Origin of the sequence: Halomonas sp. M20 (assembly GCF_020622265.1) — a bacterium.
GTDB lineage: Bacteria > Pseudomonadota > Gammaproteobacteria > Pseudomonadales > Halomonadaceae > Modicisalibacter.
Genome location: NZ_JACNMQ010000001.1, coordinates 745,387 through 860,729, shown reverse-complemented (window position 1 = coordinate 860,729; position 115,343 = coordinate 745,387). Strand labels below are relative to the sequence as shown.

The window sequence follows — 115,343 nt, the reverse complement described above, 5'->3', positions numbered from 1 at the left end:
TACATAAATCGTTTTTGTTTGAGTAACTGTTGCTGGAGCCTGCGACCCTGGAGACTTCGTTAAACCTGATAATAAAGTGGCAAAAATCACTCCCATTAAAGGACCAAGCAGTAGGCTTTGAGCCAAGGGGTTGTGTACAAACTCTAAAACTACTTCCATTTCTCAAGGTTCCTCTTAAATGGCTCTAACGGCAGCCAACAGCGCGGCTACGAGATGGAGGCGAAACCGCAATGCGGTATGCGTCCTCGTGCCTGGCTTTGCTACGTTTTATCCAATATATGAAGGTATTGACCTTCACCTTTTCGCCCTCTGTAATCTGTAACTATCTCTGGGGCTCCAGGTTTAGGGTCTAAAATTTTCCTTTCTCCAGCCATTACGACCCAATGCCAATAGTTACCAGACCGAACATTTACCTTTACAATCGCAGGGTACTCAACAGTGTTCCATTTGATGAATTTTTTTTCCGGACAGCTTGACGCCCAAGCATTTCAAGAACGACAATTAACTCTTTATGTGTTGTGTAGTACTCGCCATCCAGCACCAACCCATATTTATGAAATGTTAACTCCGCTTCTTCGTACGTCTTGCCGGTAACCATTGCAATGCAGGCAACACCACAATCGCCTTTTTCATACTGTCTCTGCTCTACTCTTTGCATTGTATGTTAGTTGTCCTAACGCCTTTTTTTAGCGGCGCTCATGTAAATTTTTAATCAGAAGGTTTCGTGTAATTTCTATTTCAGGATCTCTGACATAGACGGAATGAATGATCAAGGCCACACCATTAGCTAGATCAGTGAGATACTACAAGCCCGATGCGATGCCGTATCATGATGGCTCAAGCAGTGGGAGACCTCGGGCCTCGGCGGGCTGATCGACAAGTCCCGAAACGGCCGCACGCCGACCCTGGATGAGCAAGACCACCACTAAGTACTTATTTCACCCAGAGACACCTGTGCCGATGTTCGATAGCCGAAACGACTTGGAGATGACACTCAAGCGCTACAACTGGCTGTACAAAAACACATCTACCAAAAAGCCTTGCATCATCGATGCGCTTATTGGAACCATGAAAAAGCAGTAGTAAAAGCGCTCCGAATTTTTAAAATGCGCAATTAATCATCCGAGCCCCAACAGTTGGATTCATTTCCCATGGGGTAACGCCATGGTAAAAACATTTCTTTGAAATGTGACGCCCATTGTAATTATAGCAGTATCGTAATATGGTTTAACCGATAACAAACCATTATTTAATTCCAGTATTTTCTTAGCACGACTCAACCCGATACCATCACCTGATTTTCCTGTTTGGTAGGCTAGTTTTCCAGACACCCCCTCTTCAAAGATAATGTTAACTTCTTCCTGAGTAATTTGAGTGCTATTCATATCAAAAATAATTTCAGTTTTTTTGATACCTTTTACTATATCTACTTTAAATTCAGTATCAGGCTTTATATATTTGGCAGCATTTTCTATCATATGGTAAAAAGCAACGTGTATTGATTCGTAATCAAAATATGCCATATATTTATTATCGGTGTCGCCTATAATTACTTTAACATTCTTATCCGTAAAGTCCGGAAAAAAAAGATAAAATACATTCATTAATACTTTATGAACATTATGGTTTGTTGCTCTTAAATCCGGATTTAAATCAAACAGCTTTTTGAATACAGAAAACTCGACTTTCATAGCTGCATTATTTTTGGCCATTTTTAACATGGCCATTGCCGTTTCTTCGGGTTCTTTCTCTACTATTTTTTTTACATAACCAACTTGCTTTCCCATTTTCCTGCTTACATTTTCCTGAGGAACCAATGAGTAAAACTCTTGTATGTTATGGGCGTTTAATGAAGTTAAGTTATGTATTAGCCTGCTAGTACTTTTATTCTTTTCCTTGCTTGATTCCTCAATTATTTTGTTAATAAAATTTGTAGAATTGAGTATATACCTCAATTCAGTTTTAAATATTTTTGAGCTTTTTAAATACTCTTTACTGTCAGTAAATGCCACCACCGTGTATTCGGCATTAGATAAAACTCCAGCTCTGGTTTTACCATTGTTGTATGTACTGGATTGCGATCTTACTTCAGCCAAAACACTCAAATCAATTTTATTTAAACTGCAAAAAACAATCTTGTCGTCTGATTTCGTTATTCTATACCTTACATTCATTAAATTAGACACCCAAGCCCACTGTAAATTCTTCAACTATCCGTTGAAACTCATAAGGGTCAGCATTTTTTGCAAGAAATGAATCTGCTTTCCTCAAAGCTTCATGAAATCTATCACCTTCGGTTTCAGCTGAATAAATAACAACCTTTTTATCTTTATATTTGTCTTTTATTGCTAAAGCCAAACCTAGACCTTCATCGGAAAATCCCATTGAAACGCCTACACCCTGTACGTCAATAAATAGAATTTTTGCATCAACGACATCGCTATCATCAAGAGTATCACAGTCTTTAATTAATTTTGTATGTACCCATCCGCTCCGAGTAAGAATTTTTACTACCTTAAATCTTGCATCGTCATCTATGAAAAGTATTTTGGTACTATTCTTATAGTCGCTTAAACTCATTTTATTATTTTCTTTATTCTTGATTTTCGTATCAAAAAATTCAGGGTTTTCTGTATTATTATGTTGACTAAAAGAAGTTATTCTTTGGGTATTGTTGCCAAAATATTTCCATGAACTCGTAAGAATTCCCATAATCACCAAACCAGCTCCACTAAAAAGCCACTCTTTATTGTTTATCAGCCAATCCATGTCTATCCCTATAATTATTACTACGCTTCTAAATTTAGAACCCAAAAATAAATTAAACAGGCTTCTTCATTACCGTGAAAATCTGACCGCTTCATGATTACGGCTTCTGACTCCCAGGAGTGTCCATCTAAAAACTCATAAAACAACAACTTAGCCGACCACCCTGCTGGCTGCCACGTAATCATTTGACTGCTGTGATTTGCTCACACAATAATACTGTATAAAAACGCATAGTTAACAGGAGCCCCATCCATGCCTGGGAAGCACCTTCGACCAAGCGTTCAGGTCCGTGCCGTTGGTTTCCGCCAAAGGAATTAGACTGGACGAACAGCCATCTCGTTGAGTCTCATATTGTTGGCTGCTCCCGCCCACGCTACCGCCACAAGGGTCACAACGCTTCCCCGCGCCCTTGTCACATTCAGCTCTACTGTTTTGTCGCACTGCAGCGACAGTCTCTTATAAATCTAGTAATAAGTCATTAGACATTAGCAGTAGTGCCTTGAGTCTTTTGAATAAAACTTGATCGAAGACAACTTCGCTGATCGCGTGAGCAGGAACCCGCACGGGTGCACCCAGCCGCCAAGCGGGCTACAATCGGCCTTTCGTCCTCGTGACGCTCATTTCTTTCCGATTCAGTCACTAGAGCCACCATGCCGACTACCGCCAACGCCAAGCGCAAGATCCTGGTCACCAGCGCCCTGCCCTACGCCAACGGCTCGATTCACCTGGGCCACTTGCTCGAGTACATCCAGACCGATATCTGGGTGCGCTTCCAGAAGAGCCGTGGTCACGAGTGCTACTACGTCTGCGCCGACGATGCTCATGGCACCGCGATCATGCTGCGTGCCGAGCAGGAAGGGATCACCTCGGAGCAGTTGATCGCGCGAGTTTCCGAGGAGCATCAGGCGGATTTCGCGCGCTTCAATGTGGCCTTCGATAACTATCACTCCACCCATTCCGAAGAGAACCGCCTTCACAGCGAGCGCATCTATACCGCGCTGCGCGATGCCGGACATATCGCGACCCGGGACATCGAGCAGATGTACGACCCGGTGAAGGGATTGTTTCTGGCGGATCGCTTCATCAAGGGCACCTGCCCCAAGTGCAAGACGCCGGATCAATACGGCGACAACTGCGAGGCCTGCAGCGCCACCTATACGCCGGCGGAGTTGATCGATCCGGTTTCGGCGATTTCCGGCGCCACGCCGGAAGTGCGCAGCTCGACTCACTACTTCTTCAAGCTGCCGGATTTCGAGGCGTTCCTGAAAGAGTGGATTCAGGGCGGCCATGTGCAGCCGCAGATCGCCAACAAGCTGCAGGAGTGGTTCGAGTCCGGTTTGAACGAGTGGGACATCTCCCGGGATGCGCCCTACTTCGGCTTCGAGATTCCGGATGCGCCGGGCAAGTACTTCTATGTATGGCTGGACGCGCCGATCGGCTATCTGGCCAGTTTCCAGAACCTGTGCGACCGGGAAGGCATCGATTTCGACAGCTACTGGAAGGAGGACTCCGAGGCGGAGGTCTATCACTTCATCGGCAAGGACATCGTCTACTTCCACGCGCTGTTCTGGCCGGCGATGCTCGAAGGCGCGGGGCTGCGCACGCCCACCGGCGTCCACTGCCACGGCTTCGTCACCGTCAATGGGGCGAAGATGTCCAAGTCCCGGGGCACCTTCATCAAGGCCGGCACCTACGCCGAGTACCTGAATCCGGAATACCTGCGCTACTACTTCGCCGCCAAGCTCACCTCCGGGGTCGATGATCTGGACTTGAACCTGGAGGACTTCGCCTACCGGGTAAATTCGGATCTGGTAGGCAAGGTGGTCAACATCGCCAGCCGCTGCGCCGGCTTCGTCAAGAAGCTCGGCGACGGCACGCTCTCCGCTGAGTGCGCCGAGCCAGCCCTGGTGCAGCGCTTTATCGACGCCGGCGAGGCCATCGCCGAGGATTACGAGGGTCGCGAGTTCGGGCGTGGCATGCGCCGGATCATGGAGCTGGCGGACGAAGCGAATACTTACATCGCCGAGAAGGAACCCTGGGTGCTGGCCAAGCAGGAAGGCCGCGAGCAGGAGGTGCTGGATATCTGCTCCGTGGGCATCAATCTGTTCCGGCAGTTGATGGTCTATCTCGCGCCGGTGGTACCCAAGATGGCCGAGGATGCCCGTGCGTTTCTCAATCTGGAATCCCTTGACTGGCAGAGCCGCGAAAATGTGCTGACGGGCCATACTATCAACAAGTTCAAACCGCTGATGACCCGCATCGAGCGCGATAAGATCGATGCGATGATCGAGACCTCCAAGGAAGACCTAGCGGAGGAGAAGAAATTGAAAGAGACCCCCAAAGGGCCGTTAACAGACGACCCCATCGCCGAGGAGATCGGCTTCGACGACTTCGCCAAGGTCGATCTGCGCATCGTGCGCATCGCCAAGGCGGAATATGTCGAAGGTGCCGACAAGCTGCTCAAGCTGACCCTGGACCTGGGCGGCGAGACGCGCACGGTGTTCTCCGGTATTCGTTCGGCCTATGCCCCGGAAGCGCTGGAAGGCATGCTGACGGTGATGGTCGCCAACCTGGCGCCGCGCAAGATGCGCTTTGGCGCGTCGGAAGGCATGGTGCTGGCGGCGGGTAACGACGCTGGCATTTATCTGCTGGAGCCGCATAGCGGCGCCGAACCGGGCCAGCGGGTGACTTAGGCTTACATTGATACACTGACGTAATTGCCGTTCGTGCAGCTGGTATTGATGCGGTAATTCCTGAACCTGCAACAGTGCGCAGGCTATCTGCGCACTGTTGTCAGGTACTCGTTGCACTAGTCCTTCCTTCCCTCTCTTTCTTCTCGTACCTCTGCTATTTTCGAATTAGCTGCTTTGTAAATAGCCACGCCGGGTCGACTTCGTACCGGAACGGACCCGGCAACGTCTCCCTTTCCCCTCACATGGGGAAAGGGAGAATGAGATCATACGATATGACGGCCACCCCATCATGAGACCCGTTTTCAACTCCCTGCGCTATCGTTTCTTTTTCGTCATGGGCGTCGTCCTCTTGATAGCGGTAATGCTACTTGCACTCATTGCTCGACAGTTGGTGATTCCAGCGCTGCTTGCCGAGGAGGAGAAGTACGCCACGGCGGAGCTCGACCGGGCAGTGCGAGCTATCAACGGCGAAATGAACCACTTGAGCTTGCTGAACAAGGATTGGGCTATCTGGGATGACAGCTACGCTTTCATACAAAATGGCTCGAGAGATTACCTGGAATCCAACATCGCCGATGGCCTGGTCTTCGAAGATGCAGACTTGAGCCTCATGATCTTTCTCAGGGCCGATGGCACGCCGCACTGGATCGGCGGCATCCATCCCCAAAACGAGCGCTACACCGCCTGTGTCGGCCTCACTTCTGACTGTGCCTGGGCTATGCCGGTCCTGGAGTCACTTCAACAGCGCATTGCCGACGATCTGGATGACGAAACTCGCACCTGGCTTCAGGCCCGACCACAGCAGGCGATGGTCAGCGTCTGGTCGATCGTCAAGAGTAATGGCGATGGCCCAATCGCAGGTTGGCTGTTGATGATGCGCCCCATGAACGAGGAGTGGTTCGCGAAACTCGAGAATAGGGCCGGTCTGGTGCTTTCCATCGAGCCCAACGGCAGTGCGGCCTCGCAGCCCCGACAAAGGATCGAGCGCCAGGGCTCACAAAGCATGACGGCCATCCGCCGGATGACCGCCGAGCCTGAGGGCGCATCTTTGGAGCTCAATGCCGAACTGCCGCGTCATAACTTCAGAACGGGTATCGATGACTTTCGCTTGATACTCTACTGGATCGTGGGGTTGCTGGTCGTCGTGGTGGTGCTACTGCTGTTGGAGCGAATGATCCTGTCGCCCTTGCGTCGGCTCGCGACCTTTGCACAAGAGGTTCAGCAGGACGATGACATTGACCCACCCCAACCCTTGCTCCAGCGACGCGACGAGATCGGAGTGCTGGCACGCAGGTTTCAGCAGCTTCTCGAACACCAACGCTCTCAGACATCATCATTGATCGAGCTTTCCCAACGCGACCCGCTGACCGGCCTAGCCAACCGACGCCTGTTCGACAAACGGCTGGAAGAATCCATGAGCATTGCGAACCTCAACGATCAGCCCCTGGCCCTGCTCATGGTCGATATCGACTACTTCAAGGCTTACAACGACCATTACGGCCATCCGGCCGGCGATGAATGCCTGAGGGCCATCGCCGACGCCATGCGCAAGCATTTCAATCGGCCCCAGCAACTGGTCGCCCGTACCGGCGGCGAGGAGTTCATGGTCATCCTCCCCGACATATCTCTCGAAGCCAGCGTTCAGCAGGCAGAGACCCTACGCCGAGCCATCGAACACCTTGCGCTGCCTCATGCAGCCTCCTCCGTGAGTTCGGTGGTCACGATCAGTGTCGGTATCGCCCTGCACGCCCCGGCACGCCCCCACGGCATCGAAGAATTGACCAGAGCCGTTGACAGAGCGCTTTATGCCGCCAAGCAGTCGGGGCGCAACCGTATCAGTCTAGGTGGCGCCCATGCACTGAGCTGAACCAAAGCAACGCCAGGCAGATGAACAGCAAGGCACGAAGGTCCAGGCATTCCATTAGAGCGTTGACAAGCACTGAGCGCTCTGTTGTGATTGAAACTCAATAGGGGATTTGACACAGCTTGCAGCCCTACTTTGTTCAACTGCTAAAGCGGAGCATCATATGCACTCCATTTCTGAATTTGCCCCCAACGCTGATTCGCGTTTATCCACTGTTTACGACCGTCAATTCGACGTTGCATCCCCACGTAAAAAGCCGGTAAAACGTCGTAAGCCTCGTTCGTATCAACCCAATCAGCCACTCCAGGGGTCTTCTTGAACTCTTCGTTTATCTCGATCGGTGTGACCGTAATTGCAGGTTTTCTGGGTACCGGCAAGACCACCTTGATCAATCACCTGCTGACGCATGCCGATGGACGTCGCCTGGCGATCATGGTGAACGATTTCGGGGCGCTCAATATCGATCGAGAGCTGATCAGCGAAGAAGAGGAAGGTCTGATTTCTCTGAGCAACGGCTGCGTGTGCTGCAACCTGCAGGGTGAGCTGGCTAGTAGCATCGAGGGACTGCTTCTAAGCCGTGGCGAGCAACTCGATCATGTATTGATCGAATGCAGCGGTGTCTCGGACCCGGCCCGAGTCGTCAGCGTGCTGGGCTACCCCTCACTACGGCGGCGCTGCCATCTGGATGCAGTAATGACGCTGATCGACCTGTCCAGATCCCTGGAGTCGACCCAAGGCGAACTGCGTGCGCTGCTGCAGTCCCAGATCGCCAGCGCCGACTGGTTGGTGTTGAACAAGGCCGATCAGGCCCTGCCCGGTATTCACGCGGAGTTGAAGGAAAATTGGCTATTGCCCAATGCCCGCGTGATTGAAACCGAGCAGGCCCGCCTGCCGCCGGAGCTGGTCTTCTGGCGCAGTGACGCGCCGGTTAGCCTCGAACCCTCGGCCAACGACACCATTCACGATCACACCGGTATCGCCGAGTTGGGGCTTTCCAGCCATAGCTTCGAGCATCAAGGCGCAATGAATGGCGCCGAGCTATCTACCTTGCTGCAACGATTGCCGGGCGCCATCCTGCGCATCAAGGGTGTGGTTCAACTGGAAGATGGCCGACAACTGGAATTGCAGCGCGCCGCCGGCCAGCTTGAGACCCGCCCGTTTCCCCATCGCGATACCCCGGGCACCCGGCTAGTGTTCATCGGCCAGACGGCAGATTGCGACTGGCCGGCCCTCGATCGCGACCTGCAAGCGCTGGCCCGTTAATCAACCCGCCATGCCTGCCCTGCCTTAACCGAAAATCAGATTCGGTAGCCACAGGGCGATTTGCGGAAACACCACCACCAGAATGATACCTACCACCTGCAGCGCAATGAACGGCAATACTGCACGGTAAAGATCCCCGGTCGTCACTTCCGGTGGCGCCACCGATCGCATGTAGAACAGGTTGTAGCCGAAAGGCGGCGTTAGATAAGCCGTCTGCATGGCCAGCACGAAAATCGTTGCGAACCAGATTGGGTCGAACCCCAGTGCTTTGATGATCGGAACGTACAGCGGCACGGTAATGAATAGAATCGCAGAGTCATCAAGGAACATGCCAAGTATCAAGTAGCTCAGCAAGATGACGGTAAGCACCACATAGGGGCTCAGGTCGCCTTCGATGATGTGATTGACGATCTGTTGTCCAGCGCCCAGGGCGATGTAGATCTTGGAGAACACCACCGCGCCGATCATGATCCACATCAGCATGCCAATGATGCGTGCCGTGGAATATAGCGCGCTGGAGAGCATCTTGAAGTTGAGCCGGCCATTCGCCAGCGCACAGAGCATGGCTCCGGCAGCACCAACGGCAGAGGCCTCGGTGGGCGATGTGTAACCCAGCGCCATGGAGCCCAGCACCACCACGATCAAACCGCCCGGCAGGATGATGGCACGCAATGCCTTGATCTTGCCCCAGGTATCGACCCGTTCGGATTCCTCCAGGGGCGGCCCCAGCCGCGGGTCGATCTTGCAGCGAATGGCGATATAGATCATGTAGATCACGGCCAACATCAGCCCCGGCATGACGCCAGCGGCGAATAGCTTGCCGATGGATTCCCGGGTCAAGAAGGCGTACATGATCATGACCAGCGACGGCGGGATCAAGAAGCCCAGCGCACCACCGGCCATGATGACGCCTGCTGAAAGGCGCTTGTCGTAGCCGCGTTTCAGCATTGCCGGCAATGCGATCAGGCCGAGGCTGACCGTCGCTGCACCGGTAATGCCGACCATCGCGGCGATCAGGGCGCAGATCAGCACGGTGCCCATGCCCAGGCCGCCGCGCACGCTGCCCATCAGCTTGTAGACCATCTCGAACAGGCTGTCGGCGATACCGGATCGCTCAAGGATCATGCCCATCAGAATGAACAGTGGCAGGGCGACGAGAATAAACTCATTCATCAACCCGAACAGCGACGGCATGAGTATGCCCAGGCTATCCGGCCCCCAGATCACATAGCCGAACACCACGCCTACCCCGAGCAGCGTCCAGGCCAGGGGCATGCCTACGGCCATCAGCACCAGCATGGAACCAAACATCAAGGCGGTAAGCAGAACCGGATCGATCTCAAGCATGGGGGATCTCCGGGTCGTGTTCCGGCTCATCCATCGGTGCACCTAGCACGGTGCACAGATGACGCCCGATATTGGCCAGCATTTGTAGAATAATCAGTATGATCGCAACCGGAATCATCAGCTTTACCGGCCAGATGATCGGCGCCCAGGTACTGCGGAAGGATTGTTCCCGGATCTCGAAGGACATCCAGGCAAAATCGACCGCCCCTCTCAAGACCACCAATAACAAGGTGACCACCGCGATGCCGAGGAGCATGCTCACCAGCGCCTTGAGCCGTTGGGGAAAGTGCTGATAGATGATGTCGGTGCGCACATGGCCTTGCCATTTCTCGGTGTAGAACCCGGCAAGGATGGCGTACATGCCGTACATCAACGTGGAGGACTCATGCGCCCAGGTGGTGGGTGCGTTCAGAAACTGACGCGAGATGACCTCGAACATCAGAATGCAGACAATGGCAAAACACATCCAGGCAATGATCCGCCCGAGTATTTCACTCAGGCGGTCCTGCCAGCGTATCCAGGCTTTCAGCCAACGCATAGGCAACTCCACGCAAAACGGCCTGGATTATTCCAGGCGGCCCTTGTCCTTGGCCATCTGACGAATCATCTCGATAGCCTCGGCGGCAGTGTCGGATTTCTCTGCTTCGGCATCCCAGACCGACTGGGCGGCTTCGGTCATGCGCTTCTGGTCGCTATCCGGCAGGCTATGGATCGTGAACTCCTCTTCTGCCGCTTCGTTCCATTCCACGAATTTCTGATGACGATAGTCGGCCCACTCCGCGGTCACGTCGGTGATCACGTTCTGAAGGTCTTCGGGAATCTTGTCCCAAACACGCTTGTTGATCAGCACATTGTCCACGAAGCCGGGGTAGAGCATGTTGAGGTTGGTGTAATCCGTCGCGATTTCATTCAGCTTGAGCACGCTATAGTCATAAGGCCCACCGTAGATCAGGCCATCGATGGCGTTGGTGCTAAGGGCGATATAGAACTCCTGAGGCGGAATATAAACCGTAGATACACCGAACTTCTCCAGCACAGCCGCCACGGAAGGAGTAGCGCGAATCTTTCGCTCACTCATCTCTTCCAATGATTCGACCGGCTCCTTGGAAAGCAGGTCGAACTTTCCGCCAAAGACCGGCACGGTATAGTGAACGCCCATCTTCTCGTAGTTGTTGGCGAGCAATTCACCCAAGCCCCGTTCGTTCCAGAGTTCCTTTGCTTCCTCCAGATCGGTCCAGGCCAGGGGCAATCCGGACTCGGTGATGGCGGTATCCATCTGGCCGCCCCAGTAACCGCCGTAGCCATAGATCATCTGCAGCGTGCCGGAACGTAGCGCGCCAAACATCTGATCATTCGGCACGAGTTCGCCGCCGCGAAATATATTGACCTTGATGCGGCCATCGCTCGCCTCGGAGAGTTTGTCCACGTAGCGCTGGAAAATCTTGTCTTCTTCGGTGCCGGTGTAGCGCTGCATGCGCAGGGTAATGGTTTCGTCCTGGGCCATTACAGGTGCATCGACCTGTGCCAGGGCGCCTACCGCCAGTGTCACTACGGCGAAACTTTTCACCCAGGCATTCTTGAAGCTCTTGTCGTTATTCATGACTCTTCCTCGGTTGCAGGCACGAATTTAGCGTGCCCGATACATAACAAACCTTATTCAATTACGGCCTTCACCTGCGGCCTTTCCACAATCTACTTCTCTGCACAGGCATCCATCCAGGCGGCCTGGTCGATCTCGATAATCCAGGGTCGATCGGCGGGCGCGCCCTCTTGAAGAAGCTCTTTCAGCCTGTCGGGGCCTGCCACATGGTCGTGACGACAGCCGAACCCCTGGCTGATGGGCTCGAAATCCGGCACCCATAAATCCACTCCGACCCGCTGAACGTCGTTATCGTCCATGTACTTGCGAATCTCGCCATAGCCGTTGTTGTTCCACAGCAAGACGATGAGCCCCACCTTGGCTTCGACCGCCGCGGCGAGTTCGGTCAGGGTGAAAAGAAAGCCGCCGTCACCAACAATAGCCAGCACGGGTAGGCCGGGCTGCGCCAGACGCGCCCCAATCGCCGCCGGCAGGGCATAACCCAGCGTGCCGTAGCCGGTCGATGAATTGAACCAGCGCCGCGGCGCATTGGGTTGTACGGTCATGTTGCCGACGTAGACCGGCTCGGTGGAATCTCCGACCATCACGGCATCCGGCAGTACCTCGTAGACGCTCTCCATGAGCCGGCCCACCGCCTTCCATTCAGCGGGGGTTTCGGCGTCGATTTCCTGCTTGAGCTTGGCAATGCCCGCCTCATCCGCAGCGCGCCGAGTCTGGGTCTGATGGGCACGTTCGAGTAGTTGACCGATAAACGTGGCGGCGTCCGCGTGAATGGCCAGGTCCGGCTCCTGATTGAGATACAGCTGCGCACTTTCCACATCCACGCGTATCAACCGCCCTGCTATGCGAAAACGATCCTGGAAGGAGACGTCGTAATCCGTCTCGCCCAGCTCGGTGCCGATGGCCAGAACGACATCAGCCTCAGGGGCTTCACGCAGAACACACTCATAGGACTGGGTGGAGCCCATGTTCAAAGGGTGATCGGTAGGCATCAGGCCCTTGGCGTTGACCGTGGTGAACACCGGCAGCCCCAGGCACTCCGCCAATGCGCGTATCTGTTCGCCGGCAGCAAGCGCCCCGCCGCCCACCAGCAGCCAAGGGCGTTTGGCCCCTTGTAGCCAGTCAAGCGCCTCGTCCACCGCCGTGGCCGGTGCAGCAATCGGCGTGGGTGATCGCCACCGATGGCTGAGCAGCTCCTTAGGCACCTCCTGCACGATGACATCGAGGGGAATCTCGATATGCACCGGCCGGGGCCGACCGCCCTGAAACACGCTGAAGGCGCGATCGAGTACCTTGGGTAGATTCTTCGCATCCATCAAGGTATGACTGAAGGCGCAGAGACCGGCTACCAGTTGTTGCTGATTCGGTAGCTCGTGCAACCGGCCTTCCCCTAGCGCCAGCTGGTCTCGCGGGTTGACGCTGGAAATCACCAGCATGGGAATGGAGTCGGCATAGGCCTGGGCCATGGCGGTGGTGATGTTGGTCATGCCCGGCCCGGTGATGATGAAACACACCCCGGGCTTGCCGCTCGCCCGGGCATAGCCATCCGCCATGAACCCGGCGCCCTGCTCATGCCGGGGCGTGACGTGTCGAATCCCGCTACTGGCGACGCCCCGGTACATCTGGACCGTATGCACACCGGGAATGCCGTAGATGGTGTCCACGCCATAGGTATGTTCGAGCAGCTCCACCAACCATTCCGCGCAATTCATATCGCCTGGCTCCCTTTGAACTTAATCTTTCAAATCGGTCTTTCAAATCAAATGCTAATATCGCCATCGCGGGCCGGAATCACCCAGTCGTCTTTACCGCGAACCGTGGTGACGTATTCCGGCCAGCGAAAATCGAGAGGCGGCGGGTAATCGCAAAGCGGCGCCATCCAGTCATCTCCCCCGATGCCGCCGCCGGTTCTTTCCCGGAACTCATCCTGAGCCTTTTTCAGTGTCTCGGGCTGCGTCAGCAGGTCCATCAAGGTCAGCCCCACGGTCTTCGAGGCCACCTCGATCATCGGATCAATACAGGGCGCCAGGCCGCCGAGGGCATTCATGACCCAGGCCGGATAACCTTCCTTCACGCCCGCCGGCAGGTCAAGCGCGGGTCGCCCTATGTACAGCCGCACCGTGGGGGCATGCCAGCTGTATTCGGTGTAATCATCCGAGGTGAAATGCTTTTGATTGGGGGGCAGGATCTCTCTTAAAAGACGCTCGGCTTCCTGGGGCTCGATAAGGGACTCGATGGCAGGCAGATAGGGCTTGTCCATCGGCGCCAGGCCAAGATTCTTCTGAATCTGCTGCGCCAGTTCGATGGCCTCAAAGCCGAATTGCGGCGCGCCCACCTGCGCCAGATTGCGATAGGTGAGTTCCGCCATGACGTGATTGGGCAGGCCGGGGCGTGATTTCGCCACCCAGTCGCGCTTGACCTTGCAGTGGGTCAGCGCTGCGGCGTTCTCGGCGAAATGATCCAGGCCGCGCACCACGTGCTCGGCCATTTCCACCGTGGGCACGCGGATGAAGTACATGATCTGGGCCATCTGGGCAGACTGGTTGTCCGCCGTGGCCTGGCCGGCATTGAGAATCACCTCATTCATGGACCAGTTCACGCCGCTGGCCAGCACATGCTCCCGCAGCCCCTTGCCCGACTGGTACATCTGCACCACTGCATCGTTGGCGCCGGGGGCTCGCGCGCTGGCGTGGGAAGCCGGAATCGGCGAGCTCGTTTCGCTCGTCATCCAGGTATGCGGCTGTTCGCAGGTAAAGGTATAGATCACGCCGTAGGCGGCGCCGCAATGGGTATCCCAGCGGGTCGTATTGCACAGCGGGAGCATATAGAAAGGATGAAAGCTGATCGCCGCATCGAGATCGTCGTAATACCCGGCGGCGGCGTGCAGCGGTTTGGAACCGCGCACCTTCTCGGCGGGCTCGCCGAAGAACTTCAGGCGCCCGGGAATGTTATGCGCCTTCATGACGTCCTGCGCCGCAAGAAAGCCCCCCAATGCCCCGATGCCCAGCGCTGAATGCGGATCGGTGTGGCCGCCGGCCCAAGGGCTCAAGCCATCCCGGGGCCTCTGCACCACGTCCGCCGCCTGACAGTTGCCGGGGATCGCATCGTATTCCGCGTAGCCGCCCAGGGTCGGGCCGGGTCCGTTATCCCAAACGGCACAGAAGGCGGTGGGCATGCCCGCGGACCCTTCTTCGACCTCGAATCCCCGCGCCCGGAGCAGATCGACATAAAAGCGGGCCGATCGGTATTCACGCCACGCCGTTTCGCCCCACTGCCAGATGGTCTGATTCCACTCGGACAACTCCGACATGTGCTGGTCAACGAACTGCAGGATAGGGTCATGATGAGACATGCGATCACGCTCTTGTTGTAGCTGCTGCGGTTGTAGTTGCTTTTAAACGACTATACGTCAAAAATCGTTTGCTCCAAGCGAAAGATAATCATCTTATTGGTCGAAATGATTCAACAATCCAATTGTTACATGCCCTCCCTGCAGGCTCTGCGCGCATTCGATGCCCTGGCCCGGCTCGGCAGCTTGACGGAAGCGGCGGACGCCTTGAGCCTCACCCGCAGCGCGATCAGCCATCAGATGCGTCTGCTCGAGGAACAGCTTGGCCTCAAGCTGTATGAGCGTCGTGGGCGCGGCGTGATACTGACGCCGACGGGCCAGCAGTACGCCCATGAGATCCGCCGTGTGTTGGCCATGCTCGATCACGTCCATGCCAACCTGCCGGACCATGAATACAACGGGCACCTGCGCGTCAGCATGCCGCCCGGCTTCGCCGCGAGCGTCGTCAGCCGCAGTATCAACGACTTCTATCGCAACTATCCCGGCATCCGGCTGCATATCGGCACCAATCGGGAAAATGAGCCGCCCAACCTCGCCAATCTCGACCTGTTCGTGGTCCACGGCGATGGGGCCTGGGCCGAACACAGCGTGGAACTGCTGACCCATCCCATGTATACCCCGGTTTGCAGCCCAGGCTTGTTGAATGAGCTTCAAATCAAGCATCCCCAGGATCTGGAGCGCACGACGCTGCTGCATCTGAATAACGATCATGACTGGCGTCTATGGCTATCCGGTAGCGGCACCAAGGCCCAGCTGCAAACCGAATCCGGCGTTTACTTCACCAATATCCTGCTGGTGATCAGTGCCGCCATCACTGGGCAAGGCATCGCCATCGGTGATGATGTGGTATGTGGCGATACGTTGAAGCGCGGCCAGCTAGTGTGCCCCTTCGACATGCAGATCCCGGGGGACAAGGCGTATTACCTGGTCACCCCGCACCGTAACGCGGACGACCCCAAGGTGCGTGCCTTCAGCGACTGGCTAAAGGTGAAGCTCAATCTATTTCGCCAGTCATGAGTTTCAATGTTGAATTTCGTTTTCCGTTATGGCGAAAAAATGCCACTCAACCGCCGTAAATAGTGGGGTATTGTTGAACGACTCTTGATGGGAGGCATTCACCATGGCATTCGACCCTTGGCACTCCACACATTCCGGGCGCTCAAGCGCCCACGCCGAGCTGGCGCTGATCAATGCGCGAATCTATACCGTCGACCCGGGACGCCCCTGGGCAGACGCCATGGCCATCGGCGGCGGACGAATCCGCACCATCGGCTCTCAGGACGAGATCCAGCATCTGATCGGCAGTGACACCCGGGTCATCGATGTGCAAGGCCGCTTCGTCATGCCCGGCCTTCACGACATGCACACCCATCCCGACCTGGGCCTTGCGACCCGCTACGACGACAATCTCGACATAGGCCTCGAAGACCCCTCGCCGGATCAGGTGCGCGACGCCATTCTCGACTATGCCGACAAGCACCCTGACAAGCCCTGGATTCACGGTGCATATTTCGTCCGTTATACCTTCCTGCAGGCCGGACTCACCCCGGGAAGAGAGTGGCTGGACGCGGTGATGCCCGATCGCCCGGTTGCGATCCTCGATCGCATGTGGGGCACCATGATGGTCAACAGCAAGGCTCTGGAACTGGCCGGCATCGACCGTGACACCCCGGACCCGCGCAATGGCTACCTGGAGCGTGATCCGTTCAGCGGTGAACCCACCGGTTTGCTGATCGACGGCGCCTACGCCCTGATCCATGCCGCCATGCCGCCCACGCCGGTAGCGGTACTCAAGCACGCCTATCGCGACGGCATCCGACTCCAGACGGCCCGGGGCGTCACCGCCACCAAGTACGTGCACGTCTGCGAGCACCGCCTGAACGCCCTGAAACAACTCGATGACGAGGGCGAACTCAGCCTGCGGGTAGAGGCCGCGATCAGCTGGCAGGATGACATCTTCCCGGTCAAGCGCCGCTGGGAACTCCTGGCCGGTGAACGCCACTACTACGCCAGCGCACGGCTCAACGCCGACGCGGTGAAATTCCACTTCGACGGCACCGTGGAGCCCCGCTCCTCTTTCCTGCTATCGCCCTGGCAGAACGGCGACGACTGGCGCGGCAAGATCAACCTCACCCCGGAACATCTCAAGCGCATGGTGGCGGACATGGATCGACGCGGCATCCGGGTGATCGCCCACTGCACCGGCGATGCGGCCTCCGATTTGTTCCTCGACGCAATCGCTTATGCGCGACAAAAGAACGGTCCCAATGGCGTGCGTCACCAGTGTGCGCATAGCACCATTCTGCACGGCGGCAATCTGCGGCGCTTCCGCGAGCTCGACACGATTGCCGAGTTCTCCCCCGCCGCCTGGTATCCGTCCCGCTTCACCAGCGGCGCGCGCGCCGGCTACGGCCCCGAGCGCCTGGCCCGAGCCTATGACCTGCGCGGTGTGATCGACGCCGGCGGCATCGCCACCATCGGCACGGATTTCCCCGTCGCCTCGCTGGACCCGTGGATCGCACTGGAAACCCTGGTCACGCGCCAGAACCCGTGGAATCAGGAGGAAGAGCGCTTCGGCACGCCGATCACATTGGAAGAAGCGCTGCGCGTGGTGACCTGGAACGGCGCCTACGCCATGGACCTGGAGCACGAAACCGGCTCACTGGAGGCAGGAAAGTCGGCGGATTTCATCGTGCTCGACCAGAATCCCTTTGCCATCGAGGTACGCGGTAACCTGCATCGCACCAAGGTCATGCTGGGATTCGTGCAGGGGCAGGCGGTGCACGACCTGACCGGAGAATTGGCGTCTCTCGGCATCAGAGCAACCTGGCAGGGAGAACCCCCGAAGCTGTAATACAAGCCCAACCCCGCCAGCTGGTATGCCGACCATGATTGGAAGCGTATAATGCCCGGCACTTTCCGCTTCCGCTTGCGTCTCGATAAACGAGAGGCATCAGGCGCCATTTCGTTGCGATTGGCTGGCGATGACCGAATATTTCCTGATCCTGGTAAGCACCGTTCTGGTCAACAATTTCGTGCTGGTGCAGTTTTTGGGGCTGTGCCCCTTCATGGGTGTGTCCAATAAGCTGGAATCCGCCATGGGCATGGCGATGGCCACCACCTTCGTGCTGACCCTGTCATCGATCGTCAGCTACCTGACGTTTTACTATCTGCTGGTGCCCCTGGGCCTCGAATACCTGCGCATCATCGCCTTCATCATGGTGATCGCCGCGGTGGTGCAGTTCACCGAGATGATGGTCAAAAAGACCAGTCCGCTGCTGCATCAGGTGCTCGGCATCTTTCTGCCGCTGATTACCACCAACTGCGCGGTGCTGGGGGTGGCGCTGCTGTCGCTGAATCGTCAGTCGAGCTTCATGGAGGCGACACTCTATGGCTTCGGGGCGGCGGTGGGTTTTTCCCTGGTATTGATACTGTTCGCGGCAATGCGAGAGCGTTTGGCCGTAGCGGATGTGCCGCGTCCTTTTCGCGGTGCGGCGATCGCCATGATCACCGCAAGCCTGATGTCGCTGGCGTTTATGGGGTTTAGCGGGCTGGTACAAGTGTAATGAAATAGGGTCGTAAACGTGCTCGAACTGCTCACCGACAACGATATCGTGGCCGCTATCGCCGCCCTACTGGGTATGGCGGCGGTGTTCGGTGCCTTGTTGGGCTTTGCTGGTCAGTACTTCAAGGTCGAAGGCGATCCGGTAGTCGAACAGATCGATGCCCTGCTGCCGCAGACTCAGTGTGGCCAATGCGGCTATCCCGGCTGTAAACCCTACGCCGAGGCAATCAGCCAGGGCGACGAAATCAACAAGTGCCCGCCTGGCGGCGAGACGACCATTGCCGCTCTGGCCGACCTGCTGGGCCGGGAAGCCAAGCCATTGGATGGGGAGGCCGAAGATGTGCCAAAGATCGCCTACATTCGCGAGGATGAGTGCATCGGCTGTACCAAGTGCATCCAGGCCTGCCCGGTGGATGCCATTCTGGGTGCCGCCAAGCACATGCACACCGTCATCATCGACGAATGTACCGGCTGCGATCTATGCGTCGAGCCCTGCCCGGTGGACTGCATCGACATGCTGCCGCGTCCGGAATATCAGGTAAGCGCCGCCTTGATTGCCAGCGATCGCCAGCCCGGCCGTTTGACTGGAGAGGCGACGGTACATGGCTGATTTCGACTTTCCCGGTGGCATCCATCCACCTCAGCGCAAGACGCTCTCCAATCGTGCTCCACTCAGACAGGCTCCGCTACCCAAACGAGTCGTACTGCCACTGACACAGCATCTGGGCTTACCGGCAGAGCCCATCGTCGTTCCTGGTCAGCGGGTGCGTACCGGCGAAGTGATTGCCCGCGCCCAGGGCATGATCTCAGCAAACCTGCACGCCAGCATTACCGGCACCGTCAGTGCCATCGAAGAACATCCGGTGCCGCATCCATCCGCGGCTCTGGGCGAGGTTCGCGCACTCTGTATCATCATCGACGCAGAGCCCGATGACCAGAACGATTGGCTTTTAATGCCGCCGCTTGACTGGCGCACCAGCGACGACGAAACGCTGATCGACCGGCTACGAGAATCCGGCATCGTTGGCTTGGGCGGCGCCGGATTTCCCACTGCGGTAAAAGCGCAAGTGCGCCAACGCCACGTCATCGATACCCTGATCGTCAACGCCGCCGAATGCGAGCCTTATATCACCGCCGATGACCTGACATTGCGCAGCTACGCTGCGGATGTCCTCGAGGGGGCACAGTTGTTTGCCCGGCTTTGCGGTGCCGAGCGCGTGCTGATTGGCATCGAGGACAACAAACCCGAAGCGATTGACGCTCTAAGTCAGGTACTGCGTAAGCCCGCCGCTGCCGACATAGCTGTTGAGCTTAAGATCGTGCCGACCCGTTATCCCAGCGGCGGCGAGAAGCAGCTGGTGCAACTACTCACCGGGCGTGAAGTACCCTCCGGCGGCCTACCGGCGGATGTCGGCGTGCTCTGCCACAATCCCGGCACCCTGCTGGCGGCACTGCGGGCGGTACGCGACGGCGAACCTCAGATCTATCGCATCGTTACCCTAACCGGCGAAGCGCTGGCGAATCCTGGCAATGTCGAGGCTCGGATCGGCACATCCATACACGAATTATTGGCTTTCTCCGAGCTGCAGCCCGAACATCTTTCGCGGCTGGTCATGGGAGGTCCGATGATGGGACTCACCTTAGGCAGCGGCGCCCTGCCGCTGATCAAGACGAGTAATTGCCTGATCGCCGCTACCGCCGAGGAACTGCCACCGGCTCCGCCGGAACAGCCCTGCATTCGCTGCGGCGCTTGCGAAATCGCCTGCCCCGCCTCGCTATTGCCCCAGCAGCTTTACTGGTTCGCCAAGGGGCGCGAGCACGACAAGGCGGAGCTTTTCAATCTCTTCGACTGTATCGAATGCGGCGCCTGCGCTTACGTCTGCCCCAGCCATATTCCCTTGGTGCAATACTATCGCGCCAGCAAGAGCGAGATTCGTGCCCGGGAGCAGGAGGCACACAAGGCCGAACACGCCCGGCACCGCTTCGAGTTTCGTCAGGCGCGGATTGCCCGGGAAGAGGCCGAGAAACTGGCCAAGCGCGAGGCGCGGATGAAACGCACGCCTGCTCCTCCAACACCATCGACTAGCAGCGACACGACGACAGCTCAGCCCGAAACCGCATCGACGAGCGCCGACCATGCGGCCCAGCTCAGGAAACTGAAGATCGCCCAGGCCGCTGCCAAGGCCGCGGTCAAGAAGGCCGAGAAGAACCTGGCCCGAATCAGTGAAGCCCGCCAGTCCGATAAAACAGAGCTAGAGGATATGGAAACCCAGTTGGCCACCGCCCGGGAAAACCTGCGGGCTACCGAGGCGCGCTTGACGATGCTACAGGCTAAGAATCAAGAACAGGATCAGGAAACGAACCCCTCATGAGCCTGATGCATACCAGCTCGCCACATACCCGTGCCGCGACCTCCACCGGCAGCGTCATGGCTTGGGTGCTGCTCGCCACCCTGCCCGGCATCGCGTCTCTGATCTGGTTCTTCGGCTGGGGCGTGCTACTCAACGTACTCTTTGCCGCCGGCCTGGGGGTTGGTCTCGAGGCGCTGATTCTGCGCCTGCGCGCTCGTCCGCTGGGCGTGACGCTGCGGGACAACAGCGCCCTGGTGTCCGGCGTGCTGTTGGGGGTATCACTGCCGCCCTTCGCTCCCTGGTGGCTGATTCTGGTGGGCATGATCGCCGCCATTGTGGTCGCCAAACAGCTCTTCGGCGGCCTGGGCCAGAACCCGTTCAATCCGGCGATGGTCGGCTATGCGTTGCTGCTGATTTCCTTTCCGGTCGAGATGACCCAATGGGCCGCCCCGCACGGCCTCTTTGGCGCGAACGCCTTCGGGCTAAGTGATGCGCTAGGCCACTTTCTGGGAATAGCCGAGCCAACGGACGCCATGACCGGCGCCACGCCGCTGGATGCCTTCAAGCACAAGGGCGCGACAGTGCTCGCCAGCGAATTCTGGGCTACTGATCCCTTGCCAACGGGCACCCTGAACGCCTGGCAAACCACCGCCCTGGCCTGGCTGGCCGGTGGCGCATTGCTGCTGTTCAAACGCATCATCAGCTGGCACATTCCGCTCAGCCTGCTGGGTGCCGTGCTGGTGCTTGCCACTCTCATGTATGCCAGCGACCCGAGCCACCACGGCACTCCGCTGTTTCATCTACTGGGAGGTGCGGCGATCTTCGGCGCCTTTTTCATCGCCACCGATCCGGTCAGCGCCGCCACCAGCCGCAAGGGCAAGCTCTATTACGGCGCCGGCATCGGGATTCTGATCATGCTGATTCGCCAATGGGGCGCCTATCCGGATGCGGTGGCTTTCGCCGTGCTATTGATGAACTTCGCCGTGCCCTTCATCGACTACTACACCCAGCCACGCACCTATGGTCATGCGCGCCCCAATCGCGGCATCAAAGTGCTCCAGATCGATGATGATGAGGACGCCACATGAGTCCGCTGGCACATAGCATCGTTCGTGGCGCGGTGGGGCTTGGTCTGTTCGCCATCGTTACTGCCGGCGTGGTGGGACTGACCCACTCGATTACCTTCGAGCGTATCGCGGACAATCGCCTGGCCAGCCAGTACCAGGCGCTAGAAGAGGTGGTGCCTGCGGCTCTGCACGACAATGCTCTGCTGGACGATACCGTCATCTTGCCCGCCGCCGACATGCTCGGCCAAACAGATACCTTCATCGCCTGGCAGGCGCGCCAGAATGGCAACATCAGCGCCGTTATCCTGCCGGTGACCACTCATCAGGGGTACAGTGGCGATATCGCGCTGCTGATAGGTATCTCCGCCAATGGCAAACTGACCGGGGTGCGGGTGCTCTCGCATCGGGAAACCCCGGGGCTGGGCGACAAGATCGAGGCCCGCAAGAGCGGCTGGATAAAGCAGTTCGCTGGGCTCTCGCTAGGCGATCCACCTGTCGGGCAATGGGCGGTAAAAAAGGAGGGCGGTACCTTCGATGCTTTCACCGGCGCCACGATCACCCCGCGGGCCGTGGTCAATGCGGTACAGCGCAGCCTGGAATACTTCGCTGCCTATCGTGAGCGACTGTTGGAAGCGCCAGAGGAGGCGATCGGCGATGAGCCAATTCAATGAGCTGACCAGAAACGGTCTGTGGTCCAATAATCCGGCACTGGTGCAACTGCTGGGGCTGTGCCCCTTGCTTGCGGTCACCAGTACCATGGTCAATGCGCTGGGATTGGGCCTGGCGACTCTACTGGTCATGGTCGGCAGCAATGTCTCGGTCTCGCTGATTCGCAACCACGTATCGAGCAACGTGCGCCTGCCGGCCTTCGTGATGATCATCGCCGCCTTCGTCACCTGTGCCGAGCTGCTGATGCAGGCCTATGCCTTCAAGCTCTATCAAATCCTTGGCATCTTTATCCCGCTGATCGTCACCAACTGTGCGATTCTTGGCCGCGCCGATGGCTTTGCCGCCAAGAACCCTGTGCTACCCGCCGCCACGGACGGCTTGATGATGGGGCTCGGCTTCGCTGCCGTGCTGGTGGTGCTCGGCGCGGTGCGGGAACTGTTCGGCCAGGGCACGCTGTTCGCCGGCATGGAGTTGCTGCTGGGTCCGATGGCGACGAACTGGCAGATTACGGTGTTTTCCGATTACAGTTTTCTGTTCCTGGTACTGCCCCCCGGCGCCTTTTTCGCCACCGGCTTGCTGATCGCCGCCAAGAACGTCATTGATGACCGTATGGAACGCCGCCGTCTGGCTCAGCAGGCGGATCAGCCCAAGGAGAGCCGGCGGGTCCGGGTCACCGGCACGATACGATAAGGAATCACTGCATAAATGCCTACACGAACGAATTGCTGCGCTATAGCCGCCTTCCATGGCGGCCACCCTTCGGGCCAGCCTGAAGGCTGTTCAAATTCGTTCCTGACGAATTTGTGCGCGGTGCTGGTGCGCCAGCCCGGTCGAGACTCGCCTAACCCCATGTTATGTCTCGCCTTCTGTGCTCCGTGCGCCTTGCTCTTCATTTCGCTCGGCAATTTATTCAGCAATTCCTAAGGCTCAGATTCACTCATGAACGCACATAAACGCCAAGAGATTTTCGCCCGCCTTCGCGAACACACGCCGGAGCCAACAACCGAGCTGCGATGGACCAGCCCTTTCGAGCTGCTCACCGCAGTGCTGCTATCGGCCCAAGCGACAGACGTGGGCGTCAACAAGGCCTGCGCCCGATTGTTCCCGGTGGCCAATACCCCGGAGGCGATTCTGGAACTCGGCATCGAGGGGTTGAAGGAGTACATCAAGACGATCGGCCTCTATAACACCAAGGCCGAGAATCTGATGAAGACCTGTCGCATGCTGGTCGAGCGTCACGCCGGCGAGGTGCCCCAGACCAGGGCCGAGTTGGAAGCGCTACCCGGCGTGGGCCGCAAGACTGCCAACGTGATTCTCAATACCGCCTTCGGTCAACCCACCATCGCCGTGGATACCCACATCTTCCGGGTCTGCAATCGCACCCGCATCGCCCCGGGCAAGAACGTGGTCGAAGTCGAGCAGAAGCTCATGCGCCATGTGCCCAAGGAGTTCCGTCAGGATGCTCACCACTGGCTGATCCTGCACGGGCGCTACACCTGCGTGGCACGCAAGCCGCGTTGCGGAAGCTGCGTGATCGAGGATTTGTGTGAATATCCGGACAAGACGGAGGTTACTTAAAAGCCCGCTGTCTCGAGACGACTCGCCATTTCTTCGAGGGCGTCGATGCCTTGCACATCCGAGGCCAGAAGCGGCAACCGGGGTCGCGGTAGAGCGGCAAGTTCCTCGTCGATGCGGGCAAGGTAGAGGCTTTCCTGTTCGCGACGTTTACGCAGGAACTCGCCATCCGCATCCTCCGGAATGACGCGATTGACCAGGGCGCCGGCCACAGGAACTCCTGCATCCTTCAGCGACTTCACAGAACGCGCGGTTTCGAGAATCGGTAGGCGCTCCGGAGTCATCACGAACAGGAACTGGCTCTCTTCCGGGTTCTTGATGCGCCGGCGGGCTTGATGAAACAGGCGGCGTCGATGCTTGAGGGTTTCGGCAATGGAACGGGCCCGATCGTCCAGGTCGCTCATCCCCTCTTCTTCGGGCTCGGCGAACGGCGAGCTGATGTCCTGGCCGCTCTTGGGGGTGAGATGTTTGAGTACCTTGCCCAGCTCTTCGGACTTACGGCTATGGGCCAAGAGGCCATCAGTCCAGGCTGCCATCGCCTCGGGCAGACTGAGCAAACGCAGCGTATGTCCGGTGGGCGCGGTATCGAAGACGATCAGATCGTAGGACTCATCGTCCAGCATCAGGCGCGCCAGGCGTTCGAGCAAGGCCGCCTCCTGGGTACCCGGCGACTGACGCGAGAGACGCATCTGACGCTCCATCTCATCCATCATGCGCGGCACGGTGAAGCGCCTCAGCTGGCTGATGACCCCCTTGAGATGCGCCTCGACCTCCGCATCCGGATCGATCTCCAAGGCGTCCAGATTGGGCAGCAGGCGGCGCGGTGCATCGTCCAGTTTGCGGTCGAAGGCATCCCCCAGGCTATGGGCCGGATCGGTAGACACCACCAGCGTCTTGCGCCCGCGCCGCGCCGCCAGCACCGCTAGGGAAGCCGCCACGGTAGTCTTGCCGACCCCTCCCTTGCCGCCCACCCAAAGCAAGCGCTTTTCTAGAAGTTCTTTCATGGAAGTGACCATTTACGTGGCCTAGTGAACTGAAAACGTCACGAGCGAAGACAGGTTGATCGCCGCCGGAGCGCAGTACCCGGAGTTTACAAGTGTAAATGAGGATCACGAGCACCGCCGGCGGTCAAGATGTCGAGCGCAGTAGTTTTCAGCAGCAGCGAAAATCGTCGAGGGGCGAATGCTCCATCCCCATACGTTTATGCCAGTCATGGAAGCGCTCCAGCATCAGCGGTTGCAACTCCAGAGTGTAATAGGACACCGGATTGGGCACCCCCATCAGCTCGGAAAACACCATCAGCATGAACAAGTCGTCCTCGTCCCGCTGGGCGCGGGCAATGGCGCCGCGATAGCGCGCCGAGTAGAACTCCTCGGCGTAGAAACGAGCCTGGCTGAGCCAGGCCTTGATTCTTTCGCCTCGTTGAACAGAACCCTCGCTGTCGGAATCCTTGCGCATGTTACCTCCCGATCAGCCCTCTGACTTGGTTGCCAGCTCGCGACGCACTCGCTTCAGCGATGAAGCACACTCCATGGCTACCAGCACCGAAGCAATCAGCACGATGATATCCAACCCTAGCAGGAAGTAGTTTCCTACCTCGTAGAAACTGCGCAGCTGAGTCAGTAGCGCCAGCACGGTCATCACCAGCAGGAACAGCAGCGGCACCAGGGTGAACCACATGGGGCGCTTCAACCGTACCAGCATGACGGTAATCACCAGCAGGGTCAGACCCGCCAGCAACTGATTGGTGGTACCGAACAGCGGCCAGATGATCAAGCCACCGGAACCATCGGCGCCGGCACCAAAAGCCAGAACCAGACAGGAACCCACTGCCAGGAGCGTTGCTATGGCGGGCTTCTTCATCCACTGCTGGTTATAAATTTCGCCCCACTCCTGAAAAATATAACGCTGCAGGCGCAGGCCGGTATCCATGGTGGTGCCGGCAAACAGTGCTGCCATGACCGTGAGAAGAGTTGCTGCCGTTGTCTCGGGTAATCCCAAACCATTACTGATGATATAGGCGCCGCCTTCAACAAAGGCATTGACGCCGCCCTTGCCGAAGGCATCATACATGGCATTCCAGTCCGCCAGACTGGCAAACCCGGCAGTGGCGGCCAGGATGGCGCCGAGTGCCAGCATGCCCTCGCCAATGGAACCGAAGTAGCCTACAAAGCGCGCGTCGGTCTCCTTGTTGAGCTGCTTCGAGGTAGTACCGCCTGCTACCAGCCCATGAAACCCGGAAATCGCGCCGCAGGCGATGGTAACGAACAGCAAGGGAATGATCGACGGCGTTCCCTCAGGCACGTTGGCGTTGACCATGGGTGCTACCAGAGTCGGATTGAGTAGCACTAGAGCGCCATAAAGGATGATCAAACCCACGAAGAGCTGCAGGCCATTGATGTAGTCTCGGGGCTGCAGCAGCATCCACACCGGCAGCAGAGAAGCGATGGCCGCATAGGCGAACAGCAATAGAATCCACACGGCGTTGCCGGAAAGAGCCCCGACCTGCTCGGGCATCTGAATGGGCACTGATGGTCCGATTAGGATCAGGCCATATAAGGCCAAGACGCCAATAATCGAAACCATCGCCAGACCGATGATACGCCGATAAATCAGCTGTCCGATGATAAGCGCTACAACGATAGCGCCCCAGACCGGTACCACGGCACTGGGAAATTTCATCAACAGCCCGGCGATGACCACGCCGAAGACGGCGTTGACCATCAACAGCACCAAGAAGATAACGATCATGAACAAGCTACGGGCACGCTTGCCGACTACGTCGCCGGTCAAGGCGCCTACGGACTTGGCTCGATTGCGCACGCTGGCCCAGATCGCCCCGCTATCGTGAACCCCGGCGAAGAAGATGGTGCCGAGCACCACCCATAAAAAGGCCGGCAGCCAGCCCCAGATTACGGCGATGGCTGGGCCGACGATGGGTGCTGCGCCTGCCACGGAGGTAAAATGGTGCCCCCATAGTACGTAGCGGTTGGTAGGAACGAAATCGATGCCGTCCTCGAATTCATGGGCAGGCGTCTTGAAATCAGGGTCCAGCCGGTAGATTTTTTCGGCAATGAATTTCGAATACACGAAATAAGCTAGCGCCATGGCGCCCAAGCCAATGAATAGAACCACGACGGCACTCATGCATTAAGCTCCTTATGTATGCTGTTGTTCTCATATTTGTTTTAATTCTAATAGACTTAGCGTAGACAAAGAAACCCTCTCAAGACAGCATCTTTGCACAATCGCTTTGTAAAATGGATCCGGCCCCATGCTGCTTCACGCACTCAAGTATCTACTGTTGCCACCTTTGGTCAATGCGCTGTTGATGCTGGCGGGGCTGCTGCTATGGCGAAGTCATCGCGCATTCGGCACTTCCCTTCTTGTTCTTGGCTTGGTGTCATTGTTGATCTTTTCGCTGCCCTGGGTCAGTTACTGGCTGCGCAAAGGGCTGGAACCCCATGAGCCGCCTACCCGGATAGCGCTACAAGAGGCTCAGGCCATCGTGATCCTCGGCGGTGGGCGAGATTACGCAACGCCGGAATTCGGCTGGGGCGATGCGCCCAACAACGCCACCTGGCGCCGGCTAGGCTATGGTGCCTGGCTTAACCGTGAAACGGGCCTACCGATTCTGGTAAGTGGCGGACGCATCAACGACGAAGCCCTTGCCGAGGCCACGCTGATGGCGCGAGCGCTGAAGCAAGCCTTTGGTCTCGAAACACGATGGGTCGAGGAACGCAGCCGGACTACCGCAGAGAACGCGGAGTTCAGCGCTGCCATCCTTGAACGGGAGGGCATTGCAAGAATACTGCTGGTCTCCCAAGCCTGGCACCTGCCTCGCGCGATCCCCGAGTTCGAGCGGGCCGGGCTCGAGGTTGTCCCTGCCCCCACGGAATTCGCCAGTCGTCCACCGAATGGCATGATCGCCTGGATTCCACGGGCCTATCATCTGCGCCAGAGCACCCAGGCACTGCATGAGTGGCTAGGCCGTATCGTCTACAAGATAAATGCCGATTGAATGCCCATGCTCGAATCATCCTTCATATGGCTTCGATAACGGCTCAACCGCGGCGATAAATCACCTTGTAAGCCCCATCACCACAGCTGCCAACGATCTCGACCTTGCTGTATTGGCCGCTGTCAGACTCGACTACCTCCTGGGCTCGTGCGGCAGGCACGGCTTCCAACGTGAAGTCGCTTACCTGATTGGCGCGTATCTTGCGGGCAATCTCGTTTTGCAGATTGCGACAGGCTTGGCTCGCCGCTTCTGAATTCATTATTTGCGAATTCGTCGTTTCAGAGGATTGCTCCCGACGTGCCCGAGGTAGCGGCTGCATCGGCTCGACACGTATCTGACGCTGCCCTTCACCATCGGACAAGGGCGTTCCCGGGTTGACCGCCTTGAACGTCGAGCGAACGCGTGGCGGCGCCCGCTCATCCGAAGGCAATGCTTGACTCAACGCCGGCACGCTTGCCATCAACAATCCCAGCGCCAATGCCAGTCGCTGGCCACGGCGCAAAATGATGAATGCCTCACGGTTAAATGAGCTACGTGTCATAAACATTTACTCGGATAGATTGAATTCGCCACCCTGTTCGATGGCACGCTGATAGGCCGGCCGCTCGCGCATGCGCGTCAGGCACGCTTTGAGATTGGGCGAGCCTTCGAGCCCGCCGCGAGCGTCCAGGGCCAACAAGGGAAAACTCATCTGAATATCGGCAGCGGTGAATTGCTCACCGGCAAACCAGGCCGACTTACCCAGCACGCCTTCCCAGAAATCCATATGTTGTCGAATCTGCGGATTCAGAAACTTGTCCTTCACACCGCTGGCAAACATATTGCCGAGAGGACGCATTGGCGCCGGCACCGGCGATTTGCCAAGCCGCGAAAATACCAGCTTCATTACCAGCAGCGGCATGGCGGAACCCTCGGCGTAATGTAGCCAAAAGCGGTAATGGCGATGATCCGCGCTATCCGGTGCTGGTATCAGGCTACGTTTTGTATCGTAGCGCTCGATCAGGTAGTCGATGATCGCACCGGATTCCGCGAGGGTGATCTCACCGTCGGTGATCACAGGCGACTTGCCCAGAGGATGCACCTGCTTGAGTTTCGCCGGCGCCAACATGGTTTCAGGATCGCGCGCATACTCAACGGTCTCGTAGTCGAGTCCCAACTCTTCGAGTAGCCACAAGACTCGCTGAGAACGAGAATTCTCTAGATGATGAACCTTGATCATGGCGAACGTCCTTGTCGTGGTGAAGTGCTTCCCTAACGCTTGAACATGTCATCCCCGACATCATCGATATAGCGTTCGGCCTTTCTAAGGATCAGTTCGACGCAGGATTCCCGGCTACCGACCGTATCCGAACGCTCGAAGCGATGCTCCAGGGTCTCGCCTTGCGCGACCGGCTTGCGAATCCAACCGCTGACGCGGTATTGCCCCCCGGCATCCTGAGGATCCGGGGTGATCAGATAGCCGCGATGCTCCGTCGCCGGCATTTCCTCGGCATTGTCGCTGCCACCACGAAACAAGCCGTCGATCAGTTTCTTGAGCATGCTGCCTCCCAACTTTTGAACCAGACATGAAAATGCTGTCGAGCGAAGACCAGACAAGGCAAAAATCGACGAAGAAGCGGAGTTTACCGGGTGTAAATGAGCATTTTGAGTCGATTTTTAACACAGTATGGTCGAGCGCAGACCATTTTCAGCTTGCGATGCGGCCCTTACCGGCGGCAATGCGTAAACGTAGTGCATTGAGCTTGATGAACCCCTCGGCGTCCTTCTGATCGTAGGCGCCGGCATCGTCCTCGAAGGTGGCGATGGACTCGTCGAACAGGGATTGCTCGGACTTGCGACCGGCGACGATGGCGTTGCCCTTGTAGAGCTTCATGCGCACCACGCCATTGACGAACGTCTGGGTCTCGTCGATGGCCGCCTGTAGCATGCGCCGCTCCGGACTCCACCAATAGCCGTTGTAGATGACCTCGGCGTACTTGGGCATCAGTTCGTCTTTCAAGTGCGCCGCTTCGCGATCCAGGGTCAGCGATTCGATGGCGCGGTGGGCGCGCAGCATGATGGTGCCCCCCGGGGTTTCGTAGCAGCCGCGAGACTTCATGCCCACGTAGCGGTTCTCGACGATATCGAGGCGCCCGATACCGTTGTCGCCGCCAAGCTGGTTGAGCTTTGCCAGCACGTCGTGGGGCTTTAGGAATTCACCGTCGATGGCGACGATATCGCCCTTCTCGAAGGTCAGATCGATATAGGTAGGCTGATCCGGTGCCGCCTCCGGCGAGACACTCCAGCGCCACATGTCCTCCTCGGCCTCGGCCCAGGGGTCCTCGAGAATGCCGCCCTCGTAGGAGATATGCAGCAGATTGGCGTCCATGGAGTAAGGCGACTTCTTCTTGCTCTTGGAGAAATCCACCGGGATGTCGTGCTGCTCGCAGTAGTTCATGAGCTTTTCCCGGGAAGTCAGATCCCACTCGCGCCAGGGCGCGATGACCTTGACCCCGGGCTTGAGCGCATAGGCACCCAGTTCGAAGCGTACCTGATCGTTGCCCTTCCCGGTGGCGCCGTGGGAAATGGCGTCCGCGCCGGTTTCGTTGGCGATCTCGATCAGGCGCTTGGCGATCAGCGGACGTGCGATGGAGGTGCCCAGCAGGTATTCGCCTTCATAGATGGTATTGGCACGGAACATCGGATAGACATAATCGCGCACGAACTCTTCGCGCAGATCCTCGATATAGATCTCCTTGACCCCCAGTGCCTTGGCTTTCTCCCGGGCCGGCTCCACCTCTTCGCCCTGGCCGATGTCCGCCGTAAAGGTCACCACTTCGCAGCCGTATGTCTCCTGCAACCACTTGACGATCACGGATGTATCCAGGCCGCCGGAATAGGCGAGCACGACCTTGTTGACGTCGGACATTCTAGGCTCCTTGGCTGTATCGATGGCCGCTCAGTATAGCGCCGTTGGCTTTGGGCGAATACCGTCGCTCTGCCCTTCATTACGGTGATGGCGCTCATTCTCCGGGTATCGATATTCGATCGCAGGGAACGTTAGTTGACTCTAATGGAAATAGAGGTCGTTCTCGTGGGCTTTTCACTTCATACTAGCAAGAGTGAAAACGACACTCTGGATGAACTGGCAAGGGAGCGATGCATGACCGAGGCGAATGGCCAACCCATGATGGCTCAGCGCTTTCGTAGCTTTCTACCCGTGGTGATGGACATTGAAACCGGAGGCTTCAATGCCGAGCGGGATGCCATTCTGGAAATTGCGGCGGTCACGCTGACCATGGACTTCGAGGGCAATCTACTACCTGATGCCACTTTTTCTTTTCATGTAGAGCCTTTCGAGGGAGCCAATATCGACCAGGCGGCACTCGATTTTACCGGCATCGATCTCGCCAATCCGCTGCGCAAGCGTGTGAGTCTGTCGGAATCCGCAGCGCTTGGTGAAATCTTTCGTCCGGTGCGCAAGGCCATCAAGTCCAATAAGTGCACTCGGGCCATTCTGGTGGGTCATAACGCGGCCTTCGATCATGGCTTTCTCAATGCAGCCATTGCTCGCTGCGGCGTCAAACGCAACCCGTTTCACCCTTTTTCGAGCTTCGATACCGCTACCCTCTCGGGATTGGTCTACGGTCAGACGGTACTCGCCCGGGCTTGTCGCGCTGCGGGCATCGAGTTCGACAATTCCGAGGCGCATTCGGCACGCTACGATACCGAACGTACCGCTGAGCTATTCTGCTCCATCGTCAACCGCTTCAAGGATCTGGGGGGCTGGAGCCTGACGCAGCGCGAGCAGGGGCTGGACGAGCGCTGAGTCGCAGGCTCTCATTGACGCCAACGCAAAGGCCCCCGGATCGACTCCGAGGGCCTTTGGCATCAAACAGTAACTACCTATATCGCAACTATTCCATATGCGTCAGGCATCGCCTGCCTTTTCTTCGTCTGCACCAGCCTTGGCTGCCGCCTCCTTGATCATTGGCTCCAGCTCACCGTTCTGATACATCTCGACGACGATATCGCAGCCGCCCACCAGCTCGCCATTGAGCCACAGCTGTGGAAAAGTCGGCCAATTGGCATATTTGGGCAGTTCGGCACGAATATCGGGGTTGTCCAGTATATTGACGAAGGCAAAGCGCTCGCCGCATGCCATCAGCGCCTGTACCGTTTGCGCGGAAAAACCGCACTGCGGTAGCTGAGGCGTGCCCTTCATGTAGATGAGAATCGGGTTTTCGCTGACCTGTTGCTTGATGTTGTCGAGAGTGGTGCTCATGTCAGGATTCCTGTACGGGGCGCGGTCGGATAACCGTCGCCGCGTAATAAGTGAATGAAAGCGTGATCACTATTCTACTGGTGCACGCGCCCGAAAACAGCCCCGGCAAGAGAACGTTTCCAGTCATGCGTTGCGCTGGCTACCAGCTGTGGCTAGGATGATGGATTTTCCGCACAACCCGATATTCGTTTAACACACGGTAGCCATGGCTGCCGTGACGCGATGCTTTTTCGTTCGCGGCTTTCGTTCACCGCCCCAGGAGCTTGCCATGGCGACACGCCATTTTCTGACCCTGCTGGATCTCAGCTCGGAAGAGCTTGACTATTTGATCGCTCGAGCCATTCGGATCAAGAGCGAACTCAAAGCTCATGGGCCCGACTATACGCCTTTTGCCAACCGTACCCTGGCAATGATCTTCGAGAAATCCTCGACTCGTACGCGGGTCTCCTTCGAGACAGCCATGGCGCAGTTTGGCGGTCATGCGCTATTTCTTTCTCCCCGGGATACCCAGCTTGGCCGCGGCGAACCGATCGGTGATACCGCGCGAGTATTGTCGGAGATGGTCGATGCAGTGATGATCCGCACGTTCTCCCATGCCGATCTAGAGGCCTTTGCCGAAGCGAGCTCCGTGCCAGTCATCAATGCGTTGAGTGATGATTATCACCCCTGCCAGCTGCTGGCGGACATGATGACCTGGGTCGAATGTCGCGGCGCGATCCAAGGCAAGACGGCGGTATGGATCGGCGACGGCAACAACATGTGCCATTCCTGGATCAATGCCGCGCGCCAGTTCGACTTCACGTTGCGCGTCTGCTGCCCCGAGGGCTATGATCCCGACCCAGCGATTGTCACCGCCGCCGGCGACCGGGTCAGCATCCTGCGCGACCCTCGGCAGGCAGCGGAGGACGCGGATCTCGTCACCACTGATGTATGGGCTTCCATGGGCCAGGAGCAGGAACAGAGCGCTCGCGAACGTGCTTTCAAAGGCTTCCAGGTGACGGAGGCGATGCTCGATACGGCGGCTTCCGATGTGCTCTTTTTGCACTGCCTGCCGGCCCATCGCGGCGAGGAGATCAGCACCACCCTGCTGGACGACCCGCGCGCCGTAGTCTGGCAAGAAGCCGGTAACCGCCTGCATGCACAAAAGGCACTACTGGAATTTCTGCTTCTCGGACACATCGATTAATCGCCATGGGCCAACCGCTACTACAGGTCGACGAATTGGAGTGCCGCTACGGGTCTACCGTAGTGACATCTCACGTCAATTTCTCTCTCAATAGAGGCGACCTTTGTTGTCTGCTGGGCCCATCCGGCTGCGGCAAGACCACGCTACTGCGCGCCATTGCCGGTTTCGAACCTGTAGCGGAGGGCAGTATCACCCTCGAAGGCATGACACTCTCTGATTCAACCACGCTCGTCGCACCGGAAAAACGCCAGGTGGGCATGGTATTTCAGGATTATGCGCTATTTCCGCATCTCTCGATCCTCGACAATGTGGCGTTTGGCTTACGCAAGCTGCCCCGCGATCAGCGTCGACAGCGGGTCGAAGAACTGCTCGAGTTAGTGGGCCTGACGCGTCTTGCCAAGCGCTATCCCCATGCGCTTTCCGGCGGTCAGCAGCAGCGCGTGGCCTTGGCACGTGCTTTGGCCCCGCAGCCGCGCCTGCTATTGCTGGACGAACCGTTCTCCAATCTGGATGTAGAGCTGCGCCGCCAGCTTAGCCAGGAGGTTCGAAACATCCTCAAAAAGCTCGGCATCAGCGCTATCATGGTCACCCATGATCAACAGGAAGCCTTTGCCCTGGCGGATCAGGTCGGCGTACTGCACGGCGGCTATCTGCAACAGTGGGATACGCCCTACAATCTTTACCACGAACCAGCGACCCGGTTCGTCGCCAATTTCATCGGGCAGGGCTTTTTCATACCGGGCACCATGAAAGATCATGAGACGGTAAATACCGAAATTGGCGATATTACTGGCAACCGGGCCTACCCTTTCGAAAAGAATGCACCGGTCGATGTCCTGTTGAGACCCGACGACATCGTACTCGACAAGGATAGCGAACTCATGGCGAAGGTGGAGCAGCGCATCTTTACCGGGGCCAATTCGCTTTATCGATTACGCCTGCCTTCTCGGCAAGTGGTCGAGGCCTCTTTCAACAGCCATCATGACTACGCCCCAGGCGAACACATTCCGGTACGCATCCAGGCGGATCATCTGATCCTGTTCGAACGCCAGAACGGAGCGTGAATGCCGGCTGGCTTTAACATCCGGGTTTCTACAAGGGCGGGGAACGCTTGGGCGCGATGCGGCATGAAAAAGCCGCCTGAACGAATACTCAGGCGGCTAGATCGGGAATTATGTTGGTGGAGCCTAGCGGGATCGAACCGCTGACCTCAACACTGCCAGTGTTGCGCTCTCCCAGCTGAGCTAAGGCCCCAGACGACGCCACGAAACGATCGTCGGATGTTCCCCGTACTTTTGTCTATCCAGATCCAAAATAGATCTGAATCAATACAAAAGTGGAACGGCGCGTATACTATGTGCCAACCACCTCGACGTCAATATCTTTTGTGTTGCTACCGATGATTATCAAGAGTGGAATCAACGTTTCGTGAATATTACACTCATTGATTCCTTCGCGGCAGTGCCGATACCAAACGAAATCTTTCTTGTCAGGAGCGGACTTGATCAAGGTTATAGTTGCGGATGATCATCATCTGGTGCGTACCAGCATTGCCCATATGCTCAGCCAGGAAGACGGCATCCAGGTCGTTGGAGAGGCCGCCACAGGTGAAGAAGCGCTTAGCCTGGCGCGAACGTTACGGCCCGATATCGTCCTGATGGACATTCGCATGCCCGGTATCGGCGGGTTGGAGGCTACCCGCAAGATCGCTCGCGGCATGTCCGATATCAAGGTGGTGATCCTGACCGCCTACCTGGAAGAGACCTTCGCTCAGCGACTGCTTGAAGCGGGTGCCAGCGGCTTCATCAGCAAAGGCACTGCAATGGATGAAGTCGTGCGTGCGATTCGCGCCATTCAGCTCGGTCAGCGCTATATCAGCCCCGAGATCGCCCAGCGCCTGGTATTGGCCAAGATGGATACCCAGGACAATCCTTTCGATCAGCTTTCGAGCCGGGAAATGCAGGTCGCGATGATGATCATCAACTGCCACAAGGTGAACGATATTTCGGATCGGCTTTTCCTGAGCCCCAAGACGGTCAATACCTATCGCTATCGTATTTTCGACAAGCTTGGGCTGCAAACCGATGTGGAGCTTACCCATCTTGGCCTGCGTCATGGACTAGTGGAAGGATTCACCGAAGCGCATTGAATTCACGCCATAAGGGGGGCCAGCGCTCCTAAACCAGGAGCGATCTGGTATCGTGACACTATCAACTCAGCAATATCGATGGTGGCATGAGTTTCGACGCCAAACACTTTCTCAAGACCGTCAGTGAATCGCCGGGTGTCTATCGCATGCTCGATAGCGACGGCAATGTGCTTTACGTGGGCAAGGCGAAGCGTCTCAAGGCGCGTCTTGCGAGTTATTTTCGTGGCGCCCTCAACACCAAGACCCAGGCCCTGGTCGCACGTATCCGCGATGTGCAAGTCACCATTACCCGTAGCGAGACCGAGGCGTTACTGCTCGAACAGACCCTGATCAAGGAGCTGCGCCCGCCTTACAACATCCTGTTGCGGGATGACAAATCCTACCCTTATGTCTTTGTCAGCGACCGCCACCCCTACCCGGCCCTCGAGTTCAAGCGCGTACGCCACAAACGCAATGACGGACAGTATCTTGGCCCTTACCCCAGCTCCAGCGCGGTGCGGGAGAGCCTGGCGCTGATGCAGAAGATCTTTCGTATTCGCAATTGCGAGGATACGGTGTTTGCTCATCGCAATCGGCCTTGCCTGCAGTATCAAATCAATCGTTGCAGCGCGCCTTGTGTGGGCTATATCGACAAGCAGGAGTATCAACGCGACCTCGAGCACGCGGTGATGTGCCTGGAAGGCAAGAGCGAGCAGGTGACCGGACAGTTGATGACGGCCATGGAAACGGCCAGCCGCAACCTGGAGTTCGAAGAAGCAGCGCGCCTGCGGGATCAGGTACAGCAGTTGCGTCGGCTTCAGGAACGCCAGATCGTCGATACCGGCTCCGGCGATGCGGATATCTTTGCGCTGGTGGAGCGGCCGGGTGGCTTTGGCATCAGCGTATTGACGGTACGCCAGGGGCGCATGCTGGGTGCGCGTCATCACAGTCCCGAGAACGGCCTCGATCTTCCCGCTTCAGAGCTACTAGGCGAGTTCGTCAGTCAATTCTATCTCGGCCAAAGACGCGAACTGCCTCAGGAAGTCATCACGAGCCACCCTCTTCCCGACAGCGAGATACTCCAGGGGGCGTTCAGTGAGCAAGCCGGCAAGCATGTGCGCTTGACACACCAGGTACGCGGTCATCGCGCTCAGTGGCTGCAGCTGGCCCGCACCAACGCCGAGCAGTCACTGGCGACCCAGCTTGCCAATCGCACTCAGCTGTCGAAGCGCTTCGAGGCTTTGCGCGATGCACTGAGCATGGAAACGACACCGACACGGCTGGAATGTTTCGATATCAGCCATAGCCACGGCGAAGCCACGGTCGCTTCCTGCGTGGTGTTCGATCAGGACGGCCCGGTAAAGTCCGATTATCGACGCTTCAATATCGAGGGCGTTGCCGCCGGCGACGATTACGCCGCCATGCGTCAGGCGCTTACACGCCGCTTCAAGCGTCTTCAGCAAGGCGAAGGCAAATGTCCGGATATTCTGCTGGTGGATGGCGGCAAGGGTCAGCTCAACATGGCAAGGGACGTTTTCGAAGCGCTGGGTATCAGTCATATTCGGCTGGTGGGCGTCGCCAAGGGCACGACCCGCAAACCTGGCCTGGAGACGCTGTTTCTCGAAACCGTCGACAACAGCTTGAACCTCGAGGGCAGCTCGGCGGCGCTGCACCTGGTACAGCATATCCGCGATGAGGCCCACCGTTTCGCCATCACCGGCCATCGGCAACGCCGGGACAAGACGCGTCGCACCTCCACACTGCAGGATATTCCTGGGGTCGGCCCTAAGCGACGTCGCGAACTGCTACGATTCTTCGGGGGGCTACAGGGCGTTCGTCATGCCAGCCGCGAGGAACTTGCCCGGGTGCCGGGTATCAGCGCCAGCCTCGCCACTTCCATCCATCAGGCGCTGCATGGATGATTGGCGCAAAGACGCATAGAATGGTGGCTCTCGATCACTGGCATGGACCCATGTTATTTAGATGAACATACCCAACATCCTTACACTGGCTCGCATCGTATTCATTCCGTTGCTGGTGATCCTGTTCTATGCCCCTTATGCCTGGAGCCTGAAGCTCACCGCATTGCTGTTCGGCCTGGCCGCCCTCACAGACTGGCTGGACGGCTATCTGGCACGCCGCTGGAACCAGAGCACGCCGTTTGGCGCCTTCCTCGATCCGGTGGCGGACAAGGTCATGGTGGCGGTAGCGCTGGCGCTGTTGATCGAACGCTTCGATTCACTTTGGCTGACCCTGCCAGCCCTAGTCATCATCGGCCGGGAAATCGTGATTTCCGCATTGCGGGAATGGATGGCGGAAATGGGTAAGCGCGGTCATGTTGCCGTGTCCTGGGTCGGCAAGGTCAAGACAACCTTACAGATGGTTGCCCTACTACTGTTGCTTGGCTGGGCACCAACGACTCAAATCGCGACGATTGGGATCATTACGCTCTATGCCGCAGCAGTCTTGACGCTATGGTCGATGCTGCAATATCTTCGCGCCGCCTGGCCTGAGCTGTCTCGCTCGATGTAGCCGGCAGAGGCGATAAGCGTTTGACAGAGGCGCCCTTATCTGTAGAATGCCTCATCGAGTCGAGCGGGAATAGCTCAGTGGTAGAGCATCGCCTTGCCAAGGCGAGGGTCGCGAGTTCGAATCTCGTTTCCCGCTCCATGTTTGGCAGCAAAAACGGTGAAAGTCGCAAGCTGGAACGCCAGCCCGATTGGCTCTCGTTTCCCACGCCAAACGCTCACTTCAACGATAAAGCAGACAATCAATAGCGCCCGATTGACGAGCTAGCATGACGAAATACTAGCTTATTGATTTTCTATTTTGCTTTAACGTTTGAATCGCGCTCAGAGGCTGGATGGCAGAGTGGTTATGCAGCGGACTGCAACTCCGTGTACGCCGGTTCGATTCCGACTCCAGCCTCCATATTATCCTTGGCTGTGCGCCCTTCCCGATCCCCGCCCGGATGGCGAAATTGGTAGACGCAAGGGACTTAAAATCCCTCGGAGGTTATACTCCGTGCCGGTTCGAGCCCGGCTCCGGGCACCAGTCGTGAATACGTTATCTCGTCCGTTCTTCCGCATGATGACGCTATGCGCGCTCTGTGATATCCCAGGCCGCTCCCTTGTTTCGTGAACTGCAACCTACCTGCTGAAGAGTTATCGTCGATGTCATTGCTGCGTCTTCGCGATCCTTATTTCAGCTACCGCTACCGCCACTATCTACATGTACTGCGTACTAGCCTGGCACTAGCGGCCACCTTCATCCTCATCTCGACACTGCAAATTCCACACGGCAGCTGGGCGCTGATCAGCACCCTGGCGGTGGTTGGCAATCTGCCCAATGTCGGCAGCGTGTTGGACAAGGGCGGGCAACGACTGCTGGGTACGATTCTGGGTATCATCTGGGGCATCATGTTGATGCTGATTCCCGATCCGCCGGCTGGGGTAGTGCCCCTATGGACATTGATCAGCATCGCCTTGGCGACCTACGCAACCTTCGCCACCCGCTATGGCTACAGTGCCTTGATATTCGGCATCTCCGTACTGCTGGTAGTCGGCAGCGGCAATCACGACCTGGACATAGCCCTGTGGCGGGCCTTCAATGTGCTGCTGGGAACGCTGATCGGGATCCTTGTCACCGTGCTGGTCATGCCGCAGAAGGCAACGGACGTGCTGCGCTTTTTACTCGCCGACAATCTCGACAAGCTGGCGCGCCTCTACCATGCCCATACCAGCGCCGCCGCCGAGAACGACATCGCCATCGATACCCAAGAGCTTCTCAAGACCGTCACTGCCCAGCTGGTCGAACAGAGAAAACTCGTGGATGCCATTCACAGCGAGCGACGCTTGCGCCGCAACGAGCTCGATAGCTTGTTATCTTTGCAGAGGCGCATGCTTTCCACTATCGAACTGATACTGCAGACACGCTGGGTGACGCGCATTGGCTACGAACGCATCGCTGCCATGAATGGCTTGCGTGAAGCGCAGCACCGTCTCGCACGTGTATTGGGTACACTGGCATTTCAGGTGCGCACCGGTCAGCCCATCGAAGTGCAGGTAAAACGCTTGGATCTGGATCAGTATGCCAACCAAGCCACTTTGGCGCGGGATGAAAATGGGCAGATGCTGTTCGGACCAAGCGGTTATTTATGGCTTAATCGTGAACTGACCAGACTGACCCGGGAACTGAGCCTGCGCTTGGGCCGCTTGAGGCACTTGCCCAGCAAGCGTCTTAGACGACGTGCAAGTCAGCACACGCTGGTCAGCGATTCCCAGCGCTTACGCACCGAACCCGGCAAATCCTCTTCTTCAGATACGAGAACCCGGCACAATGACTCATAGCGAACACGACGTTCTGATCATCGGCGGTGGCGTTGCCGGTCTGACTCTGGCTCTCGAACTGGCCGGGCATCGCTGCGTGACGCTGTTACGGCCGGCACAGGACGACTTTGGCGCAAGCCGCTGGGCGCAAGGGGGGATCGCCGCAGTACTGGCGCCCACGGATAACATCGAAGCTCACGTTCAGGATACGCTGGTTGCCGGGGATGGCCTGTGCGACGAAACCGCGGTTCGCTTTACCGTCGAGCATGGCCGGGAGGCGATCGACTGGCTCATCGCGCTCGGTGTGCCCTTCACGCCGGATACGACGATGAACGCCGTCTATCCCTACCATCTCACTCGGGAAGGCGGACATGGCGCCCGGCGCATCATCCACGCAGCGGATGCCACTGGGAAGGCGCTGATAGACACCCTGCTCGAGCATGCCTACCGTCACCCGGATATTCATCTAATCGAGGCGTGGCAGGCCATAGAGTTGCTCGAGGATGCCCAGGGCCGTTGCCGAGGCGCACTCTGCCTTGATACGGACAATCGGCTTCAGCTCGCGGCAGCCCGGGACACCGTACTGGCCACCGGCGGCGCCAGTGGCCTTTATCAACATACCACCAGCCCTGCTCCCGCCTGCGGCGAGGGCATGGCAATGGCGGCGGCGCTAGGCGCCACGCTGATGAATCTGGAGTTTCAGCAGTTTCATCCCACCTGCCTGTACGATCCACAGGGCAGCCCTTTTCTGATCAGCGAAGCGGTGCGTGGCGAAGGAGGGCTACTACGGAATATTCATGGCGTACGCTTCATGCCGGACTACGATGAGCGCGCCGAACTCGCACCGCGAGACATTGTCGCTCGGGCCATTCATGCCGAGATGCTAGGCCATGAATCATCTCATGTGCTGCTCGATATCACCCACCTCGAAGCGGCGCGGATACGCGAGCACTTTCCTACCATCCACGCCCACTGCCTGCATCGTGGGCTCGACATCACTCGCGACCCTATTCCCGTCGTTCCTGCGGCACACTACAGCTGCGGAGGCATCGCTACCGATCTGCAAGGCGCCAGCGATGTGGAGCACTTGTATGCCATCGGCGAAGTGGCCTGTACGGGCTTGCATGGCGCCAATCGCATGGCCAGTAACTCGCTGCTGGAGTGCCTGGTATTCGCCCGTTCCGCGGCAGTAAAATTGCGCGAAAGCACGTCCGGCCAACATGGCGAGCCAATTACACCTGCTGCGTACTCGACTTCTAGTGCGCACTCGGCGCCCTCTGACGAGAGCATCAATCAGGTATTCACTGCCATGCGCAAGATAATGAGTCAGTCCGCCGGCATCGTGCGTAGCATCGAGGGGCTCACTGCCGGCGAGGAAGCGCTGAAACGACTGGAGGAGGAGTACGCGGGACTTTATCAGAAACAGTATCAGGAACGATGCCAGGAAAGACCGCGAGAACAGGCGCTCACTCTGGCCCATACTCGACTGAAGCACGCACTCGGCTTGGCCGGCATTCTGCTGAGAGTCGCCCGTGAGCGGCGCGAATCACGCGGACTGCATTATAACCGCGACTATCCGCATCATAGCGCCTCAGCACCCACAGCTTCGAAGGCAACGCTAGCTTCCCGAAGGAGCCCACAGCAATAGCCGTCGCAGAGACCGGCGCGCTGACTGACTTGCACTATCCGGCCATAACCAATGGCGCTGCTTGCCGATGCGCAAACCGACCAGCCAAGGCCCCAGGTAGTCACAGTGCAGCGCTATGTTCTGCCAATCACCAGTAGAAGCCCCACGAGCCTGCCAGCCACCGCCCGTACCGGGCACCCAGCGCAGCTGCCAGCGAGCACGCCGGTTTCTTTCACGCCAAAGAGTCGAACCAAGAATGAAAGCCGCCATCAGGACCAGCCAGGGCGGGCCGTAAGCCGCTACGAGAATGCATACTGCCATGGCCAGCAGCAGCGAAGCCCACCAGCATAGCCTAGAGGGCGCGATATTGATCGTTGCCGGTTGTTTCAGCATATTCGATGATCATTTTGACAATCCGGCGAAACGCGTCTTCCTGTGGCCACTCGCGGCGCATCAGCCAGGTAAAGAGATCCTGGTCTTCCTGCTCGATCAATTCCTGGTAGGCTTTTTTATCTGCATCATCGAGTTCACTGTAGCGATGCTTCAGGAAAGGAATAAGCAGAAGATCGAGCTCCCACATACCGCGGCGCGAGTGCCAATACAGCCGTTTAAGGACAACATCTTCGCTCACAATCCGACCTCGCGAGTTGGTATTTGGGTGAAAGCAGTATAACCGAGCCCGGTCACGAATTCAGGAATCTACCGCCAAAGAAAGAAACACTCTTTTATCCTATTGCTAGTGCGTTGTTTTTTCACGATTTGGGCAGTATGCTCATTGGAACAACAAGACCTGTCAGCCTGCCGGCTACAGAGTACGCCGCACGGAGATATCCGATGACCAAATCCGAGTTGATCGAACAAATCGCCATGCGCCAGCCAGAGCTGTCACTCAAGGAAGTCGAAGCTGCGGTGCGCATCATTCTTGACGATATTACCGACTCCCTGGCGAGTGGAGGGCGCGTGGAGATACGCGGCTTTGGTAGTTTTTCTCTGCATTTCCGCGAGCCGCGCCTTGGCCGCAACCCTAAGACGGGAGAAGCCGTCGATCTGGAAGGTAAATTCGTGCCACACTTCAAACCAGGCAAGGAACTGCGTGAACAGGTCAACGCCAGCCGAGCCTTGGGATATTGATACCCAATTGTTATCTAAATTCAAAAGGACACCGCTATGCGTTGGCTTAAAGGGCTGTTGCTAGCCATCATTCTTCTACTGGTGCTGCTGCTAGGCATTCTTTTTGCCGTCAACAATCAGGAAGCGATTCCACTCAATCTGATCTGGATGGAACTGCCTCCCGCCTCGCTGTCATTATGGCTCTTGGTGACATTGGCCATTGGCGTTCTGCTGGGCATGCTGGCCATGAGCGGCGTCTACTTACGCTTGCGCGCCCTATTGACCCGTGCTCAACGTCACAATCAGCAGCAACGCAAGGAACTCGATCGGCTACGCATCCAGGAGTTCAAGGAAAGTCCATAAATGCTTGATTTCTTGCTGCTGGCGTTGCTTGTGGTGGCAATTGCCATCGGCTGGTGGCTGGGTCGCCTACAGCGCGTGCCGCTAGTGCGTAATTCGCAGCAGCAGAACATGCTACCCCGTGATTACTTCACCGGGCTCAATTACCTACTCAACGAGCAACCCGATCGAGCGATCGAGACCTTCATCCAGGCATTGGAAGTCAACAGCGATACTGTCGATACACATATTGCGCTAGGGGCGCTTTTCCGTAGTCGCGGTGAAGCCGATCGTGCCGTTAGAATTCATCAGAATCTACTGGCACGTCCTGCTTTGAACGCAATGCAAAGCGATCAAGTCCAGCTGGAACTGTCCCGTGACTTTCTGCAACTTGGTGTGCTCGATCGTGCCGAACGTCTTCTTCAGCAGTTGATTCGCGACACTCAGGATAATGACATACGTCGCTCTGCAAAACGTTTACTGGTAGATCTTTTCGAACGCGAGCGAGAATGGCAGCAAGCACTGGACGTCGCCTCTCCACAGCTAATGCGCCAGGAAGAAGACATGCGGCGGGCGGCTGCCCATTGGCTCTGCGAATTAGCGCAGCAACATCTTGAGTCGGCCAGCCCCTCTCTGGCACGCAAGCATCTACGTCAGGCACTGACCACGGATCCTGCCTGCGTCCGTGCCAACTGGCTGCTTGCCAACATCGAGCGAGAGGCTGGAAATTACAAGGCTGAAATTCGTGTTTTGAGGCGCATCCCCGAGCAGAGTCAAGGATTCACTCCTATCGTCCTAAAGCCCTTGCGCGATGCCTATCTAAAACTCGAGGACGAAGAGGGCCTGGAACAGAGTTTGCGTCTATTGAACGAGCCCATGCCTCATATCAGCGCCGTGATCATGATTGCGCAATCGATGATACGTCGTGGAGATCACGCTGGGGCAACCGCGTTTGCCGTCGAGCAAGTCAATGCCAACCCCAGTCTACGCGGTATCGATTACCTGATGGATCTTTATCTACTTGATCGGAGTGTTCCTCAACACGAGAACATTGCGCTCTTGCAACAACATATCAGCAAGCGGTTGGATGCCCTGCCCCGCTTTCGATGCCAGCGTTGCGGCTTTTCGGGCATGCAGCTGCACTGGCACTGTCCTCGCTGCCGAAGCTGGGGCTCAGTCAAACCGATCAACGATCTGGAGAGCGAGTAACGAGCGTCTTCTCGATATCCGCCAGCGCGACCATGGGGTCTTCAGCCTGGGTGATAGGGCGACCAATGACCAGATGCGTACTGCCGGCACTCAGCGCCTCATCCGGTGTAAACGTACGACGCTGATCGTCGCTCTGGCTGGATGCGAGACGTATCCCCGGGGTCACCTTAAGAAACGCCTCGCCACAGGTTTGGCGCAAGTGTGACGTTTCCTGGGGCGAGCATACGACACCTGCCAGGCCACAGGATTGAGCCAAAGCTGCCAATCTGTCGACCTGCTCGAAGGGCTCGACCGCTAATCCGATATCCATCATATCGCTGCGCTCCATGCTCGTAAGCACCGTTACCGCAATGAGATGAGTCGTCAGATTATTGGTTTCCAATCGCTCACGAGCTGCCTCCATCATTCGCCGCCCACCACTGGCATGCACATTGACCATCCATACCCCCTGTTCTGCTGCCGCCTGAACGGCACCGGCAACGGTCGTGGGAATATCGTGGAACTTAAGGTCAAGGAATACTTCGAAGCCACGTCCGTGCAGTGCCTCCACCACGTTCGGGCCAGCACGGGTAAATAGCTCCTTACCTACCTTGACACGACAACGTACGGGGTCGAGCTGATCCGCCAGGCACAAGGCCGCATCCATGGAGGGGTAATCCAGCGCGATTATTATGGGAGAGGCGGGAAGAGACATGGCGGCTCCACAAACAAGGTTTGCACCAGTATATCAGCGTACTGCTCCAATCGAGCAGCGAAGGTGGGCAATGACGTTGCTCACATGAGTAGATATCGTCATCCATCCGGGCTGTTTTCTTACAAAATTTTACGTTTCTTGCCATGTTTGTAAATTTATTGTTACTATATGGTTGCTATTTCGTACAAACAGCCCAGCCATAAAAAGGAACAAAGATGAAAACACTTTTGAAGGCAGTCTTGTTGAGCCTATCTCTTGGCGTCGCTTCTTTGGCGTTGGCGCAAGAAGCCCAAAATATCAACATCAACAGTGCCGATGCGGAAGTACTGGTTCAGCTTCCCGGGATTGGCAAGGCAAAAGCGCAGGCAATCATCGAAGATCGCGAAGCCAGCGGCCCGTTCACTAGCGCAGAGGATTTGAGCCGAGTCAATGGTATCGGTGATGCGACCGTAGAGTCACTCCGGGACCAAGTTACTTATTAAATAGCGCTACGTCGTGCAGCGAGAAATGCCCAGGCACTTCTCGCTGCACTTGAATGGCTAACGAGCAAGTTCTTGACGTTCAGATACGCAACGCACCATCGCACTCTAATACACGACCACTGTAATAATCGTTCTCAAAAATATAGCGTACGCTATCCGCGATATTTTCCGGCAGACCCAGACGACCAAGGGGCACCCCTTTGGTTATTTTTTCCAGAATCTCAGGGCGCATCGAAGCAGTCATTTCCGTTTCGATGAAACCGGGCGCCACCGCCCCTACGCGTATTCCGTAACGCGCCAGCTCTTTGGCCCAGGTCACGGTCAGCGCCGCAACACCCGCCTTGGCAGCAGCGTAGTTGCTTTGGCCCATGTTCCCGGCCCGGGAAATACTTGAAATATTGACGATGACACCCTGAGTGTCGGTTTCGATCATCTGTCTGGCAGCTTCACGACCACATAGGAACACGCCGGTCAGATTGACATCGATCACCCCTTGCCACCGCTCCAATGACATCGTCGAAACGATTTCTCCATCCTTGGCCTTGACGAGCAGCCCATCTCGAGTGATGCCCGCATTGCTGACCAGCCCAGCCACTGGCCCGAGCTTTTTGTGGATATCGGCAAACACGTCAACCACGGAGGACTCCTCGGCCACGTTCGCGACAAACGCCTCGGCTTGGACATGAGAATCCGCCAGCGTACTGATCGCTTGATCGAGCCGCGCGGCATCCATGTCGATCAACGCAATACGTGCGCCACGCTCCCCGAGCATTCTTGCCATGGCTAACCCCAATCCCTGGGCACCACCGGTAATTGCAATCACCTTATCGTCAATGTGCATTTTGTCTTCCACCCTAGAATATTTGTGCACTGCAGCATAAAGCAAAGAACACTTCTTTTCTACCCTGGACATCGGCTGTGGAACGCTGAAAAACCCCTTCTACTGACCTTTCAAGACTTGCATTATCCCCCGCCGCCTCCATCCTTGAAGAAGTACCGTGACCTGGAGCCGCTATGCCGATTCTTCTCGCTTTCACGCTCTTCGCCCTGCTCGACTTCGTGATCCTGTTTTCCGTAGGCGCGAAGATTGGGTTATTGGCCACCCTTGCGCTGATCCTTGCCACCGGATTCATTGGCTTGTATCTGGTGCGACGAGAGGGTGTCGCCACTTTTCAACGTGCCCAACAGCGCTTGGCGCAGGGAGAAATCCCTTCGGATGAGCTAATGACCGGTGCAGCCTTGATCTTTGGTGGCGCTCTACTCATGGCACCCGGCTTTCTCTCCGATGCCCTGGGCTTTCTATGCTTACTACCCACTTCCCGACGCGCACTTGGCAAGTTGCTCTCACGCCTCCCTTTTCAAATCCAGGGGTATAGCATGAGCAGTCGCTATCAACGTGGCGCGGATGGCTGGGAGTCACCTTCCAACAAGCATGCCGAATCCTTCGAAGATCAACGTGCTGATAAAGACCACGAAAATGTTTCGACACTAGAGGGCGACTTCATTTCCAAAGACGAGCCGCGCCGCTGATTTTTTTCATCAGCGCCCCTTGAAAGGCATCTTGCCGACCCCATCAAGGGGACAGTATTGAAATATGGCTTTCAGCGACATACTGAATGGCCAACGATAATGGAAGGCCAGGCTTTCCATCTCGTAAGCTTTGCTTTCGAGTTTTGCATTTTGAGTCATGAAACCATTAGGAGAACGTGAGCAATGAATATCCGTCCCTTGCACGATCGCGTCGTTGTACGTCGCGTCGAAGAAGAGCAAAAAACCGCTGGCGGCATCGTGCTTCCGGGCAACGCCCAGGAAAAACCGACTCGGGGTGAAATTCTCGCTGTCGGCAATGGCCGGATCCTCGATAATGGCGAAGTACGCCCTCTGGATGTAAAAGTCGGCGATACCGTCATCTTCAAGGAAGGTTTTGGCGTCGAGAAGCAGAAAATCGATGGTGAAGAAGTGCTGATCATGAGCGAAACCGACATCCTCGCGGTTGTGGAAGGCTGATCAGCAGCAGGCGCCGCAATACTTATTACTCCGAACTTCTTTACAAGCACTGACTTCAGGAAGCAACCACAATGGCAGCAAAACAGATCAAGTTTTCAGATGATGCGCGCAAGCGTATGGCTCGTGGCGTCAACGTTCTCGCTGATGCCGTAAAAGCGACGCTAGGCCCCAAGGGGCGCAATGTCGTACTCGAAAAATCCTTTGGTGCGCCAACCGTTACCAAGGATGGCGTCTCCGTCGCCAAGGAGATCGAACTCAAGGACAGGTTCGAGAACATGGGCGCGCAGATGGTCAAGGAAGTTGCCTCCAAGACCTCCGATGTAGCCGGCGACGGCACCACCACCGCAACTGTGCTGGCGCAATCCATTGTCAACGAAGGCCTCAAGGGCGTCACCGCTGGCATGAACCCGATGGACCTCAAGCGCGGGATCGATCAGGCAATCATTGCCGCGGTCAAGGAGATCGAGCAGCTGGCGGTCCCCTGCACCGATTCAAAGGCCATCGCTCAGGTAGGTACAATCTCTGCCAACGGCGATGCGCGTATCGGCCAGATCATCGCCGAAGCGATGGAAAAAGTTGGTAAGGAAGGCGTCATTACCGTCGATGAAGGACGTGGCTTCGAGGACGAGCTGGAAGTGGTCGAAGGCATGCAGTTCGATCGCGGCTATCTGTCGCCCTACTTCGTGACCAACCAGGACACTATGGCGGTCGAGCTGGAAGACCCGCTCCTGCTGCTGGTGGACAAGAAGGTCTCCAACATTCGCGAACTGTTGCCGGTACTCGAAAGCGTCGCCAAGGCTGGCAAGCCGCTGGTGATCATCTCCGAGGACATCGAAGGCGAAGCGCTGGCGACTCTGGTCGTCAACAACATGCGCGGCATCGTCAAGGTCGCAGCTGCCAAGGCGCCTGGTTTCGGTGACCGTCGCAAGGCCATGCTGCAGGATATCGCTGTACTCACCGGTGGTACCGTGATTTCAGAAGAAGTCGGGCTTACCCTCGAGCAGGCGAATCTGGATCACCTGGGCAATGCCAAGCGCATTACCATGTCCAAGGAAAACACCACCATCATCGATGGCGCCGGTGCTGAAAACGATATCGAAGCACGCGTTAGCCAGATCCGCGCTCAGATCGAAGATACGTCTTCCGACTACGATCGCGAGAAGCTCCAGGAGCGTGTCGCCAAGCTGGCAGGCGGTGTTGCCGTCATCCGCGTTGGTGCCGCTACCGAAGTGGAAATGAAGGAGAAGAAGGCTCGCGTCGAAGACGCCCTGCACTCCACCCGCGCAGCCGTTGAAGAAGGTGTCGTGCCTGGGGGCGGTACCGCCCTGATCCGTATCCTGACCCGGATCAAGGATCTCAAGGGCGATAACGAAGACCAGACCCACGGCATTGCCATCGCGTTGCGCGCCATGGAGTCACCGCTACGACAGATCGTGACCAACGCCGGCGAAGAAGCTTCCGTCATCGTCAATCGCATCAAGGATAGCGAAGGCAATCACGGCTACAACGCTCAGACCGGCGAATACGGCGATCTGTTCGAGATGGGTGTTCTCGACCCGGCCAAGGTTACCCGCTCTGCGCTGCAGTCCGCTGGTTCCGTGGCAGGCCTGATGATCACCACCGAAGCGATGATCGCCGAGGACCCGGAGGAGAAAGAAGCCGGTGGCGCCCCGGACATGGGCGGCATGGGTGGTATGGGCGGCATGATGTAAGCCCAAGCCGGACCCTCTCAGGCGACTGAATCTAGCCTGACCAACGAACCCCGCTGACATGTTCAGCGGGGTTTTTCTTTTCATGGCGCAAGCCAACCTGCAGGTGCCCAACGGCTCGCGTACACTGGCATTTTCCACCATGCCGACCCGTGAAGCCGATGCTTTCCAACATTCGAATCATTCTCGTCCAGACCTTCCATCCGGGCAATATTGGTGCCAGCGCTCGGGCCATGAAAACCATGGGCCTGTCCCGACTGACACTGGTCAATCCGCGCTGTTTTCCTGATGATGAAGCCACGCGACTCGCCGCCGGTGCCGAGGACATCATTACCAATGCTACCGTCACGACTACCTTGGCCGAGGCGGTTGCCGACTGCGTTCAGGTGATCGGCGCCAGTGCTCGCCTGCGAAACTTGCCGTTACCCCATTTCGATGAACCCGACCGAATGGCTGAAGATGCCATTGCAGTTGCCCAGAAAGAACCAGTAGCCTTGGTATTCGGGCGCGAGCGCTCCGGTTTAACCAATGACGAAATCCACCACTGCACGCACCAGGTCAGCATTCCCGCCAATCCTGACTACGGCGTACTGAACATCTCTCAGGCAGTACAGGTGCTTTGCTATGAGTTATTACGCGCACAGCAGCGCCTGGAATCTCATAGCCAGCTGGCACCAAGCCGCAAGCCCCCATTGCCCAATCAGGAACAATTGGCGCATTTTCACGATCATCTGCAGCGCGTCATGAAGGATATCGGCTTTCTCACCCAGCCTCATGCGCGTACCGAAGAACACTTGCATGCCCTCTTCGCCCGTGCACAGCCAAGCCGCAAGGAGCTTTCCATTCTGCGCGGTTTGTTGAGCGCCATCGAAAAGCGTAGCGAATAAGCCAAAAAAACGCGGCCTCTGAAGAGGCCGCGTTAGTTTTCATTAGATTTTCGCCATTTCTACGCTTTATATAGAGCGTAGAAATTTGAGGCAAAAGATCAGTCCTGACCCATCTGCTGCTTGATCAGATCGCCGATGGTGGTCGGACCACCGCTTTCGGCTTCCTGTTCGCGCAGTTTACCCATGTTGCGACGGGTATCAGTCTGGTCTTTGGCCTTGATCGAGAGCGTGATGCCGCGATTCTTGCGATCTACGCCAAGGATACGAGCCTCGACACTGTCGCCTTCGCTCAGCACGTTGCGCGCATCTTCGACGCGATCGGCACTGATCTCGGATGCCTTGAGCACTGCCACTACGTCGGTCGCCAGCTCGACATGCGCTTCCTTGGCATCGACCTCGACGACACGACCGGTGACGATGGCACCCTTGTCGTTGACCGCCAGGAACTCGGAGACCGGATCGCTTTCGAGCTGCTTGATGCCCAGAGAGATACGCTCGCGCTCAGGATCGATGGACAGAATGACAGCCTCGGCCTCATCGCCCTTCTTGAACTGACGCACGGCTTCCTCACCGGTTTCCGACCAGGAGATATCGGACAGGTGAACCAGACCGTCGATACCGCCTTCCAGACCGATGAAGATACCGAAATCGGTGATCGACTTGATGGTGCCGGAGACACGATCGCCCTTGTTGTAACGACCGCTGAAGTCTTCCCAGGGATTGGTGGTGCACTGCTTGATACCCAGAGAGATGCGGCGACGCTCCTCGTCGATATCCAGCACCATGACTTCGACTTCGTCTCCCACCTGAACGACCTTGGAGGGATGGATGTTCTTGTTGGTCCAGTCCATTTCGGAGACGTGAACCAGACCCTCTACACCCTCTTCCAACTCGGCGAAACAGCCGTAATCGGTCAGATTCGTGACGTGGGCATTGACCTTCATGCCTTCCGGATAGCGATCCTTGATGTTGACCCAGGGATCTTCGCCCAGCTGCTTCAAGCCAAGGGATACGCGATTGCGCTCGCGGTCGAACTTGAGCACCTTGACGTTGATTTCATCGCCAACCCCGACGATCTCGCTCGGATGCTTGATGCGCTTCCAGGCCATATCGGTGATGTGCAACAGGCCATCGACGCCGCCCAGATCGACAAAGGCGCCGTAATCGGTCAGATTTTTGACGATACCGTTGATCTGCTGACCTTCCTGCAGGGTTGCCAGCAGCGCTTCACGCTCGGCGCTGTTTTCAGCTTCAAGCACGGCGCGACGCGAAACCACCACGTTGTTGCGCTTAGGATCGAGCTTGATGACTTTGAAATCCAGTTCCTTGTTTTCCAGGTGCGCGGTATCGCGTACCGGGCGCACATCTACCAGGGAACCCGGCAGGAAAGCGCGGATGGAGGCGACATCGACGGTAAAACCACCCTTTACCTTGCCGTTGATCACACCCTTGACGATTTCGTCTTTCTCGAAAGCCGCTTCGAGTTCCTTCCAGGCTTCGGCACGCTTGGCCTTTTCACGGGACAGACGCGTTTCACCGAAACCATCTTCAACGGCTTCAAGTGCAACCTTAACTTCGTCACCGATGCCAATGGTCAGCTCGCCATTGTCGTCCTTGAACTGAGAAGCCGGAATCTGGCCCTCGGATTTCAGGCCAGCATTGACAGTGATCCAGTCGTTCTCGATATCCACCACGGTGGCCATGACGATGGCACCGGGCTCCATATTGATATCCTGGAGAGATTGTTCAAACAGTTCAGCAAAGCTTTCGCTCATGAGCATCCTACGTAATCAACGTTGATGGCGGTTGTCGCCTTCTCCGCGTCACCAGCAAACGCGGGCCTAATCTACATGTTCCCCGAAGATGTTAGCGCTGGTTCGACCCAAATCGGCTTGCCACACGAAATACCGATTTACATCATGACATCGTTACGGGGTCCGGAAGTGTCGTTTGCTTGACGAAGCATTCAAATTGAGGGCTTGAGGCCTGATTCGGCCAGTAGCCTCTGAATACGATCCACCACGTCCGGTATCGACAACTCGGTGGTATCCAACTCAACGGCATCGCTTGCCGCCTTGAGGGGGGCTACCGCACGCTGCATGTCACGTGCATCCCGAGCCTGTATCTCGTTTAAAAGACTCGATAGACTAGCATTCACGCCGCTTTCCTGCAACTGGTAGAACCGGCGCCGAGCCCGCTCCTGAGCCGATGCGGTAAGGAAAATCTTAAGGGTGGCGTGGGGGAAAACCACCGTCCCCATATCCCGTCCATCGGCGACCAGACCCGGGGATTTTTGAAAGCCCCGCTGACGATCCAGCAGAGCGTCGCGCACCCTTTGCAGAACCGCCACACGAGAGGCACGCTCGCCGGTCTCCTCGGTACGAATCGCCCGGCTGACATCCTCCCCTTCGAGAATGACCCGAGCATTGCCATTTTCAGCGAGAAAAGCCACGTCCAGGGTTTCGGCAAGCTCTGCCAGACCTGCCTCGTCATCAAGCGCCACACCATGCTTGCCAGCGGCGTGCGCGGTCAGACGATAAAGCGCCCCGGAATCGAGCAAGTGCCAACCCAGCCGCTCTGCAATCAAACGGCTGACCGTCCCTTTTCCGGCGCCGCCCGGGCCATCGATGGCCAGCACCGGCTCTTGTGCATTTGTCACGCTTGCTCCTCCAGGTTAAGCCCTACACGACGTGCCAGCTCGACGAAGCCGGGAAACGAGGTGGCCACATTGGCGCAGTCATCAATGACGATGTCATCGCTAGCCCGCAGGCTGGCTATGGCAAACGACATGGCAATGCGATGATCGCCCAGGCTATCGACATGACCACCCCCATAGCTGGGCTCGTCGGCTCCCCGGTCTTGATCGCGACCTGAAATATCGATGCCATCCGCATGGAGCGTGGTCTCGACACCCAATGTGCTCAAGCCATCCGCCATGGCCTGAAGCCGATCGGACTCCTTGACCCGCAGTTCCTCGGCACCCCTCAGTCGAGTCGTGCCTGCCGCATTGGCGGCAGCGATGAACAGCGCCGGAAACTCATCGATGGCCAGGGGCACTTGCTCCTCAGGAATGTCGATCCCCGTAAGTGGCCGATAGCGAATGTGAATGTTGGCTACCGGCTCGCCACCCACTTCGTGCTCATCTATCAACTCGAGATCCGCTCCCATGGCCTTGAGAATATTGATCACGCCGATACGCGTCGGATTGATGCCAACGTGCTCAAGCATCAGATCCGCCCCCGGCGTGATCGCAGCGGCGACCAGGAAGAAGGTCGCCGAGGAGATATCCGAGGGTACATCGATAGGGCCGGCGGTTAGACGACCGCCACCTTCGAGCCAGGCAATATCGCCCTCGCGCTGCACTGGGTAACCAAAGCCGTTGAGCATGCGCTCAGTATGGTCTCGGGTCGGGGCCGGCTCACGCACTCGGGTTTCGCCCTCGGCGTAAAGACCGGCCAGCAACAGGCAGGACTTGACCTGAGCGCTGGCCATGGGCATGTCGTAGACGATGCCCTTCAACTGCTGACCGCCTCGAATGGTAAGCGGCGGACGCTGATCGGCGGCGGTCTCGATGACCGCGCCCATTTCTCGCAGCGGATCCGCGACTCGGGCCATGGGTCGCTTGGTCAACGATGCATCGCCTGTCAGCTCGGTATCGAAGGATTGCCCGGCCAGCAGCCCGGCGAACAGGCGCATGGCGGTGCCCGCATTGCCTACATAAAGCGGCCCCGCGGGCTTCTTCAAGCCGTGCATGCCAACGCCATGAATGGTCACACGCCCCTGGTGCGGCCCTTCAATGGCAACCCCCATTTCGCGAAAGGCCTGCAGTGTCGCCAGGCTATCCTCGCCTTCGAGAAATCCCTGCACCTGGGTGACGCCCTCAGCCAGGGCGCCGAGCATGATGGCCCGATGGGAGATCGACTTGTCGCCGGGCACTCGGATCGAGCCGCTGACACTACCGCCCGGACGGGCGCGATAGCGGACATTACGTGGTTCCATTGTCTGGTATCTCGTCTTGTTCAGTAACGTATCGAAATAGTGTCGGGCATGACTAGCCCGATCAAGAGTGGACAGCAGGGCATCCTCATCGCCACTTTCAATGGCTTTTCTCAAGCGTGCGACACCACTCTCGAAGTCATCCAATGCCGTCAACAGGGCATCGCGATTGGCGCTGAAGATATCGCGCCACATGACCGGATCGCTGCCGGCGATGCGGGTAAAATCGCGAAATCCGCCGGCGGCATAGCGAAAAATCTCCAGCCGCTCATCCTGGCGCGCCAGGGTATCGACCAGAGAAAACGCCAGAAGATGCGGCAAGTGACTTGTACGCGCCAGCACCTCATCGTGGCGCTCCACCGTCATTTCCAGCACCTCGGCACCGCAAGCTGCCCATAACGCATGGACACGCCGCAAGGCGTCGGGGTCGGTGTCAGCCTGAGGGGTAAGAATGACCTTGTGCTGCCGATACAGGGAGGCATTGGAGGCGGCCACCCCGCTCTTTTCCGAGCCGGCAATCGGGTGCCCCAGCACCATAGTGGGTGGCAATCTTCCGAACACGCGCTTCGCCGCGGCGCGAATCGCCAGCTTGGTACTGCCGACATCGGTCACCACCTGATCTTCGATCAGCGGCGCCAATGCCTGCAAGACGGACTCCATGGCCAACACCGGCACTGCCAGCAGGATCATCGAGCTGCCCGGCACCAGAGGCCCGAGCTCGGTGCCGCCGGCATCGATCAGCCCCATCTCGAGGCCCCGGGCGATCTCGTTGGCATCCTGGTCGCAGGCGACGATCTCGCCTTGAAACCCCGCGGTCTTGAGGGCGCCTGCCAATGAGCCGCCAATCAGCCCGAGCCCGACGATCAAAAGTCGGGGTTCGAAGACGTCACTGGCACACTGCAAGCCTTGTTGTGGCACTGCCATGCTAGAGCACACCCTGAGGGTAGGATCCCAGTACCTTCACCTCGGCAGCGCGTAGGCGTACTTCTTCCAGCACCGCCGCCACTTCCGGTTGATCACAATGCCCTTTCAAGTCGATGAAGAACACATAGTTCCACACGCCGGATCGCGACGGCCGGGTTTCCAGGCGGGTCAGGTCGATCTGGTGGCGATGAAACGGCTCAAGCAGGTCGTGCAGTGCGCCGGGCTGGTTGCGCATCGCCACCACCAGGGAGGTCTTGTCGTCTCCGGACAAGGCGACATCCTGATTGCCGATGATCAGAAAGCGCGTGGAATTATCCGGACGATCCTCGATCTTCTCCGCGATCCTCTCGAGCTCGTAGAGCTTGCCCGCCATGTCTCCGGCAATGGCGGCACTATGCCACTCGGTCTTGATCAGCCGTGCGGCTTCCGCATTGGACGAGACCGGCACGCGTTCGGCATGGGGATAGTGCGCATCCAGCCACTTGCGACACTGGGCGAAGGACTGCGGGTGGGAGTAGATGCGCGAGATCTTGTCCCGGCGCGTGGTACCGGCCACCAGCAAATGGTGATGAATGCGCAGCACCACCTCGCCACAGATTCGCATCGAGGAGTCCATGAAGGAGTCCAGGGTATGGTTGATCACCCCTTCCGTGGAGTTCTCTACCGGCACCACGCCATAGTGGGCGGCGCCGGCCTCGACCTCGCGAAAAACCTCGTCGATGGCCGCCATGGGTAGACTGTTGGCGCTATCGCCGAAATGCTTGAGGGTGGCCTGCTGAGTGAAAGTGCCTTCGGGCCCTAGATAGGCCACCTTGATCGGCTGTTCCAGCGCCAGACAGGCAGACATGATCTCGCGAAACAGCCGCGCCATTTCCTCGGAATCCAGCGGCCCATTGTTGAGTGCCATGATACGCCTGAGCACCGTGGCTTCCCGCTCAGGGCGATAGAAGGCCGCGCCTGGATCGGAAGCCGTCTTGACCTGGGCAACCTGCTGGGCACAGCTGGCTCGCTCGCTGATCAAGCGTAGAATCTCGCCATCGATTTGATCGATGCGATCACGTAATTCATCGAGGTCGACCGGGGACTCGCTCATACCCCTACTCCTTTCTTGGCCATGTATTAGCCATGCCGTTTTTCAAAATCGCTCATAAAATCCACCAGCGCCTCTACCGCTGCTTCACTCACGGCGTTGTAAAGGCTGGCCCGCATCCCACCGACGCTACGATGCCCCTTGAGGTTGAGCAGCCCTGCCGCTTCAGCTTCTTCGAGAAACATCGCGTTGAGGGACTCATCCGCCAGTACGAAAGGCACGTTCATGCGCGAACGATTGAGGGGCGCGATGGGGTTGCTGTAGAAGCCGCTGGCATCGATGGCGCCGTAAAGCCTTGACGCCTTACGGTCATTGATGGCCGTCATGGCGTCGAGGCCGCCAATGTCGTTTTTCAGCCAGTCGAATACCAACCCCGCCAGGTACCAGCCATAGGTAGGTGGCGTGTTGTACATCGAGCCATTCTCCGCCATGACCCGGTAATTGAACATGGTCGGCGTCTCGGGCTTGGCTCGGTCGAGCAGATCGTCACGCACGATGACCATTGTCAGCCCCGCCGGGCCGATATTCTTCTGAGCACCGGCATAGATCACCCCAAAACGTGAGACATCGAGGGGCGCTGAAAGAATCGACGAGGACATATCGCAGCATAGAGGAACTTCTTCAGAACGCCCCGGGACGCTCTCGGGAATGTAGTCGAAGGCGAGACCGCCAATGGTCTCGTTGTCGGTGTAGTGCAGATAGGCCGCATCGGCAGAAAGCTGGATATCCTGCGGCCGGGGCACGGCGGTCAGGCCATTGGCTTCGCTGGAGGCCGCTATATGGGCGCCTCCCAAATGCCTGGCCTCGGCAATGGCCTTCTTGCCCCAGATACCGGTATACAGATAGTTCGGCGTACCGCCGTTACCCAGCAGGTTGTAAGGCAGCATGGCAAATTGCGCAGAGGCTCCGCCTTGCAAAAACAGCACCTTGTAGTTATCCGGCACCTGTAGCAGCGCACGAAAGTCCGCTTCGGCAGTTTCGGCAATGGCGACGAACTCCGGGCTGCGATGGCTCATTTCCATTACCGAGAGCCCGCGATCCTGATAATCGAGCAGCTCTTCCCGAGCGCGCTCCAGTACTGGCGTAGGTACGGCGGCCGGGCCGGCACAGAAATTATACGTGCGTGTCATTGTCAGTACGTCTCGGACATGGGACGAAAAAAAGCGACCGCCAAACTAGCGGCGGTCGCAACGCTTCACTCCTGAGAATCTGGCGTGTCCGGTTTATGCGGCCCATCTTTTACTTCACCCTCCGATGAGGCGCTGCCGTCGGCCTGTTCGGCATCTTCGCCTGGCACAGCCTCCGAGGCAGCATCACCATCGGCGACTTCATCGCCGTCCAATACCGCTTCTTCGCCGGGCTCGTCGACCCGCACCGTCTTGACCAGCGACTCATGCTCACCGAGACGGATCAACATGACGCCTTGGGTATTGCGCGAGGTGGTGGACACCTCCGAGACCCGAGTACGCACCAGAGTGCCGCGATCGGTGATCAACATCATCTCGTCGCTGGTCGCCACCTGCATGGCCGCCACCAGCGCGCCATTACGGCTACTGGTCTGCATGGCGATGACGCCCTGGCCGCCACGATTACGCAGCGGAAACTCTTCGAGGCGGGTACGCTTGCCATAGCCCTTCTCGGAGGCAGTCAAGATATAGATCTGATCGTCATTGCCATTGGTCGCCGTGCTTTCCGAAGCCTGCTCATCGTCCAGTTCGACATCCGCCTCGCTGTCGATCTGCGTCGTCTGAGGGATGATCAGACTGATGACTTCCGCGTCTTTTGCCAGGCGCATCCCGCGTACGCCTCGGGCGGTACGCCCCATGGCGCGTACATTGGTTTCCTCAAAACGGATCGCCTTGCCGTTGGAAGACAGCAGCATGGCGTGATCGCTTCCCGATGTGATGGCAGCCCCCACCAGGCGATCGTCTTCTTCCAGGTCGATGGCGATCAGACCGACACTGCGCGGCCGCGAGAACTGATCCAGGGTGGTGCGCTTGACCGTACCCTTGGCGGTAGCAAAGAAGATGAAGCTGTCTTCGCGATACTCCCGCACTGGCAGCATGGCGTTGATCGCTTCATCCTCTTCCAGGGGAAGAAGATTGACCAACGGTTTGCCCCGGGAACCGCGGCTGGCGGCGGGAATCTCGTAGACCTTGAGCCAGTAGACCTTGCCCTTGTTGGAGAACAGCAGCACGGTATCGTGGGTCGAGGCCACCAGCAGATGCTCGATGATATCTTCATCCTTCATGCTGGTCGCGGACTTGCCGCGCCCGCCGCGTCGCTGGGCCTGGTAATCGGTGATGGGCTGGGTCTTGGCATAGCCACTACGGGAAATAGTGACCACCATGTCTTCCTCGTTGATCAGGTCCTCGATGGATAGATCGAGGTGACTAACCTGAATCTCGGTCTTGCGCGCGTCTCCGTACTGATCGCGAATGGCGATCAACTCCTCGCGAATGACCTCGAGCAGACGGTCCGGCGAGGCCAGAATCTCGCTCAGTTCGGCGATTTTCTCGAGTATACCCAGATACTCGTTGAGCAGCTTCTCGGTCTCTAGCCCGGTCAAGCGGTGCAGACGCAGCTCGAGAATCGCCTGGGCTTGAGCCGGTGATAGCCGATATTCATGGCGGTTGTTGGAAAGCCCGAAGCCTTCTTCGAGATCTTCCGGTTTGCAGGACGTGGCTCCGGCACGATCCAGCATGTCCGTGACCTGGCCCGGCTGCCAGGCACGATCGAGCAGACGCTCCTTGGCTTCGGTGGCGCTCGGCGAGGCCTTGATCAGCTCGATCACCTCGTCGATGTTGGAAATGGCGACGGCCAGACCCTCAAGGATGTGGCCTCGCTCACGCGCTTTCCTAAGTTCGTACAACGTGCGGCGGGTAACCACTTCGCGACGATGGCGCACGAAGGCTTCGAGGATCTCCTTGAGATTCAGCGTCCTGGGTTGACCGTTCTCCAGCGCCACCATGTTGATACCGAACACGGTCTGCAGCTGGGTGTGGGCGAACAGATTATTGACCACCACCTCGCCGGATTCGCCACGCTTGACCTCGATCACTACCCGCAGACCGTCCTTGTCGGACTCGTCGCGCAGCTCAGCGATGCCCTCGATGCGCTTTTCCTTGACCAGCTCGGCGATCTTTTCGATCAAGCGCGCCTTGTTGACCTGATAAGGCAACTCGGTGATGACGATGTGGTCGCGCCCGCTCTTCTCGTGGTACTCGATGGTATGCTGGGCACGCACGTAAATGCGCCCGCGACCGGTGCGGTAGGCCTCGAGAATACCCGCCCTGCCGTTGATGATACCCGCGGTGGGAAAGTCCGGGCCGGGAATGTACTCCATCAGGTCGTCGATGGTCAGGGTGTAGTCATCGATCAAGGCCAGGCAGCCGTTGATGACTTCGACCATGTTGTGGGGCGGGATATTGGTCGCCATGCCCACGGCAATGCCGGAGGAGCCATTGACCAGCAGGTTGGGAAGCTTGGCAGGCAGAACATCCGGAATGCGCTCGGTGCCATCGTAGTTGTCGACCCAGTCAACGGTATCCTTTTCGAGATCCGCCAACATCTCATGGGAGAGCCTGGCCATGCGTATCTCGGTGTAACGCATCGCGGCAGCGCTATCGCCATCAATGGAACCGAAGTTGCCCTGACCATCGACCAGCACATAGCGCATCGAAAAGTTCTGAGCCATGCGCACGATGGTGTCATAAACGGCGCTGTCACCATGGGGGTGATACTTACCGATGACATCACCGACGATACGCGCGGATTTCTTGTAGGCTTTGTTCCAGTCGTTGCTCAATTCATGCATGGCAAACAGCACCCGGCGATGCACTGGCTTCAAACCGTCGCGCACGTCCGGCAGTGCGCGACCGATGATTACGCTCATGGCGTAATCAAGGTACGACTGTTTCAGCTCGTCCTCGATATTGACGGGCAGAATTTCTCTGGCGATGTCACCCATGGGTCGTTGAATCCTTTGCACTACAACTAATTAGCGCTGGCGTGAGACAGCAATCGATGAATCGCACCCTGGCCATGTCACCCTGCTCGCCTATCCGAGCCTGCATGGCTGACAAGGCACGATCCAAGGGTCGCCCTAGCGGGCAACACGATGCCGGATTGTACCATTACGCGGCCAATTTAGGCAGCGCGGGATTCATGCTGTCAGCATCTTCAGGCTTAGCATTCCAGTACCAAGGGTTCGAGTACGTTACGCAGCTTGTCTTCGATGCGTATAGAACGCTTGGTACGGGTATCGAGTACCACGAAGGTAAAATCCGCATGCGCGATCAACTTGCCGTCACTCACGCGATTGATCACCTGACGCATGACGGCATTGCGTTGATCAATATGGGAAAGCGACGTTAGAACTTCCAATTCGTCGTGAATGACCGCGGCGCGACGATAGTTGATATTCAAATTGACGGTCACGACCGCCAGGCCTTCATTGAACAGAGCCGCCAGATCGAATTGCTGTTCGAAATAGGCCCAGCGTCCCTCCTCAAGAAACTCCAGATAGCGCGCATTATTGACATGAGCATAGCCATCAAGATGAAAACCGCGTACACGTATGGTGGAACGGACGATACGATGATCCATGCTGCTGATTCCCGTTTAAAAGTTTCCGTTAGTTAAAAAGGCATCCGCTAATATAGCAATACCTGCCAAGCATGCTTTTCTTACTATCCAAGCGTTTGGCTCCCCTGCTCTCGGTAAAACGGTTAACACGGTTACTTTGCCTGCTCTATTCGACACTGGTACCCGCCTAGGCGATTAGCCATAATATGTCTCCTTCTACTCAAGGCGATACCATGTGGTTCAAGCACTTACATCTTTACCGCGTACATGACGCACCTGCACTGAACAATGAAGACCTTGTCTTGGCCCTTGAGGAGCAGGCATTTCGCCCGTTGGGAGGCGTCGAGGCCCGGCGTCTTGGCTGGAGCGCCCCCGCCGGGCGCGCCAGCGAGCAACGCCTGCACGAGATTCAGGGCCACCGCCTGTTGTCGGCCTTGCGCCAGGAACGTCTTCTGCCTGCGTCAGTGGTCAATGAAGAAGTCGGGAGCCGCGCCGCGGATATCGAAACCGCAGAAGGTCGTCCTCTACGGCGCCAGGAAAAGCAGGCGCTGAAAGAACAAGTCTACGAAGAATTCCTGCCCCGTGCTTTTGTGCGCACCCAGCGCTTCGATCTATGGTGGGACACGAAGCGCAATCTCATTGGGGTCAATGCCTCGAGCCGCAAACGTGCCGAGGACATTCTCGATCTACTGCGCGAGACCCTGGGCAGTCTCAAGGTAACACCTTTGGCGACGCGCACTACCCCCATTCGCGCAATGACCGAATGGCTTGGTGATGCATCCAAGCGCCCGGATGGCTTGATTCTGGGCGATCAGGTGGAACTCAAGGCACTCAGCGGCGATGAGAGCGTACTTCGCGGTCGTCAGATGGATCTCGATTGCGAAGAGATACAAACCGCCCTCGAAGCAGGACGGCAAGCCACACGCCTAGCCATTACCGTCAACGACGCCGTGACCATGATACTCAGCGACGATCTGGCATTAAAGTCGTTACGTTTCGCTGATACGCTACTCGACGAGGCGAGTCAGACCGAGGACGATGGCGATCCGGTGCTACGCCTGGAAACCGACTTCACACTAATGACCAAGGTACTGGCAGACGCTATCGAACAACTCATCGACTGGCTAGGAGGCGAAGCCGTCTCCACTGCACCAACACAATGACCCAAAAAGTGACTCAAGATTTATACGAAAATATTCGCCCTTATCACGACGACGAGGTCGTCACGGTATTGGCGCGGTTAGCGCAGGATACAGAATTCCTCGATGCTATCACCCATTATCGCCTTCCTCGCTTGGCAAGGCATGCGCCTTGGCTGGCGCGGGCGCTGGCGGGTATTGCCGTAAAACGGCAGATGCGAGGCGTGGATAGCGTCGGCAAACTCCAGGAACATATTGCCTACTACATGCGGCGCATGCTGGCGACCAGCACCGATGGGTTCGAGGTAACAGGATTGGACAAGCTCGATCCCGATACCGCCTATCTATTCATTGGCAATCATCGTGACATCACTCTCGATCCCGCCTTTGTGAACTATGCGCTGTACCAAGCCGACCGCAATACGGTACGTATCGCCATTGGCGACAACTTATTGCAAAAGCCCTATGTCACCGACCTGATGCGGCTCAACAAGAGCTTTATCGTGCCACGCAGCGCCAAAGGCAAGCGCGCCATGCTTGCCGCCTACCAAGCGCTTTCCGGGTATATTCGGCATTCGATCTGCGTCGACAACCATTCGGTGTGGCTGGCCCAACGCGAGGGGCGTGCCAAGAACGGTATCGACCGTGCTGATCCGGCCATCATCAAGATGCTGACCATGGCTCATCGCCAGCAGCACAAGGAATCAAGCTTTGCCGATGCCATTCGCGAACTGCGCCTGGTGCCGGTGTCGATTAGCTACGAGTACGATCCCTGTGACCTGCAAAAAGCGTGTGAGCTATATGCACTGCACACCGAAGGCCGCTACGAAAAAGTCGAGTTCGAAGACATTCGTTCCATTGTATCCGGCATCACCGGTAACAAGGGTCGCATTCATCTGAACTTCGGCCACATGCTCGATGCGGATTTCGAGACGCCGGACCAGGTTGCCGAGGAGATTACACGCCAGGTACTCAACGGCTACCATCTATTCCCCAGCCACGAACTGGCCCTCGAGGCCAGTGGACTCGCCCCGGATCTGGTCGATTTGAGCGAAGTCAATGACAGCGATCGAGAACGCTTCGCCCGGCGACTCGAAAGCGTTCCCGAACATCTACGGAACTGGTGGTTGGCCCAGTATGCCAATCCGGCGCTCAATCGTGCCGGCCGGCTGCAGGATAGCTGAGCCATGCATATCCGCATCTGACTCCGTTTATCAACGTTCAAAATAGACCCGATTATAGGGTCTTCTGAAGCAATTGAATGGTGCCGCTGGAACGTATGATCGAAGCCATTTTTCGTTTCATACACGAGGGCGCCGCCTGCTTATGCCTGCACCGCCGCAAGGCGCTTCCTTTAATCCATCCCGGCGCCGGTTCCTTCTGGGTGCCGCAGTAGCGACCCTGGCGCTGGGGGGCGGTCATGGCGAGCTAGCCAATGCCGCCATGGATGTGGAACAAATGCGCTCGCTGATGCTCGAGCGACATGGGCATGACGGCGTTTTGGTGATCGAAGCCTGGCTTGGATTGCTACGTGATCTACAAGACCGCAGTACCACCGAGCGACTCAACGGTGTCAACGACTTCTTCAATCATCGGATACGTTGGATCGAGGACATCCAGATCTGGGGGAAAGAAGATTTCTGGGCGACTCCTCTCGAGACTCTCATCAAAGGAGCCGGCGACTGCGAGGATTACGCCATCGCCAAGTATCAGACCCTCAAAACCCTTGGCATCCCCGGCCGACGCCTGCGCATGATCTATGTTCGTGCGCGCATTGGCAGAAGCGACATCATCCAAGCGCACATGGTGTTGGGCTATTACGAATCCCCTACGGACGAACCTCTGGTGCTGGATAACCTGTTGCCGGACATTCTTCCTGCCAGCCAGCGCAGCGATCTCACCCCTGTCTTCAGCTTCAATAGCGACGGTCTCTGGACCGGGGGCGCCCAGGATTCGCTGGCTGATCCCACTCGACGACTATCACGCTGGCGCAATGTGCTGCAACGCATGACCGCGGAGGGAGTGCTATGAACGAAAAAACACGATCCGACATTCAAACCCGACACAACGAGAGAACTCATTGATGTCATTGATCAAGCAATTATGGCTGACCATTCTCGCAGTGTTGCTGATTTCCCTGGGTGGCAGCTTGTTCATCAGCTTGATGACCAGCACGCAGTATTTCGAGCAGGAACTGCGCATCAAGAATGCGGACAACGCCAATGCCCTGGCCCTTTCCCTGAGCCAGCTCGACAAGGATCCGGTGGTAGTGGAGCTACTGATTGCCGCGCAGTTCGATACCGGCCACTACCGCCGTATCGCGCTTGTCACCCCGGATGGAGATACCCAGCTACGACGGGTGGATGACACGCCCGTTGCAGAAGTACCCGGGTGGTTCGTCGAGTGGGTGGACTTCTCCATCCCCCCGGGCCAGGCGGTCATTCAGAACGGTTGGCAGCAATACGCAACGATCATCGTCGAGAGTCATTATGGCTATGCATACCGACTGCTGTGGCAAAGCATGATCGACCTGATGAGCTGGTTTGCCATTGCAGCATTGATCAGCGCCGGACTGGCCTGGTGGATCGTGGGAACGATAAAGCGCCCTTTACGGGCCGTGATCACGCAAGCCAGAGGTATCGGCCAACACGACTTCGCAGTATGTGAAGAGCAGCCTCGCACCCGGGAACTTCGTGAAGTGGTAGCTGCCATGAATCAGCTTTCCGTGACCATGGGCACCTTGTTCGCCCAGGAAAGCCAGACCCTCGATCATCTACGTCGTCAGCTGCAGCAAGACGAGGTTACCGGGGTCATCAAACGCGATATTTTCGTCAAGCGCATCGACATAGTGTTGAACGACGACAGCGCCACCGCCACGGGCCATATCGTGCTTGCGCGCTTGCTCGACCTTGGTGACCTCAACAAGCGGTTAGGTTACAAGGCCACCAACCAGCTGCTGATTCATTTTGTGAGTATGCTCGTCGATATAAGCTCTCATTACGATCACGGTCAGGTAGGACGCTTGAACGGCAGCGATTTTGCCATCCTGCTGCCCGGCTGCGACGACACCCAGACCCTGCAACAGCAACTGGAAACAATGCTGCACGATCAGCTCGAGGAGGCCCAGATCGATATTCTGCTGCCGATATCCCTCATACGCTATAGCCGTGGTGATGACAGGCGAGAGCTGTTCAGCGCACTGGACGGCGCGCTGGCCCTGGCCGAAACACGAGGCGGCAACAACATCGAGGTCGTCAATCGCGATACCCATCAACAGCTCTACAGCACCCATAAGGAGTGGCGTCATGCATTGATCCAGGCCAAGCGACTCGACGGTATTCGACTGGTTCGCCACCCGGTACTCGATCAGCACAGCCGACTGATGCATTACGAAGCCGCAGCACAGCTGAAACTGGAAGGCGAATGGCAAACAGGTGGCATCTTTCTACCCTGGCTGTCTCGCGTCGGATTGAGCTCCGATTTCGACCTGTCCATCGTCGACATCGCCCTCGAAACGATCGTTCAGAAAGGCAAGCCACTGAGCATCGGCCTGTCCCGGGATGTCTTGTTCGACAGCCGTTTCATTGCGGTACTGAGCCAATATCTGAAGAGCCGCCCGGAAGCGAGTAACCAACTGTGGATCGAAATACCGGAGTCCATCGCGGTCAGACACATGGACATCATCCGTCCATTGGCACTCGAACTGCGCTCTTACGGCTGCAAGCTGGGACTGGAGCGCGCAGGGCCCGAGTTCGCCAAACTGCCCGAGCTGCAGAAACTTGGACTGTCCTACATCAAGATCGATACCTGGCTGGTGCGAGACATTCATCTCCAGCAACATACCCAGCCATTCCTGAATGGCATCGTCACCCTTTGTCACTCCATTGGCATGGATGTTATTGGCCAAGGGGTCAGCTGCGATGCCGAACGCGAGTGCTTGTTCGCCTTGGGCTTTGACGGGGTGGCCGGGCCCGGCGTTCGGCATCACCTGGATCTGGTCAGAGATTAAGAAAGAGGCAGAAAATAAAGAGTCTGGAAAATATTTGAAAGCAATCCAGAAATATCTAAAAAGAGCTCGCCCAGCGTTGCCAGGCGAGCTCTTTTAGACTCTGCGTCCGATTACTGATCGATAGCCAGCTGCTGATTGTCGATCAGTGACTTGATGAAATCCGCGGAGCTCTGTTGCGCCATGCCGACTCCTTCAATGAGTATTATCTGATCGGCGCCAGCGCCATTATCGTCCAACTTCCCCATGGAGCTGACAAAAAGCACCGTGTTTCCGCCCTCTTCCTTGGCAGCGATGTAACTGTCGATCGTGTCAACGCTTTCCTCCTGCAACAAATCCGCTAACGCCAGATGATCGCCCTCTCCATCGGTGTAAGAGCTATCGAGCTCATTCAGAGGAAAGTCCTTGATAACGTCCCGGGCGGGCTTATTGATAGAGCCCTGATCGCCGAGTGTCCAGGCAAAGACATCGGCACCAATTCCGCCATAGAGAAGGTCGTCGCCAGCGCCGCCCATGAGCGTATCGTTACCGCCGCCGCCTACGAGAATGTCGTCTCCGTCACCCCCTTCGAGCCGGTCATTGCCACTCTTGGCCCGCCCTTCACCGATCAGGCTCTCGACGTTGTCGCGAATATAGGATGACACCTGTGCGTCACTTGGGGCCTCACCTGCATTGATGGACCAGCGCAGATATTCACTCAGCCCCTGATAGCCCAGGCCGTCATGACTGCCTGCGGCATACACCTCACCGGTATTACCATTGGTCCAGGCCAACTGATCCGTATTGAGCGTATCGCCGAAGAGGATGTCACTGCCTGCACCACCGGCCACCATGTCATCGCCCACCTCGGCCAACTCCTCGAATTGCGAGCTGCCTTCCAGGGCGACTTTCAGATCGTCAGCGTTGTTGACGATATCTACCTGACCGATAGGACCGGATAGAGATCGATAAATAGGAAAGCCAAAGAATGAACTTGAATAGACACGTTCGCTGCCTATTCCGGCAACATTGGAATTGTCAAAGAACTGCAGGTATTTTTCGGTGATATTTGCACCGATGCCAATGGCATTGACCTGGCTAATGGCACTCAATGCTTCGAAGGCATTCATCGATGCGTTCATGACTTCAAAGTTCGTATTACCACCCGGGCCGACAACCTTCCCCTTTGAATCAAAATAATAAGTGGGATCACCATCCGTCAGGAAATAGGCCAGATTCTGAAAGTCGCCTTGCTGTGAAGCACCCTTCTTATTTTGATCATTGAACCAGCTCACCGCTTTTTCGAACGCCGCTTGATAGTTGGTTCCTCCACCCGCGGATAGTTTGTCGATGGCCTTTTCCAGCCGATCGATATTGGTAGTGTCGACACCCTTAATGCTGACCTTGGTGCTTCCACGACTGGAGAAAGCCACCAGCTGAACATTGACCGTACCCTCATGCTCTTCGAGCTGTCCCACCAGGCTCTGCAGCGCTTGCTTGGTCAACGCCATCCGGCTCAAACCGACGGTTCCAGAGACTTGCTGCATGCTTCCCGAAACATCCACGATCAGCGAAATATTGTAGTTCATGGCTGGGTCGATCAGCGTGATCTTGCCGCCCTTGTCACCGACATAGACATCATCACCGCTGCCTAGCATCGCCTCGTTATTGGCATTGTTGCCAAGAGAGAGAATTCCGGGTTCCGCCACCTGATAGTCGATGCCGCTGAGGACACTGAAGGCATTACCCCAGCCATCTTGCCCTATGACCCTCGCCTCGACTTGGCCTGGTCCCAATCGAGCCACTGCGCTGGCAGGAATCTCGACGCTCCAGGTCAGTGCATCCGTCACCTGGGTGGCATAATCGATGCCGCCAATTCTGACGATCACGCTATCACCGGATTGAGCATCACCAGTAACGCCACCCCGAATCGTGATTGGCTGGCGGGCCTCGCCATTGCTCAGAAAATTATCGTCTCCGAACAAGGGCGTGGTGATAAAAATGCTGGCCTCAGGCGGTTCGATGCTATCCGCCGGGGGCTGATAATTGATCAGCGGGGCCGTGGATTCGAGGCTCAAGGTCGCGCTGGCACTACCGCCTTGATCATCGGTAATCGCGTAGTCGAACACATCCTCGACACGAACATCAGTGACGAAATAGTCACCGCCATCATTGCTCGAGTTCGTATTCTTATAGGGCAAGCTTTCGAACGCCAGATACTGGAAATCACCAGCGTCATTTTCGATCCTGACGCGACCGGCATCGTTACTACCCGAGCCGTAGCTGACGGTACTTGCATCGATTGCTCCGGATGCGACCAGCTGCCCCCCGGCATCATAGGCATACCACTTACCCGTTTCGCCACCCTGCTCGCTGTTGAACAACTTCGAGACGCCAAAGGAAGCACTGCGTACCGGACTTCCCAGATCCGCAATCAGAACTTCTCCATTGTCATTGATCTGATCGGGCACGTTACGCCCGTTGCTGCCGCTGACGCCGACCCCATTCGCTGTGGAGGACACCCGCAGTTGAGCATCATCGTCGAGCAGGAAGTTTTCCAGCAGATTCACATTACTCCGGCCGAGGTACTCGTCGCCGGTTTCAAACCCGTAGAGAACCGGGGCACCTAGATTCGAGGCGTAGATATACCCGCCTTGTGAATCGACCTCCAGCGTGCCATAGCGACCGACGACGCTCGCGGTCCCATTTTCTGTAACATCGACACCATCGAGGCGAGTGACACGAAGCGCATCACCGTCAGGATCGCTGTCATTGGTCAGAATCCCTTTGGATTCACTGACCGCCAGAACGCTGCCGAAGGCAACGCTGTTGTCATCGTCAACGGCAACTGGGGCGTCGTTGACCGGCGTGACCGTCAATTGGAGTGTTGCGATATCCTTCAACTTGCCATCGGTGACGGTATAACTGATCGACGGTACCTGACCGTTCCAGTTATCGGCAGGCGTAAATATGTAGTTGCCGTCGCTGCCAATAGTCAACGACCCGATGCCATTGAGACTGGCAGTATCGCCGGCTGCGTAGCGCGTTCCGCCAACGTTGAAGCTGCTTAACGCAAGAGTGTCACCTTCGATATCGCTATCGTTGGCGAGCACGTTACCGCTGATACGCGCATCTTCGATTCCGGTGGCAGTGTCGTTCTGGGCGACAGGGGTATCGTTGACCGCTGTGATATCCAGCTTGAGTGTTGCACTGTCTGTTAGCTCACCATCGGTAACGGTATAAGTAACGATAGGCACTTGGCCGTTCCAGTCAGGGATCGGTGTAAAGCTGTAGCTACCATCGCTCTCGACAACCAGTGTGCCGATATCGTCTAGCTCAGCGGTTTCGCCTGCTTGATAAGAGGTTTCACCCACCGTGAATCCGCTGACGCTCAATGTGGCACTGTCGATATCGCTATCGTTGGTCAGCACGTTGCCCTTGAGCGGATTATCTTCGAATCCCTGGGCTATATTATCGACGGCTTTTGGTGCGTCATTGACTGGCGTAATAGTCAAATCAAGGGTTGCCGTATCGGTTAATTCGCCATCAGTGACGGTGTAGTTGATTGGCGGAGCCTTTCCGTTCCAATCTTCATTGGGGATGAAGGTGTAATTGCCATTACCGTCGAGTAGTAGTGCGCCGACGCCATTGATGTTGGCGACTTCGCCGGCTTGATAAAGAACGCTACCGACCGTGAAATCGCTGACACTCAGCTTGGCACTATCAATATCGCTATCGTTGGTCAGCACGTTGCCTGTCAGCGCGGTATCTTCATCCCCGGTAGCACTATCGTTTTCGGCTACTGGGGCATCGTTGACCGGAACGACCGTCAAGTCGAGTGTGGCGGTACCTGTCAGTTCGCCGTCAGTGACAGTGTAGCTGATAGCGGGTACCTGGCCGTTCCAGTTCTCGGCCGGGGTGAAGATGTAGCTGCCGTCGGTTTGGATGGTTAGCGAACCGATGCCTTCAAGCTCAGCGGTGTCGTCAGCTGCGTATTCAACATCATTGATGCTGAAGTTACTGACGGTGAGCGGGTCGTCTTCTATATCGCTGTCGTTTGCGAGAAGGTTGCCAGTGATCACCGTATCTTCATCACCAATAGCGCTATCCGATTCGGCAACTGGCGCGTCATTGACGGCTGTCAAAGCCAGATTAAGTTCGGCGGTATCCGTCAGCTCGCCATCAGTGACGGTGTAGCTGACTGTGGGCAGCTGACCGTTCCAATTCTCAACCGGCGTGAAGGTATAGCTGCCATCGATTCGAATAGTCAGTGAACCAATGCCTTCCAACTCGGCGGTTTCGCCTACCTGATAGATATTTCCATCAACGGTGAATTCGCTAACCTTAAGCGAATCGCCATCGACGTCGCTATCGTTATCGTTATCGTTATCGAGAACGTTGCCAGTGATCGCGGCGTCCTCGTCACCGATTGCGGTATCGTCCTGAGCGATCGGCGCATCGTTGACGGCTGTTACTTCCAGATTTAGCTCAGCGGTATCTGTCAGCTCTCCATCGGTTACGGTATAGCTGACTGTCGGAACCTGGCCATTCCAGTTTTCGACCGGGGTAAAGGTATAGCTGCCATCGGTTTGAATAGTCAGTGAGCCAATGTCTTCCAACTCGGCAGTCTCGCCCACTTGGTAGGTTATACCATCAACTTCAAAGTTACTGACTTCGAGCGAATCGCCATCAACATCGCTGTCGTTAGCCAACACGTTGCCGGTCAAAGCAGCATCTTCATCACCGGCATCAGTGTCGTTCTGAGCAACCGGCGCGTCGTTGACCGCCGTTACTGTCAGTTTTAAATCGGCAGTATCAACCAGTGCCCCATCGGTGACGGTGTAGCTGACTATCGGAACTTGGCCGCTCCAGTTTTCGACTGGCGTAAAGATGTAGCTGCCGTCGCTTTGGATGGTCAGCGAGCCGATGCCTTCAAGCTCAGCGGTGTCGTCAGGCCGATAATTTGTGCCGTCGATGACGAAGCCATTAACCGTGAGCGAACTGCCATCAACATCACTATCATTATCAAGAACGTTGCCAGTGATAACGATGTCTTCGTCACTGGTGGCAATGTCGTTCTCAGCTATCGGCGCATCATTGACCGCCGATACGGTCAAATTCAGATCGGCGGTATCGGTGAGCTCTCCATCGGTGACGGTGTAGCTAATCGCCGGAACTTGGCCATTCCAATTCTCAACCGGCGTAAAGGTGTAACTGCCGTCGCTGGCAATTACGAGCGAGCCGATGCCTTCCAGCTCAGCTGATTCGCCTACCTGATAGATATTTCCATCAACGGTGAAATCGCTGACAGTGAGCGAATCGCCATCAACATCGCTGTCGTTAGCCAACACGTTGCCGGTCAAAGCGGCATCTTCGTCACCGGTAGCGGTGTCGTCTTGGGCGACCGGCGCATCATTAGCTGCTACCACAGTCAGCTGCAGTTCAGCTGTATTCGCCAGTAATCCGTCCGTAACGGTGTAACTAACTGCCGGAACTTGACCGTTCCAATTCTCGATCGGCGTGAAGATGTAGCTGCCATCGGTTTCGATGATCAGCGAGCCGATACCTTCAAGCTCAGCTGTCTCACTAACTGCATAGTCAATGCTGCCGACAGTAAAACCGCTAACGGTAAGCGGATCGCCATCGACATCGCTGTCGTTAGCCAGCACATTGCCAGTGATCGCGGCATCCTCATCACCGACAGCGCTATCGTTCTGAGCAATCGGCGCATCATTGACTGCTGCCACTTTCAGATTAACTTCGGCGGTGTCATCCAGCTCACCATCAGTGACCGTATAGCTGACCGTCGGTACCTGACCATTCCAGTTCTCAACCGGTGTAAAGGTGTAGCTACCGTCACTTTGAATGATCAGCGAGCCGATATCCTCAAGTTCAGCAGTATCACCCGCTTGATACGTGGCATCACCGATCGTGAATTCGCTGACCTCGAGCAGATCATCATCAACGTCGCTGTCGTTATCGAGAACATTACCAGTCAGAGCGGTATCTTCGTCGCCGGTAGCGCTGTCCGATTCGGCAACCGGTGCGTCATTGACGGCTGTTACTTCTAGATTAAGCTCGGCGGTATCGATTAGCTCTCCGTCAGTAACGATGTAGCTGATCGCGGGTACCTGACCGTTCCAGTTTTCGGCCGGGGTGAAGGTGTAGCGGCCATCGCTCGCGATGATCAGCGAGCCGATGTCTTCAAGCTCAGCAGTCTCGCCGGCCTGATAGGTGATGTCACCAATTGTGAAGTCACTGACCGAGCGCGCACCGCCATCAACATCGCTGTCGTTATCGAGAACGTTACCAGTGATCACCGCGTCTTCATTGCCGGTGGCGGTGTCGTCCTGAGCGACTGGCGCGTCGTTGACCGCCGTCACTTCCAGGTTAAGCTCAGCGGTATCGGTCAACTCGCCATCGGTCACGGTATAGCTGATCGCCGGAACTTGGCCATTCCAATTATCAACCGGCGTGAAGGTGTAGCGGCCATCGCTCGCGATGATCAGCGAGCCGATGTCTTCAAGCTCAGCAGTCTCGCCGGCCTGATAGGTGATGTCACCAATTGTGAAGTCACTGACCGAGCGCGCACCGCCATCAACATCGCTGTCGTTATCGAGAACGTTACCAGTGATCACCGCGTCTTCATTGCCGGTGGCGGTGTCGTCCTGAGCGACTGGCGCGTCGTTGACCGCCGTCACTTCCAGGTTAAGCTCAGCGGTATCGGTCAACTCGCCATCGGTCACGGTATAGCTGATCGCCGGTACCTGACCATTCCAGTTCTCAACCGGCGTAAAGGTGTAGCTGCCGTCTGTTTGGACGATCAGCGAGCCTACGCCTTCAAGCTCGGCAGTATCACCGGCTTGATAGATACTTCCACCAACAGTGAAGTCGCTTACGGTGAGCGAATCGCCGTCAACATCGCTGTCGTTGGTGAGAACGTTACCGCTCAGCGGCGCGTCCTCATCACCAACGGCGCTGTCGTCTTGAGCAACCGGCGCGTCGTTTACTGCGCTGACAGCCAGATTTAGCTCGGCAGTATCCTCGAGCTCTCCATCAGTGGCGGTGTAGCTGACCGTTGGAACCTGGCCGTTCCAATTTTCGACCGGCGTGAAGGTATAGTTGCCATCGCTCGCGATCACCAGCGAGCCGATGCTATCCAACTCAGCAGTATCACCAACTGCATATTCAATGCCGCCGACAGTAAAACCGCTGACGGTGAGCGTATCACCATCAACGTCACTGTCGTTGGCCAATACATTGCCGGTGATAACGGTATCTTCATCGCCTGTAGCAGTGTCGTCCTGAGCAACTGGTGTGTCGTTGACTGCTGTCACAGTCAGCTGTAGCTCGGCGGTATCGGTCAAATTTCCATCGATGACAGTATAGCTGACCGTCGGAACTTGGCCGTTCCAGTTTTCAACCGGGGTGAAGGTGTAGCTGCCGTCGCTGCTAAGAGTTAGCGAACCAATGCCGTCCAATTCTGCAGTTTCGCCGGCCTGATAGGTGATGTCACCAATTGTGAAGTCACTGACCGAGCGCGCACCGCCATCAACATCGCTGTCATTATCGAGAACGTTACCAGTAACCACAGCATCTTCATTGCCGGTAGCGCTATCGCTCTGAGCGACCGGCGCGTCGTTGACCGCCGTCACTGCCAGATTTAGCTCGCCGGTGTCCGTGAGCACACCATCGGTCACGGTATAGCTGATAGCCGGTACCTGACCATTCCAATTCTCAACCGGCGTGAAGATGTAGCTGCCATCGGTTTGAATGGTTAGCGAGCCAATACCGTCGAGCTCGGCAGTCTCACTGGCCTGATAAGTCGTATCACCAATAGTGAAGTCATTGACCGAGCGCGCACCGCCATCAACGTCGCTGTCGTTATCGAGAACGTTACCAGTGATCACCGCGTCTTCATTGCCGGTGGCGGTGTCGTCCTGAGCGACTGGCGCGTCGTTGACCGCCGTCACTTCCAGGTTAAGCTCAGCGGTATCGGTCAACTCGCCATCGGTCACGGTATAGCTGACCGTCGGTGCCTGACCATTCCAGTTCTCAACCGGTGTAAAGGTGTAGCTACCGTCACTTTGAATGATCAGCGAGCCGATATCCTCAAGTTCAGCAGTATCACCCGCTTGATACGTGGCATCACCGATCGTGAATTCGCTGACCTCGAGCAGATCACCATCGACGTCGCTGTCGTTAGCCAACACGTTGCCGGTCAAAGCAGCATCTTCGTCGCCGGTAGCAGTATCGTCCTGAGCAACTGGCGCATCGTTGACTGTGATTACTTCCAGATTTAGCTCGGCGGTATCACTCAGTTCGCCATCAGTAACCGTGTAATTAACTGCTGGCACTTGGCCATTCCAGTTCTCCACCGGCGTAAAGGTATAGCTGCCGTCACTTTCGATAACAAATGAGCCAATGCCTTCAAGCTCAGCGGTGTTGCCCGCTTGGAAAGCAATATCGCCTACGGTGAAATCGCTGACAGTGAGTAAATCATCTTCAACGTCACTGTCATTCGCGAGAACGCTGCCGGTGATAACGGCGTCTTCGTCGCCGGTGACGCTATCATCCTGAGCCACCGGCGCATCATTGACCGCCGTCACAGTCAGATTCAGCTCAGAGGTATCCGTCAGCTCGCCGTCGGTGACGGTGTAGCTAACCGCCGGGACCTGGCCGTTCCAGTTTTCGATCGGCGTGAAGATGTAGTTACCGTCATTTTCGATAACGAGCGAACCGATGTCTTCTAGCTCGACGGTATCTCCAGCGGCATAGTCAACGCCATCAATACTGAATCCGATGAGGCTTAGTGAATTACCATCCTGATCGCTGTCGTTATCCAGGACATTGCCGGTTGGCTGCGTGTCTTCCGGCCCCGACGCGGTATCACCTACCGCGTTTGGCGCCCGATTGGCGACACCGGGAGAATTGTCGTCACCATCACTGTTGGAGCCGTTACCTGATTCAGTGTCATCAATGATTTCCGTATCATCGCTTAGTGCGATGTCGTCATCCGCAATCGTTTGATCGCCAAACGTGTCGACTGCGTCTCCACGAGGTAACTCTCGGGTATCGGCTTGCGTGCCTGTCGCACTGAAGCTCAACGGCTCGAGGCTCTCGTTGATACGTTCAAGGCGAACAAAGGAATGGCTGCCACCCCCGCCATCGCTACCACCGTCGCCAGGGCCGGCAGTGGGCGACGGTAATACATTCAGCAGGTCTTCATCGCTCTGCTCCAGCGTCGTCAGCAGCGCTTCTATGTTGTCGTTCAGATCAACGGCGTCCTGCGCTTCGTCGAGGCTCATCCCCTCTTGCAGAAAGAGGGTTTCGTCCGGGCCTACCATCAAAGAGCTTGCATCGGTAAATTCGAGCCGGACGCTGCCGCTGTCGGAGGTCTGCACCTCCTCGCCTTCGAGTAGTGCATCGCCGGCTCTGAGCACGCGCAGATTGCCATCGGCGCTCCGCGCCCAAACCTGCCCGATAACGGAAAGTACGGTTGCAATAGGTGTTGCCATGAATCAGCTCCCTGCGAGCGGATAAATTTCTTATGCCAATCCCGCTGAAGCGAGCACCGGCGTTTTTATAGTGGCGTCGACTGAGTCAGCGCTCCGTCAGCGCGTTGCCTTTGATGCGTAGAATGGGTTTGAGAAGATACTCAAGCACCGTGCGCTTGCCGGTGCGAATGTCCACCTGGGCAGTCATGCCGGGAATGATCGTCAGAGCTTCCCCCAGCGCCGTGTCTTCGGTGCGCACCCGTACCAGATAGAAGGTGTTGCCTTCGTCGTCGGTGATGGTGTCGGCGCTGATGTGCTCGAGGGTCGCCTGCATACCGCCGTAAATGGCGAAGTCATAGGCGGTGAACTTTACAAACGCCGACTGTCCTGGGCGTAAAAAGGCGATGTCCTGGGGAGCGATGCGCGCCTCGACCAATAGCTGGTCGTCGCTGGGCACGATCTCCACCACGTCCTGACCGGGTTGAACGACGCCGCCCAGCGTCGTGACGTTCAACCGCTGTATGGTGCCTGCCACCGGGGAACGAATCTCCGCCATGCTCACCTTGTCCTGCAGGCCGACATTGCTCTCCTTGAGGGCTGCCAGCTGCCCCAGAGTTTCGGAGAGCGCTACCCGCCACTCGTTTTGCATGTCCAGGGTCACTTCCCGCACCTTGCCTTGGGCCTCTTCGATGGCTGCCTTGAGCCTGGCCACCTGGGCACTGGCCTGATTGCGCTCGCCGCGAGCGTTGGAAACCTCCCGCTCCAGACGCAATACTTCCACCTCGGAGACCGCCCCGGAATCCAGCAGCGGCCGGGTCAAGTTGAGTTCCCGAGAGGCCAGATTCAGCGACCGAGACGCCTGATTGAAGCGGGCCTCGGCCTCCTTGAGCTCTTCCCGGCGCTGGTTCAGTTGCTCCCGGACAATGGACTGGGCTTCTTCAAGCGCCTGCAGGCTGGTCTCATAAAGCCTGCGTTCATGAGCGGCCAGCGCCGGGGCTTGCGCCAGCAATTCCGCCGTGGGCACGAAAGGCTGATCGTTGGAGAGCGCCCGCAGCCTTTCTGCCTTGGCTTGCAGCGCCAGGGATTTGGCCACCCCTTCCCGAAACGAGGACACGAAGCGGGTCGGGTCGATGCGCATCAAGAGCTGGCCTTTCTCGACGATCTGCCCTTCTTGCACATCCAGTTCCTTCACCACGCCGCCGTCGAAGGACTGGATGACCTTGAGCTTCGAAGAAGGAATCACTCGGCCCACGCCCTTGGTGACCTCGTCGATCTCCGCGAGAGCGGCCCAGGCAAGCAGCCCTATCAATGCGAACACCACCAGATAGAGCAGCGCCCGCGCCCGCATCGGGTCCTGCTGCATACGCGCCCAGTCCGCGTCGCTGGCCCAGTCCCGCTCCAGATGAGCGCCGGACACCCAGCGGGCAAACACGCGATCAATCAGCGGTCGAAACGCCTTGCCGCCGTGCTCGGAGACACGCCCCAGTGATTCGAAGCCGCGTTGTTCTGCGCTTCTTTTTGAGCTAGATGATAGAGAGGCGTCGCTCATTGACTGGCCCTCCCGATCTTTCCGCTGCGCAGCGCCTCGATCACCTCATCCTTGGGCCCATCCGCAACGACACGGCCCCCGTCCATCACGACGATGCGATCCATCAGCGCCAGCAAGGCACTACGGTGAGTCATGACGATCAGCGTCCTGGATTTGGCATAGACCGCCAGCCTGCGCTTGAACGCTTCTTCGCCGGCGTGATCCATGGCGCTAGTGGGCTCGTCTAGCAATAGAATTTGCGGGTCGTTCACCAGGGCGCGGGCAATCGCCACGCTCTGCCGCTGACCGCCGGAAAGCAACTCACCGCGCTCCCCGACGGGCATCTCCACCCCTTGTGGATGAGCGGAGACCATGGATTCGAGTCCGCCGATCTTGATCGAGCGCAGCAGCGCCTCGTCATCGACGCCATCGCTGCCCCCGGCTGCCAGGATGTTGTCCCGCAGTGAGCCATAGAACAGGCTGATATCCTGGGGCACGTAGCCGATATGCCGACGCAGCTCGATAGGGTCGAGCTGGCGAATATCCACGTCGTCTACCATCACCGCCCCGGCGGTAGGCTGGTAAAGCCCCTGCAGCAGCTTGTTGAGGGTGGATTTACCCGAGCCCATCCGGCCCAGCACCGCCACCTTCTCCCCGGCACGAATCTTCACCGACACGTCCCGTAGCGCGTCTCGTTCCTCATTCGGGTAGCGCAGGGTCACGCCGCGCAGCTCGAGATGGCCGTTCACCTGAGTGCGGCTCACGTACTGGCGCCCTTCCGGACGCTCTTCCGGTTTTTCCATCACTTCGTTAAGCGATGTCAGCGCCGTTGCGGCATTGTGATACTGGGCCATCAAGGCCGCCGCCTGACTCACCGGCGCCATGGCCCGGGACGACAGCAGGTAGGCCGCGATCAAGCCGCCCTGGCTCAAGTCGCCGGCAACGATCAGATAGACGCCGATAATGATGATCGCCACCGCCACGCTCTGCTGTGTCCATTGGGCCACGCTGCCCACGGACGACCCCAGCAGGCGCATTTGCGCCGACGTACGGGACAGAAACGCGGTGGTCTTTTCCCATACCCCCTGAATGCGCCCTTCGCCGCGCAGCGTTTTCACGGTCTCCAGATTGGCCAGGCTCTCCACCAGCGTGGCATTGCGCTGGGCCCCGACCCGCCAGGTGGTCTCGGAGAGTTCATGCATCTTGCCCTGGGCTGCCAGGGCATAAAGCAGCACGAAGACGACGCCGATGACGATGGGGATGACCAGATAGGGCGAGATAATGGCGATGATGCCGGCGAACAGCAGCACAAAAGGCAGGTCCACCAGACTCACCACCGTGGCAGAACCGATGAACCCGCGCACGGACTCGAAGGATTGTAGCGTGGCGGCGAAGGAGCCGGTGGAAGCAGGACGCGCTTCCATGCGCATGCCCAGCACCCGCTGCATCAATTTGGAGGAGAGTTTGACGTCCGCCCGACTGGCGGCCAGATCGACAAAGGCATTGCGCGTCAGACGCAGGATCAGATCGAAACACAGCACCAGAAAGATCCCGGCGGCCAGGGCCCAGAGGGTTTCCGTAGCCTGATTCGGCACCACCCGGTCGTAGACGTTCATCACGAACAGCGGCATGGCGATGGCGAACAGATTGATCACGATGGAGGCAATCAGCACATCCCGGTAGAGGCTGCGGTTCTCGAGGATGACGCCCCAGAACCAGTGGCGCTGCTTGTGCTGGCGAACTTCCGGGCTGCGGGCATCATAGCGAAACTGCGGACGGGCATAGAGGGCGCGGCCGCTGTAGCGGGCCTGCAATTCCTCTAAAGGCACCTCGACAGCCGCCTCGCCAAGCTCCGGGTAGGCGATTCGGGCTTGATCCCGTTCAGTATCCAGGCTCAGCAGCACACAGGCTCGACCAGGCTCCAGCAGCAGGATGACTGGGAATAGCTGGGGGTTGAGGCGAGAAAGTGAGCAACGAATCTGGCGCGCCGTCAGACCAACCCGAGCCGCCGCACGAGGAAATATACTCGGCGTCAGCTCGCCGTTTTCCAAGGGCAGCCCTGATAGCGCCGCCTCTGAGGTCAGGTTCCGGTCGTGAGCTCGGGCCACTATCCGTAGGCATTCGAGCAAATCCCCGCCCTTGACCGGGCTTGGGGCTCTTTCTCGCCCCGGTTCTTTATTTCGCCCCGACTCCGGCTCTCTACCTCGCCCCGACTCTTTATTCCGCCCTGGCTCTTGATCTTGCTTTGACTCAGGCTTTAACGCGAATTGACTGGTCACGAGGTCCCCCTAGCGATCAAAGCGTTGGCTGCTTCTCAGGTCTGAGATCAGCGTATCCAGACTGTCGCTTGATGGTGCGGACGTCGGGCAGATGGCATCCGCCTCAATGGCAACGCCATCGCTGCCGAGTTCGGCAAGTGTCGGTACGCCGCCTCTGGAGACGTCGAGTGCCGGCAAGAGCTGCCCCATAGCCGTCAGAATGCGCGCTTGAGCCAGGGACAGATCGAAATCCGCATTCGCATAGGCACGGCTGGCCTGAAAATATTCGTTCTCGGAATCCAGCACGTCCAGCAGTGTGCGCTGACCGATATCGAACTGCTGCTGATAGGCGCCGCGCACTCGGCCGATCGAAAGCCGATGCTGATTGAGGTAGTCGAGCTGCTCGGTGATGCGCCGTGCATCGTTGTAAGCGATGGTGGTGGTCTGACGCAGATCTACGCACTCCTTGTCGCGCAGGCTCTTGGCCCGGTTGACCAGGTCGCTGGTACGCCGATAGGACGCCAGGTCCGAGCCACCCCGGTACAGGTTCATGCTGGCCACGATCTCCACGGCGCCTTCGTCGTAGCGGCCGTTGACCCCGTCCTCGTTGTTCGTGCCGGTGCGGGCACGAAAATCCAGCTGCGGATGGAAGGCAGCGCGGGTGCCCCTGGCCTCCGCCCGAGCGGCTTCGATGTTCTCGATCGCCGCATGAAAGCCCGGGTTACCTTCGAAAGCGGCCCGCGCCGCGGAATCGATCGATTCCGGCAGGCGCGCATCGAAATCCGGTATCGGCGCCAGGGTGTCCGCCGGAAGCACACCCACCAGACGCTGGAATCGCGCGCTGACGTCATGCAGGTTGGTGGCCTCTGTCAGCAGGTTCGATTCCGCCAGGGCCAGGCGACCGTCGATCTGTTCGAGATCGACCCGGCGACCTGCACCGGAGCGAGCCCGCTGCTCGATCCGATCGTAGACACGAAGATGCTTGGCGTAATTCTCCTTGGCCAGCCGCACCAGCGCTCGATAGCGCCGTACATCCTGGTAGGCGCGCACAACATCCAGCGCCACCTCGTTGCTGGTGCGCATCAATTCGTAGTAGCTAACAAGCTTGGCGCTATCGAGACGCTTGACCTCGCTGGCGGTGGCGAAGCCATCCCATAGCATCTGAGTCAGGCTTATCTCACTGAAACTCGAATTGTAGGTGTCCCGATCATCCCTGTCGCGATATTCCCGCCCCACACCGGCGTTGATATCGACACTGGGAAAATACCCGCCTCGCGCCATGTCCACCTCGTCCATGGCCGCCTGGAAATCGTGCCAACTGACTCCTACCTCCGGGTTTTCCGTGACCGCCTGTTGCACTGCTTCCTGCAGTGAATCCACATCTGGAGCCGCCACAACGGTGGAAGAGAGCAAAAAAGTAAAAGGAAGCAGGGAGAGCGTGGGTAAAAACAACCGCATCAAATGAAGTCCTCGTTTACGCGGCACAGGCCGGCGTAGGCGGCGTCGAGGCGCCACCTGGATTGTCGGATCAGGAAAAGCAGGATAGTAGTGCTCTCTATTATTACTATGAGACTCACTATTTATGCGTACAAAAAAGCATTATTCGATTCTACGAGATGCGAGGCAAAACAAGAACCTTTTTCCGCACTATTGATGTCACGAAAGAGGATTTTCTGATGTCACGAACGTAGATTCGAGGCGGGGGCAAGGACGCCGAGCCTATTGGCGCCCTGTCTGTGGGGTCGGCACAGCATATGGCCTCTCACGTCATCGCAGCGTATTCGCAACTGACGATCAAGACTCCGCGTGCTATCGTCGCACTATAATGGTCCAGTCCCGGGAGCCCTTGTCATGGCCAGTTCCGAAATGCAGAAAGTACGTGTGATCAATGAGCTGCGACACTTCATCAAGAAGTTGCTGCAGGATCCGCAGATTCTTGAACAGTCGCTGGAGGTTGCGCGACGCGCCTATCGTGAGCGGGGGGAGAATGCTGGGGGCGATTACGTCAGCGAGCAGGAGTTGCTGGCGAGAATCGCCAGCGAGATATCCGATACTACCAGCACCCACATCCCCGAGGACCCGAGCGAGCACTCCGAGGCGGATAAGCTGTATCTGGATGTATTGAAGGAGGTGGTTACCGAGGAGCAGGCGCTTTATTGAAAAGCTACTGGAAGCTTGATGGCTGCGGCGTCCCTGCCGCTCCATATCATCATTTTACGCGTACTGTGCGATCCGCTGGTTCAGCCACTGCCCGCACTGCGTTCCTGCCCCCGCCCAGCCATCACTGACGCGATTGACGAACAATGCATCTCCGCCCGCAAGAAATGGCATCAACGCATCGCGTATTTCCCCGGCTTCAGCGTCGGCTTCGATCATCCAGCAGCAATCCATCGCGTGGATGTGCGGATAGGCCTCCAGGGCTTGATAAAACTCGGCGTACTCTTGGGGAAGACGAAGATCGTAATTGACTGAAAAAATAGCCATGTGTGCGTACCTCTAGGTTTGCTTCGTTTTCTTTTATGGGAATCGATGCTAAACACTGTATTCAAAATAGTTGATAAGCAAAGAAGAGAGCAAGTTGAACAGGAACCAATTTGGCTTATTGTTTTCTTCACTCGCAGTATGTGGCCGACAAACGTCGGCCATTAATAAACAATCTAATATTTAACAATTTAATTAGTTGTTACTGTCGTTGATGCAGGACAACCACCGGGAGCGAGATTCGCATCAGCCGTCGTTTCGCACGTCCAACTTCCATCTGCAGATCTAGTCCAGGTCAATGTCTTTGCAGGGGCATCTGTGAGGACCGTGGCTGCGTTATTGCCGAAAGTAGAGGTAATAGTCGCAGTTGAAGTAAGAGTGTCAGGAATCTGAGGAACACCCGTTCCCGCCGGTAATGTATAAGAAGTCTGGGCCGTCCCCGTTAAAAGGTTAGAGCCGGTCGCACCCGGGTCGCATTGACCCGCGCCATCACCAATAACGGTACGGCCTTCCAGAATACAACTCTCGACAGAGGTGCGAAGCTGACCCGTTTCCGCCATGACTCGGCTAACCTGAGACTTCGCCACATAATTCTGATACTGCGGGATGGCGATCGCCGCGAGCACCCCAATGATCGCCACCACGACCATCAACTCGATCAAGGTGAAACCGCCCTGCCTTCTCATTGCCCTTTTCATTGTCACTCCCCGTGTATAAACATCATGTTGTGTGCCAGTCCTGCCAGGAGGCTTCTCCACGATGGCAAGCTCATATTCAGGCTATCGACCAAGCTCCGCTAATCTTTAGGCTTGTTTGGGTTTTTCAGCATTGGGAAGCTGCTTGGTTACTGACTTCGCTGCCCGCAATAGACGAGAGATAAAAGGTCTAGATTCTTCACGAGAATGACTTAGATATGACGTTATATTTACAGTTTAACCTCGGCCTTTTTTGCAACAAAAAGCTACAACGTAAAACTAATTCTGACGCCCATTATGCCGATAAATAGAAATACAGAAACATTACCGCATCTGCTGCGCGGCCTTCAGGCCAAGCCAACACCTGAACTCCGCATGTTAGGGAACCGCTGAACAAACCGCCGAGCAAAACATCATGACAACGTCGCACCAACCGCCTTTTTCCTCACCGCATTCATTTTCCCACGCGAATGGCGAACGCGAGCCAATCTCATCGAATGGCCTTTCGTCGCCGTTCGGCTCGCAGCATGGCGCGGAAGGTTTGCAAGGGTTTGCGAAACGGCTGGTGGACGATGGCCTGCTTGCCCCCGACACGGCTCATTACGCCGAGCAGCAGGCCAATGAAAGCGACATCTCGCTGCTGCAATATGTTATCGAACACGATTTGCTGGCGGCACGAGACGCGACCCTGGCCGCGGGACGGGAATACGGCTTGCCAGTCGTTGATCTCGATGCGTTGCCAATAACGGCGCTTCCCTCCCCCAGCGAGATGCCCGAACGAATTTTACGCAAGTATCAGATCATGCCGCTCAAGCGCACCGCTTATCACATCACGGTCGCCGTGCCCTTTCCTTCCACGCTGGCACTACTCGATGAGCTGCAGTTTGCGACCGGTCTGAATGTTGAAGCGGTACTCGCTTCCATCGACCAGCTGATCCCGGCGCTGGAAAGCTATTTGTCCCAGGCGGAGTCCGAAAATACCATGGAGGCCCTCGCGGATGAGGGTAGCCGAATGGTACTCGACGAGGAGGCCCCCGAGTCCAGAGAAAACACGGCCGCCACCTCCAGCGATGACGCTCCAGTCATCAAGTTCGTCAACAAGATACTGCAGGATGCGATTCAGCGTGGCGCTTCGGACATTCATGTCGAGAGCTACGAATCCAGCTTTCGCATACGTTTTCGCATCGACGGTATATTGCTGGAAGTCTCGCAGCCCCCCTTCAATCTGCGCACGCGTATCGCGGCTCGCATTAAGGTCATGGCTCGCCTGGATATTTCCGAGCGACGGTTGCCTCAAGATGGCGCCATCAAACTCAAGTTGCCGAATGGTAAATCGATCGATTTTCGCGTCAATACGCTGCCGACGGTGTACGGTGAAAAGATCGTCCTGCGTATCCTCGACCCATCTTCGGCCCAACTGGGCATAGATGCCCTGGGGTTCACCCCGACGCAAAAATCGATATATGAACGCGCCTTGGCTCAGCCCCAGGGCATGATTCTGGTCACCGGGCCGACGGGTAGCGGCAAGACCGTGACGCTATATACCGGCTTGAATATCCTCAACACTATCGAGCGAAACATCTCGACTGCGGAAGATCCGGTGGAAATCAAGGTCGCCGGGGTCAATCAGGTCAATATACATCCCAAGATAGGACTCGATTTTGCCAGCGCCCTGCGTGCATTCCTGCGTCAGGATCCGGATGTGATCATGGTCGGCGAGATTCGCGATCTGGAAACCGCCGAGATATCGATCAAGGCAGCACAGACAGGCCATCTGGTGCTTTCGACGGTACATACCAACTCCGTGGCCGAAACCCTGATACGTCTGAATAACATGGGCGTCGCCTCATTCAACATCGCCAGCTCCATCTCGTTGATTATCGCTCAACGCCTGGCACGCAAACTTTGCCCGCACTGCAAGCGAGCGGCAAAGATCCCTCATGACGTTCTCATTAAAGAAGGGCTCACTGAAGATGAGCTCAACGGTACGACGATCTATCAACCGGGAGAGTGCCGCCACTGCACGCTTGGCTACAAAGGGCGTGTCGGCATCTACGAAGTGGTGCCAATCAGCAATGAGATGCGCCACTTGATCATGCAGCAGGGCAATTCGCTGGAGCTCGATGCTCTGGCGCGGCAAGAAGGATATGCAGACTTGCGCCGCAGCGGTTTGCAGAAAGTCCTCGAGGGCGTCACTAGTCTCGAGGAAATCAATCGCGTCACGAAAGACTAGATTCGTCTGAACTTCGCTCAACTATTTATATTTATACTTATACGCAATTCTCTAGCAATCAGGCAGTAGTAAAAAATGTACGTTCGGGCAACGACCCAGAACGACACCAAAAAAATACGCATACACAGGGAAAACGTCATGGCTACTACCATACGGGTGGCACGGCACCATAAGCCGCGGAAGCAGCCCAAGCTCCACCGCTGGTACTGGACCGGCAAGAACGATCAAGGCAAGTCGATCAAGGGTGAACAGGTCGCCGCGCAGAAAAGCGAGGTGGTACAGGAGCTCACTAAGCAAGGCATTTTGATCAAGAACTTGCGGCGAAAAAGCCATCTGTTTGGCGGCCGGGGGCGGGTCGGCCCTCGGGACGTGATGCTGTTTGCACGCCAGATGGCTACCATGATTCGCGCCGGCGTGCCGGTTCTGCAAGCCTTCAACGTGGTCGCCGAGAGCCTGCAAAAGCCTGCGATGCGGGAGCTCGTTCAGCAACTTGCGGAGGATGTCGCCGCCGGCGCCAGCTTTTCCGAGGCGCTGCGAAAGCATCCGCGGCATTTCGATCGGCTATTCACCAACATGGTTCATGCCGGTGAGCAGGCCGGCGCCCTGGACCGCATGCTGGAGCGGGTGGCCTCCTACAAAGAGAAAATCGAGTCCCTCAAGGCTCGGGTTCGCAAGGCCATGTATTATCCGGTTGCGGTCATCGGGGTAGGCATCGGCGTCACCGCGCTCTTGTTGATCAAGGTGGTACCACAGTTCGAGAGCATGTTTGCCGGGTTCGGAGCCGAACTCCCGGCCATGACCCGAATGACCATTTCGCTATCCGAGGCCGCTCAGAACTACTGGTACTTTGCCCTGGGCGGCTTGATGCTGCTGGGACTTGTCATGCGGCAGGCCATGCAGCGTTCCGAGGCATTCACCTACAAGATGCATCAGTTCATGCTGCATTTGCCGGTGCTCGGTGACATCATCGACAAGTCCTCCGTGGCGCGTTTTGCGCGTACTCTGGCAACCACTTTCAATGCCGGCGTGCCCCTGGTCGAAGCCCTGGAAACCGCTTCCGGCGCCGTGGACAGCAAAGTCTACGAGCGCGCCATCCTTCAAATCCGCGAGGATGTCTCCAACGGCCAGCGCCTCAACTTCGCCATGCGCAACACCAACCTGTTTCCCGTACTGGCAACACAGATGGTCAGCATCGGTGAAGAAGCCGGTTCGCTGGATGCAATGCTCAACAAGGTGGCAGATTTCTATGAAGAAGTCGTCGACAATAAGGTCGATGCCCTGACCTCGTTGCTCGAACCTCTTATCATTGTGGTATTGGGTACGATGGTGGGTGGGCTTGTCGTATCCATGTATTTGCCCATCTTTGAAATGGGCAGCGCTATCTAGATATACGATCTACTGCGCTCGGCGATACTGCGTTGAAATTAATCTCGGAATGCTCATTTACAAGAGTAAACTCCGCTTCCTCGATCAATTTCGCCTTGTCTCGCCTTCGCTCGTGACGATCGCGCAATTGTTATCCGAGGAATCATCTTGTACAGCGACCTTCCTTCTGTAATCACGTGGCCCCTGGCGGCCACGTTTGGCTTGATTGTGGGTTCATTCATCAATGTGGTGGTGGCACGACTGCCTGGCATGTTGATGATGCAATGGCGCAGGGAAGCCCGTGAGGCGCTGGCACTACCCCAAGAAACCGACTCGGATCTACCCAGGGTTACCCTGACCACGCCTCGCTCCCGATGCCCGAGCTGCGCTACCCCGATTGCCTGGCACGACAATATTCCACTGCTTGGCTATCTCAAGCGCCGCGGCCGCTGCGCCCACTGCAGTGAGCCGATCAGCATTCAGTATCCACTGATCGAGTTGGCCAGCGGCGCCCTGATGCTAGCGGTGGTCATGCTCAACGGTCTGAACGGCGCAAGCGTGCTGCTCGGTATCGCCTGCCTAATGCTGCTGACCCTGGCACTGATCGATCTTCGCACTCAACTGCTCCCGGATATTCTGACTCTGCCGCTGCTCTGGCTGGGCTTGATCTATCAGCTGCTATTCCAGCCCTGGCTGCTGGAAAGCGCGGTACTCGGTGCGGTTTTAGGCTATCTAGTGCTGTGGGGCTTTTACTGGGTGTTCAAACTGATTACCAGCAAGGAGGGCATGGGCTATGGGGATTTCAAGCTTCTGGCCGCGCTGGGTGCCTGGACGGGCTGGGAAATGCTGCCCCTGCTACTGATTCTATCCGCCGGGGTGGGCGCGGTGATAGGCATCATCGTGCAAGCATCGATTCCAAAGCTGCGCGGCCAGGCCCTCCCCTTCGGCCCATTCCTGGCCATGGCCGGATGGATCATGCTGCTTTTCGGCGGGTATTTGATGAGGTTTTATCAGTCCCTCTTGCTTGGATGACGCTCCTTCGCGATCATGAATAATAGTGACCGCTTACATCAACGCCCTGGAGCTTCATGGATACGCCATACTCTCAGCAGCAGCGCCCTTTGACCATCGGCATCACCGGCGGTATCGCCTCGGGCAAGAGCGCCGTGGCTCGCGCTTTCGAGACACACGGCATTCCCTGGGTTGATGCGGACGATGTGGCACGGGAAGTAGTGATGCCCGGCGAGCCTGCCCTGGCCGAAATCACAGATCATTTTGGCCCTGATGTGATCGATGCCGAAGGACAACTGAGCCGAAGGACCTTGCGCGCCATCGTGTTCAGGAACGAGACCGAGCGACGCTGGCTGGAATCCGTCACTCACCCGCGTATCCGTCAACGGTTGCTCGAGCATCTCGAATCGATGCGCGCCAGCGGTGCTCCTTATCATTTACTGGTCTCTCCCCTGCTGTTCGAATCTGGCCAGCGGGAACTGGTGGATCGCTGCCTGGTCGTGGATGTGCCGGAAAACGTGCAGATTGCCCGCACCATGGCCCGGGACGAGAGCGATGAAGTCCTGGCCAAATCCATCGTGCAAGCGCAAATGCCTCGTCAGCAGCGTCTGGCAATGGCAGATGACGTCATCGACAATCAAGGCGATCATGCAGCACTGATCGAACAGGTAGCCAAGCTCGATGCTCGCTACCGAGATCTGGTGACACCCACCTCCAACGGAAGGTATGAATGAGCCACGATAACGACGCCAAGCCTGAAAACAGCAGCAACCCACCTTTACAAGTCGCCTGCCCGGAATGCGGCACCAAGGTAGCCTGGACCACGGACAATCTCTATCGTCCGTTCTGTTCCAAACGCTGCAAGTTACTTGACCTGGGCGCCTGGGCGGACGAATCCCATCGTATTGCCGGAGAGCCGGCAATGGATGAGGCCGACCTGGACGCCCTGATCGATCGACTGGAGCGTGGCGGACAGAAGTAAGTAACGGCATACTAAACGACAAGGCCACGCATCAGCGTGGCCTTGTCGTGCAGGGGTATCGAATACGACTGGAAGAGCAAAGCCCGTCGACTATTGCCTATTTCCAGAAATGTCGGATCGATGCGATGCCCTGGGCACCCACCGCTCGGGCGCGATTGGCATCTTCGCAGCTCATGCCACCCAGGGCATACACTGGCGTACCGGCATATTCGACGAGTTGCTGAAAGTCGTGCCAGCCAAGCGGCAAGGCCTCCGGGTGAGTCGGCGTCGTGCGCAGCGGCGATAGCGTGACGAAATCGCAGCCGATACGATTTGCCTGCTCGAGCTGCAGACGATCGTGAGTCGAGCCACTCAGCCATTTTCCTGAAGGGACGGGGCGTCGCTCCAAGCCCATCAAGCGCTCGCTGGTCAGGTGAATGCCATCCGCATCGATCTTGTCCAGCAGCCCTGGATCGGCGTTGAGCAGTAGCCGTGCACCGTACTCCCGACACAGGGCAAGGCTCGCCGCGGCGCGCTCTTGATAAGCCTTGTCGTCCAATGTCTTGGCACGCAGCTGTACGAGTCGCACGCCGTACTCTTTCAGCGCCCTCTCGAGGCGAGACAAAAATACCGCCCCATCCTCTTCCTCGGCAGTGATCAAGTATTCCCTGGGCAGCATGACGGCTCGCAGTATCGGCATATTGGCCGCCGGGAACGCATAGTTGTAAAGATCTTCAAGGCGCACCCAGCGTACCGCCTGGCCTTCACGTCCGTAGGGCTCTCCTTCGAAGGCATGAACCTGCCATACATCCAGCAGCACATGCTTGTCGGGATATTCGTGAGGCACACGAATCAGCGGCTGCGCCTTCTTGATCGTTATACCGAGTTCTTCATGCAGCTCCCGCTTGAGTGCCTCGAAGCCGGTCTCGAAAGGGGCAAGCTTGCCCCCGGGAAACTCCCACAGTCCGCCTTGATCGACGATGGAAGGGCGCCGCGCCAGCAGGACTTCCTGACCATCGCTGCTGAAAATGGCGGCTGCCGCGACATGTACCCTGCGCTTGATCATGTTGCTCAACGTCCTCGTCTGCCTGGTTTCAGCTGCGGTAATCTGCATTTATCGTCACATAGTCGTGGGAAAGATCCGAGGTCCATACCGTTGCCGCGCTCTCGCCACGCCCAAGCGCGATGCGGATTACGATATCTTCCCTGGCCATGATAGCGCTGCCCGCCTCTTCCGTGTAGCTTTCGGCGCGTCCGCCCTGCTCTACCAAACGCACATCATCGAGATCGATGGTCACCCTTGCAACATCAAAATCCTCCACCCGCGCCCGACCGACCGCTGCCAGAATACGCCCCCAGTTGGCATCCGAGGCATAAAGCGCTGTCTTGACCAGCGGTGAGTGGGCAACGGTAAAGGCGACATCCAGCGCTTCCTGGCGGGAACTCGCCTGACTCACCTCGAGGGTAACGAACTTGGTCGCGCCTTCCCCGTCGCGGATGATCTGCTGGGCGAGATCGATCAGCACCTTGTCCAGCGCTTCACGAAAGGCGGCGATTTCATCATCGCCCGCCACGGCGGCACCGCGCCTCGTAGCGATCAGCATACAAGCGTCGTTGGTCGAGGTATCGCTATCGACGGTGATGCAATTGAACGAACGCGCCACGCTTTCACGCAACAGCGACTCGAGAAGAGAACGTTCGATCGCAGCATCCGTTGCGACGAATGCCAGCATGGTGGCCATGTCCGGCCTGATCATGCCAGACCCTTTGGCAATGCCGTTGAGGGTAACGCTCTGGCCGCCGATCTCGCAGGTCGCCACGGCGCCCTTGGTGCGGGTATCCGTGGTGAGAATGCCTTCCGCCGCCTGCTGCCAGGCGACGCTGTCATCACCCATGTTCGCCAATGCGTCCGGCAGGCCGAAACAGATGCTGTTGACCGGCAGCGGCTCACCGATCACCCCGGTGGAAAACGGCAGCACCGCATCATAGGGCACGCCGGTCAACTCCCGTATGGCCATGCAGCAGGCCCGGGCATCCCGCAGCCCCTGTTCGCCGGTACCGGCATTGGCGTTGCCGGTATTGATCACCATGTAGCGCGGCGTCTTCTCTGCCAGATGCTCCCGGGCGACCAGTACAGGCGCTGCGCAGAAGGCGTTGCGGGTGAATGTACCCGCGACGCTTGCTCCTTCGGCAATTTCGATGACCACGAGATCGCGGCGATCAGGCTTCTTGATGCCTGCTTTAGCGGATCCCAGCCGAATTCCCTCGATTACCGGCATATCGGGAAAGCTTGTCTGACCTACCGCCATCGCCTTTCTCCCTGAGTCTGTCTTGGCTTAATCTCTGATCAATTCAACTTGCCGTGACACTGCTTGTATTTCTTGCCGGACCCACAAGGGCAAGGATCGTTGCGACCGACCTTGGGGCCCTCGCGACGCACGGTCTGCTGCTCCTGCTGAGACGCCTGGGCCCCGTCGTCGACCTCGCTGGCGGCTTCTTCCCGGGCGGAATCTTCTCGGGTCTGTTGGGCCGTGGCCTTTTCCCGTTCCAGGGTCTCGCGGCGCTGGCGTTCGAGTTCATCGACCTCTTCCTGACGGCGCACCTGCACATGGCTGAGGATACGCGTGACATCGTGCTTGATATTGCCAAGCAGCGATTGAAACAGCTCGAAGGCCTCGCGCTTGTACTCCTGCTTGGGATTCTTCTGAGCGTAGCCGCGCAGGTGAATGCCGCGACGCAAATGGTCCATGGACTGCAGGTGTTCCTTCCAGCGGGTGTCGAGCACCTGAAGCATGACCTGTTTCTCGAAACGGCGCATCAAGTCCTCACCGATGGCCTCGATCTTGGCGGCATAGATCTCTCGATGACTGCTCTGCAGCCGTTCGCGCAGCAAATCCTCGTGGAAATGCTCATCCTCTCGGGCCCATTCGGTCACCGGCACGTCGAGATTGAAATCCGTTTTCAGATGCTGTTGCAGGCCTTCAAGATCCCACTGCTCCGGCAGGCTCTGCGGCGGTACATAACTGCTGATTGCACTGTCGAGCATTTCGTCACGAATGCCGGCGACATTATCCGAGACATTATCCGCGGCCAGTATCTCATCGCGCTGCTCATAGATGACTCGACGCTGGTCGTTGGCCACATCGTCGTATTCGAGCAGCTGCTTGCGGATATCGAAGTTACGCCCTTCGACCTTCTTCTGGGCCCGCTCGACCGCATTGGACACCATCTTGTGCTCGATCGCCTCGCCGCGTTCGAGCCCCAGCGCCTGCATCAATCGCTGCACCCGATCCGAGCCGAACAGCCGCATCAGATTGTCTTCCAGGGAGAGGAAGAAGCGAGTCGAACCGGGATCGCCCTGGCGACCGGAACGGCCTCGCAGCTGATTGTCGATGCGCCGGGATTCGTGACGCTCGGAGCCGATCACATGCAGGCCACCGGCTTCGAGCACTGCATTGTGCCGTGCCTGCCACTCTACCCGGGCTGCTTCTATCTGCTCCTGAGACGGGTTATCCAGCCGGGCGATCTCGGCTTCCCAGTTGCCCCCCAGCACGATGTCGGTACCGCGTCCGGCCATGTTGGTGGCGATGGTAATGGCACCGGGTTGTCCCGCCTGGGCGATGATCTCGGCTTCGCTCTGGTGCTGCTTGGCGTTGAGCACGTTATGCGGAATCTGGCCTTGCTTCATCAACCCGGACAGCAGTTCGGAAGTCTCGATCGAAGCCGTGCCCACGAGAATAGGCCGACCGGCGTCGCGCTGGACCTTTACGTCCTCGATGATCGCTTCGTACTTCTCCTCCGCGGAGAGATAGACCAGATCGTTGAAATCCTTACGCTGAATCGGCTTGTTGGTGGGAATCACCATGACATCGAGGCCGTAGATCTGACGGAACTCGAAAGCCTCGGTATCCGCGGTGCCGGTCATGCCGGCGAGCTTGTCATACAGGCGGAAATAGTTCTGGAAGGTGGTGGAGGCCAATGTCTGGCTCTCGCGCTGAATCGTCACCCCTTCCTTGGCTTCGACGGCCTGATGCAGGCCTTCCGACCAGCGCCGCCCTGGCATGCTGCGCCCGGTGTGTTCGTCGACGATGACGACTTCATCGCCATTGACGATATAGTCCACGTCGCGGTGGAACAGATGCCCCGCTCGCAGCGCCGAGTGCATGTGGTGCAAAAGGCCCAGATTCTGCGCCGCGTAGAGAGAGTCCTCTTCGGCGAGAAGGCCTTGCTGGCGTAGCAGCCCCTCCACCTTGGAATGGCCTTCCTCGGTCAGCTCGATCTGCTTTTGCTTTTCGTCGAGTATGAAATCGCCGCTGGCGGGCTCCTCCTCGTTCTCGCAGCGAGTGAGCTCCTTGGCCAAACGGTTCGCAACCTTGTAAAGCTCGGTATTCTCCTCCACCGGGCCGGAAATGATCAGCGGCGTACGGGCTTCATCGATGAGGATCGAGTCGACTTCATCGACGATGGCGTAATTCAGCTTGCGCTGTACCTTTTCCTCCAGGGAGAAGGCCATGTTGTCCCGCAGATAATCGAAGCCGTATTCGTTGTTGGTGCCGTAGGTGATATCGCAGGCATAGGCCTCACGCTTTTGCTCGTTGCTCTGACCCGAATAGATGACACCGACGCTCAATCCTAGAAACTCGTAGAGCGGGCGCATCCAGTCCGCGTCGCGCCTGGCCAGATAGTCGTTGACAGTGACCACATGCACGCCCAGGGCGGGTAGCGCGTTGAGATAGACCGCGAGTGTGGCCACCAGGGTCTTGCCTTCGCCGGTTTTCATCTCGGAAATACGCCCGCGATGCAGGGTGACCCCGCCGATCAGCTGAACATCGAAATGACGCATGCCCATGACACGCTGACTCGCTTCGCGTACCGTGGCGAAGGCCTCCGGCAACAGCTTGTCCAGGCTTTCCCCGGCACGCAGCCGCTCACGAAACTCCTCGGTGCGCGCCTTGAGTTCCTCGTCCGAGAGCGCCTGAATGCGTTCTTCCTGGGCGTTGATCTCATGGACCAGCTTGCCCATGCGCTTGACTTCCCGGTCGTTCTTCGAGCCAACCAGCTTACGTAATACAGTGTTTAACATGCGATATCCTGAATTCTTGGGGCCACACAAGACGGCGCTGATCCGTCATTTACTTCCTCGCGGTAAAGTACGTCGCGCGATGCTATCGAATTAAAAAGTGAGGCAGAATAGTGAAACCAATCGATAGACGAGCGACAAATAGCCTTCTAACGAGCGTGACCCGGCGGACCGCGTCGACTCAGGACATCATGACCGGCACAGCTGCGCCGAAGAACAGGATGATGTTGCAACGGGGTCGCTTTGTAGCGAGGTCGACGTCGTGAATTGTGCAGGCACCAGAGGCTTCGTCTGGCGATTCGTCGTGAGTTGGCGCGGACGACCCGGGATACGACCAGATAGTGCTGAGCAAGACGTTCGACAAGCCGCAGGCTTTCACCTTGGGCCAGCGCGCCTGGCAACAGGCAGCCCACCAGCAGCCCAGCCAACCACAGCCGTGTAGCCCCACGACGAGGTGAGAACGGTGTCGTTGTAGTAACGGGTTTACCGGAAGGGGTCATGCTGTCGATGGGCTCCTGGCCGTGTTAGATTGCCTGTATTGACGTCAGGGAGTTCGTGAGCAAGCCCGTGAGTATAAAGCCTAAGCGGTTTCGAGCCCAGCCCATGACCCGGCTATTGGCAGGTCATTCGTCTGGCGCAGGGGACTTGGGAAACCTGATGCGCATGGCGCAGGCCATTGATCGTGCGCAGCAATATTTGCGCGGTCATCTCCCCCAGGAGGTGCGCGAGCATATTTTCGTAGGCGGTTATCGCCAAGGCAAACTGACCCTGATTACCGATCGTGCCGTATGGATGACCTGGCTGCGCTACGAACAGACCCGACTGCTGCAATTGCTGCACCAACTACCGGAGTTCGAAAGCGTTACCGGCCTGACCTTCAAGGTACGCCCTGTCAGTCCCCCCAAGATACCTCCCCGGCTGACGCGTGGACTCTCTGCCCGGGCCGCGGACGAGATTTCCAGCTGTGCCGCGGATATCGATGACCCAATGCTCAAGCGCTCCCTGGAAAAGCTGGCCACCCATGCTGAAGCAAAAGACGATCAGTCCGGCTCCCTGGAGTAGTCTCAATGAAAAACGCCGATTCAATTTCATTGAATCGGCGTAAATCTTTCTATTGCTGACCGTGGACCGATCTTAATCGTCTACATGGCCATTGCCGGCGCAGAGTACGAAATCGGCGCCTTCTGACGAGCGCCTTCGAAGGTGACGATCTCCCATGCATCCGGGTTGCTCAACATGGCGCGGCATAGCTGGTTGTTCAGTGCGTGCCCGGATCTTACACCCCGGAACTCGCCAATCAGGCTATGACCGAGCTGGTAAAGATCGCCAATGGCATCGAGCACCTTGTGCTTGACGAACTCATCGTCATAGCGCAATCCGCCCTCATTGAGGATGCGGTAGTCGTCTACCACGATGGCGTTATCCAGACTGCCACCGAGTGCCAGGTTCTGGGAGCGCAAGAATTCGAGATCCCGCATAAAGCCGAAAGTCCGCGCCCTGGACACCTCCTTGACAAAGGAGGTCGTCGAAAAGTCCACGGTTGCAGTCTGCTTCTGCTGATCGAAAGCAGGATGGTCGAAATCGATGGAAAACGAGACCTTGAAGCCGTCGTAAGGCGTGAATACAGCTTCCTTGCCATCGTCGTTCACCACAATCTCACGCTTGATGCGGATGAACTTCTTGGGCGCGTTCTGCTCTTCGATACCCGCGGACTGAATAAGGAAGACGAAAGGCCCTGCGCTTCCATCCATGATCGGCACTTCAGAAGCGTTGAGTTCGACGAATACATTATCGATACCCAGCCCCGCGAAGGCCGACATGAGATGTTCTACCGTCGATACCTTGACACCATCACTGGACAGGGCAGTACAGAGCGTGGTGTCGGTGACGTTTTCAGCTCGAGCCGGGATGCGCACTTCAGGATCGAGATCGGTACGCACGAAGACGATACCGGTATTGATGGGGGCCGGACGCAATGTCAGGCGGACCTTTTCACCGGAGTGCAAGCCGACTCCGGTAGCGCGCATGGTATTTTTGAGCGTACGTTGTTTGATCATGGGCAAGGGCCAAGTGTCATAAAAATTGTCGAACAGTGTTCACTATAACAGCGAACAAGCGATTTAACAAAAAAATATCACCTGGCTCCTACCTATGCCTCCGATAGTGCCGCTCAATCGGCCTGACGGCGCAGAAACGCAGGAATATCCAGATAATCATCGAGTTCCTGAGACTTGCGCTTCTCCTGCCGCGCTTTCACCGCATTGTCCTGCTCGGCCTTTGCAGCTTGCTGACGCATGACCGTTGGCTGCTGCAGTTTGCGATAGTCATTGGACTCCGGACGCGAAACATTCTCGCGAACCGCAGGCTTTTCCTTTTGAGCATCGAGACCGGCAGCAACGACGGTGACCCGCAGTTCGTCGGACATTTCCATATCGATGGACGTACCGACGACAATGGTCGCGTCCTGAGAGGCAAACTCCTGGACGGTGGCACCCACGTCGTTGAACTCGCCGATGGACAAGTCCGGCCCAGCAGTAATGTTGACCAGAATGCCGCGAGCACCGTGCAGATCGATGTCCTCGAGCAGCGGGCTGCGAATGGCCTTTTCCGCCGCTTCCCGGGCACGATTTTCGCCAATGGCGCCGCCGGTACCCATCATCGCCATACCCATCTCGGACATGACCGTACGAACGTCGGCAAAGTCGACGTTGATGATACCCGGGCTGGTAATCAGTTCAGCGATACCTTGAACGGCGCCTAGCAGCACGTCGTTGGCAGCGCTAAACGCCGTCAGAAGGCTTGCGCTCTTGCCAAGCACCGCCAGCAGTTTCTCGTTGGGAATGGTGATCAGCGAGTCCACGTGCTCGGACAGCTCACGCATGCCTTCTTCTGCGGCACGCATGCGCTTGGGTCCTTCAAAGGGAAATGGGCGTGTCACCACCGCAACGGTGAGAATACCCAGCTCCTTGGCGACCTGAGCCACGACGGGAGCGCCCCCGGTACCCGTACCACCGCCCATGCCGGCAGTGATGAACACCATGTCGGCGCCCTGCAGAAGCTCCGCGATGCGGTCGCGATCTTCCATCGCCGCCTGACGCCCAACTTCGGGACTGGCACCGGCGCCAAGGCCCTTGGTGATTTCAGTACCGAGCTGAAGAACGGTCTTGGCTGAGACGCGCTTGAGCGCCTGCGCATCGGTATTGGCGCAGATGAACTCGACGCCTTCGATGTTGCTTTCGACCATGTGATTGACGGCATTGCCGCCACCGCCACCCACGCCGATCACCTTGATGACCGCGCTGCTTGAAGGTGCGTTATCTACCAATTCGAACATTTGCCCCGTCTCCTGTGGTCGCTCTTACGACCCCTGTCAGAAATTACCTTTGAACCAACTTTTGACCCGTTTCAGCGTCGAGGTGTCATCCGTGACCGTCCGCCTGGAGCCCTCTTCTCTGCGGGGCTGGGCCGTTACCGCGCGAGTCTGGCCATGCTTGGCTTCGCGCATTCCGTAGAGTAGCAAACCCACCCCAGTGGAATAAATCGGGTTGCGCACTACGTCTGCCAGGCCGCGCACGTTCTGCGGGCAGGCAATACGCACTGGCATATGAAAAATCTCTTCGGCAAGCTCTACCACACCTTCCATGCGTGATGTGCCGCCAGTCAGCACGACGCCAGCGGCAACGAGGTCCTCGAAACCGCTACGACGCAGCTCTTCACGCACAAGGGTAAAGAGCTCTTCATAACGGGGCTCGACTACCTCGGCAAGCGCCTGCCGCGACAAATCTCGAGCCGGACGATCCCCGACGCTGGGAACCTTGACCATTTCATCGCTAGAAGCCAACTGGGTCAGCGCGCAGGCGTACTTGACCTTGATGTCCTCGGCGTACTGGGTTGGCGTACGCAGGGCCATAGCGATATCGTTGGTAACTTGATCACCCGCAATGGGAATAACCGCCGTATGGCGAATCGCCCCTTCGGTGAATACGGCAATATCGGTGGTGCCACCCCCGATATCCACCATGCACACCCCGAGTTCGCGCTCATCCTCGGTCAATACCGCATGGCTTGAGGCGAGCTGCTCAAGGATGATGTCGTCGACTTCCAGACCACAGCGACGTACGCATTTTTCAATGTTCTGAACGGCATTAAGCGCGGCTGTTACCAGATGCACTCGCGCCTCGAGTCGAACGCCGGACATGCCCAAGGGCTCGCGAATACCCTCTTGGGTATCGATGGCAAACTCTTGAGGCAGCACATGAATGATGCGTTGACCTTCTGAAATTGCACGAGCGCGGGCAGAGTCGATGACACGATCGATATCGGAGGGCGTCACTTCGCGCTCTTTGATTGCCACCACGCCATCGGAATTCATTGAACTAATGTGGCTTCCTGCAACACCTACGTAGACTGAATGAATATCACAGCCAGCCATCAATTCAGCTTCTTCCACTGCTCGCTGAATGGACAGCACAGTAGATTCGATATTGATGACGACGCCTTTCTTCATGCCACGCGACGGATGCGAGCCAATTCCAGCGATTTCGAGCCCGCCATCATCAGTGGGTTGACCGACAATCGCTACGACCTTGGACGTCCCGATATCCAGCCCAACCACCATATTGGAAGCATTGGATTGTCCTGCCATGGGTCGGGATCACTCCTCAATCTTCACTATAGTTAGTAAGCAGTTAATGTACGCTTAAAAAATCGTGGCTGATTAAAAAATCAAAGTTATAATTTATCCAGCCCGCATACAAGTTCAGCAGTAGAATACGGGTATTTTTTAACGAAAGAAACACCCTATACCCTTGTCTATCGGCGGCTGGCGCCAAAAAGTGATAGTAGGTATTAACGCCGTGGTACTTCCACGTCCGTTTCACCGTGCCAGGCAACAACAATTCCATTCGGATAACGAAGATCGATGTAGCGAATCTGCGACGCTTTAAACTTAAGTTGACGTTTCCAGGCCGCAATGAAACGTGCCAATCGTGACTCGTGCTGATTGCGCCCTAGCATCACCCAAATACTGTCATCGATCTGAAAACGCCAGGCACCACGATCTTCGAGTCTCAGCTGAGTTACTTCAAATTTTAGCGATGTAAAGCGATTGTGTAATTGATCGAGTAGTGCCAATACTTCCGTACCACTGCCCCTAGGACCAGATAAATCAGGGAGATCATCAGGTATTGTTACATTGCCTCGTTGAAACGGCACACCTTGGGGATTGATAAGCAAATCATCGTTCCAGCGTGCCACTGGATCCTGTTCATAAAGCTCGAAAGTCAGGGCATTCGGCCAGTGACGCGAGACTCGCACCTCGGAAAGCCATTCGATTGCTCGCGCTCGTTTTCGCAGTTCAGCGAGATCCACCGATAGCCAGCTCTGCCCTTGAACCATGGGTGCCAACTGTTCACGCAGATAGTTGGCGCTGACATAACTTAGATCACCACTGATCGAAACCCGCTCAAGGGGACGATCCAGCCATAACCACAGCGCGCGCCCACCGGCACTCAACAAGACGATCAGAAGTAGCAAACCTACAATCGTGCCACGAGACCCAGCAGATGCCATCGAGCTCACGCCTCAAGTGACGTGGCAAGAATACGCAGCACCAGTTCCTCGAAATTGATGCCCGCGTGGGCTGCGGCCTGAGGCACAAGACTATGATCCGTCATACCCGGCACGGTATTGACTTCAAGCAGCCAGAATTTGCCTTGAGCGTCTCGCATGACATCGACTCGGCCCCAGCCACAACAGCCGAGCGCCTCGAATGCACGAAGACAAAGCTGACCCAGCTCCCGTTCCTGCTCGACACTTAGCCCGCAGGGGATGTGGTAGAGCGTCTCGTTGGAGTGATACTTGGCCTCATAATCGTAAAAGCCGCTGGGCACCTCGACGCGAATCGCCGGCAACACCCTGTTGCCAAGCAGCGACACGGTATATTCTTCGCCCGAAACAAAGCACTCTGCCATGACCACCGCGTCGAACTGGGCTGCCTCCCGATAGGCAGATTTCAAGGCATCGAGGCTATCCACGATGCTGATGCCCAAGGTCGAGCCTTCATGTACCGGCTTGACTACCATCGGCAGTCCCAGAGACTCGACAACCTGCTCCCAATTGGCGCTGGGTTCCAACGTAATACTTTGCGGCGTGGGTAAATCCAATGAGCGCCAGAGATGCTTGGTACGCTGTTTATCCATACCCAGCGCCGAGGCCAGCACACCACTGCCGGTATAGGGAATACCAAGCAGTTCAAGCGCGCCCTGTAGCGTGCCATCCTCGCCACCACGACCGTGCAAGGCAACGAACACACGATCCGGGGCCAGCGCTTCCAACCCGCTCAATCCGCCTTCGGCCAGGTCGTAGCCACGCACATCGAGGCCGGTTTGCTTCAATGCCGCCAAAACCGCCTTGCCGCTATTTAGAGACACTTCCCGTTCTGCTGAATTGCCACCGTAAAGTACGACCACACGACCAAAATCATCGGGATTCGATGCACCATCCCGTCGCGAATTGCTCATAGTTCTACCTTGTCTAACTGTAACTGGTTAGCCGCCAGTGCGAGGGAGATACCGCCGATATCGCCGGCACCTTGAGTGATAAGAATATCGCCGTCACGCAATACCCGAGAAAGCAGGCGTGGTAGTTCTTTCTTGTGTTCGACGAACATCGGATCGACGTCGCCCCTCTGTCGAATCGAACCCGCCAGCGTGCGCCCTTCGGCGCCGGGAATGGACGCTTCACCGGCACTGTAAACATCGAGCAGCAGCAATGTGTCGACCCCGGACAGCACTCGTACGAAATCTTCGTAAAGATCATGGGTACGGGAATATCGATGGGGCTGATAAATCATCACCAGGCGCCGCTTGGGCCAGCCGGCTCGCACCGCTCGAATGACCATCTCAACTTCACGCGGGTGATGGCCGTAGTCATCAACCAGCATGACCTCGCCTTGACTCTCTTCCCGGGTCTGCTCATGGCCTTGATCGAAACGCTGTTGCCCACCCAATGAAAAGCTGCCGTGCACCTGAAAACGTCGACCGACTCCGGCAAAGTTAGAAAGCCCGCGCAGAATGGCGTCGTCACCCACGCCGGCGTCCGTCGCCACGGCAATCGCTGCCAATGCATTCTGGGCATTATGCTCCCCGGGCATTGCCAGGCGAACCGCCAGAGGCGCATGACCCTCAGGACGCAGAGCGGTGAACCGAATTTCGCCACTCTCCTGCACGAAATCGACGATGCGATAGTCCGCGTCGGCGCTGAAGCCATAAGTGACGAACTGACGCTGCACTCGGCCCATCAGCCCACGCAGGTTGTCATCATCGAGGCAGAGTATCGCCAGCCCATAAAAAGGAAGATTGTGCAGAAACTCGATGAAGGTATCCTTGAGACGCGAGAAGTCCCCGGCATAGGTGGCCATATGATCCGCATCGACGTTGGTCACGATGGAAACCATCGGCTGCAAATGCAGGAAAGAGGCATCGGACTCGTCCGCCTCCGCCACCAGATACTCCCCTTCCCCCAGCCGCGCATTGGTACCGGCACTGGTCAGCTTGCCGCCAATCACGAAGGTTGGATCGAGCCCGCCCTCCGCCAGCAGCGTCGCGGTCAGGCTGGTGGTAGTCGTCTTGCCATGAGTACCGGCGACCGCGATGCCATGCCGAAAACGCATCAGCTCCGCCAGCATCTCCGCGCGACGCACCACGGGAATGCGATATTTCTGTGCCCAGACGATTTCGGGATTGCTCTGGTCCACAGCGGTGGAAACCACGATCACGTCGGCACCTTCGGCATGGGCCGATGCATGACCGATGGCAACGCGTATCCCGCTGTCACGTAGATGCGCCGTGACGGAAGATTCTCTGAGATCGCTGCCGCTGACCTGATAGCCCTGATTGGCCAGCACTTCTGCTATGCCGCACATACCGGCACCACCAATACCGATGAAGTGAATGCGCCGTATGCGTCGCATGCCTAAACCCGTGGCGGCGTGTAGCGATGAACCAAGGGCGGGGCTCATTTGCTGGCGGGAAACGGAAAAGGGGTTATCGCTCAAAACCGATCTCCATGCAGCCGTCCACCAGGCGCTCGACCGCATCGAGATGCGCGCAGCCGCGGGCGGCAACTGCCATGGTGGCAAGGCGTTCGGGGGCGAGTACGGTCGCAAGCGTATCGGCAAGCGAAGCCGCATCCAAGGTGGTTTGGGGTATCAGCAAGGCGGCATCAGCATCAACGAGATGCCGAGCGTTGCGGGTTTGATGGTCGTCCACCGCATGAAGGTAAGGCACCAGCAAAGAAGGTTTGGCCGCAGCTGCAAGCTCGGCGATGGTCAAGGCCCCGGCACGGCAAATGACCAGATCCGCCCACTCATAGGCCTGAGCCATGGCGTCGATGAAATCACTGACCTGAGCGTCGATTCCGGCGGCGGCATAGGCTTCCCGAGTCGGGTCTTCCTTGTCGCGACCGGCCTGATGGCGAATCTCGGGCAGCTTGCTCGCGGGTGCCTTTGCCTCGAGCAATGCGAAGGCTTCCGGCAAGCATTGATTGAGAACCTGGGCTCCCAGCGAGCCACCTACCACCAGCACTCGTAGCCGCCGGTCTTGCATCTCTTCTGCCGTACGTGGCTGGCGCCCCAAGGCAGCGATCTCGCTGCGCACCGGATTGCCGATGACGATCTCCTTGTGCGCCTTACCGGCTTTACGAAAAGCTCCGGGAAAGGCGGCATAGACTCGCGTTGCCAGTCGCGACAGCGCCTGATTAGTCATGCCGGCCACGGCATTTTGCTCATGCACCACCAGCGCCCGTCGGGACAACCAGGCCGCCAGCCCGCCCGGGCCACTGGCAAAACCGCCCATGCCAACTACCAGTTGAGGATCGAAGCGTTGCAAGATCCGCCAGGCCTGGGAGACTGCTCGGGATAGACGCCAGGGCACCACCAGCCATCCCGCCAGGCCATTGCCGCGCAATCCGGCGATATCGATACGGTGCAGCGTGATGTTCGCCGCCGGCACCAGACGGTTCTCGATGCCGCGCGGGCTCCCCAGCCACTCGACGCTGACCCCTTGGGCAATGAGTGCCCTGGCCAAGGAGAGGGCGGGAATCACATGGCCGCCGGTACCGCCGGCCATGATCAGCACACGGCGAACGGAAGTGTCCTGCGCGGATGTGTGCACGGGTGCCTCTGACGACGTCATGGGTCGGGAACTCCTTTGACCTGTTGCCGGGCATTTGCGTAGCGGGTCAGACGTCGGGTCTCGATATCCACTCGCAGCAGCAGCGCCACCATGATGCAGCTGACCACGAGACTCGACCCGCCATAGCTCAACAAGGGCAGTGTCAGCCCCTTGGTTGGCAGCATGCCGGTACTCACTCCAATGTTGATGAAGGCCTGACCTCCAAATACCAGGGCAATACCGTAGCTGAGATAAGCAGCGAACGGCAATCGAATCAGCTCTGCCCGGCGGCCGATGGCAAGCGCGCGATAAACCAAAAGTGCAAAGAAGCTGATCACAGTAATGGCCCCCACCAAACCCAGCTCCTCGGCGATGACGGCGAAGACGAAATCCGTATGGGCTTCCGGCAGATAGAACAGCTTTTGTACGCTGTCACCTAAGCCCAGCCCGAACCAGTGACCACGGCCATAGGCAATCAGCGCCTGGGTCAGCTGATAGCCCGAGTCATACATGTCCGCCCAGGGATCGGTGAAACTGGTAATACGCTCCAGTCGATAGGGTTCGGCAATGGCGACGTACACGCCCAGCAACGACACGACCGTCAGTAGCAGGATGAAGCGCAGAAGCGGCGCTCCCGCCAAGAGCAGCATACCCATCACACTGCTGGTCATGACCACAAGAGCACCGTAATCCGGTTCGAGGATAAGCAGCACAGCGATCGGCAGAAGCACCAGTAGCGGCTTGGTAAATTCCCAGAGACGGCGGCGCACGCCAGATAGAAAACGTTCCAGATAGCTGGCGATGTAGATGATCAGGAACAGCTTGGCAAGCTCCGAGGCCTGCACATTGATCGGGCCCAAGGGTATCCAGCGCTTGCTGCCGTTGACTTCGGTACCCACCAGCAACACCAGTATCAAGAGTCCGATCCCCGCCAGCAACAGCCAAGGTCCGTTGTTCTGCCACCAGCTCAGAGGCACCAGCAGCATTGCCGTGCCGAACGTTACGGCAATGACAACGAAAATGCCATGTCGGATACCGTAATAAAATGGATTACCGGTAAGCCCTGTCGCTACCTCCGTCGAGGCGGAGGTCACCATGACCAGACCAACCAGCAACAATGTTCCTGCCGCAAGTACCAACCAGGCGTCAAAAGGCTGACCGGCAGTGGAAAGACGCGCAACCCAATCCTTCATGAATGCTCCTGGTCAATACGGGTAGCGAGATATTCCTGGACCCAGCTGCGAAAGGCATCGCCTCGAGCCATATAATGTGTAAATTGATCGAGACTGGCGCAGGCCGGCGACAGCAGCACACAGTCGCCTGGGCATGCGATGGCGGCAGCACGCTCCAATGCTTCCTGCAGATTCCGAGTGTGCGTTATCGGCGCCGCTCCTTCGATGTCCCCAGCCAGACGCGGTGCGTCAAGGCCAAACACGATGGCCTCCCGAGCGTATCGTTTTAGAGGCGTTTTCAATGGACTGAAGTCCGCGCCCTTGCCCTGCCCGCCCCCAAGCCAGATCAACTTGCCTGTAAGCGTAGCGCCAAGCCCCGCCATGGCCGCTAGCGTAGCGCCTACATTGGTACCCTTTGAGTCGTTGATCCAGCGTACCCCTTGCCCTTCACCAATCAATTCGCCTCGATGAGGTAGGCCGGGAAAGCGTTTCAACACTCGCTGCATGGCAGCCAGGGGCAACCCGAGTCGATGCCCTAGGGCCATCGCCGCCAGGGCGTTGGCATGATTGTGCAGCCCGGGTAGACGCATATCCGCCACGGCCAGCAGCGGATCAGTGCCATGCATCAACCAGGGCTGCGCTCCCGTTCCGTCGTCGTACTCGCCGATTCCCCATTCGTCGGCTTGTGGCGCCTTCGTAGTGAATCGTTCCCAGACGAGATCTGGCGCCTGGTGTGATTCTTTCTCTCGCGGCCAGGTCGATGAATCTTCTCCATTGACGATGGCATAGGATGCACCATGAAAAATAGCCGATTTAGCCGCACGATAGCGCGTCATATCGCCATGACGATCAAGATGATCTTCAGAAAGATTGAGAAAGGCCACTGCTGTAGCGCCCAGATTCGGCGTGGTTTCAAGTTGAAAGCTCGAAAGTTCGAGCACGAATAGATCCGCGTCTGGATGATCCTGGAGCAGATCGAGGGCCGGCGTACCCAGATTACCGCCGACGGCAACCTCGAGCCCCGCTTCGCTAGCCATTTCGCCGAGCAAGGTGGTCACCGTGGACTTGGCATTGGAGCCGGTAATAGCAGCGATCGGCGCTCTGCATTGACGTACGAACAGAGCGATCTCCCCCAGAATCCTCGACGCAGCGACCTCGGCCCCCTGGTTTTCCGATTCCTGAATATCGCCGAGCTTGCGCTTCCAGAGCCTTTCCAATCCAGGCGTGAGCGGATCGACGCCGGGGCTGAGCACAACCTCCTGCGCCTGGGCAAGATCGAGCTCCGTCAGCGGGCCACAGTGAATGGCGACGCCTGGATGCGCTTCGCGAAAGGCGTGCAACCCAGGCGGTGCCTGTCGCGTATCCGCCACCATGAAAGGCGTGCCCAGACGCGTCAGATGCCGGGCAACAGCGCTTCCGGAAAGGCCGAGCCCGACGATCAACGTATGTCCCTGGGGTACCGATGACATCGACATTCCAACGTTACGAAGTGGCGAGTACGCTTTACCGTCAGCGAATCTTCAGCGTGGCGAGCCCCATCAGGACCAGCACTACCGTAATGATCCAGAAACGCACGATGACTCGTGGCTCCGGCCAGCCCTTGAGCTCGAAATGATGATGCAAGGGCGCCATGCGAAAGATACGTCGCCCAGTGAGCTTGTAGGAGCCCACCTGCAGAATCACCGACACGGTCTCCATGACGAATACACCGCCCATGACGAACAGCACGATCTCCTGGCGCACCACCACCGCAACGATACCCAGAGCCGCACCCAGTGCCAGCGCCCCCACGTCTCCCATGAAGACCTGAGCCGGATAGGTGTTGAACCAGAGAAACCCCAGCCCGGCGCCGGCAATGGTGCCACAGAATACCGCCAGTTCACCGGCACCGGGCACCATGGGAATGTGCAAATACTCGGCAAATACCGCATTGCCGCTGGCATAGGCAAATACCGCAAGCCCCATGGCCACCATGACCGTAGGCATGATGGCCAGGCCATCAAGACCGTCGGTGAGATTGACTGCATTGGAGCTGCCGACGATGACCAGATAGGTCAATACGATGTAGAAGAACCCGAGCTGAATCACGACTTCCTTGAACAGCGGCACGATCAGGCTGGTTTCCACCGGTCCCGCCGCCGTCATGTAAAGAAACACGGCTGCACCAAGACCCAGCACCGACTGCCAGAAGTATTTCCAGCGTGCCGGCAAACCGCGAGGATTCTTTTCTACCACCTTGCGATAATCATCGACCCAGCCGATCGCCCCGAATCCAAGGGTAACGATCAATGTCAGCCATACATAATGATTGCTCAGATCGCCCCATAGCAGCGTACTGATTGCCATGGCCACGAGAATCATCGCGCCGCCCATGGTCGGCGTGCCGGCCTTGGATAGATGAGATTGAGGCCCATCGTCGCGCACCGCCTGGCCGATCTGACGCTCCACCAACCGGCGTATCATCATGGGGCCGAACCACAGACATAACAGTAGCGCGGTGAGGGTGCCGAGAACGGCTCTCAGTGTCAGATACTCAAAAACCGCAAAGGCATTTTGATAGGCGCTTAGAACGTGTGCTAGATAGAGCAACATCTCGTGCGTTCACCTTGATTGTTCTACACGTAGCGCGGCAATCAGCCTTTCCATGCCGGCACTTCGCGATCCCTTGACCAGCACGCTGGCCCGGGGGGGTAGATGGTTTTGGGCATGACGCAATAGCGTCTCCCAGTCCGAGAAATGACACCCTGAACTGCCAAAGGCCAGCGCAGAAGACTCTGCCGCGGCGCCCAGAGTGCCGAGAAAATCGATGCCCAGCTCACGGGCGTAATGTCCTACATCGCCATGAAGTGCATCGGACGCCGCGCCCAACTCCCCCATTGCGCCTAGAAAGCACCAACGCGGCGCCGGCATCTGTGCCAGCACATCGAGAGCGGCCTTCATCGCGCCGGGGTTGGCATTGTAGGTATCATCGAGCAGACGAGACCCACGTATGCCTTCCACCAGCGTCATGCGGCCCGGCAAGGCTTGTAGCTCATTCAGGCCCGCGATCACTTCTTTCGCCGTGAGCCCCATCGCCAGCGCGGCCGCCGTAGCGGCCAACGCATTGCTCACATTATGCGCGCCGAGCAGAGGAAGCTTCACCTGGCCCAAGACGACATCATCATACATAAGTGAGAAAGAATAATGACCACTCTCATCGCAAATTAGATTAGTAGCTTGAACTTTCGCTTCCGGGGAAAGGCCGAAATCAATGATCTTGCGGGTGTCAGCGAGCCGCGACCAAAAAGGGTAAAAAGCATCGTCGCGATTGAGTACGGCAACCCCGTCCTCATTCAGACCGGCAAGAATTTCGGACTTGGCCTGAGCGATCTGGCCCATACCGCCAAACTCACCGACATGGGCCCCGGTAACATTGGTGATTACAACGACCTGGGGCTGCGCAAGCGCCGTGGTCCAGGCAATCTCGCCCAGGTGGTTGGCTCCCAGCTCTATCACCGCCTGCCGATGTTTGCTGTTGAGATCCAACAAGGTAAGCGGCGCACCGATGTCGTTATTGAGATTGCCGCGCGTTGCTAGAGTGGCGCCGCGTTGGCGCAGCAGCGTCGCGAGCATTTCCTTGACCGTGGTCTTGCCACTATTGCCGGTGATGGCGACCAGAGGGCCATCCCAGCTGCGACGCCGGGCCTGGCCCAGCAGGCCAAGCGCCAGCCTCGTATCCGCCACCTGCAATTGCGGCAACGGATCGTCAACGACACGCGAGACGATGGCGGCCACGGCTCCTTTGCCGCGAGCCTCGGCAAGAAAATCGTGGGCATCGAAGCGATCGCCGACCAGCGCCAGGAACACGTCACCTGCCTGCAAGGCACGGGTATCGGTCACGATGGCCTTCACTTCAGCATCTTCACCGGCCCAGTTCACTGCCAGCGCACCGGCGATTGCACCGAGGGTTTGCAGACCACAGGCGTTCATGTCGGCGCTCCACGCTTGCTCAGCGCCGCCTCGGCCCAGGCTTGATCGGAAAACGGCATACGCTGTCCTTGTATCTCCTGATAATTCTCATGCCCCTTGCCGGCAATCAGAATGACATCGTTCTTGCCGGCGGCTGCAATGGTTCGGTCGATGGCATCGCCGCGCCCTTCGATGCACCAGGCCTTTTTCCTATTCTCGGGAGACAGGCCCTGGCGCATCTGCTCGCGTATTGTCGCCGGATCCTCGCTACGCGGATTGTCATCGGTAATCACCAGTTGATCCGCCAATGCCTGGGCCGCTTCGGCCATCAAGGGCCGCTTGCCGCTATCGCGATCGCCACCGCAGCCAAAGACACACCAGAGCTTCGCTCCATCCTGGAAAGCATCATCAACCCCAGCATGACTTGTCCCATGGCTACCGCCCGGCAAGTGCGCCTGCAAGGCATTCAAGGCGTTGCTTAGCGCGGCCGGCGTATGGGCGTAATCCACGACTACCGTGGGCGCATCGGGCTGAACAATCGTTTGCATGCGTCCGGGTACGGGAAGTAGTTCGCCGGCAGCGTTGCAAAGCGCGTCCAGATTCTCTCCAAGCCCATAGAGTACCGCCATGGCCAGCAATACATTATCGAGATTAAAGCGCCCCATGAGGGCCATTTCCAAGGCTCGCTCGCCGTCGGGCGTCGCGATCATCACGCGCTGCCCTCGAGCGTGAGGCTGCCAATCGAGCATTCGGAAGGTGGTCGCTTCCTGTTCACCGCAGGCCAATACGCGCACACCCTTGGGCAACCCGGCGAGCATCAATCGCGCCAGGGGATCGTCACCGTTGACCACCGCAAGCTCGAGCTCCCGACGTTTGAACAGTCGCGCCTTGGCCGCAGCGTAGGCTGCCATGCTGCCGTGATAGTCAAGGTGATCCCGGGAAAGATTGGTGAACGCTGCCACAGTGACGCGACAACCCAGCAGACGATCCTGTTCCAGGGCGTGGGACGACACTTCCGCCGCCACCCGGGTAACTCCCTCCTGCGCCATGCTGCCCAGTGCTGCCTGCAGCTCCAACGGGCCCGGCGTGGTCTGACCGCTGTCGATCAACTGCCCTGCCCTGCCCCAACCAAGGGTGCCGATCACGCCCGCGGGGCGGCCCAGCCTTTCGGATAGTGCCGCAATATAGTGGGTCACGGAGCTCTTGCCATTGGTGCCGGTCACCCCGATCAGCTCAAGGTTATCAGGCACCTGGAACAGATGGCGCCCCAGCTCCCCCAAGGCGTGGCTCAACCCCGGCAACCAGAGTATCTGCTCCTGACCTGAAGAGAGCCCTTGATCTGGCAAGCCCCATTGTGAAGAGTCGTCTGCCTCGGCCAGCACCAGCGTCGCCCCCCCACTCAAGGCCTGATCAATGAAGCGGCGTCCGTCCATCTGCACGCCTGGAACGGCAACGAATACGGTGGGATCGGTGCTTGCAGCAATGTCACGGCTATCCCGTGTAAGGGCAAGCACCTGTGACGATTCCACGTCCAACGACGCCGGCAATCGTACCTCGGACCAGAGTGTCCTCAGCGCCCTCGCCAACCTTTCATGGGTAATCTGCATTACTCAAGCGCCTCTTGCTTGTCGGGAAGGACATCGAGTAGACGTAGCGCCTTGCCCACCACACGACTGAATACCGGGGCCGCTATCAGGCCGCCGTAGTAGTCGCCCTTCTTAGGATTGTCCACCATTACCACGGTCACGATACGCGGATCGGAGACCGGGGCGATACCGGCGAACAGCGAACGGTAAGCACTCTGCTGATATCCACTTTGGGTAACCTTACGCACCGTACCGGTCTTGCCGGCGACACGATAACCCGGCACCGCCGCCCGAGCCCCCCCGGCGCCAGGTTGGGCAATGGCCTCGAGCATGTGCAACAGATCATTGGCGACATCCGGCGATATCACCTGATCGCCTTGTGGCGAAGTGGGTTGCTTGAGCAAGGACGGTGACAGGCGTTTGCCATCGTTGGCAATGGCGGTGTAGGCGCTTGCCAGCTGCATGGCGGATACGGAAACGCCATAGCCATAGGACATAGAGGCGCGCTTGCTGTCCGACCAGCCCAATGGCGTAGGCAGACTGCCCGTGGTTTCGCCCGGAAAGCCGGTGCCCGGCGCCTGCCCAAAACCAAGTGCGTGATAGCGGTTCCAGATAGCGTCATCCGGCAGCTGTAGCGCCACCCGGGACATGCCAACGTTGGAGGAGTGCAACAGGATGCCCGCCATGGACAGATCCTTGTAGTTGCGGAAATCGCGAATGGTGTAATTGTCCAGGCGCATGTATCCCGGCGCCGTATCGATCACCGTTTGGGGTGAAAAACGCTCCGTTTCCAGGGCGGCAGACAACGCCAGGGGCTTCATCACCGACCCCGGCTCGAAGGCGTCGGTGACTGCCTGATTGCGTAGCCCATTGGCATCGATATCGACGCGATTATTGGGATTGTAGGAGGGCAGATTGGTCATCGCCAGCACTTCGCCGGTGCGGGCATCCATCATCACCAGGGTGCCCCCATCCGCATCGTGTTCATCCACCGCGGCCTTCAACTCGCGATAGGCCATGTATTGCAGCCGCAAGTCCACCGCCAGGGTAAGATTGCCCCCCGGCTTGGCTTCCTTCAGCAAGTGCAGGTCGCGCACCAGACGCCCCTTGCGATCCTTGATCACCCGCCGCTTTCCTGGCTCGCCGGCAAGAAAACCGTTGTAGGCAAGCTCCACCCCTTCCTGCCCGCGATCATCGATGTTGGTCACGCCAACTAGTTGCGCCGCCACCTCCCCGGAGGGGTAATAGCGCTTGTATTCGTGCTGTGGATAGACACCGGGGATTTTCAGGTCGAGCACTGGCTGGGCACGCGATGGCGTCATGCGACGACGCAGATAGACGAACTCCCGGTCGGCATAGTGTTCGATACGTTCATTGAGCTGACTTGGAGTCATGTCCAGCGCCTTGGCCAGTAGCGCGCGCTGCACACCGTCCGTTGGCAGCTCCTGGGGGTTGGCCCATAGACTGACCACTGGCGTGGAGATCGCCAGTGGATCGCCGTAACGGCCGGTAATCATGCCCCGGTGGGCATCGATGGTCTCGACTCGTAACGTGCGGGCATCGCCCTGACCCTGCAGGAACAGGCGATCGATAACGTGCAGATCAATGATTCGACCCACCAGGGCCGCCAGCGCCACCAATATCAGAAAGACGATGAAACGATAACGTCCGCTGCCCATGGGAGCGGTCTGAGCGCGAGACGCAGCGTCCTTGGTCGATTTGCTCATCGGCGAATCACCCTGATTTCATCCAGCTCGGGCACGTGCATGTCCAGGCGCTCACTGGCCAGCCGTTCGATGCGAGAAGGCGCCGACCAGGTACTCTCCTCCAGCAACAGCTGCCCCCATTTCGTCTGCAGCTGATCCTGGCTGCGCTCCAGCTGCTGCAGTCGCGCATACTGCACCCGGGTAAGATGAGCAGTGGTGATTACCGCCAGGGCACTGGCCAGCACCAGCACCATCAATACCAGTACCGCCAATTGTCGCCAGCCCCACAGCCGATGCGCCACACCCTTCGACGCCTTTGCTTTTTTTTGCACCATATATCTTCAGTTGATCTTGCGAGCCGCGCGCATCACCGCACTGCGAGCTCGCGGATTGTCCTCGACTTCGTCCCGACCGGGACGGCGTGCCTTACCCAACGCTTCCAGGCGTCGCGCAAGCTGGTCGTCCCGCACCGGCATACCTCGAGGAAGATGAGTATCGCCCCGCACATGATGTCGAATGAAGCGCTTGACCCGACGGTCTTCCAGAGAGTGAAAACTGATTACCACCAAATGACCGCCCGGCGCCAACGCCTCGAGTGCAGCTTCTAGCGCCTCATCCAATTCCTCGAGCTCACGATTGACATGAATACGCAGCGCCTGAAAAGCGCGAGTCGCTGGATGCTTGCCTTTCTCCCAGGCAGGATGCGCGGCCTTGAGCAGTTCCGCCAGTTCGCCGGTACGGGAAATAGGGGTTTCACGCCGCCGTTCGACGATGGCACGAGCCATGCGTTTGGCAAAGCGTTCTTCACCGTAGCTCTTGAATATCCAGGTGATATCCGCCTCGCTGGCGTGACTCAGCCACTGGGCCGCACTCTCGCCGCTCTCGGGGTCCATCCGCATGTCCAGGGGTCCGTCCCGTAGAAAGCTGAAACCCCGCTCTGGATCGTCGAGCTGCGGCGAGGAGACGCCGACATCCAGCAATATGCCGGAAAGCTCACCGTGCACCCCCTGAGCCCGGGCAATATCGCCCAGATGACTGAAGGTATCGGCAAATATCGAAAAACGTTGATCCTCGATGTGCCGCGCCTCCATCAGCGCCTGGGGGTCGCGATCGATGGCAAGCAAGCGTCCCTTGAGGCCCAGCCGCGTCAGAATCGCTCGGGAATGCCCACCGCGACCAAAGGTGCCGTCCAGATATACCCCATCGGCGTCATGCACCAAGGTGTCGACGGCTCCTTCGAGCAGCACGCTGGCATGACGATAGTCGGTGGACGACGAAGAAACAGTGACGCGATGAGACATGTGATTCTCGGGGATATTGAGGGAATCGCCGTGCGCCTTGCGCTTCATCCCGCTTGGAGATTTATTCAGCAATTCCCGAAAATTCGGGATGGAAGTTGGCCGATAAGCCGGGTTCTGTCGTGGACAGCCATTCATCTAGGCCCAGCGTCACCACTGGGCTCAAGCGACCTACCCGCCCCCACTGCGGGCCACAGCGTCGGGGGCCTATTCGGTCTTGCTCCGGGTGGGGTTTACCGTGCCACGCACTGTTACCAGGCGCGCGGTGCGCTCTTACCGCACCCTTTCACCCTTGCCGGCAGCTTGCGCTGCTTAGGCGGTCTACTCTCTGCTGCACTTTCCGTCGGCTCGCGCCGCCCAGGCGTTACCTGGCACCCTGCCCTATGGAGCCCGGACTTTCCTCCCCCGGTCGATGACCGGCGGCGACTGTCTGGCCAACTTCCAAGCGCGCAAGAATAGCAGCGCCAGGGAGACGATAACAATAGTGTCTCAGCTGTCATTCTTGTCTCTATCCTCCCTGAGAGACAACGCCTGGTCGTACCAGACTTTCTTGCGCCCGCCTAAAAGCCGTGCTGCGATCGCCGCCACCTGCTTGACCCCGACTCCTTCCTCGAGCAGCGCATTCAGGAGCATATGCGCCTCCAGAGTCGTGGTCTCGCTAACCTGAACGGGGGCACCGGCCACCATGATGACGAATTCGCCCCGAGCCTGGTTCGAATCCTCTTCCATTCGTGCCAGTAATTGGGCTGCTGTGCCCTCGAGAAAGGTCTCGAATGTCTTGGTCAGTTCTCGGGCCACTACCAGCTGGCGATCTTTTAAAAGTTCGCCAAAGGCGCGCAACGTGGCTTGAATGCGATGGGGCGATTCATAGAATACCAGTGTCTCTTCGCGCTCGCTCATCGACTGAATCATGGTCTTTCTTGCGCCGTCCTTGGCCGGCAGGAAACCGGCGAAAAGGAAGCGATCCGTCGGCAGCCCTGCCGCAGACAAGGCAGCGATCAAGGCGCAAGGCCCTGGAACGGGAACCACATGTACGCCTCGCTCGCGTAAGGCCCGAACCAGCACAAAACCGGGATCACAAATCAGTGGCGTACCCGCGTCGCTGATCAGCGCAAGATCGTCTCCTTGCTCAAGGCGCTGAGCAAGCTGTTCGACTCGCCCGGTCTCGTTGTGCTCATGTAGCGACAACAACGGCGTGCGAATATCCAAATGGTGTAGCAGCCGTGCCGAATGCCGGGTATCTTCGGCAGCTATCAGGTTAACGCTTGCCAGTGTTTGAATGGCACGCGCAGAGAGATCATCGAGGTTACCAATCGGCGTGGCCACCACGTACAATGTGCCACTGGCAGATGCGGTCATGGTTCAATACCGACGTGATGCACTATCGTTGGCGCCCGTCGCAGGCATGTTTCCCTGCAGGTCGAACTCATCGTCATCCAATCGAACTCCGTGCAAGACAAGGAAACGGACACCATGCACAAATCACTGCGACGACTCCTTGGTACTGGGCTAGTGGCGCTCATGATGGCCGGCTGTGCCGCTCAACAAACCTCGATAGAATCCGCGCCGGTGAGCAGGGAACCTGCTGAACTGCTGCGTCAGGCACAGGATCAAGGCGCCCGGGAAGCGGCAATGACAAGACTCGAGGCCGCAGATATCCTAGCACGCCAGGGCGACTTGACGCAGTCGCTACAGGTCGCCGGTGATATCGACGAGTACCAGTTGCAAGGCGATGAACGCATTCGCTGGGCCCTGTTGCTCTCCTATCTCGGCCTGGAACAGGAAGATGGCCAGAGCGTTCTGCGGGCGACGGCACTACTGGATAGCAATCTGGCCATTTCCACCGACGATGCTCAAACATTGATGTACCGCCGAGGGCTTGGTCTGGGATTGACCGGACAACCGGCAGATGCGGCAGAACAGCTGATCGCTTTGCAGCGCCAGGAGGCGCCTTTCGATCTCAATGACGCCATCTGGAAACAACTGACCCGTCTGCGAGGCTCTTCCATCGACCGGTTAGCAAGGTCCTACGATGAACTTACCCAAGGCTGGGTGGCGCTTATCGAAGTGCAGCGGCGCAATGGTAGCAGCGTGGAGCGCCTATTCACTCATCTTGAGCAGTGGCGCCAGCAATACCCCGATCACCCTGCTGCCAGGCGCTTGCCGGAAGATCTTCGGGCGTTGCGCGACCTACGTGGCGAAGAAGTACGTCATATAGCCGTCTTTCTGCCGCAATCCGGCCCCCTGTCCAATGTCGCAGAGGCCATTCGCGAGGGAATGCAAGTACGTCACATGAGCGCCCTGGATCAGGGTGAACAAACGCCGCAGCTGAGCTTTTACGATACTCGCGACGCAGATCTGGATACGCTTTATGCCCGGGCCGCCATGGACGGCGCGCAAGTCGTCATTGGACCGTTGGACAAGGATACGGTCTCGCGTCTGGAACTCGGCAATGAGGTCCCCCTGCCTACCCTGGCTCTCAATTATGGAACGAGCGACAAGAACCACGCCGAAAACCTGTTTCAGTTCGGCCTTTCCGCTGAAGATGAAGCTCGGCAGGTAGCGCGCCGCGCCAGACTGGATGGCCATCGCAAGGCTGGCCTGCTGATACCCAACAACCCCTGGGGTCGTCGTGTCAGTGAAGCATTCCAACAAACCTGGCGGGAGCAAGGTGGTGAGATCGCCAGTGCCATCAATTACGACCCCGAAGGCATGGTGGCAAACGCAGTACGCCCACTGCTCGATGTGCGGGGCGAGCGTGCTCGACGCGATCTGGACATGCTTTTCCTGCTTGCCCTGCCGGATTACGCCCGCCAGGTACCCCCGACACTGAAGTTCTTCTATGCTGGCAATCTGCCTATTTATGCCACCTCGCATTTATTTGCAGGGCATTTGCAGCCCCAGGCCGATCACGATCTAAATGGCGTCACGTTCATCGATATTCCCTGGATGATTCCGGATGCAGCGGTGGGAGGCAGCGACGCCTTGCCTTTCGTCGACAGCTACCGGGGACTACGTGACAACACCGATTCTGCCTTGTTCAAACTCAATGCCATGGGCGTGGATGCTTATGAGCTAGGCCGTAGATTGCCCTTGCTCAAGCTGTTGCCTGGCAACGAACTGTACGGCACTACCGGCATCTTGAAGGCGGGGCCCGATCATCGCATTCATCGCGACATGCCCTGGGCGCGCTTTGTCGATGGCGTACCACAGCCACCCCTATCGGGATTTACCCGGCTGGAACCTCTTGATGAAGCGCAATAACGACGCTCGCCAACGAGGCGAGGCGATCGAAGGCATTACGGCGGAGTGGCTTCAAGCCCGGGGGCTGGTCCTTGTGGCCCGCAACCAGCACGCCAAGGGCGGGGAAATCGATTTGATCATGCGCGATGGCGACACCCTCGTTTTCATCGAAGTACGTCATCGCACCAGTACCCGCCACGGGCATCCTCTGGAAACCGTCAATGTCACCAAACAGCAGCGCCTGATTCGAGCTGCGCGTTTTTATCTGCTGCGCAACCGGCTAT

The 115,343-nt window shown here is 57.5% G+C and carries 96 protein-coding genes, 4 tRNA genes and 1 other RNA gene (2 of these 101 only partly in view); 45 read left to right on the top strand and 56 right to left on the bottom strand.

Features of this window, described 5'->3' with window-relative positions; translation table 11 throughout:
* The 4 genes from H7850_RS04015 to H7850_RS03995 all read right to left on the bottom strand — a co-directional run.
* On the bottom strand, positions 1–159 hold the 5' portion of the coding sequence (locus tag H7850_RS04015) for a hypothetical protein (RefSeq protein ID WP_227368089.1). 633 nt of this gene lie to the left of the window's left edge; the window shows 159 of its 792 coding nt (coding positions 1–159); it begins with the start codon at positions 157–159; its stop codon lies off the left edge, out of view.
* Positions 160–415: 256 nt separating this feature from the next.
* Complete coding sequence (locus tag H7850_RS04010) at positions 416–658, bottom strand: hypothetical protein (RefSeq protein ID WP_227368088.1); 243 nt, start codon at positions 656–658, stop codon at positions 416–418.
* Positions 659–1,142: 484 nt separating this feature from the next.
* On the bottom strand, positions 1,143–2,210 hold the full coding sequence (locus tag H7850_RS04000; protein ID WP_227368087.1) for an ATP-binding protein: 1,068 nt from the start codon (positions 2,208–2,210) through the stop codon (positions 1,143–1,145).
* Positions 2,179–2,769 (bottom strand): hypothetical protein, encoded by a 591-nt coding sequence (locus tag H7850_RS03995; protein WP_227368086.1) that lies wholly within the window; start codon positions 2,767–2,769, stop codon positions 2,179–2,181. The genes H7850_RS04000 and H7850_RS03995 overlap by 32 nt, the downstream gene beginning before the upstream one ends.
* Before the next feature lie 650 nt (positions 2,770–3,419).
* Between H7850_RS03995 and metG the strand changes: the two genes are divergently transcribed.
* The 3 genes from metG (at position 3,420) to H7850_RS03980 (ending at position 8,589) form a co-directional block, all read left to right on the top strand.
* Positions 3,420–5,462, top strand: coding sequence for a methionine--tRNA ligase (gene metG, locus H7850_RS03990; protein WP_227368085.1), 2,043 nt, complete (start codon positions 3,420–3,422; stop codon positions 5,460–5,462).
* Positions 5,463–5,751: 289 nt separating this feature from the next.
* On the top strand, positions 5,752–7,329 hold the full coding sequence (locus H7850_RS03985; protein ID WP_227368084.1) for a diguanylate cyclase domain-containing protein: 1,578 nt from the start codon (positions 5,752–5,754) through the stop codon (positions 7,327–7,329).
* A gap of 312 nt (positions 7,330–7,641) precedes the next feature.
* A complete protein-coding gene (locus tag H7850_RS03980; protein WP_227368083.1) occupies positions 7,642–8,589 on the top strand; it encodes a CobW family GTP-binding protein in 948 nt (315 codons plus the stop codon).
* A 24-nt stretch (positions 8,590–8,613) separates the two neighbouring features.
* Here H7850_RS03980 and H7850_RS03975 read toward each other — a convergent pair whose 3' ends face one another.
* The 5 genes from H7850_RS03975 to H7850_RS03955 all read right to left on the bottom strand — a co-directional run bounded on the left by H7850_RS03975 (position 8,614) and on the right by H7850_RS03955 (position 14,888).
* The gene (locus tag H7850_RS03975; RefSeq protein ID WP_227368082.1) at positions 8,614–9,936 is read right to left on the bottom strand and encodes a TRAP transporter large permease; all 1,323 of its coding nucleotides are present in this window, start codon (positions 9,934–9,936) and stop codon (positions 8,614–8,616) included.
* On the bottom strand, positions 9,929–10,474 hold the full coding sequence (locus H7850_RS03970; RefSeq protein WP_227368081.1) for a TRAP transporter small permease subunit: 546 nt from the start codon (positions 10,472–10,474) through the stop codon (positions 9,929–9,931). Before H7850_RS03970 ends, H7850_RS03975 begins: the two co-directional genes overlap by 8 nt.
* A 27-nt stretch (positions 10,475–10,501) precedes the next feature.
* Positions 10,502–11,536: a TRAP transporter substrate-binding protein DctP gene (dctP, locus tag H7850_RS03965; protein WP_227368080.1), complete on the bottom strand. Its 1,035-nt coding sequence runs from the start codon at positions 11,534–11,536 to the stop codon at positions 10,502–10,504.
* Positions 11,537–11,628: 92 nt separating this feature from the next.
* A complete protein-coding gene (locus H7850_RS03960; protein ID WP_227368079.1) occupies positions 11,629–13,248 on the bottom strand; it encodes a 5-guanidino-2-oxopentanoate decarboxylase in 1,620 nt (539 codons plus the stop codon).
* A 47-nt stretch (positions 13,249–13,295) separates the two neighbouring features.
* The gene (locus H7850_RS03955) at positions 13,296–14,888 is read right to left on the bottom strand and encodes an amidohydrolase (RefSeq protein ID WP_227368078.1); all 1,593 of its coding nucleotides are present in this window, start codon (positions 14,886–14,888) and stop codon (positions 13,296–13,298) included.
* A gap of 129 nt (positions 14,889–15,017) precedes the next feature.
* Between H7850_RS03955 and H7850_RS03950 the strand changes: the two genes are divergently transcribed.
* From H7850_RS03950 to nth, 9 genes are all read left to right on the top strand, one after another.
* Positions 15,018–15,902, top strand: coding sequence for a LysR substrate-binding domain-containing protein (locus H7850_RS03950; protein ID WP_227368077.1), 885 nt, complete (start codon positions 15,018–15,020; stop codon positions 15,900–15,902).
* Between the two features lie 103 nt (positions 15,903–16,005).
* Positions 16,006–17,739 (top strand): amidohydrolase, encoded by a 1,734-nt coding sequence (locus tag H7850_RS03945; protein WP_227368076.1) that lies wholly within the window; start codon positions 16,006–16,008, stop codon positions 17,737–17,739.
* A 130-nt stretch (positions 17,740–17,869) separates the two neighbouring features.
* Entirely contained in the window at positions 17,870–18,451 is a 582-nt protein-coding gene (gene rsxA, locus H7850_RS03940) for an electron transport complex subunit RsxA (RefSeq protein WP_227368075.1), read from the top strand.
* 18 nt (positions 18,452–18,469) lie between these two features.
* Positions 18,470–19,060 carry an electron transport complex subunit RsxB gene (rsxB, locus tag H7850_RS03935; RefSeq protein WP_227368074.1) on the top strand — a complete coding sequence of 197 codons (591 nt, stop codon included), beginning with the start codon at positions 18,470–18,472 and terminating at the stop codon, positions 19,058–19,060.
* Positions 19,053–20,822 carry an electron transport complex subunit RsxC gene (gene rsxC / locus H7850_RS03930; protein ID WP_227368073.1) on the top strand — a complete coding sequence of 590 codons (1,770 nt, stop codon included), beginning with the start codon at positions 19,053–19,055 and terminating at the stop codon, positions 20,820–20,822. The genes rsxB and rsxC overlap by 8 nt, the downstream gene beginning before the upstream one ends.
* On the top strand, positions 20,819–21,889 hold the full coding sequence (gene rsxD, locus H7850_RS03925) for an electron transport complex subunit RsxD (protein ID WP_227368072.1): 1,071 nt from the start codon (positions 20,819–20,821) through the stop codon (positions 21,887–21,889). The genes rsxC and rsxD overlap by 4 nt, the downstream gene beginning before the upstream one ends.
* On the top strand, positions 21,886–22,539 hold the full coding sequence (rsxG, locus tag H7850_RS03920) for an electron transport complex subunit RsxG (RefSeq protein WP_227368071.1): 654 nt from the start codon (positions 21,886–21,888) through the stop codon (positions 22,537–22,539). The genes rsxD and rsxG overlap by 4 nt, the downstream gene beginning before the upstream one ends.
* Positions 22,523–23,227: an electron transport complex subunit E gene (locus tag H7850_RS03915; protein WP_227368070.1), complete on the top strand. Its 705-nt coding sequence runs from the start codon at positions 22,523–22,525 to the stop codon at positions 23,225–23,227. The genes rsxG and H7850_RS03915 overlap by 17 nt, the downstream gene beginning before the upstream one ends.
* A gap of 249 nt (positions 23,228–23,476) precedes the next feature.
* Positions 23,477–24,115 carry an endonuclease III gene (nth, locus tag H7850_RS03910; protein ID WP_227368069.1) on the top strand — a complete coding sequence of 213 codons (639 nt, stop codon included), beginning with the start codon at positions 23,477–23,479 and terminating at the stop codon, positions 24,113–24,115.
* On the opposite strand, the gene H7850_RS03905 is transcribed toward nth, so the two are convergent.
* The 3 genes from H7850_RS03905 to H7850_RS03895 form a co-directional block, all read right to left on the bottom strand.
* Positions 24,112–25,116 (bottom strand): ArsA family ATPase, encoded by a 1,005-nt coding sequence (locus tag H7850_RS03905; protein WP_227368068.1) that lies wholly within the window; start codon positions 25,114–25,116, stop codon positions 24,112–24,114. The two genes, nth and H7850_RS03905, sit on opposite strands and share 4 nt — an antisense overlap.
* A gap of 148 nt (positions 25,117–25,264) precedes the next feature.
* Complete coding sequence (locus H7850_RS03900) at positions 25,265–25,570, bottom strand: cory-CC-star protein (protein WP_227368067.1); 306 nt, start codon at positions 25,568–25,570, stop codon at positions 25,265–25,267.
* A 12-nt stretch (positions 25,571–25,582) separates the two neighbouring features.
* Positions 25,583–27,259: a carbon starvation protein A gene (locus H7850_RS03895; RefSeq protein ID WP_227368066.1), complete on the bottom strand. Its 1,677-nt coding sequence runs from the start codon at positions 27,257–27,259 to the stop codon at positions 25,583–25,585.
* Positions 27,260–27,386: 127 nt separating this feature from the next.
* Between H7850_RS03895 and H7850_RS03890 the strand changes: the two genes are divergently transcribed.
* Positions 27,387–28,133, top strand: a complete 747-nt coding sequence (locus tag H7850_RS03890) for a YdcF family protein (protein ID WP_227368065.1) — start codon at positions 27,387–27,389, stop codon at positions 28,131–28,133.
* 43 nt (positions 28,134–28,176) lie between these two features.
* Here H7850_RS03890 and H7850_RS03885 read toward each other — a convergent pair whose 3' ends face one another.
* The 4 genes from H7850_RS03885 to H7850_RS03870 all read right to left on the bottom strand — a co-directional run bounded on the left by H7850_RS03885 (position 28,177) and on the right by H7850_RS03870 (position 31,041).
* Complete coding sequence (locus H7850_RS03885; RefSeq protein ID WP_227368064.1) at positions 28,177–28,674, bottom strand: DUF1161 domain-containing protein; 498 nt, start codon at positions 28,672–28,674, stop codon at positions 28,177–28,179.
* Between the two features lie 6 nt (positions 28,675–28,680).
* A complete protein-coding gene (locus H7850_RS03880) occupies positions 28,681–29,352 on the bottom strand; it encodes a glutathione S-transferase family protein (RefSeq protein WP_227368063.1) in 672 nt (223 codons plus the stop codon).
* 32 nt (positions 29,353–29,384) lie between these two features.
* On the bottom strand, positions 29,385–29,672 hold the full coding sequence (locus H7850_RS03875; protein ID WP_227368062.1) for an HlyU family transcriptional regulator: 288 nt from the start codon (positions 29,670–29,672) through the stop codon (positions 29,385–29,387).
* A 148-nt stretch (positions 29,673–29,820) separates the two neighbouring features.
* Positions 29,821–31,041, bottom strand: a complete 1,221-nt coding sequence (locus tag H7850_RS03870; RefSeq protein ID WP_227368061.1) for an argininosuccinate synthase — start codon at positions 31,039–31,041, stop codon at positions 29,821–29,823.
* Positions 31,042–31,275: 234 nt separating this feature from the next.
* Here H7850_RS03870 and rnt point away from each other — a divergent pair, with 234 nt between their 5' ends.
* Positions 31,276–31,941 (top strand): ribonuclease T, encoded by a 666-nt coding sequence (gene rnt, locus H7850_RS03865; protein ID WP_227368060.1) that lies wholly within the window; start codon positions 31,276–31,278, stop codon positions 31,939–31,941.
* Positions 31,942–32,043: 102 nt separating this feature from the next.
* Here the strand turns inward: rnt and H7850_RS03860 are convergent, their stop codons facing one another.
* Positions 32,044–32,397, bottom strand: a complete 354-nt coding sequence (locus H7850_RS03860; protein WP_227368059.1) for a Grx4 family monothiol glutaredoxin — start codon at positions 32,395–32,397, stop codon at positions 32,044–32,046.
* 268 nt (positions 32,398–32,665) lie between these two features.
* Between H7850_RS03860 and argF the strand changes: the two genes are divergently transcribed.
* The gene (argF, locus tag H7850_RS03855; protein WP_227368058.1) at positions 32,666–33,583 is read left to right on the top strand and encodes an ornithine carbamoyltransferase; all 918 of its coding nucleotides are present in this window, start codon (positions 32,666–32,668) and stop codon (positions 33,581–33,583) included.
* A 5-nt stretch (positions 33,584–33,588) separates the two neighbouring features.
* Positions 33,589–34,647: an ABC transporter ATP-binding protein gene (locus tag H7850_RS03850; RefSeq protein ID WP_227368057.1), complete on the top strand. Its 1,059-nt coding sequence runs from the start codon at positions 33,589–33,591 to the stop codon at positions 34,645–34,647.
* Positions 34,648–34,761: 114 nt separating this feature from the next.
* Here H7850_RS03850 and H7850_RS03845 read toward each other — a convergent pair.
* Positions 34,762–34,837: transfer RNA gene (locus H7850_RS03845), tRNA-Ala, on the bottom strand.
* Between the two features lie 247 nt (positions 34,838–35,084).
* Here H7850_RS03845 and uvrY point away from each other — a divergent pair.
* The 8 genes from uvrY to nadB all read left to right on the top strand — a co-directional run bounded on the left by uvrY (position 35,085) and on the right by nadB (position 41,687).
* Entirely contained in the window at positions 35,085–35,732 is a 648-nt protein-coding gene (gene uvrY, locus H7850_RS03840; RefSeq protein ID WP_227368056.1) for a UvrY/SirA/GacA family response regulator transcription factor, read from the top strand.
* A gap of 86 nt (positions 35,733–35,818) precedes the next feature.
* Positions 35,819–37,633 (top strand): excinuclease ABC subunit UvrC, encoded by a 1,815-nt coding sequence (gene uvrC / locus H7850_RS03835; protein ID WP_227368055.1) that lies wholly within the window; start codon positions 35,819–35,821, stop codon positions 37,631–37,633.
* Positions 37,634–37,694: 61 nt separating this feature from the next.
* A complete protein-coding gene (gene pgsA / locus H7850_RS03830) occupies positions 37,695–38,243 on the top strand; it encodes a CDP-diacylglycerol--glycerol-3-phosphate 3-phosphatidyltransferase (protein ID WP_227368054.1) in 549 nt (182 codons plus the stop codon).
* A gap of 63 nt (positions 38,244–38,306) precedes the next feature.
* A tRNA-Gly gene (locus H7850_RS03825) sits at positions 38,307–38,381 on the top strand.
* Positions 38,382–38,568: 187 nt separating this feature from the next.
* Positions 38,569–38,642, top strand: a tRNA-Cys gene (locus H7850_RS03820).
* Positions 38,643–38,676: 34 nt separating this feature from the next.
* A tRNA-Leu gene (locus tag H7850_RS03815) sits at positions 38,677–38,765 on the top strand.
* A 119-nt stretch (positions 38,766–38,884) separates the two neighbouring features.
* A complete protein-coding gene (locus tag H7850_RS03810) occupies positions 38,885–40,060 on the top strand; it encodes an FUSC family protein (RefSeq protein WP_227368053.1) in 1,176 nt (391 codons plus the stop codon).
* On the top strand, positions 40,050–41,687 hold the full coding sequence (nadB, locus tag H7850_RS03805; protein ID WP_227368052.1) for an L-aspartate oxidase: 1,638 nt from the start codon (positions 40,050–40,052) through the stop codon (positions 41,685–41,687). The genes H7850_RS03810 and nadB overlap by 11 nt, the downstream gene beginning before the upstream one ends.
* On the opposite strand, the gene H7850_RS03800 is transcribed toward nadB, so the two are convergent.
* Both H7850_RS03800 and H7850_RS03795 read right to left on the bottom strand, forming a co-directional pair.
* Positions 41,658–42,059, bottom strand: a complete 402-nt coding sequence (locus H7850_RS03800) for a protein YgfX (RefSeq protein ID WP_227368051.1) — start codon at positions 42,057–42,059, stop codon at positions 41,658–41,660. The two genes, nadB and H7850_RS03800, sit on opposite strands and share 30 nt — an antisense overlap.
* On the bottom strand, positions 42,019–42,246 hold the full coding sequence (locus H7850_RS03795) for a succinate dehydrogenase assembly factor 2 (RefSeq protein WP_264477239.1): 228 nt from the start codon (positions 42,244–42,246) through the stop codon (positions 42,019–42,021). The genes H7850_RS03800 and H7850_RS03795 overlap by 41 nt, the downstream gene beginning before the upstream one ends.
* Positions 42,247–42,500: 254 nt before the next feature.
* On the opposite strand from H7850_RS03795, the gene H7850_RS03790 reads away from it, so the two are divergent.
* Genes H7850_RS03790 through lapB form a run of 3 tightly spaced genes read left to right on the top strand, consistent with a single transcriptional unit; the run spans position 42,501 to position 44,324 of the window.
* Positions 42,501–42,797 (top strand): integration host factor subunit beta, encoded by a 297-nt coding sequence (locus H7850_RS03790; protein ID WP_227368049.1) that lies wholly within the window; start codon positions 42,501–42,503, stop codon positions 42,795–42,797.
* A 36-nt stretch (positions 42,798–42,833) separates the two neighbouring features.
* A complete protein-coding gene (locus H7850_RS03785; RefSeq protein WP_227368048.1) occupies positions 42,834–43,139 on the top strand; it encodes a LapA family protein in 306 nt (101 codons plus the stop codon).
* On the top strand, positions 43,140–44,324 hold the full coding sequence (gene lapB, locus H7850_RS03780; RefSeq protein ID WP_227368047.1) for a lipopolysaccharide assembly protein LapB: 1,185 nt from the start codon (positions 43,140–43,142) through the stop codon (positions 44,322–44,324).
* Here lapB and pyrF read toward each other — a convergent pair.
* Positions 44,302–45,018 (bottom strand): orotidine-5'-phosphate decarboxylase, encoded by a 717-nt coding sequence (gene pyrF / locus H7850_RS03775; RefSeq protein ID WP_227368046.1) that lies wholly within the window; start codon positions 45,016–45,018, stop codon positions 44,302–44,304. The two genes, lapB and pyrF, sit on opposite strands and share 23 nt — an antisense overlap.
* 215 nt (positions 45,019–45,233) lie before the next feature.
* Here pyrF and H7850_RS03770 point away from each other — a divergent pair, with 215 nt between their 5' ends.
* Entirely contained in the window at positions 45,234–45,500 is a 267-nt protein-coding gene (locus H7850_RS03770; RefSeq protein ID WP_227368045.1) for a ComEA family DNA-binding protein, read from the top strand.
* A 79-nt stretch (positions 45,501–45,579) separates the two neighbouring features.
* On the opposite strand, the gene H7850_RS03765 is transcribed toward H7850_RS03770, so the two are convergent.
* Positions 45,580–46,341 (bottom strand): SDR family oxidoreductase, encoded by a 762-nt coding sequence (locus H7850_RS03765; RefSeq protein WP_227368044.1) that lies wholly within the window; start codon positions 46,339–46,341, stop codon positions 45,580–45,582.
* Positions 46,342–46,514: 173 nt separating this feature from the next.
* Here H7850_RS03765 and H7850_RS03760 point away from each other — a divergent pair, with 173 nt between their 5' ends.
* From H7850_RS03760 to H7850_RS03745, 4 genes are all read left to right on the top strand, one after another.
* A complete protein-coding gene (locus H7850_RS03760) occupies positions 46,515–47,030 on the top strand; it encodes an FxsA family protein (protein ID WP_227368043.1) in 516 nt (171 codons plus the stop codon).
* 183 nt (positions 47,031–47,213) lie between these two features.
* Positions 47,214–47,507 (top strand): co-chaperone GroES, encoded by a 294-nt coding sequence (locus H7850_RS03755; RefSeq protein ID WP_048308681.1) that lies wholly within the window; start codon positions 47,214–47,216, stop codon positions 47,505–47,507.
* Between the two features lie 71 nt (positions 47,508–47,578).
* Positions 47,579–49,219: a chaperonin GroEL gene (groL, locus tag H7850_RS03750; protein WP_227368042.1), complete on the top strand. Its 1,641-nt coding sequence runs from the start codon at positions 47,579–47,581 to the stop codon at positions 49,217–49,219.
* A gap of 158 nt (positions 49,220–49,377) precedes the next feature.
* On the top strand, positions 49,378–50,103 hold the full coding sequence (locus H7850_RS03745; RefSeq protein ID WP_227368041.1) for an RNA methyltransferase: 726 nt from the start codon (positions 49,378–49,380) through the stop codon (positions 50,101–50,103).
* Between the two features lie 98 nt (positions 50,104–50,201).
* Here H7850_RS03745 and rpsA read toward each other — a convergent pair whose 3' ends face one another.
* From rpsA to H7850_RS03710, 7 genes are all read right to left on the bottom strand, one after another.
* Entirely contained in the window at positions 50,202–51,878 is a 1,677-nt protein-coding gene (rpsA, locus tag H7850_RS03740; RefSeq protein ID WP_227368040.1) for a 30S ribosomal protein S1, read from the bottom strand.
* A 191-nt stretch (positions 51,879–52,069) separates the two neighbouring features.
* Positions 52,070–52,762, bottom strand: a complete 693-nt coding sequence (gene cmk / locus H7850_RS03735) for a (d)CMP kinase (RefSeq protein WP_227368039.1) — start codon at positions 52,760–52,762, stop codon at positions 52,070–52,072.
* Entirely contained in the window at positions 52,759–55,023 is a 2,265-nt protein-coding gene (locus H7850_RS03730; protein WP_227368038.1) for a bifunctional prephenate dehydrogenase/3-phosphoshikimate 1-carboxyvinyltransferase, read from the bottom strand. Before H7850_RS03730 ends, cmk begins: the two co-directional genes overlap by 4 nt.
* A 1-nt stretch (position 55,024) precedes the next feature.
* Positions 55,025–56,116 (bottom strand): prephenate dehydratase, encoded by a 1,092-nt coding sequence (gene pheA, locus H7850_RS03725; RefSeq protein WP_227368037.1) that lies wholly within the window; start codon positions 56,114–56,116, stop codon positions 55,025–55,027.
* Between the two features lie 26 nt (positions 56,117–56,142).
* Entirely contained in the window at positions 56,143–57,243 is a 1,101-nt protein-coding gene (gene serC / locus H7850_RS03720; protein WP_227368036.1) for a 3-phosphoserine/phosphohydroxythreonine transaminase, read from the bottom strand.
* A gap of 65 nt (positions 57,244–57,308) precedes the next feature.
* Positions 57,309–60,083 (bottom strand): DNA gyrase subunit A, encoded by a 2,775-nt coding sequence (gene gyrA, locus H7850_RS03715; RefSeq protein WP_227368035.1) that lies wholly within the window; start codon positions 60,081–60,083, stop codon positions 57,309–57,311.
* Positions 60,084–60,301: 218 nt separating this feature from the next.
* Complete coding sequence (locus H7850_RS03710) at positions 60,302–60,721, bottom strand: acyl-CoA thioesterase (RefSeq protein ID WP_227368034.1); 420 nt, start codon at positions 60,719–60,721, stop codon at positions 60,302–60,304.
* A 212-nt stretch (positions 60,722–60,933) separates the two neighbouring features.
* On the opposite strand from H7850_RS03710, the gene H7850_RS03705 reads away from it, so the two are divergent.
* The 4 genes from H7850_RS03705 to H7850_RS03690 all read left to right on the top strand — a co-directional run bounded on the left by H7850_RS03705 (position 60,934) and on the right by H7850_RS03690 (position 65,848).
* Positions 60,934–61,863, top strand: coding sequence for a recombination-associated protein RdgC (locus tag H7850_RS03705; RefSeq protein WP_227368033.1), 930 nt, complete (start codon positions 60,934–60,936; stop codon positions 61,861–61,863).
* Positions 61,860–63,023, top strand: a complete 1,164-nt coding sequence (locus tag H7850_RS03700; RefSeq protein ID WP_227368032.1) for a 1-acyl-sn-glycerol-3-phosphate acyltransferase — start codon at positions 61,860–61,862, stop codon at positions 63,021–63,023. The genes H7850_RS03705 and H7850_RS03700 overlap by 4 nt, the downstream gene beginning before the upstream one ends.
* A gap of 142 nt (positions 63,024–63,165) precedes the next feature.
* On the top strand, positions 63,166–63,870 hold the full coding sequence (locus H7850_RS03695) for a transglutaminase-like cysteine peptidase (protein WP_227368031.1): 705 nt from the start codon (positions 63,166–63,168) through the stop codon (positions 63,868–63,870).
* A gap of 52 nt (positions 63,871–63,922) precedes the next feature.
* Positions 63,923–65,848 (top strand): LapD/MoxY N-terminal periplasmic domain-containing protein, encoded by a 1,926-nt coding sequence (locus H7850_RS03690; RefSeq protein WP_227368030.1) that lies wholly within the window; start codon positions 63,923–63,925, stop codon positions 65,846–65,848.
* Positions 65,849–65,958: 110 nt separating this feature from the next.
* Here the strand turns inward: H7850_RS03690 and H7850_RS03685 are convergent, their stop codons facing one another.
* The 4 genes from H7850_RS03685 to H7850_RS03670 all read right to left on the bottom strand — a co-directional run bounded on the left by H7850_RS03685 (position 65,959) and on the right by H7850_RS03670 (position 80,565).
* Positions 65,959–75,342, bottom strand: coding sequence for a retention module-containing protein (locus tag H7850_RS03685; protein ID WP_227368029.1), 9,384 nt, complete (start codon positions 75,340–75,342; stop codon positions 65,959–65,961).
* A gap of 85 nt (positions 75,343–75,427) precedes the next feature.
* Complete coding sequence (locus H7850_RS03680; RefSeq protein WP_227368028.1) at positions 75,428–76,870, bottom strand: HlyD family type I secretion periplasmic adaptor subunit; 1,443 nt, start codon at positions 76,868–76,870, stop codon at positions 75,428–75,430.
* The gene (locus H7850_RS03675) at positions 76,867–78,978 is read right to left on the bottom strand and encodes a type I secretion system permease/ATPase (RefSeq protein WP_227368027.1); all 2,112 of its coding nucleotides are present in this window, start codon (positions 78,976–78,978) and stop codon (positions 76,867–76,869) included. The genes H7850_RS03680 and H7850_RS03675 overlap by 4 nt, the downstream gene beginning before the upstream one ends.
* Before the next feature lie 159 nt (positions 78,979–79,137).
* Positions 79,138–80,565 carry a TolC family outer membrane protein gene (locus tag H7850_RS03670; protein ID WP_227368026.1) on the bottom strand — a complete coding sequence of 476 codons (1,428 nt, stop codon included), beginning with the start codon at positions 80,563–80,565 and terminating at the stop codon, positions 79,138–79,140.
* A 393-nt stretch (positions 80,566–80,958) separates the two neighbouring features.
* On the opposite strand from H7850_RS03670, the gene H7850_RS03665 reads away from it, so the two are divergent.
* Complete coding sequence (locus H7850_RS03665) at positions 80,959–81,267, top strand: hypothetical protein (RefSeq protein ID WP_227368025.1); 309 nt, start codon at positions 80,959–80,961, stop codon at positions 81,265–81,267.
* A 54-nt stretch (positions 81,268–81,321) separates the two neighbouring features.
* Here the strand turns inward: H7850_RS03665 and H7850_RS03660 are convergent, their stop codons facing one another.
* A complete protein-coding gene (locus H7850_RS03660) occupies positions 81,322–81,591 on the bottom strand; it encodes a hypothetical protein (RefSeq protein WP_227368024.1) in 270 nt (89 codons plus the stop codon).
* Positions 81,592–81,779: 188 nt separating this feature from the next.
* On the bottom strand, positions 81,780–82,286 hold the full coding sequence (locus H7850_RS03655; RefSeq protein WP_319799261.1) for a pilin: 507 nt from the start codon (positions 82,284–82,286) through the stop codon (positions 81,780–81,782).
* A gap of 412 nt (positions 82,287–82,698) precedes the next feature.
* Between H7850_RS03655 and pilB the strand changes: the two genes are divergently transcribed.
* The 5 genes from pilB (at position 82,699) to yacG (ending at position 87,874) form a co-directional block, all read left to right on the top strand.
* Positions 82,699–84,516, top strand: a complete 1,818-nt coding sequence (gene pilB / locus H7850_RS03650; RefSeq protein WP_227368023.1) for a type IV-A pilus assembly ATPase PilB — start codon at positions 82,699–82,701, stop codon at positions 84,514–84,516.
* A gap of 138 nt (positions 84,517–84,654) precedes the next feature.
* Positions 84,655–85,902: a type II secretion system F family protein gene (locus H7850_RS03645; RefSeq protein WP_227368022.1), complete on the top strand. Its 1,248-nt coding sequence runs from the start codon at positions 84,655–84,657 to the stop codon at positions 85,900–85,902.
* A gap of 147 nt (positions 85,903–86,049) precedes the next feature.
* Positions 86,050–86,913 carry a prepilin peptidase gene (locus H7850_RS03640; RefSeq protein ID WP_227368021.1) on the top strand — a complete coding sequence of 288 codons (864 nt, stop codon included), beginning with the start codon at positions 86,050–86,052 and terminating at the stop codon, positions 86,911–86,913.
* 56 nt (positions 86,914–86,969) lie between these two features.
* Positions 86,970–87,626, top strand: a complete 657-nt coding sequence (gene coaE, locus H7850_RS03635) for a dephospho-CoA kinase (protein ID WP_227368020.1) — start codon at positions 86,970–86,972, stop codon at positions 87,624–87,626.
* A complete protein-coding gene (gene yacG / locus H7850_RS03630; protein WP_227368019.1) occupies positions 87,623–87,874 on the top strand; it encodes a DNA gyrase inhibitor YacG in 252 nt (83 codons plus the stop codon). Before coaE ends, yacG begins: the two co-directional genes overlap by 4 nt.
* A gap of 97 nt (positions 87,875–87,971) precedes the next feature.
* On the opposite strand, the gene H7850_RS03625 is transcribed toward yacG, so the two are convergent.
* The 4 genes from H7850_RS03625 to H7850_RS03610 all read right to left on the bottom strand — a co-directional run bounded on the left by H7850_RS03625 (position 87,972) and on the right by H7850_RS03610 (position 93,433).
* The gene (locus tag H7850_RS03625) at positions 87,972–88,919 is read right to left on the bottom strand and encodes a Nudix family hydrolase (RefSeq protein ID WP_227368018.1); all 948 of its coding nucleotides are present in this window, start codon (positions 88,917–88,919) and stop codon (positions 87,972–87,974) included.
* A 28-nt stretch (positions 88,920–88,947) separates the two neighbouring features.
* Positions 88,948–90,162, bottom strand: coding sequence for a bifunctional glutamate N-acetyltransferase/amino-acid acetyltransferase ArgJ (argJ, locus tag H7850_RS03620; protein ID WP_227368017.1), 1,215 nt, complete (start codon positions 90,160–90,162; stop codon positions 88,948–88,950).
* Positions 90,163–90,200: 38 nt separating this feature from the next.
* Positions 90,201–92,936 (bottom strand): preprotein translocase subunit SecA, encoded by a 2,736-nt coding sequence (secA, locus tag H7850_RS03615; RefSeq protein WP_227368016.1) that lies wholly within the window; start codon positions 92,934–92,936, stop codon positions 90,201–90,203.
* 146 nt (positions 92,937–93,082) lie between these two features.
* Entirely contained in the window at positions 93,083–93,433 is a 351-nt protein-coding gene (locus H7850_RS03610) for a hypothetical protein (protein WP_227368015.1), read from the bottom strand.
* 67 nt (positions 93,434–93,500) lie between these two features.
* Here H7850_RS03610 and H7850_RS03605 point away from each other — a divergent pair, with 67 nt between their 5' ends.
* Positions 93,501–93,995, top strand: a complete 495-nt coding sequence (locus tag H7850_RS03605; RefSeq protein ID WP_227368014.1) for a DUF721 domain-containing protein — start codon at positions 93,501–93,503, stop codon at positions 93,993–93,995.
* Positions 93,996–94,075: 80 nt separating this feature from the next.
* Here H7850_RS03605 and lpxC read toward each other — a convergent pair whose 3' ends face one another.
* The 17 genes from lpxC to rsmI form a co-directional block, all read right to left on the bottom strand.
* Entirely contained in the window at positions 94,076–94,990 is a 915-nt protein-coding gene (gene lpxC / locus H7850_RS03600; protein ID WP_227368013.1) for a UDP-3-O-acyl-N-acetylglucosamine deacetylase, read from the bottom strand.
* A 113-nt stretch (positions 94,991–95,103) separates the two neighbouring features.
* Positions 95,104–96,267, bottom strand: coding sequence for a cell division protein FtsZ (gene ftsZ, locus H7850_RS03595; protein WP_227368012.1), 1,164 nt, complete (start codon positions 96,265–96,267; stop codon positions 95,104–95,106).
* 36 nt (positions 96,268–96,303) lie between these two features.
* Positions 96,304–97,578: a cell division protein FtsA gene (gene ftsA / locus H7850_RS03590; protein ID WP_227368011.1), complete on the bottom strand. Its 1,275-nt coding sequence runs from the start codon at positions 97,576–97,578 to the stop codon at positions 96,304–96,306.
* A 203-nt stretch (positions 97,579–97,781) separates the two neighbouring features.
* Positions 97,782–98,504, bottom strand: coding sequence for a cell division protein FtsQ/DivIB (locus H7850_RS03585; RefSeq protein WP_227368010.1), 723 nt, complete (start codon positions 98,502–98,504; stop codon positions 97,782–97,784).
* A gap of 5 nt (positions 98,505–98,509) precedes the next feature.
* Positions 98,510–99,454 carry a D-alanine--D-alanine ligase gene (locus H7850_RS03580; RefSeq protein WP_227368009.1) on the bottom strand — a complete coding sequence of 315 codons (945 nt, stop codon included), beginning with the start codon at positions 99,452–99,454 and terminating at the stop codon, positions 98,510–98,512.
* Complete coding sequence (gene murC, locus H7850_RS03575; protein ID WP_227368536.1) at positions 99,451–100,953, bottom strand: UDP-N-acetylmuramate--L-alanine ligase; 1,503 nt, start codon at positions 100,951–100,953, stop codon at positions 99,451–99,453. Before murC ends, H7850_RS03580 begins: the two co-directional genes overlap by 4 nt.
* Before the next feature lie 25 nt (positions 100,954–100,978).
* Positions 100,979–102,127, bottom strand: a complete 1,149-nt coding sequence (gene murG, locus H7850_RS03570) for an undecaprenyldiphospho-muramoylpentapeptide beta-N-acetylglucosaminyltransferase (protein ID WP_227368008.1) — start codon at positions 102,125–102,127, stop codon at positions 100,979–100,981.
* Positions 102,124–103,299: a putative lipid II flippase FtsW gene (gene ftsW / locus H7850_RS03565; protein ID WP_227368007.1), complete on the bottom strand. Its 1,176-nt coding sequence runs from the start codon at positions 103,297–103,299 to the stop codon at positions 102,124–102,126. The genes murG and ftsW overlap by 4 nt, the downstream gene beginning before the upstream one ends.
* Positions 103,296–104,747 (bottom strand): UDP-N-acetylmuramoyl-L-alanine--D-glutamate ligase, encoded by a 1,452-nt coding sequence (murD, locus tag H7850_RS03560; protein WP_227368006.1) that lies wholly within the window; start codon positions 104,745–104,747, stop codon positions 103,296–103,298. Before murD ends, ftsW begins: the two co-directional genes overlap by 4 nt.
* A 40-nt stretch (positions 104,748–104,787) precedes the next feature.
* Positions 104,788–105,870, bottom strand: a complete 1,083-nt coding sequence (gene mraY / locus H7850_RS03555; protein WP_227368005.1) for a phospho-N-acetylmuramoyl-pentapeptide-transferase — start codon at positions 105,868–105,870, stop codon at positions 104,788–104,790.
* 9 nt (positions 105,871–105,879) lie between these two features.
* Positions 105,880–107,247, bottom strand: a complete 1,368-nt coding sequence (locus H7850_RS03550) for a UDP-N-acetylmuramoyl-tripeptide--D-alanyl-D-alanine ligase (protein ID WP_227368004.1) — start codon at positions 107,245–107,247, stop codon at positions 105,880–105,882.
* Positions 107,244–108,833: a UDP-N-acetylmuramoyl-L-alanyl-D-glutamate--2,6-diaminopimelate ligase gene (locus H7850_RS03545; RefSeq protein WP_227368003.1), complete on the bottom strand. Its 1,590-nt coding sequence runs from the start codon at positions 108,831–108,833 to the stop codon at positions 107,244–107,246. The genes H7850_RS03550 and H7850_RS03545 overlap by 4 nt, the downstream gene beginning before the upstream one ends.
* Positions 108,833–110,539 carry a peptidoglycan D,D-transpeptidase FtsI family protein gene (locus H7850_RS03540; RefSeq protein WP_227368002.1) on the bottom strand — a complete coding sequence of 569 codons (1,707 nt, stop codon included), beginning with the start codon at positions 110,537–110,539 and terminating at the stop codon, positions 108,833–108,835. Before H7850_RS03540 ends, H7850_RS03545 begins: the two co-directional genes overlap by 1 nt.
* Positions 110,536–110,820 (bottom strand): cell division protein FtsL, encoded by a 285-nt coding sequence (gene ftsL, locus H7850_RS03535; RefSeq protein WP_227368001.1) that lies wholly within the window; start codon positions 110,818–110,820, stop codon positions 110,536–110,538. Before ftsL ends, H7850_RS03540 begins: the two co-directional genes overlap by 4 nt.
* Before the next feature lie 39 nt (positions 110,821–110,859).
* Positions 110,860–111,819, bottom strand: a complete 960-nt coding sequence (gene rsmH, locus H7850_RS03530) for a 16S rRNA (cytosine(1402)-N(4))-methyltransferase RsmH (RefSeq protein WP_227368000.1) — start codon at positions 111,817–111,819, stop codon at positions 110,860–110,862.
* Between the two features lie 87 nt (positions 111,820–111,906).
* Positions 111,907–112,258: RNase P RNA component class A (gene rnpB, locus H7850_RS03525), an RNA gene on the bottom strand.
* Positions 112,259–112,305: 47 nt separating this feature from the next.
* Positions 112,306–113,175 (bottom strand): 16S rRNA (cytidine(1402)-2'-O)-methyltransferase, encoded by an 870-nt coding sequence (gene rsmI, locus H7850_RS03520; protein WP_227367999.1) that lies wholly within the window; start codon positions 113,173–113,175, stop codon positions 112,306–112,308.
* A gap of 114 nt (positions 113,176–113,289) precedes the next feature.
* Here rsmI and H7850_RS03515 point away from each other — a divergent pair, with 114 nt between their 5' ends.
* Both H7850_RS03515 and H7850_RS03510 read left to right on the top strand, forming a co-directional pair.
* Entirely contained in the window at positions 113,290–115,080 is a 1,791-nt protein-coding gene (locus H7850_RS03515; protein WP_227367998.1) for a penicillin-binding protein activator, read from the top strand.
* Positions 115,067–115,343: the 5' portion of a YraN family protein gene (locus H7850_RS03510; protein WP_227367997.1), read on the top strand. Its footprint extends 92 nt past the window's final position; the window shows 277 of its 369 coding nt (coding positions 1–277); it begins with the start codon at positions 115,067–115,069; its stop codon lies off the right edge, out of view. Before H7850_RS03515 ends, H7850_RS03510 begins: the two co-directional genes overlap by 14 nt.

Coding starts and splice junctions, on each gene's coding strand:
- H7850_RS04010 (WP_227368088.1), bottom strand. CDS start 658: ATGCAAAGAGTAGAGCAGAGACAGTATGAAAAAGGCGATTGTGGTGTT.
- serC (WP_227368036.1), bottom strand. CDS start 57,243: ATGACACGCACGTATAATTTCTGTGCCGGCCCGGCCGCCGTACCTACG.
- pgsA (WP_227368054.1), top strand. CDS start 37,695: ATGAACATACCCAACATCCTTACACTGGCTCGCATCGTATTCATTCCG.
- H7850_RS03680 (WP_227368028.1), bottom strand. CDS start 76,870: ATGAGCGACGCCTCTCTATCATCTAGCTCAAAAAGAAGCGCAGAACAA.
- H7850_RS03795 (WP_264477239.1), bottom strand. CDS start 42,246: ATGTGGGAGCTCGATCTTCTGCTTATTCCTTTCCTGAAGCATCGCTAC.
- H7850_RS03870 (WP_227368061.1), bottom strand. CDS start 31,041: ATGTCCGACGTCAACAAGGTCGTGCTCGCCTATTCCGGCGGCCTGGAT.
- groL (WP_227368042.1), top strand. CDS start 47,579: ATGGCAGCAAAACAGATCAAGTTTTCAGATGATGCGCGCAAGCGTATG.
- rpsA (WP_227368040.1), bottom strand. CDS start 51,878: ATGAGCGAAAGCTTTGCTGAACTGTTTGAACAATCTCTCCAGGATATC.
- H7850_RS03945 (WP_227368076.1), top strand. CDS start 16,006: ATGGCATTCGACCCTTGGCACTCCACACATTCCGGGCGCTCAAGCGCC.
- H7850_RS03670 (WP_227368026.1), bottom strand. CDS start 80,565: ATGCGGTTGTTTTTACCCACGCTCTCCCTGCTTCCTTTTACTTTTTTG.
- H7850_RS03955 (WP_227368078.1), bottom strand. CDS start 14,888: ATGTCTCATCATGACCCTATCCTGCAGTTCGTTGACCAGCACATGTCG.
- H7850_RS03625 (WP_227368018.1), bottom strand. CDS start 88,919: ATGATCAAGCGCAGGGTACATGTCGCGGCAGCCGCCATTTTCAGCAGC.
- yacG (WP_227368019.1), top strand. CDS start 87,623: ATGAGCCACGATAACGACGCCAAGCCTGAAAACAGCAGCAACCCACCT.
- H7850_RS03550 (WP_227368004.1), bottom strand. CDS start 107,247: ATGAACGCCTGTGGTCTGCAAACCCTCGGTGCAATCGCCGGTGCGCTG.
- H7850_RS03915 (WP_227368070.1), top strand. CDS start 22,523: ATGAGCCAATTCAATGAGCTGACCAGAAACGGTCTGTGGTCCAATAAT.
- argF (WP_227368058.1), top strand. CDS start 32,666: ATGGCGACACGCCATTTTCTGACCCTGCTGGATCTCAGCTCGGAAGAG.
- H7850_RS03975 (WP_227368082.1), bottom strand. CDS start 9,936: ATGCTTGAGATCGATCCGGTTCTGCTTACCGCCTTGATGTTTGGTTCC.
- H7850_RS03970 (WP_227368081.1), bottom strand. CDS start 10,474: ATGCGTTGGCTGAAAGCCTGGATACGCTGGCAGGACCGCCTGAGTGAA.
- H7850_RS03885 (WP_227368064.1), bottom strand. CDS start 28,674: ATGACACGTAGCTCATTTAACCGTGAGGCATTCATCATTTTGCGCCGT.
- pilB (WP_227368023.1), top strand. CDS start 82,699: ATGACAACGTCGCACCAACCGCCTTTTTCCTCACCGCATTCATTTTCC.
- H7850_RS03760 (WP_227368043.1), top strand. CDS start 46,515: ATGCCGATTCTTCTCGCTTTCACGCTCTTCGCCCTGCTCGACTTCGTG.
- H7850_RS03645 (WP_227368022.1), top strand. CDS start 84,655: ATGGCTACTACCATACGGGTGGCACGGCACCATAAGCCGCGGAAGCAG.
- lapB (WP_227368047.1), top strand. CDS start 43,140: ATGCTTGATTTCTTGCTGCTGGCGTTGCTTGTGGTGGCAATTGCCATC.
- H7850_RS03985 (WP_227368084.1), top strand. CDS start 5,752: ATGAGACCCGTTTTCAACTCCCTGCGCTATCGTTTCTTTTTCGTCATG.
- H7850_RS03665 (WP_227368025.1), top strand. CDS start 80,959: ATGGCCAGTTCCGAAATGCAGAAAGTACGTGTGATCAATGAGCTGCGA.
- H7850_RS03685 (WP_227368029.1), bottom strand. CDS start 75,342: ATGGCAACACCTATTGCAACCGTACTTTCCGTTATCGGGCAGGTTTGG.
- H7850_RS03995 (WP_227368086.1), bottom strand. CDS start 2,769: ATGGATTGGCTGATAAACAATAAAGAGTGGCTTTTTAGTGGAGCTGGT.
- H7850_RS03895 (WP_227368066.1), bottom strand. CDS start 27,259: ATGAGTGCCGTCGTGGTTCTATTCATTGGCTTGGGCGCCATGGCGCTA.
- secA (WP_227368016.1), bottom strand. CDS start 92,936: ATGTTAAACACTGTATTACGTAAGCTGGTTGGCTCGAAGAACGACCGG.
- H7850_RS03700 (WP_227368032.1), top strand. CDS start 61,860: ATGACCCAAAAAGTGACTCAAGATTTATACGAAAATATTCGCCCTTAT.
- H7850_RS03790 (WP_227368049.1), top strand. CDS start 42,501: ATGACCAAATCCGAGTTGATCGAACAAATCGCCATGCGCCAGCCAGAG.
- rsxA (WP_227368075.1), top strand. CDS start 17,870: ATGACCGAATATTTCCTGATCCTGGTAAGCACCGTTCTGGTCAACAAT.
- pheA (WP_227368037.1), bottom strand. CDS start 56,116: ATGAGCGAGTCCCCGGTCGACCTCGATGAATTACGTGATCGCATCGAT.
- murG (WP_227368008.1), bottom strand. CDS start 102,127: ATGACGTCGTCAGAGGCACCCGTGCACACATCCGCGCAGGACACTTCC.
- H7850_RS03850 (WP_227368057.1), top strand. CDS start 33,589: ATGGGCCAACCGCTACTACAGGTCGACGAATTGGAGTGCCGCTACGGG.
- ftsZ (WP_227368012.1), bottom strand. CDS start 96,267: ATGTTCGAATTGGTAGATAACGCACCTTCAAGCAGCGCGGTCATCAAG.
- H7850_RS03585 (WP_227368010.1), bottom strand. CDS start 98,504: ATGGCATCTGCTGGGTCTCGTGGCACGATTGTAGGTTTGCTACTTCTG.
- metG (WP_227368085.1), top strand. CDS start 3,420: ATGCCGACTACCGCCAACGCCAAGCGCAAGATCCTGGTCACCAGCGCC.
- murC (WP_227368536.1), bottom strand. CDS start 100,953: ATGAGCCCCGCCCTTGGTTCATCGCTACACGCCGCCACGGGTTTAGGC.
- H7850_RS03755 (WP_048308681.1), top strand. CDS start 47,214: ATGAATATCCGTCCCTTGCACGATCGCGTCGTTGTACGTCGCGTCGAA.
- H7850_RS03860 (WP_227368059.1), bottom strand. CDS start 32,397: ATGAGCACCACTCTCGACAACATCAAGCAACAGGTCAGCGAAAACCCG.
- H7850_RS03745 (WP_227368041.1), top strand. CDS start 49,378: ATGCTTTCCAACATTCGAATCATTCTCGTCCAGACCTTCCATCCGGGC.
- H7850_RS03545 (WP_227368003.1), bottom strand. CDS start 108,833: ATGCAGATTACCCATGAAAGGTTGGCGAGGGCGCTGAGGACACTCTGG.
- lpxC (WP_227368013.1), bottom strand. CDS start 94,990: ATGATCAAACAACGTACGCTCAAAAATACCATGCGCGCTACCGGAGTC.
- H7850_RS03890 (WP_227368065.1), top strand. CDS start 27,387: ATGCTGCTTCACGCACTCAAGTATCTACTGTTGCCACCTTTGGTCAAT.
- H7850_RS03655 (WP_319799261.1), bottom strand. CDS start 82,286: ATGAAAAGGGCAATGAGAAGGCAGGGCGGTTTCACCTTGATCGAGTTG.
- H7850_RS03960 (WP_227368079.1), bottom strand. CDS start 13,248: ATGAATTGCGCGGAATGGTTGGTGGAGCTGCTCGAACATACCTATGGC.
- H7850_RS03800 (WP_227368051.1), bottom strand. CDS start 42,059: ATGCTGAAACAACCGGCAACGATCAATATCGCGCCCTCTAGGCTATGC.
- H7850_RS03950 (WP_227368077.1), top strand. CDS start 15,018: ATGCCCTCCCTGCAGGCTCTGCGCGCATTCGATGCCCTGGCCCGGCTC.
- rsxC (WP_227368073.1), top strand. CDS start 19,053: ATGGCTGATTTCGACTTTCCCGGTGGCATCCATCCACCTCAGCGCAAG.
- rsmH (WP_227368000.1), bottom strand. CDS start 111,819: ATGTCTCATCGCGTCACTGTTTCTTCGTCGTCCACCGACTATCGTCAT.
- coaE (WP_227368020.1), top strand. CDS start 86,970: ATGGATACGCCATACTCTCAGCAGCAGCGCCCTTTGACCATCGGCATC.
- rsxG (WP_227368071.1), top strand. CDS start 21,886: ATGAGTCCGCTGGCACATAGCATCGTTCGTGGCGCGGTGGGGCTTGGT.
- H7850_RS03785 (WP_227368048.1), top strand. CDS start 42,834: ATGCGTTGGCTTAAAGGGCTGTTGCTAGCCATCATTCTTCTACTGGTG.
- H7850_RS03610 (WP_227368015.1), bottom strand. CDS start 93,433: ATGACCCCTTCCGGTAAACCCGTTACTACAACGACACCGTTCTCACCT.
- H7850_RS03710 (WP_227368034.1), bottom strand. CDS start 60,721: ATGGATCATCGTATCGTCCGTTCCACCATACGTGTACGCGGTTTTCAT.
- uvrC (WP_227368055.1), top strand. CDS start 35,819: ATGAGTTTCGACGCCAAACACTTTCTCAAGACCGTCAGTGAATCGCCG.
- H7850_RS03730 (WP_227368038.1), bottom strand. CDS start 55,023: ATGGCAGTGCCACAACAAGGCTTGCAGTGTGCCAGTGACGTCTTCGAA.
- nth (WP_227368069.1), top strand. CDS start 23,477: ATGAACGCACATAAACGCCAAGAGATTTTCGCCCGCCTTCGCGAACAC.
- H7850_RS03880 (WP_227368063.1), bottom strand. CDS start 29,352: ATGATCAAGGTTCATCATCTAGAGAATTCTCGTTCTCAGCGAGTCTTG.
- gyrA (WP_227368035.1), bottom strand. CDS start 60,083: ATGGGTGACATCGCCAGAGAAATTCTGCCCGTCAATATCGAGGACGAG.
- argJ (WP_227368017.1), bottom strand. CDS start 90,162: ATGGCGGTAGGTCAGACAAGCTTTCCCGATATGCCGGTAATCGAGGGA.
- H7850_RS03705 (WP_227368033.1), top strand. CDS start 60,934: ATGTGGTTCAAGCACTTACATCTTTACCGCGTACATGACGCACCTGCA.
- dctP (WP_227368080.1), bottom strand. CDS start 11,536: ATGAATAACGACAAGAGCTTCAAGAATGCCTGGGTGAAAAGTTTCGCC.
- ftsA (WP_227368011.1), bottom strand. CDS start 97,578: ATGGCAGGACAATCCAATGCTTCCAATATGGTGGTTGGGCTGGATATC.
- pyrF (WP_227368046.1), bottom strand. CDS start 45,018: ATGTCTCTTCCCGCCTCTCCCATAATAATCGCGCTGGATTACCCCTCC.
- mraY (WP_227368005.1), bottom strand. CDS start 105,870: ATGTTGCTCTATCTAGCACACGTTCTAAGCGCCTATCAAAATGCCTTT.
- H7850_RS03580 (WP_227368009.1), bottom strand. CDS start 99,454: ATGAGCAATTCGCGACGGGATGGTGCATCGAATCCCGATGATTTTGGT.
- H7850_RS03900 (WP_227368067.1), bottom strand. CDS start 25,570: ATGCGCAAGGATTCCGACAGCGAGGGTTCTGTTCAACGAGGCGAAAGA.
- H7850_RS03810 (WP_227368053.1), top strand. CDS start 38,885: ATGTCATTGCTGCGTCTTCGCGATCCTTATTTCAGCTACCGCTACCGC.
- H7850_RS03660 (WP_227368024.1), bottom strand. CDS start 81,591: ATGGCTATTTTTTCAGTCAATTACGATCTTCGTCTTCCCCAAGAGTAC.
- H7850_RS03905 (WP_227368068.1), bottom strand. CDS start 25,116: ATGAAAGAACTTCTAGAAAAGCGCTTGCTTTGGGTGGGCGGCAAGGGA.
- H7850_RS03515 (WP_227367998.1), top strand. CDS start 113,290: ATGCACAAATCACTGCGACGACTCCTTGGTACTGGGCTAGTGGCGCTC.
- H7850_RS03695 (WP_227368031.1), top strand. CDS start 63,166: ATGCCTGCACCGCCGCAAGGCGCTTCCTTTAATCCATCCCGGCGCCGG.
- murD (WP_227368006.1), bottom strand. CDS start 104,747: ATGTCATCGGTACCCCAGGGACATACGTTGATCGTCGGGCTCGGCCTT.
- H7850_RS03765 (WP_227368044.1), bottom strand. CDS start 46,341: ATGCACATTGACGATAAGGTGATTGCAATTACCGGTGGTGCCCAGGGA.
- nadB (WP_227368052.1), top strand. CDS start 40,050: ATGACTCATAGCGAACACGACGTTCTGATCATCGGCGGTGGCGTTGCC.
- H7850_RS03540 (WP_227368002.1), bottom strand. CDS start 110,539: ATGAGCAAATCGACCAAGGACGCTGCGTCTCGCGCTCAGACCGCTCCC.
- H7850_RS03875 (WP_227368062.1), bottom strand. CDS start 29,672: ATGCTCAAGAAACTGATCGACGGCTTGTTTCGTGGTGGCAGCGACAAT.
- rnt (WP_227368060.1), top strand. CDS start 31,276: ATGACCGAGGCGAATGGCCAACCCATGATGGCTCAGCGCTTTCGTAGC.
- rsxD (WP_227368072.1), top strand. CDS start 20,819: ATGAGCCTGATGCATACCAGCTCGCCACATACCCGTGCCGCGACCTCC.
- rsmI (WP_227367999.1), bottom strand. CDS start 113,175: ATGACCGCATCTGCCAGTGGCACATTGTACGTGGTGGCCACGCCGATT.
- H7850_RS03770 (WP_227368045.1), top strand. CDS start 45,234: ATGAAAACACTTTTGAAGGCAGTCTTGTTGAGCCTATCTCTTGGCGTC.
- ftsW (WP_227368007.1), bottom strand. CDS start 103,299: ATGAAGGATTGGGTTGCGCGTCTTTCCACTGCCGGTCAGCCTTTTGAC.
- H7850_RS03690 (WP_227368030.1), top strand. CDS start 63,923: ATGTCATTGATCAAGCAATTATGGCTGACCATTCTCGCAGTGTTGCTG.